This window comes from Vibrio sp. LB10LO1, assembly GCF_010092875.1.
Taxonomy (GTDB): domain Bacteria; phylum Pseudomonadota; class Gammaproteobacteria; order Enterobacterales; family Vibrionaceae; genus Vibrio; species Vibrio campbellii.
Genome location: NZ_JAADJW010000009.1, coordinates 1 through 115,343, shown reverse-complemented (window position 1 = coordinate 115,343; position 115,343 = coordinate 1). Strand labels below are relative to the sequence as shown.

The following is a 115,343-nucleotide window of genomic DNA, read 5'->3' as shown; positions in this document are numbered from 1 at the left end:
AAAGTCACTGAGCTTATGGAATGCTTGTTGCCCGAGTACATCACCCCAAAGCTCTGCTATTTTAAGTTCGCTGGCAGAAACCAATGGCTTTTCTGAGTTCGAACATTGGCTTCTTTTACGACTTGTCATCTGAGCGAGTGCTTTATGATCAACTTTACCATTGGCGGTAAGAGGCAATGCATCAAGCAATAGGATACGTTGAGGCAACATGTATTTTGGCAATTGATCCTTCAACTGGCGTTGTATGTCCTCAGTATTCAGAGGTTTGGTTGCCGTTTGTGCTGAATCCGTGACAACAAAAGCGACGAGTGTCTTATCTTTTTTGCCTGCTGCCAATGCAACCGCTCGCTGCACTTGAGGAATCGTATTAAGTGCGGCTTCGATTTCACCTAGCTCAATGCGGTATCCACCGACTTTGACTTGTTTGTCTTGGCGTCCCAAAAATTCGAGCGTACCATTTGGCCAGTAGCACCCCATATCTCCTGTTCGATACCAAGGTTGGCCATCCAGTGTTAAAAATTGTGCTTGGGTTCTCGGCTCATCATTAAAATACCCGAGTGCTACGCCATCACCGCCAATCCAGAGCTCTCCGGGTACCCAATCTGGACAGTCTCTCCCCAGCTCGTCAACCACTCGATATTGCTGTCTTGGTAAAGGGTATCCGTAGGGGATAGAACGCCAGTCATTCGGGACTTGCTCAACATCGAATACGTTAGACCAAATCGATGCCTCGGTCGCCCCACCCATTGCGATGAACTTTCCATCAGATCGATACTTGCGATAACGAGCAGGGAGATCGAGCCCTATCCAGTCGCCTGACAGCATGGTTAACCTAAGACGGGAAGGGGCCTTGGAGTTAAAACACGTAGAATAGGTTAATAGCATATCGAAAAGGGCTGGAACGCTATTCCACATCGTGACGTTGTGATCTTCAACTGCTTTACACCAAGCTCTTGGGTCTCTTCTGTCCGATTCATTCACTAACACAACCGCACCACCAGCGGACAATAAGCCGAAGATGTCATAAACAGAGAGATCGAAGTGAAGCGCTGAGAGAGCAAGCACACGATCGTGATGGTCGACTTGATAACGTTGATTCAGGGCGATACAGGTATTGAGAGCACCTTGGTGAGAGATCACCACCCCTTTTGGTGTGCCTGTCGAGCCCGAAGTGTAAATTATATAAGCTGGCTGCTCTGGGTCTACTTCTGGAGACTTGTCCAGTGGGCTGCTTTCTATCGCGTCTTGCCATGTGAGGTAAGTGAAACCGTTGGCTGATGTGGCATCTGTCACAGCCTCTTCGTCGGTAATGACCACGTTAATGCCTGCGCCTAGATAAATGCCTTCACGCCTTTCCTTAGGCTGATCGAGAGAAACCGGCACATAAATAGCGCCTGCATACAAAATGCCCAAGACTGCGACAATCTGGCCAATACCTTTATCCATGCTTATCGCGACACGATCTCCCGGCTCAACGCCTGCTAGTGTCAACGTCTTAGCACAACGCTCTGCATAGTCCGCTAACGTTTGGTAATTGAGTGAAATTTTGCCGTGGATAACTGCCGTAGCATTAGGGAAGCGCTCGGCGTTTTCCCAGAAACCATGATGGAGTAAACCTTCTGGCAGAGGTTGGTTATCTTGGTTGTTGATAGCACGACGCACCGAGATTTGATTTTTAGGCAGCGATACGGGTAAAGGTTGATTCCAGTGACTCTCCGCTTGGCTGAGATGTTCGAGCAGTTCGGAGAAGGTGCACAGCATATCTTGTATCATGTCTGCTGGGAAAAGGGCATCCTGACTGTCCCAATGCAATTCGAGCCCGTTTTGTGAAATAGTGGCATGCAGGGAGAGCCATGTATTTGCTGATTGGTAACAGCCCCATACTGGTTTTTGATTGACGGTTGATAGCTGACTAGAAAAAGCGATGTTGGCTGGATAGCGATGGGATTCTGAAAGCTTTGCTAATTGTTGGACAAGCGGGAAAATCGCCATGGTTGGAAACGATTGAGCTTGTTCGAAGTGACTTTGGTTCTCTTTTACAAGTGAAACAAAACGCTGATTGATTCCTGATAGGCTGACCAATAGCGGCTGAGTAAATTGACCCATAACATCAAGGTGAGCTGTGTTTTTATGGCAATCAAACCTTAACATCATCTCTCTCTGTTGCCCCCACAGGGAGAGTACTGCGGCGAACACGCTCGCTAATGTCAGTTCTGATGTAACCTCATAGGCTTGGCTGTATTTGACTATCCGATGCCATTTGTCTGTTGGCAACGCTAATGTTCGCCTTGTTACGCCTGTCTCAATCAGCTTCTCCGGTTCACAAAGCGTTGGGACATTAGCGGAACTTGGTAGATTGAGTAAATGTTCTTCCCAGTCGTTACTGCTGTTCGATGGTATCTTGACCAACTCACTATCGACCAACTGTTGATGCGATACGAATACTTGCTCCTCAGTAGCAAAGCTCAGACTTGTGCCCTGTAACATTTGAGCAAGTTGTTCAAAAAACAGCATCACACTTGGCATATCGACGACAACAGAGTTGAAACGAGCGTGCAGCCTGATGGTATTTGATGGCAAAAGGCTCACGACCAAGTAAACCGTTGCGGACGAACGGCTTGTTGTCAGTTCAGTGCGGGCGTGCTTCAGCTTCTCAATAGCCTCTTCTTCAGAAACGGAGGTTAAGTCATTAACGGCGAACGCATCTAAATGAGGCGTGTTAGATTTTTGGAGGAAGAAATCGTCGCTGATAGTGGCCTTAAGCATCGGGTGATGGTTAATTAAAACCTCTAGGCAAGGTTTAAAGGTGTCCCAAGATGTATTTGTGTAATCAAATTCTTGATAGATAAAATTAGCTATCGACCTCTGTTCGCTGCGCTGCTTTTGAGTGGATAGCAACCAGCTTTGATATGAGGTTAAAGGTAATGCTGCCTCTTGGTGGAAAGGTAATGGTTCGCTTTGTTTCATTGTGAACTCTCTTAAAAAGCCAAGCAGAAAAGAAAAAGCCCTTAGTCAGATAGCTAAGGGCGTAAGAGGATAGGACTAGAAATCCGCAGTGGCTGATAACATCACTGTGCGTGGTGAACCTAGCGCAAGGGTGGCGTAATGTGTGCTTGTCCAGTAGTCTTCATCGGTCACGTTATTGACGTTAAGACGCCAAACGACGTTGGTTTCTGCGATGGTGGAATTGTATCTAGCACCAAGGTCAAAAATCGTCTGCGCTGATAATGATTGCGTGTTCTGCGCATCAATATATTGCTCAGACATGTAGTTAGCTTGGCCAATAAGTGTGAGATCACGCATCGCAGGTAAGTTCCACTCCAGTGCGAGCTTCGCTTGGAATTTTGGTTGCTTTGTTGCTTGTTTACCTTCAGTCGTCACGTCGGTTGCTTTGGTAATTTCGGCATCGGTGTATGCTACGCCACCTGTTAGTGTGTAGTCTTCAAGTACGGTACCGTAGAAGCCCCATTCAGCACCACGGTTACGTTGCTCACCGCCAAATGAATAGATATCAGTGACAGGATCTTGATATCCATTTGGCTTTTTGATCTCGAACAGGCTGAAGGTATGGGCAAAGTCGTCAAGATCAAGTTTCAGCCCGGCTTCGATTTGTTTGGTTTTCTGCGGCGCGAATGCCTCTCCGATATTCGCAGATCCTCTCGGTGCTGTTTTACCGTTGGTTAAGCCTTCGATGTAGTTGCCGTATAGTGAGGCAGAGCTCGATACTTTGTACAATAAGGCAACGGCAGGGGTGACTGCGCTTTCTTTTAGTTTTGTGGTTGGCAGTGACATGCCATTCATAACAATACCGGATTCAAAGTCGATGCTTTGATGACGAACGCCCAGTGTTAATTGGTAGGTGCCATCAGCAAAAGAGAGGGTGTCTGCGATTCCATAGCTCACGAGAGTCGAATCAACCGGTAATTGGTAGTAATTGTCATAGCCTGAAGGCGCTGGCCCCCAAACTGGATCGTAGATATTTGGTTTCCAAGACTCAGGCGCGTTGTTCCCTGCTGGCGCGTCGTGTTTATCTTCTCTAAAGTAAGTACCATTCAGTACCAGATAGTGCTCAACTGGTCCTGTATCAAATTCACTACGAACCCCAACATCACCTGATGTACGTTTACTGTCTAACTTTACTGCGCCTTGAGAGACTTCAAGCGTGCCTGAGTTATCAATAATTTTGATTCTTTGTGGAACATTGGAATCGAAATCAGTTCGACTGCCTCCTAGCGCAGTATAGAGCGTGACAGAGTCAGTAACGTCGAGCTCGCCACGAATCATCATGCCTTTATCTTTACTGTCGTTGTATGCCCAGTCTGGCGCTAAAAGGGTGTCGGATGAAGGTGGTGGTGGAACTTTCACGCCGGGAGCGATGCTTAGGCCTCGGTTCGCGCCATCAACTCGCTCAGTGCTGTAATAAAAATCGGCTTCTACGAGGGCAATATTGTTGCGCCAGTCCAGGCTCAATGCAGCGAGCTGCGTTTTACTGCTCTGATGGTTCAACGCTGTGTCACCATCTTTAAATGCCCCGTTGAAACGCACGCCAAATTGATCATTCGCTCCAAAACGACGGCCGATGTCGATGTGTCCACCGAATTGGGCGTCAGATAAGTAGTTAAGCGTAAAGGCAGTGGTTGGTGTTTCAGCTGCGCGCTTGGTGACAAGATTAACAGAGCCTCCAACGGAGCCGTTTGGAGCCATACCATTGAGAAGTGCAGATGGGCCTTTTAGTACATCAACACGCTGAAACATCTCTGGGCTAACACGGTAATAAGGTGCAATGCCGTAAAGACCATTAAACATGACATCGCCGACATCGAGGTTAAATCCTCGTACTTTAAAGCTTTCTTTATTTAACCCTGTTTCGCCGCTTGTGAAAACGGATGGATCCGTCGCTGAGATCACGTCCGAAATATCTTGTGCTTGTACGTCTTGAATTTGTTTGTCTGTGTATCCGAGCGCATTGAAAGGTGTCTCGAGAAAGTCTTTGTCGCCCAACATACCTAGGCTGCTTTCGGTTGAGATCTTACCAGCAGCATAGCCTTTATTGGCTTCGCCAAATACCGTCATGGACTCGTCTGATTCGATTTCATCGGCATGTGCAAGATTAATTGGTAGTGCAGACACACCAAGTTGAAGCGCGATGACGAGTGCAACGCGACTTGGGCTTAGCGTTCCGTTAAGTACCTTTTTTGAAGAATTCGCTGCTATCTGATGATAGTTATAAGTCATTATTATTTCCTTGTTCTTACTTTGGCTGGCTCACATCCGTCCTGACGCCAGAGACGGCTTTGATCGTTGGGCTACTTGCGGCCCAACTTATTGTTGTAAAGCGGTTAATTATTTAGATATTCGTTACAAAACGATTTGCTATAAGGCCGAGCTTTCGTAACCTTTGATGATGTCGTCAATGACAATTTTTAGGGACGTCACACTGGCAGAAGTGATGTACCAAGCATCTGGATCAACAAAAACGACGTGACCGTTTTTCCATGCCTTTGTTTGGCGAAGGAGTGGGTTTGCCAAATGTTCTGCATCTATTATTGGCTTTCCTTGCATCACTGCGGTCCTGTCGATGATGTAAAGAATGTCTGGGTTGGCTTGGCTAATGAATTCGCTGGAAATCGGCTGACCATGTAAGCTGGTTTCGACTTTCTCACTTGCTGGCTTTACGCCCAATACATCAAAGACAAAACCATATCGAGATTCGACACCAAATGAACTGAAGGCTCCGTTGTTGTGCATTACCACCAAGGCTTTCTCTGGACGCTCGGTGGTGACAGCTCGAACCTCTGCAACTTTTGCATCTATTTCTGCAACCTTCTGCTGTGCTAGCTCTTGCTTGCCGAAGATCTCTCCCAAGTCAACAAGGTGCTTTTTGATAACATCAACGTGGTGACCACGGCTATTGCGATAGTCGATGTCAAAGTGCAAAGTCGGTGCGAGTTGGGATAGCTCTTCATATCGGGTGGTGTGAAGTGGCGTCATTAACACAAGGTCAGGCTTTAAAGCGTAGACCTTTTCCATGTTTGGCTGAACGATTGCTCCGAGGTCGACGATTTCCGGGGATTCTTTATACGCTTCGAGGAAGTGAGGGATAAAGTCTTTGACCATTCCCGCAATCGGAACATTTAACTGATCTAAAAAGTCTACCTCGTTCATGTCTAGTGCCGCTACTCGTTGCGGACGGCTTGAAATTACGGTCTCACCAAGGTTGTGTTCGATCACGATTGGAGTATCGAGTGGCTGGGCGGCTTGAGTTTTAGCAATGGCGGCAGTGGGCTCGCAAGCCGTCAATACACCAAGAGAACAGCAAGCAAGAGCGACACTCAAGCTTAGAGTGCTTTTAAACATGAGACATTTCCTTTTGTTGTCGTTAGATTGCCTTTTCAAAGGCGAGTTACAGTCTTTAAATCTGGCTTCTAGCTCTGATTGTGATGGCGAGAAAATAACCACCACAAAGCACGTTGACCAAGATAGAGACGGTAGTTTTATAGTTAAATAGATGCTCGACCATGAGCTGCCCCGTCAGAAACATGATGATGGCAATAGCACAAGCCGCCCACAGTACCTGCCCATAACTCGATGATCTGGACGTTGAATAAGCGATGTTGGCGATGAAAATCCCCATAAATGCGGTAGGGCCAATTAAACTGGTCGAAATAGCGACGAGTATTGCAATGACAGCAAAATATTTTGGAATGTAGTGCTTATCGCTAAGGCCTAATGACATTGCTTGGTCTCGGCCAAGTCCAATGACGTCTAATTCACGAGACCATCGTTTTACAAAGAATGCGAATACGCTTAACACCGTGCACGCGAAGAGCAGGGTAGAAGGTTTTGCTCTTTCAAATGACGTATAGCTGAGCCCTTGAAGTATCGAAAACTCACCAGGGCTGATTCTAAGTTGGACGAACTGGGCAATGGTTGTTAGAACCATCGTGAGCACAAAGCCAATCAAAAGTACTTGGTGCATATCACGCTGAAACTTCTTGAGAACCCAGAATTGAATCGCAAATGAGTACATAAGGATCAGCAGTGTTGAGATAGCGAAATTACCGATGACACCAAGCGCTGCGCTTCCTGCAGTACCTGCAATCAACAAAAGTAGGGACTGCCATACAAGGTAAACAGACTCATACCCCATGATTGATGGCGTTAAAATTCGGTTGCCGACCAAGGCTTGAAAAATAACTGCGGAAATCGCGACACAGCTACCGCCCACAACGATCGCTCCGAGCTTAATGAGCCTTTTCGGTATGATGTAATCAAAATCCAATCCGGAGTTAACGAAAACAAAAGTCATAGATAGGATGCTCAACAGCATCACCGTGACAATTGTGTTTGTGTTAAGAGCTTTCATGCACGTGCTCCTTTGAGGAGCAATACAAGAAATAGGGTGCCACCAATCGCACTCGCGGTGAGGCCGATCGGAACCTCAAAAGGAAAGACCACAAGTCTGCTTATCACATCACAAAAAATAAGCAGTGATGCGCCACCCAATGCCACGATTGGCAGTGTGTTTTTCAGGTGGTCGCCATATTTTAGTGCGACAAGGTTTGGGATCACTAAACCGACAAAATGAATTGCCCCGACGGTCACGACGGCCACAGCAACGGTCACGGAAACCAGCATCAGACCTAACGCTGCCGTTGTTGCGAAGTTAATGCCCAAGTTAGATGCTGCATCTTCTCCCATGCCCATGACGGTAAATTTATTTGCGTAGAAGTAGGTCAACAGAGTGGTGGGTAAGATCAGGTAAATGATCTCGTAGTGTTCCTGTACGACCTTAGAAAAGTCTCCCATTAACCAGCCAGACATGCTTTGGAGAACGTTATTTTGATAAGCGTAAAATTCAGCGATTGCGCTCAATACGCTGCCGAACATCAGTCCAATGACTGGGACCAATGCTGAATTACTGAATTTAATTTTTCGTACGATCGCGATGTAAATGAGCCCTGCTGCAAAGCAAAATACGACAGCAAAAATCATGCGCTCAAGCTTATCTGAGTTTGGCAACATGACGATCGATACCAAAATACCAAGCTTGGCAGCATCTAGGCCGCCGGTAGTTCCAGGCTCTACAAAACGATTTCTGACGATGTGTTGCAAGATGACGCCGCACATCGCCAAGCCGGCCCCAGTCAGAATCAACGCAACCAACCTCGGAAGTCTGCTAGCAGTAATCGGCAACCAAGCACTTTCGTCCATCTTCAGCAGTAGTGACCAATCGATTGGATTGGCGCCAATAAAAATGGAAACGATACACAATAAAAAGAAAACAAAGATAATTTTAGCGTTCATACGGCATGCAGTCCGAAATAAATAAGAGACAGGTGCCTTTCAATATTATTGAATGGAAATAATGGTATGAAATACGAAAAAATAATATTCCACGTCGATATTGATTGTGGATTGAAAATATGTCGACGTCTTTTTTATTGCTGAATAATAAGGTCACAACTTCACTCTCAAAAAGCCTTTTTCGGCATTTAAAACTGAGATATATACTGAGATTTCCCATCAATAGGCTAAAGATCTGAGTGAAAGAATTTGTGTCTATAACTCAGATTTATTATTAGCTTGACGTGAAATGCAAATCTAAATGATAATTAATCCTATCATTATTGTATCGAATTCGTATACAGTTAAATGCATAAACTTGAAAAAATATTTGTCTGCCTATTGAGCGGTTAAAAAAGAGTCAGAATTATATGTATAACGTCACAGAAGAAACAAAAAAGCGATTACCAATCACCGATGCTGAAGAAACAATATGGATGCAGCAGCTTCAAGAACCAGAAAGCATCTCATGGTTTTTGAATTGCTATGCTATTGATAGTAATAGTAAAAACTGGCTTATTGAAGAGGCATTTAAAAAGCTCGCCATCGAAGATTATGGGCTCAATTTACGCTATGGATTTTCTGAAGAATTTGAGCTGGAAAAATGGCTCGATACAGAAGGCGAGCAGATAAGTAGTGTTATACAAATTCCAAAAAAACAACTCTCAGAGCTAATTGAAACCCTGAAAACGACACCATGGCAACCTGAACATCAATCTCCATTTAGATTAGTTATCGTAGAAATAGAGCAGGAAAAGTTCATATTTATCGTCAGCCATCCTATAATTGAAAATCAATTAAGTGACTTTAATGTCATTAATTGTTTCAAGAGTAACTATGACTTGCTGAATAAGGATTCTTTGGTAAGCAGCTTAGTTTTTCAAGAAGTCGATTTATCTGATTTTAATTGTCATAGTGGTTCTAATGATAAAATTAAAGATATAATTTTGACTGAGTTTAGAACGAGCCTTGATGACTCTAGTATTGAATTAGATGACGACTTTTTTGAAGTCGGTGGACATTCTCTGTTGGCCACGCGAATTATCGGTAACTTGATGAACAATCATGGTATCGAAATCAGCTTTAATGATTTTTTCAAATTCCCAAGTGCTGAAGCGCTTGCTGAATGTGCTTCGTTAAATCAGTCTGCCTCAAATTCTATGCTTGAAGAAGAGGGGATCTCACAACGCTCAATATCGGATGAGGGCGCGCCACTGTCATTCGCGCAAGCGTTCCTTTGGGATGCACACATTGCCACTGGGAAATGTGCGATCTTCAATTTGCCATTTGCCATGCGTTTTGATGCTGAGGTTGATGAGGAGGCATTTAAACTCGCATTTCTAGATCTGTTGATTCGTCATACTGGGCTAAGAACGCTATTCGTTGATATGGACGGTGGAGCCGTTCAGCGTGTGATTCCAGAACAGGATCTTTCAAGCTATGTATGGTTCTGGAACAGCTCAGAGGCGGGTGACGCAAGCTTGGAATCCGAAGCGGCTTACGTTTTTGATTTAGGTAAAGAGTTACCTCTACGAGTTCGCTTCTTTAAAGATGAGCAGACTGGTCAACAAGTTCTTTCTTTCCTTATTCATCATATGGTGATTGATGAATGGTCATTGAATAATCTGATGCCGGAACTTTCTAAAGCTTATTTAGCACGTGTTCAAGGTTTAGAGCCTACGTGGGATAAACCGGCGAATTCTATTCATGATTATGCCACTATTCAAAGGGAGCGTGGCGTCAATGCAGTGGACCTTGCTTACTGGGTTGAACGATTACAAGGTGCGACTCGCGGGTTGGATTTAGCCACGTCAGATGTTGGTCAGCTGCCTGCGGATATCAATCCAATTGAAGCTAACTGGTTGGAAATTGATTTAGGTACGCATGCGCATGACGTTGTCTCTTCGATCTCAAGAGAGCAAAACTCGTCGATTTTTAGTGTCGTATACTCGGCAATTGCTCAAGCCCTCCACGAAGCCGGCAATTTAAAAGATCTTGTGATTGGTACATCTGCATCTGGACGAGACGATGCGAAGTATTTCGATTCGGTAGGGTACTTTACGACCATGGTTGCGCACCGTGTGATGTTTAAACCTGAGCAGTCCTTTGTTGAATTGGTTCAAGAGATCACTCAAACCATTAATGACTCGATGCCACATGCAACGGTTCCTATCGATAGAGTACAGCGGGAACTTGGTTTAGATCCTAAAGATGGACTTATGTTCGACGTTTACGCTCAAATTCATGCAGATAATGCACTATACGGCGCTTTGGAACAGCCTGATGGTGATTCAATTGCGTACCAGCAAATTCTACCGAATAAAACTGAGTCGCTATTTGGCTTGCACTTCGAGATGATGGAGAATGTTGTCGATGGTCAACGAACCTTACGCTTAATCGTGACTTATCAGACCGCACGTTACAGTGCTGAACAAATAGCAAGTATTGGTCAGAAAATGAAAGACCTTCTAACCAATCAAACGGTGTTTAAGCACGAATTAGCCTAAATCCAGCGAAAGCAACAGTAACTTATAGAACCAATGACCTGTGGAACCAATGGTCATTGGAACTTAGAAGGTTGTTGTTGCTTATCGAGCGCTGAAATTGGAACTGGGCTGATGTAGGCCCAGTTCCTGTTTGTTGAGTATCGGAACAGTCTATACCCTCGACCTATAGCTTAATTGACCTATAGCGTAATTGGTTATTTTGATTAGTTACGCGGTAACCAAATGGGTGTCGCGGTGATACCATCACCCTCGAAGCAGAGCTTATTCACGCCAATTTGCTCACTTCGATTATATTCTTTAATACTGTGATCAAAGCCGTAGGCTGTCGCCGGTGCCATGTGTTGGGTGACGCCTCGCTGTGTGGCCGTTAATGCATCATGGCCATGTCCGCAGATAACGTCTCGAACCTGATGTTCGGCCAACAATCTAAGTAAACTCGCGTCGTTCTCTAAGCAAATGGCTTTCATCCATTCTGAACCGACGGGAATAATAGGATGATGGACAACAATAATTGGGTTGGTTGTGTCGCGAAGTTGCTTGGTCAAACGTGCGATTCCGCGCTTATCGATCCTGCCAGAGCCTAGAGGATGGCGCTTATCAAGCGGTTTGGTGCTGGAATCCAAGAACAAGACTTCACGATTATGGATTATCGCTTTATCTGTGACTTTGATACTACTGCCGAGCAGTTCTTGCTTCATCAATTTAGCATCATCGTGGTTGCCAGCAATCGCGAAGATATTTTTCCCCTCGACATGAGCCTCTACCAAATTAACGAAGGCGTGATAGTCACCGGGTTTAGGATTGCAACAAAGATCACCAGTAAACAAAAGGGTATCGCAGGAAGCGTCGCTTTGGGCAAGAAGTAATGCTTTACGCAAGTTCTCAAAACTGGATTTATCACTCAAGTGACAATCACTGATCTGGATAATGGACTTCATATCGTTTAGGTTCGCGGGGGAATTAATATTTTTCTGCCAGTCTAACATTCAACCTTATGGCTGCAATCGTAAAGTGAATGATAAGGCATCGCTAAGAGAGCGAAAGAGTAAACATAAGCAATAACGGTAACGTGATTATGCTGAAAAAGTTCCCAAACAGAACCATTGAAGCGACGGTCATTGGCTCAATATTCAGCCGCTCGGCAAACAAATAGTTCATTACGGCTGGTGGCAGCATGGTGAACAACACCATCATTTGCAGTTGCATCGTAGGCAGTGGAATCAACCAATAAATAATTGCAAACGCTACTGCTCCTGTCACAAGTGATTGTAACGTACACATCAGACCAACCTTCAGGCCACTGAGCCTTAGATTGAGCATTTGTGCGCCCAATGAGAGCAGCATAACCGGTACAGCAGCTTGACCAAGTAACGCGGTAGCTTCGTAAAGCGGGTTCCAAACGCTAACCCCGGACAGGTTAATCACTAATGCGAGCGTAGCGGATAAGAAAATTGGCATCTTGATGATTTGCTTGAGTGGATTGCCGCTACTAAGCAGCATGACGCCTAAGCTGATGTGCAAACAGGCGGAGACAACGAACAAGAGTACCGCAGAAGGGAGAGCCAATTCTCCAAAGGTATAAGTGAACAACGGGATGGCAAGGTTTCCGCTATTTCTAAACATATGTGGTGGTGCCCATGTTTTGAAGTATAGCCCGCTTAGCTTTGCGATAGGTATCATCACAACACCCGGTATGACAACGGCAATAATAGCAGCAAGTAAAAGAGGAACTTGGCCCATATCAATCGGCATGCTGACTAGCGATGAAAATACAAGTGCTGGTGTAAACACATCCATATTGATGCGATTGATCGGGCGGAAATCTGGCTTTATGTAGCGCCCAACTAAATACCCAACAAAAACTAACGCAAAAACAGGGAATAGAATACTGACGACTTGGTGAAGCATGTTGGTACTCTGACGATGGGGTAGAATGCGCAAACAGTATCAATCTTTCCATTCATCGTCATGGTAATGGACACAGAACTTTGTCTTTGTTCAAGGTTTGATTTTCTGCCGGAACAGCAGAAACAGAATAAAAACTCCAATGAATACAACTGGTCAGATCTATTTGTAGAGTGACTCAAACCACTGAAAAATTAAGAGGTTTTGTGTCAGTTGTTTGTAAAATGACCAGTATCTGACATTTTTGTTAAATAGTGAATAATCTTGTTTTTATGTTGAATTCTAGATTCTTGAACTGGATAATTTCCATAGTTTAGAAGTAATTAAAGTAAAATATGGTATTGGTGGTGGGTAAAGTACTTCGATGATGAAACATTCGGTATATTAGCAAAGAAAAAAGTTGGCGAAAATCATAAGCTTGTCATACACTTCCAAATGTAACCCCGATATGTTGTTGAAATGGTAGGGTAAAACTGCTCTGGCGCTACACTAAGGTAGCATTGTTTAACATAGCTTTGAGGAAAGTTTTATGGCGCTCACAAAAGCCGAACTTGCAGAAAACCTGTTTGATAAATTGGGATTTAGTAAACGGGACGCCAAGGAAACGGTGGAAGTGTTCTTTGAAGAAATTCGCAAGGCACTAGAAAGTGGCGAACAGGTAAAACTGTCAGGTTTTGGTAACTTTGACCTTCGTGACAAAAACGAACGACCTGGTCGTAACCCGAAAACGGGTGAAGATATCCCTATTACTGCTCGACGTGTCGTTACGTTCCGCCCGGGTCAGAAGTTGAAAGCTCGCGTAGAGAACCTAAAGGCAGACCAGTAAGCCATGTAAAATGGAATGAGACCACGCTTTGTCGTGGTCTTTTTGTTTGTGTATTCCGGTACTTGCTAAAGAACAAATAAAAAGCCACCGCAATCGCGGTGGCTTTTCAGTATTGGTGAGGGTTAGTTTATGGAGAAACTGCTCGCTTACGCAGCTTCTAAGTGTGTTGTTAGGTATGGGTGCCAAGCTTCTTGATACAAGTTTTTCGATTGAGTACGCATGTTACGAATCGATGCCGTCTCGATGTCGTTGAGGCTTCGGCCTTCCACTAACGCTTGTCGTTCGATCTTTTGGATCTGTTCATACAAGTCATGCTCTGGACCACTTTTCACGTCAGCAATGGCTTTAAGGTGCAGTTGAACTTCAGCAATCAAATTCGTTTTAGGAAGACGTACCAGTAAGTTCAAGTCACGGTAACCAGATGCGGTTGGTTTCTTAAAGCGGTTTTTCACTTTAACGATAGTTGTTTCACGTTCTAGTGCTTCATATACGGATACAAGGCTTGCTACGTCATCCGCTACGATAGTTGCTCGTGCTAAGTCTGTAATTCGCTCTACTTGACCATCCAATTCGTGAGCAATTTTTTCTTCGGCACGATGTTGAGATTTAACGCCTGCGAAGTAAGGTTGGGCGTCAGTAAGAAGGGCAGTACTTTTACAGATGGTTTCTAACTCGAATTGTGCTTGGTGAGCTTTGCTGTAAAGTACGTCGAAATCTGAATAAGGCTGAGTTGGTTTGGAGTCGATTGACTGAATGCCATACAAACCACTAAGGCTATGCTTAAACAATTTTGAGCAAACTTCGTTTTGGCTAGCAGAACGGTCTTGCTCGTTACTCGGGACATTTGGAAGTGCGGCGAACGCCGGCGCACGGCTTAGTACTAAAAGCATCAATGCTGTAGTACGTAGAAATAAGCTCATTCACTCTCCTTAACTTGCTTGCACTTAGAAAATGGGTAACGAAAAGGTCACTAAGATTCGCAAATCAGGTACTACCTAAGTTAATGGGGGCTCTACGATAGATTCCAAGGTAGGTTTTTAACCTTATAGTGGAATCGTGTTCTAGATCACCATTTTGCTTTCCTTTATTCTGACACTCAGAAAAAGGAAGGGTTCATTCTTGAACGATTGCTATCCTACCATTGCAGTATTAACCAAAGATGAACAGCATAGACAAATTTGAAAAAATCATTAGTCTTAGCCCACAAAAGCAAAGCACAAAGCTAGAATCCACAATCAGCCGACAAGTAGAAGTAAAATGAGAGATCAAGAATTTTGGCACAACAAATGGGCGAGTAACCAAATTGGTTTCCACCTTGATGATGTGAACCCACTGTTACCAGCATTTTGGCAGTATACGAACCCGAAGCGTGAAGATACGGTCTTGGTACCTTTATGTGGAAAGTCAGAAGACCTAATTTGGCTTGCAACGAAACACGACCAAGTGCAAGGGGTTGAGCTAAGTTTGATCGCTGTACGTGCTTTTTTTGCAGAGCACTTCTACACACCGACCGTAACGCCAGTCACTGGTATGCACGAGTTGTATCAGTTCGATGAGTTGTCAATTTATACCGGTGACTTCTTTACGGCGCCAGTTTCTAAAGCCGATATCATTTATGACCGCGCAGCGCTCGTTGCATTGCCACAAGAGATGCGAGAAGAATACGCAACTCGCGTTAAGCAACTGTTGAACCCTGGCGGACGCATTTTACTTGTGACGCTCAATTACCCACAAGATGAGATGTCAGGCCCTCCATTTAGTGTGCCAGTCGAAGAGATTGAACAGTTGTTTGAGGGCTACAAGGTGACTTGTTTGAATGTCGATCAAGCCGACGAGAATCATCCGAAAATCGCTAAGAAAGGGCTCAGCCGCTTCTCTGAGGAAGTGTATTTAATCGAGAGCAAGTAACGGTTTCGTGCCTACACAAAGAAAAAGCGCAGCCAATTGAGCTGCGCTTTTTGTTTCTCTTGAGTGAAGCTGCGGAACTAGTAAATGATTTGTACTTTAGAAGCGCTGTTCACCGCATCTTCAATCGAATCTTCAATCGTCTTACGGCGCGTTAAAACGACGCCCAAGCGACGGCGACCATCAATTTCAGGCTTACCAAACAAGCGAACTTGAGTTTGTGGCTGAGCCAATGCTTTGGAAAGATTATCAAATCGGATATCAGTTGACGTACCTTGCCCTAAAATTACCGCTGACGCTGATGGTCCATACTGAACAATATTGTTGATCGGCATACCTGTAAATGCACGTACATGAAGTGCAAACTCAGACATTTCTTGAGATATCATGGTTACCATACCGGTATCGTGTGGACGAGGGGATACTTCGTTGAAAATGACCTTATCGCCTTTCACAAACAGTTCCACACCAAAGATGCCGTAGCCACCTAGTGCATTCACAACTTTCTCTGCCGTGTATTCAGCTGCTTTGATTGCGTTCTCTGACATGGCTTGTGGCTGCCATGATTCACGGTAATCTCCGTCTTCTTGGCGGTGCCCAATCGGGGCGCAGAAGTGTACGCCATCAACGGCGCGTACCGTTAGCAGTGTGATTTCGTAATCGAAGTCAATAAATCCTTCAACAATCACGCGTCCGGCTCCTGTGCGGCCGCCTTCTTGCGCGTATTCCCAAGCTGTCTGAACATCTTCTTCTGTTTTAATCACGCTTTGGCCTTTGCCAGAGGAGCTCATGACTGGTTTAACGACACATGGAATACCAACATGCTCAACAGCGGCTTTAAAGTCTTCAAAACTATCTGCAAACTGATAAGGGGAAGTGTTTAGAGCTAATTCTTCAGCAGCAAGGCGGCGAATGCCTTCACGGTTCATCGTCAATTTAGTCGCTTTTGCTGTGGGAACAACGTTCAAGCCTTTTTCTTCTAATTCGACTAATTTATCTGTCGCGATAGCTTCAATTTCAGGAACCACGTAAGCAGGTTGTTCTTTATTAATGATCTCTTCCAGTGCTTGACCATCAAGCATGTCGATGACGTAGCTACGATGGGCCACTTGCATCGCAGGTGCATTGGCGTAACGGTCGCACGCGATCACTTCTAAACCAAGACGTTGGCATTCAATTGCCACTTCTTTACCAAGCTCACCAGAGCCTAGAAGTAATACACGGGTAGCATGAGTGCTTGTAGCAGTACCGAACATAGTGTTCCCTTACAAAATAAAGTGATGAAACCGAATTTGCAGGGGATCATACTGAATTTTAAAAATGATGCAAACGTTTGCGTCATCGCTGAGCATCTTAGGTTGTAATAATTACTATGCAATTAATCACAATTAATGATTCTTTGTGTTGAGAATATATTTCATATTGATAGATTTCATCGCTTCTATAAAAAGGAGCATTAAAATAATGAAATATATAAGAATTATCGGTTGTGCTATTGCAGTAATGCTTTTGTCTGGGTGTGTCTCTCAAAAAGCGATGGACATTCCGTCAGACTTTTGGCAAACCGGAGGAGACAAAAATATCGCTGTTGCGTTTGTTCAGCCACCAGAAATGTATGCGCATCGTGCAGGCGGTGAAGGTCTATTGGACATGGCTATCAACGAAATGGTGACTGATAGCGTTGAATCTCATATTCAATCACTAACGCATGATAAGTTTGAAGTAGGTAAGTCCAAGGTTGCGCAGTTGATTGAGAGTCGTGGAAGCCACAGTGTGATTCTCCCAGAGTATTATGAAGCGACCGACGAACATAAACTGCCGAAAGATAAACGCAAAAAAGGTTACTTCGACTACGATGTTTCTGTCGTCAAGGAACAGTATCAAGCTACACACCTACTTGTTATCCAAACCATGGCGGCGGGCACACTGCGTGACTACTACGGATTTATCCCTCTCTCGTCGCCTCGTGGTTATGTGAATGCAGAAGTTACGCTTGTTGATCTGAGTAACAATAAGATCGTGATGGAGCATCAAATCCTAGAAGAAGTTTTGTTACCAGAAGACGTTGATTGGGACGATCCAGAGAACCAATACCCGGAAATTACGAAGGTTGTAAATTTGGCGTTGGAAAGAGCGGCAAATCGACTAACGGAACTATTGTAATAAAACGTTGTTGGAACAAAAAAGAGCCCATTGGGCTCTTTTTTATTAAGCAAAGCTTATAAATTAAACGTTAACAAAGCTCACTGGAATATCAGGATTTAGTGCTTCTAGCGTCGATTGAGTATCAGCTAGGTGGCTGATCTTACCTTGTGAGTTTTCAACTAACGCTGCAGCTTTGATGTCTTCAAACTTCTCACCAGCCATCAGGATTTGAATTAATGCAACCTGCAGTGGTGGAAGGCTAGGGTTGAATGCAGCGTTTTCTGCGTACGCGCCTTGGAATACAAGGCCACTGTTCATCTCAAGCGCAATACCACTCAAGTTGTTTGTGTATGGCGCGTGGCTAATGTTCATCGCATTGACTGCTTTTTGGATTAAAGCATCGTCTTCATCACAAACAAACTCGTGCTTCACCTCAGCCATAAGACCAGACTCAATACCTAGATCCGCCGGACCAAACGCTTCCGGAAGGTAGTGATGAAGTGACTTTTCTTCACGTTCTGGTAACTGGATCTTTAATTCTTTTGCTGTGCTTAGCTCGTTCATGAACTGACGGCAGTGGCCGCAAGGGCTGTAGTTGATAGTGATGTCTTTCACACCATGTTCGCCTTTCATCCAAGCATGGCTGATGGCGCACTGCTCAGCATGAACGGTTTGACCTAACTGAACACCGAAAAACTCCATATTCGCGCCAAAGTAAAGACGACCGGAAAGGCCACGAACAATCGCACCGACATAGAATTCAGAGATTGGAGCGTAAGAAAACGCTGCGGCAAAAGGAAGTAGAGCAACACGAAGCTCTTTGTCTGAAAGGTTGGTCGCGTTCAGCAGTTCACCAAACTGTTGTTCAGAAATAGTGGCATCAAAATCGTCAGCTAAAACGATAGGAGCAAGATGTGTTGAAAGTGCTTCAGGAGCGCTTGCTAGCGCCTGTTCAATGCGACTTTTCATGTTGAATCCTTGTTATTGCATGGACAGTTATTCTATGTGAAAGATGGAAATGTTCCGTGCTTTAGATCACGTTAATGTTTGTAATGATGATTTACGTTACATAATTAGAGTGAGCTCACACATGTATTCGATTTCACGACGATTTAACGTTATCTCTGTCCCACTAATAACTATATCAATGGATATTCATATTGCGAATTTTCTGGAAGAGGTTTTGGCTTGCTCACTTTAGATTAAGACTAAGGGGAGCAAGCCAGTCACTTTTTATTGGTATAACCAAACGGCTAGAGCAAAGAAGCTTGGCGCAAGAATAGAAGTGATGATGCCACAAAGCACCAAAGCAAGAGATGAGAAAGCGGCATCGCCCGGTTGTTTCTCAGCACAGGTTGCTGTGCCGAGTGCATGCGAAACCGTGCCCATTGTCAGGCCACGAGCGATAGGGTGTTTAATGCCAATAAGGTTAAAGATTGGGTAAGCTAAAATCGCCCCGAATAAACCAACAATAAGCACTAGAATAGCGGCAACTGCGGCTTCACCACCTAAGTGGCTAGAGATTTCCATCGCAATAGGCGTTGTTACTGATTTGCCCACTAAGCTCGCAATGAGGCTGATGTCGGCTTTGAACGCAACAGCAATAAGTGTCGCCGTTAGCATCGACATCACGCTGCCCAAAGAGCAAGCCAGTGCGATAATGCGCCAATTGGCTTTTATTTGTGGCAATTGCTCATAGAGCGGATACGCTAGCGCAACAACAGCGGGTTGAAGCAAGAAGCTAATGTACTCGTTGTCGGCGTAGTAGGTTTCAAACGGCACTTTTAAAAAGATTAACAAAGGGATCAGTACCGCGATGCTGATCAAAAGCGGGTTAGCGATTGGGTTGTTGACCTTAATTGCGATTTGACGCGCGGCAAGGAAAACCACAATAGTGACAAGTAACCACATATCAATGTTTCTCCTTGAGTAAGTAATCCAAGAACCAAGCCAAGCTGATCAATACAATCAGCGAGCCACCGACTGCACTTGCAATAATAGGCAGCGCGTTCGCCAACAACATATCAAAGTGCTGCATCAAACCAACGCTGATTGGGACGAACAGTAAGATCATGTAGCGAATGAAAAGTGTTGCGCCAGGCTTAACCCATTCGACTTTTACCAAGCCAAGGGTCATTGAGAAAAACAGCACAAGCATACCGATGACACTTCCAGGAACAGAAACGCCAGTGAGGTTTTGAATAGTGTTGCCGATGCCAAGTGCTCCCATGATGAGTGCGAGGGAAATGAGCAAATGGACCAGCTGTAGTAATCGATCTTTTATCATTTTGACAGCATATAAAACAACAAGCACACCCGGAGGTGCGCTTGAACAAGGTAAGAAATTAGGAGGCTAAGCTCTCAACATAACGATAGACAGATTTTAGTATTGCTATCTTCTTTTCGTCACTTTCATGTTCGTGAACTAAGTTTTCTAAATTCAGCATGTACTCTTCAATCTGGCTTTCGAACACTTCGCGACAATGTTGTGCCCAGCGTCTTTGTTCTTGTTCATCCAGAGTGCCAGCATAGTGACGAGCACGGTAACGGAATAACAACGGCTTGATACGTTTGTCATCAAACTCAATATCCAACGCAGCCAGATTATTCGGATCCGTTTCACGAATGATGTCCATTGCCGCGCGGTCTGCAGGAGAGAAGAAGCCGTCATAAAGCTGTGTATCCACGTCGTCGCTCTTTTCGAATTCACGTTCAATAGAGAATAGACTAATTAGCTTTTCGCGGATTTCTGGGTGTTGGCGTAACAAGGCTAAATTGCTTAAACATTTCTGACGATCGATACCAATAACTTCCGCATTTTCCGCAGTCAGGGTCTTAGCAGGCGCGAGGATAGGGCACTTGTTCAGGTGCACGAGCTTAACGGGTACAGGCAGTAGGTCACCCAATTCGTCCCGCTTGGTGTACAAACGTTCTTTCAACTCTTCTGCTGAAAGTTCTAAGATCGGCTGAGGATCTTTCGCCAAGTCAATCGTAATAACAGCGTTATTGTTGGTTGGGTGCCAAGCCACAGGCACAATCCAACTGGTGTATTGGCATTCGCGTCCCAACATGCCCGAGACGTGCATCAAGGGCGTCATGTTAACAATATCGACTAACTCGTTCAGTTTGCGTTTGTTACGCATCGAGAAAAAGTAATCAAACAGCTTTGGTTGAGCGGCTTTGACTTTCTTCGCCATCTCAATCGTTGCAATCACGTCTGCCATCGCATCGTGGGCATTGCTGTGTTCAATACCATTTGCTACGGATAAATGTTCAAGTTTGAAACTTGTAAAGCCTTCATCATTTTCTGGCCATTCTACGCCTTCTGGGCGAAGAGCATGACACGCACGCATTACATCGAGTAAATCCCAGCGTGAGTTACCGTTTTGCCAGCTCCACGCATAAGGATCGATAAAGTTGCGGTAACAGGTGTAACGTGTGACTTCATCATCGAAGCGGATGCTGTTGTAGCCAAGACTAGTGGTATTTGGCTTAGAAAGCTCTGCGTGGATCTTAGCGATAAATTCAGATTCAGGTAGGCCTTCTTGCATCGCTTTTTGTGGCGTAATACCAGTGATTAAAGCGGCTTCTGGTGAAGGAAGGTAATCAGCGGGCGGACGACAGTACATGACCAAAGGTTCACCAATGATATTGAAGTTTTCATCAGTGCGAACGCCAGCGAATTGGCTTGGGCGATCTTTGGCTGGACTTGTTCCCCAAGTCTCGTAATCAAAAAAGAAAAAAGTGGGCTGATTATCTTGGTGCATTCTGCTTACCGTCTACGGAACCTATAGAGGTATTAGACCATTCAACGCTTTGACTCGCAACGAAAGATGCAAGGTGACGTTGTGAAAATGAAAAAGCCGAACGGTAATCTTCGGCTTGATGTTTTGCGTTTGATTAATGTTTGGGCAATTGCGGATTTTTATTAGCCAAAATCGAGAGTAAGTAGTAAACGAGTTTCACTCGATTGGATGTTAGGCGAGCGATGTACCAAGCCTTTATTTTCATTGCCAATCCAACGCTCACCTTTTAGTAGGGCGACGTCACCGACAGAAAGGTGTTGGATGTCATTCTCTGCGTTATAAAGCCCTGATTCCGCATCCGGTAGCCTATTGCTACCACGTCCAAGCTTTGAGCGGTCTATGGCATTGTTGGCTAACCATTGTGTGGCGGTTCCATGGTACGTCGTTACCAATCGGCAAGGCACTTGGTCAACGTGAAAGCGAGGACACATCGCGCTATTGAGTGTCGCTAGGCGCAGTCCTGCGTCTTCTAACTCAAATAAATAGCAAAACATGTCGACCAATTCCGCGATATTTCTAAGTAGTAACTCCGGGGCATTTCCGTCAGTTGCGTATTGCAACGTTTCATAAGCACTTTCAGGAGAAACATTCAGCGATTTATTGAAGTTAGGGCGTGAGGTGATGAACTGATCCGTGGCATCGACAAGCGGTTGATCGAATTGTCGTTGCCAGATAGCGATGTTGATATCTTCCTGATAAATGTCCGCTAATACCGTAGGTTCTCTTCTTGAGCTGAAACACGGCATTTGTTGTCCATTGGCTAAGATTTCAATTAAGTTGGGTTCGGTTAAAGTTGAAGTCATGTCATAACCTCCAGTGTTATTCGAATACAATTTGGAATTATTGAAATGTTATATCATAACAATTGATTTGAACACACTGATTCGTCGTGCAAGTCACGACAAGATTGCTAAGTGTTTGAAAGGGGAGAGTGCGAGTTGAACGATGGCCCATTTAGCTGAGCTCAAAAAAAAAAGCCGATGGTAAAACATCGGCTTAGTAAGGCAGTTGATTATTGGGAAGTAATTACGCTTTTTGTTCTTCCAATGCAACTTCATCGTTGGTTGATTTCAACACGCGGCTGGTAATGGTGCCGGCTGTCATAGCGCCAGAGACATTCAATGCGGTACGCGCCATATCGATCAATGGTTCGATAGAGATAAGCAGTGCTGCAATTGTCACAGGCAAGCCCATCGCAGGTAGTACAATCAGTGCTGCAAAAGTTGCGCCGCCGCCCACACCGGCAATACCAAATGAGCTAATCGTGATGATAGCAATTAGTGACAGAATAAAGTTGATGTCTAGAGGATCGATACCCATTGTTGGCGCTACCATTACCGCAAGCATTGCTGGGTAAATACCTGCACAGCCGTTCTGACCGATAGTGGCACCGAAAGACGCTGACAAGTTCGCAATCGCTGGTGGTACGTTTAACTTTGTGATTTGTGCTTCTACGTTAAGCGGGATGGTTGCCGCTGAGCTGCGTGATGTGAAGGCAAACGTCAGTACTGGCCAAATCTTCTTAAAGTACTCAGCAGGGCTCACACCAACGAAAGATACAAGTAGACCGTGTACAAGGAACATCAGGGCAATCGCTACGTAGGAGGCAACAATGAAACCCAGCAGGTTAAGAATGTCGCCAGCGCTTGAGGTCGCCACAACTTTCGCCATTAGGGCTGCAATGCCATAAGGCGTCAATGCCATGATCATCTTAACCAGGCGCATAACGATAGATTGAGCCGCTTCGACAAAAGTGCGGATTGGTGATTCTAGCTCTTCTTTTTCCGCCATCACTTTACGTGCAGCGATACCAACCAAAACACCAAAAATAACCACAGCAATAATTGAGGTTGAACGAGCGCCAGTTAAATCAGCAAACGGATTGGTTGGGATAAAGCTGACCAACATTTGAGGAATCGTTAGATCACTCACTGATCCTGCACGACTCTCTAATACAGCAATACGAGCCGTTTCACGCGCACCTTCAGTAAGACCCTCAGCAGAAAGGCCAAATGTCGTTGCTACTAGGATACCAATGATGGCAGCGATAGCTGTCGTGACCAATAAAACTGAAATTGTGATGCCAGAAATTTTGCCCAGTGAACCACCTTTCTCAAGTTTTACTACAGCAGAAATCATGGAGACCAGTACCAATGGCATGATGACCATCTTCAACAGGCCAACGTAACCACTGCCGACGATGCCAACCCACTCAAGCGTTTGAGCAATCACATTACTGCCTTCACCATGAATCAGTTGTAGAGCAAGACCGAAAAGTGAACCAGTAACTAAACCAATCAACACAAGACGAGACAAGGTGTTCTGTTTTTGTTGCTGATTAAAAAGAAAGAATAATATGGCGATAAACACCGCCAGAGAGGCAACCACTGCGAAATTCATAATTTGACCTTATCAATCAGCCCAAAATGCTGACTGTTTTTATACATTTGGCTATAAACTGTGGGCGTAAGATAACGCTCGGGATATAACTTTAAAAATGAAAAACAGGTATTAGATAGATCGAAAATGAATATAAAAATGAGACTCATATCTCGTGAAACAGCAAGCTAGCACAAGATTTATGCGATTTGGCTCAGTCGTAGTGCTTAATGAGGTCGAGCATTTCCCTTCTATGCAAATAGACGACTGAGTCTTCTTGGTAGCTGAAAACTTGATAAATCATCGCTTTGGCGACATCTTGAGCCTGAATGGGTACAAAATTAGCCAGTCTTCCCAGCATAAGCGGACGAATAACTTTAGAAAGAGTTTGAACAATCTTCTCATCCGTACGAGGATTTTCTCGTTGCCCGACCAAAGGGCCCGGCCTTGCGAATACCACTTCTTCAAAGCCCATCTTTTCAATGTTTTTTTCCATATGGCCTTTGCAAGCAAGGTAATGGGACGATGAAGACACTTTCGCACCTAAACTCGATACGACTGCAAGGCGCTTCACGCCAATCAGCTTCATTTGTTGGGCAACTTTACATACCAACTCGACATCTACCTTCCTTAAACCGTCTTTGCTTCCTGCTTGCTTTAACGTAGTACCGAGACAAATAAAACCCACGCGAGGGGTAGGCTGTTGTTCGTCCCAATCATGAATAGACAGTTCTGCTTCCAGCAGTGGGATAATTATATTACTTGGATCGGCAATGTAAGTGAGGGCTCGTCGAGAAAGACAATACAGAGTTTCGATACTAGGCTGTGAGATCAGTTTATGGATGACTTCTTTTCCTACCAACCCGGTCGCGCCTGCGATAATGACACATGCATTTGAATCGTTACTCATCGTATTCTTCCTCTTAGAGAACAGTTGCTTAGGCTATTGTAGCTTATTTACTGAGCTAAGCATTAGGCATGCTATCAATGTTTGATAAATGATGTATTTGCTCCAGAGTTTTCCGACACAAATAAAAAGACCCGCGGGACAAACGGGTCTTTTGGACTAGGAGAATGATAAGGGTATGGATCGCCGGGGTAGGCGTTTTTGTATCGGCTTGCCTCTCTTCGTGGGGCGACGACTTTGATTGGCAAACATGGTTTCTCGCTTTAGTTGTTGGGGACGTTTTAGTAGAAGCATCAGACATGCCAACTTTATCGAAAGGGTCACATTATTCGGATTTATTTATCTCGTAGTCGTTGTTAGCGCGATATGGGGCGATTTTAAAACCTTAATTTATTCAATTTCTTATTGGTATTTTCTTTGCAAGGTCTGTGTCGAGCGACTTCTTGGTGTTCGATTGAAATTTCTTCAAAATATCGAGTGTTGGATTTATTTTCTAATCAAATGAATGAATTGAACTGGCATTTAAGTCAATATAAATATCAAAATGACAAAAGACACGTTCAAAAAGAGAAAATCAGATGAAATTGCACGGGAGAGGGGTACACTTGTTCTCTCAATTTGTCGGGAGCCTCGTTTCTCTCGCGGTTTTCTAAGACCAAGGACGTCGTATGAACATAGATCTCAGTACGCTTGCGCCAACGCAGGTGTACCATTTGATGACTCAAACTGTCATTCCTCGCCCAATCGCCTGGGTGCTCACAGACTCAGGTGAGCAAAACTTCAATTTAGCGCCATTTTCCTACTTTACTGCGGTTTCTAGCCGTCCACCTTTATTGATGGTTTCTGTGGGAAAAAAGCCCAATGGTGATATCAAAGACACCACGCGAAATGCATTAGAAACCGGTAAGTTGGTTATCCATATTGCCCCCAGCGATCTCGCGGATAAAGTCACTTTATCTTCTGTCACATTAGAACATGGCGAATCTGAACTGGAAACGACTCAACTTGAGACGGTTGATTTCCAAGGTTTCGAATTACCAAGGCTTTCGGGCGCGCCAATTGCATTTGGCTGTAAGTTACATGAAGTCATTGAGATGGGTGAGACGCCACAAAGTTTAATCTTTGCAGAAATTGAACACATTTATGTCGATGAGCGGGTCGTATCCATGGAAGGTGATCGTTTAAAAGTCGACGCTCTTGCGGTTGACCCATTGGCAAGGCTTGGTGGAAATGAGTACGCCACGCTAGAAAAGACGTTCTCTGTTGCTCGTCCAAAATAAAGAATAAGGAACAATCATCATGGATCGCTCTTTTGCCTCAGAAATTCAAGCTCGCATTGATAACAAAACCAAACCAGTAGGCGCTCTTGGTTTGCTCGAAAAAGTAGCCTTAGAACTGGCGCTAATTCAAAGCCAAGATAAGCCTCAAGCGGTTGAAACAATAGTAATTCGCAAACCAACCATGTTGGTATTTGCTGGTGATCACGGTATCGCCGAAGAAGGGGTGAGCATTGCGCCAAGCGCTGTGACTCAGCAAATGGTGGCGAATTTTCTCGCTGGTGGCGCCGCCATTAATTGTTTCTGCGATCTCAACCAAATCGACTTTAAGGTTGTTGACTGTGGCATGTTGTCACCGATCGATACCTTAGCTCCTGACTTTAAAAATCATCCCAACTTGATTGAAAGACGTCTGGGAAATGGTACGGCAAACTTTGCTAAACAAACGGCGATGTCGTTAGAACAAGTTGCGCTAGGTTTGGAATATGGTGCAAAGGTCGCGCAGCAGGCGATTCTTAATGGCTCGAACTTGTTGATGTTTGGTGAGATGGGGATTGGCAATACCAGTTCTGCATCGGCATTGTTAACTGCTCTGAGTCCATTGGAAGTCGACCATTGTGTTGGCTATGGCACGGGTATTACTCAAGAGCAACTAAACCGCAAAATCAAGCTAGTCGCACAAGGCGTGAATCGCTGCCGGGACCTTGACACCAAAGGTGCACTGGCACAAGTCGGTGGGTTCGAAATCGTGCAAATGGTTGGCGCATTCTTAGAAGCGAAACGCCATAAAACGCCTGTTTTAGTCGACGGATTTATCGTCTCTGTTGCCGCTTACGTCGCGACTTTATTGGATGAAGAGACGCGAGGTTACATGTTGTTTGCTCATAACTCAGAAGAGAATGGGCACAAGTTTGTGCTGGAATGTTTGCAAGCGGAACCTCTTTTGGATCTTGGCTTGCGTTTAGGTGAAGGAACCGGAGCGGCGCTTGCTTTGCCACTGGTAAAAGCGGCGGCTCAGTTTTACAACAACATGGCAAGTTTTGAGAGTGCGGGAGTGACGGTTTAGTGTCTGCTTCTGATAATACACTCCATTCAGAGACTCGTTCTTTGCGCTATCAGAGTGAGCTTTTCTTGCTCGCAGTCAGCTTTTTTAGTCGTATACCAGTGCCCGCAGATTTACCTTACAGTGAAACGCGCATGAACCAAGCGGGGCGATACTTTGCTTTGGTCGGTGTGTTGCTAGGGCTACTGTGTGCAGCTGTGTTTTCACTAGCAAGTTTATTGTTCCCAAACTCAGTTGCCATCGTGTTGACCATGGCATTTAGCCTGCTGCTTACCGGCGCGTTCCATGAGGACGGTTTAACGGATATGGCGGATGGCATTGGCGGTGGTATGACGTTAGAGCGCCGCTTAACCATCATGAAAGACAGCCGCATCGGGACGTACGGCGCGGCAACGCTAATGATGGCGCTGTTAGCGAAGTTTGTATTTTGGAGCGAGTTAGCCAATGAGCCTCAGTTTTGGCTGATGATCGTCGTGGCGTACACCGTGAGCCGAGCACTTGCTGCCACTCTCATATACGACATGCCTTACGTTAGTGACGCAGATACCTCGAAAAGTAAGCCGTTAGCGAACAAACAATCGAGCTTAGAAGTCGCGATACTGCTCTTAACTGGTGGGGTTGTAGCGTTGTTACTGGGTGTGACTCAGGCTGCTGTGATTGTATTGGTATTGGCACTGTTTCGTGTGGGCTTTAAACGCTGGCTGACCAAACGTATCGGCGGATTTACTGGCGATTGCCTCGGTGCCGCGCAGCAGCTTGCAGAGTTGCTTGTTTATCTCATTCTTATCGCATTTAGTCATTCATTATGAAGCAACTTATTCTAGGTGGGGCGCGCTCAGGAAAGTCGAGCTTAGCAGAGAGCAGGGCGCAACAATGGGCACAAAATAAAAACGGAACGCTTCACTATGTGGCGACGGCATTGCCTTTTGATGAAGAAATGAAGCAACGCATTGCTCACCATAAACAGCAGCGAGGGGCTGGGTGGATTGAACATGAGTGTCCGCTTAACTTGCCTGAGCTCATTTGTGGGTTTTCGTCTCAAGATGTCGTGTTAGTTGACTGCCTTACGCTTTGGCTCAACAACTGGATCTTTGAACTCGGTGATGACTGCTGTAATGAGCGGTTAGAGGAACAAATTGAGTTGTTGGTGAATGCGGTAGCACAAGCTGAAGCGACGCTGATTTTTGTATCTAACGAAGTCGGGATGGGCATTGTGCCGCTTGGCGCCGTCAGTCGTTACTTTGTTGATAATGCGGGACGGATGAATCAAAAACTGGCGACCGTATGTGAGCAAGTCACGTTTGTCGCCGCGGGTTTGCCACTTGAGCTCAAACCACAGGAAGGGAAGCGATGAAAACGTTGAATATCTACTTACTGCGACACGGGAAAGTGAACGAAGCCCCAGGTTTACACGGACAAACCGATTTAAAAGTCGATGAAGCTGAGCAACGCAAAATTGCACAAGCCTGGCAACAGACGGGTCGAGAAGTAGAAGGGATCATCAGCTCTCCGTTGTCACGTTGTCACGATCTTGCTGACATACTCGCTGAGCAGCAACTTTTGCCTTTAAGTGTGGAACCACAACTTAAAGAATTGGATTTTGGTGATTTTGACGGCATCCCATTTGACATGCTTTCTGAGCACTGGAATAAGCTCGATGCGTTTTGGAAAGCACCGGCACAACACACCTTACCGAATGCTGAGAGCTTGGATGATTTCTCTCATCGTGTAACTTGTGCTTGGTCTCAAATCATTAATGATATCAATGACAACTTGCTAATTGTCACGCATGGTGGCGTAATTAGAATGATTCTTGCCCATGTATTGGGTGTAGATTGGCGCAATCCGCGATGGTATTCGACATTAGCGATAGGAAATGCGTCAGTAACACATATAACAATTACCATCGATGATCAGATTTACGCCTCAGTTCGTTCGATAGGCGTACCACTATTTGAAAATTAGTCACGGAAGTAGCTTCTGCTTGGTTCTCTTATTAGTTGAAGAGAAACACGTTTTGGCTCGATTACATCAAAAGGAACCATAAATGACCGCTCCTAGCTGGGATTTATCCATCGTTTATAACGATCTCGCTGACCCTCGTATTCAAGATGACATTGCGCTTGTAGAGCAATGCATTGACCTACTCAATAAACAGTCTGCTGATTGTGACTCGGTTGAAGTGATGCAAAACGCAATCTTAACCAGTGAGGCGGCAAGCCGTTTGGCTGGCACTATTGCTAACTTCGCAAACTGTTACGCATCAGTGGATGCGACAAATGCAGAGGCGAAAGCACTACTCGGTCGTATGACGCGCATTTTCTCCGAGCTTTCTCAAGCTTACAGTGCCTTTGAGCTTAAACTGACTCATGCTGATGAGGAGTTCATTAGCCACGTTTTAGAGCATGAAAACCCAGATATCAGTGGTCAGGCGTTTTCAATCCTGAACTCTCGCAAACTGGCTGACACACGCTTAAGCACCGAAGAAGAAAAGCTATTAGCGGCAATGAGCGTGGATGGAAAATCTGCGTGGGGTAAGTTATACAACAACCTCACGGGCTCTTTGAAAGTGAAGCTTGACTACGCTGATGGTGAAAGTGAAGAGCTTGGCTTCTCGCAAGCCGCAAGCATTCTTTATGGCTCTGAATTTGATCGCCAAGAGGCTGCGTGGCGTGGTGTTCAAAAGGCGATGGCAACACATCAAGAGTCTTTTGCTTCTATCCTTAACGCGCTTTCAGGTTGGCGTTTAACAGAGAACAAAAAGCGTTCTACCAAACGTGATGTCCATTTCCTTGATCCAAGCTTGCATGGCAGCCGAGTCAAAGCGGAAACGCTCGACGCCATGATGAAAGTGGCTAAAGACAGCCGTGAAATTGGTCAAAAAGCCGGTTTGTTGATGGCGAAGGTCCACGGTCTGGATGAGATGAAACCATGGAATCATCTTGCTGCGATGCCTGCTTTGAGTGGTGAAGCGAAAGTTTACCCTTTCGATGAAGCAATCGACGTCATTTGTGAAGCGTTCGAAACCGTGAATCCAGATATGTCTGAGTTTGTCCGCATGATGGTACAAAACGGCTGGATTGATGCCGCGCCTAATGCCAATAAACGCCTTGGTGCATACTGTACTAAGCTGCCGGCGACGCGTACGCCGCTTGTGTTTATGACTTGGAGTGGTAGCCGCTCAGACCTGATGACGCTTGCTCATGAGCTTGGTCACGCTTTCCACAACTGGGTGATTCGTGACTTACCGCTTTGCCAAACGTACTACCCAATGACGTTGGCAGAAACCGCCTCGATTTTCGCTGAAAACATCGTTCGTGATCATCTGATTTCAAAAGCAGAAAGTGTGGATGATAAGCTCGAAATGCTGTGGGAAGAGCTTTCTTCGGCGTTGGCGCTAATGATCAATATTCCAGTTCGTTACGAATTCGAAAAAGCCTTCTACGAGCGTCGCCAAGAGGGCGAACTGACAGCAGATGACTTCTGTGAGCTGATGTCAGAAACGTGGAAAGATTGGTATGGCGATGTAATGAGCGAGGCTGATCCTTATTTCTGGGCGAGCAAGCTGCACTTCTCTATTTCTGGGGTGAGCTTCTACAACTACCCATATCTGTTCGGCTTCTTGTTCAGTAAAGGTATCTACGCTCAACGTGAAGCTAAAGGGGAGCGTTTCTACGACGATTACGTAGAACTATTGCGCGATACTGGCAACATGATGGCTGAAGAGGTTGTCGAGAAGCATCTTTCAATGGATCTGACGCAACCAGAATTCTGGCAGCAGAGTGTGGAACTAGTTCGTGACAAAGTAGACGAATTTGAACGTTTACTCGCACAACGTGGTGAATAAACGCTAAAAATTGATCAAATCATAATGATCTTCTTTAGGGCTGTGGTAAAGTTCACAGCCCTAACACTTTGTAATTGTTTAAAAAATAAACGCCTCAATGCTTGATTTGAGTGCATGGCGCGAAAAGGTATGGGATTTTAAATAAATTTGGTGGCTTCTACTCATAAGTGGGATCGCAACAACAAAAATCCTTTGTACAATTTATTAACATACCCGCCGTGCTATTAAGGAGTAACGCATGACGAAGTCTCTCTTTCGCCAATCGTTTTTAACTGACACGTTAGATGTTCATATTGATGTCGCGCCAGCGGAGCAGGTGCTGTCTAATGGTGTAAAACTTAAACTCTATCAGCGTGGTGTGCTAGAAGTCATTCCTGATGAATACACTCAGGAAACCAAGAACGTCATCATCTCTTGTGGTGTCCACGGGGATGAAACCGCACCGATGGAGCTGGTGGACTCAATTATCAAAGACATCGAATCTGGCTTCCAGAAAGTCGAGGCTCGATGCTTATTCATTATCGCTCACCCAGAATCGACTCTGGCGCACACGCGATTTTTAGAAGAAAACCTTAACCGACTGTTTGATGAGAAAGAGCACGAGCCGACCAAAGAGCTCGCGATTGCTGATACTCTCAAATTGTTAGTCAGAGATTTCTATCAAGATACGGCAGCGGAAACACGCTGGCACTTAGATTTGCACTGTGCGATCCGTGATTCAAAGCACTACACCTTTGCTGTGAGTCCGAAAACGCGTCATCCTGTTCGTAGCAAAGCCTTGATTGATTTTCTCGATAGTGCACATATTGAAGCAGTGCTACTGTCTAACTCGCCAACCAGCACATTCAGCTGGTTCAGTGCAGAGAACTACGGCGCGCAAGCTTTGACGATGGAACTTGGTCGTGTGGCTCGCATTGGTGAAAACGACTTAGACAAACTGACAGCATTCGATTTGTCACTGCGTAACCTAATTGCAGAGGCGAAAGCTGAGCACTTGTCTAAGCCATGTATCAAGTACCGTGTGAGTCGTACGATTGTGCGCTTGCACGAAGATTTCGATTTCATGTTTGATGACAACGTCGAGAACTTCACCTCATTCGTTCACGGCGAAGTGTTTGGTCACGATGGTGACAAACCATTAATGGCGAAGAACGATAACGAAGCCGTTGTTTTCCCAAATCGCCACGTTGCGATTGGTCAACGCGCAGCATTAATGGTGTGTGAAGTGAAAACGCGCTACGAAGATGGCGAGTTAGTCTACGATTAATGCCATATCGCCCTAATTTCGGCGACTAAAGCGTAAGAACACATTTGCAATTTACCGAGGCTTAACTGTAAGGTTAAGCCTCGTTTGTATTTATCGGCTACTATGGATTTTCAACAACTTATCCTGAACAAGGAACGACGCTGGCAACGCAATCTTTTGATCATGTCAGTGATTCTCGTGCTGCTTTCTGCTATCCACTTGATGGTCGGAGAGGTATTCCTTTCTCCTTTTCAGTCTCTCTCTGCATTTGAACAAAAACTCTTGTTGGATTTACGTCTGCCACGTTTGGTTTCTGCCGCTATTATTGGTGCTGCTCTGGCGGTCTCTGGTGCGACCTTACAAGTTCTGCTTGGGAACGTATTAGCCGAACCCGGCGTTCTCGGGATCTCCGGTGGCGCGAGCTTGGCAATGGTGCTAGTCATGTTTGCCTTGCCGGTTTTGCCTTCTCCGATGATCTTTATGTTGGCTGCCATTGCCGGTTCGATGTTGTTTACCGTCATATTGGTTGGTATCGCTAGGGCAATGCATCTCACTACCGCAAGGTTGCTGCTCGTCGGCGTTGCACTGGGTATTTTATCGAGCGCGATTGTGACGTGGGCATTCTACTTTAGCGATGACTTGAGCCTGCGTCAGTTAATGTATTGGCTAATGGGCAGCATTGGTGGGGCAAGTTGGTACCAGCACACCGTTACTTTGGTCATGCTACCTGTGCTGATTTGGCTCTGCTGCAAGGGCAAGCCGCTTGATAAGTTGATGCTAGGGGAAATCCATGCCACTCAACTGGGCATTGATGTTCATCAGATGCGCTGGAAACTCATTTTGGCAATTTCCATTCTTGTTGGTGGCTCCGTTGCATTGGGTGGGATCATTAGCTTTGTGGGCTTAGTCGTGCCGCACCTGCTTCGATTAGCGTTTGGTACAGAAAATCGTTACCTGTTGCCTCTGTCGGCAATATCTGGCGCAGCCTTATTGGTGTTTGCTGATATCGGCGCGCGCTTGTTGCTCGATTCTGCAGAGCTGCCGCTGGGAGTGATGACCACTTCTATCGGCGCACCTATCTTCATTTGGATGCTGGTGAAAAGTCATGATTCACGTTAAGCACATCGCAGTGGGAAGTCGACTGCTACCGCTCTCCTTTGAATGGAAGCCGGGTGAGGTTGTCCATGTTGTGGGTCCAAACGGCTCAGGAAAGAGTACATTACTTGGCGCGATATCTGGCACCTTAACTCAGCGTGAAGGCGTGAGTGGGGAAGTGCTTGTCGACAATAACGACCTGCTCACAATGCCACTTTCAGAACAAGCGCATATCCGTGGGTATTTGTGTCAGCAATCAAGACCTGCATTCAATGTTGATGTCTTTCAATACTTAGCACTTTCACTGCCAACAGGCGCCAATATCAGCGACGCGAAAGTACGAGATGCCGTTAATATTGTTATTGAGCTAGTACAATTGCAAGACAAGCTTCATCGAAGTATTCAGACATTATCCGGGGGTGAATGGCAACGTGTCCGTTTAGCCGGGGTGTGCTTGCAAGTGTGGCGCACGATTAACCCTTACTCTCAGCTATTGATTTTGGATGAACCCGCAGCGCCGTTGGATATTGCCCAAGAGGGACTGCTATATCAGCTCATTAATGCAGTCGCTGCGCAAGGCATCGGGGTGTTGGTCGCAAACCACGATTTAAATCGAACGTTAAGGCATGCTGACAAGGTACTGCTACTCAATAACGGCGTATTGCATTCTTCCGGTAACGCCGACGAAGTGCTATCAGAAGAAGGATTAGCTGAGGTGTTCCAAACTCAAGTTAAGAAGGTCTTATTAGAAGAAAGGCCGTATCTAATTTTTGATTAGTATCCTAAAGAAATACAGAGCATCCAGATGCCAAGCGTTTATTTGTTGAGAGACTAAAACAGAGGCATCTGATGTGAATGGGATTTCTTGATATCTAATGGGTTATCGACACTCTGAAAGTACTCCACCCAAACTTTATTACTTCTCGGAAACTCTCGTCGGAGGGCTTTCTTAACGTGTTTACGCGTACTGACCAAATCTCCCGTCAACGTTTGGTTGTGATATCCCATTTCAACAACTTGGAACTGGCTATCTGCTAGACAGTAAATCAGAAAACCGCGATCTCTTTTGTAGGTCTTAAACTCTACCGCTTCTTTAGGCTGCAATTCTTTGAGCTGTTTTTCGACTAACGGCAACACCTGAGATATATGAATCATAGGTAATCCACGATATGGTAACTGCGATAAGGTTATCAGAGAGATAGGCCTCAGAAATATCAATAAATACTGAACAGGTGTTTAGTGGCGTTAAAAGCATGGATTAGGATTCATTGACCGGAGATTCGATGAGGTTTAACTTTTGAGTAATGAAGCTCTGAGTGGACATAAAAAAGCGCCCACAATATCGAGTATTGTGGGCGCTGAATTTTATTTGTAGTGCCTAATCGACGACTTACTGTGTAAGTGGCTTAAGGTCTGCAGGGCGGTAGTAAACCGACTTTAGAACCTTGCCTTTACGTACCGTTTTGCCTTCAGATACAAAATCTTCTGCGCATTTCGCAATGATGTATTCGCCTTTTTGAACCGCCATCAGCTTGATGCCTTGTTCAGCGTAGAACGCTTCTGTTTCTGCGTATTCTTGTTCGTTGCGACACACTTTGCTCATGTTACTTGAGTGCACTTCGTCCCAGCAAGGGATAAAGTCGATACCACGGTTCACCGCTACGTTAAGCAGTAGATCGATCAGATAGCTGATCGCTAGGTTATCTTCAACTTTGCTGTCACCAAGGTGTACTAGACGACCCATTAGAACGTAAACGCTGTCAATGATTGCGTCTGCTTGCTCGGTTTTGCAATCCGCTTCCGCTAGTTCAGTAAGCTCTTCGATCGCAAGAGAAGTGTGTAGTGTATCTGCTTGTGCGTCTAGGCTTGCAACATCCGCCACTGGTAGGTCGAAAGTGCTACGGAACTCGGTGATGTCACGGTATAGGTGATCAAAAATCTCTTGGGTTAGCTTTGACAGTTGCATTCTAATGTCCATTGAATCGATTGAAGTCGCAATCATATCAAACCGAACTTTAATCCCCAAGCGATCCCATTCTAACTGGTTAGAATTCTGTCTCTTGGGGAGTGAGTCTTAGCGAAATAGGTAGGGGAAGAGCTTCTTACGTTCTTCCTCTGAAAGCGCTGAAACACGTGCAATATTGGTATCTGGAATGGACTCTGGATCAGGGTAGTGCTTAAGTACCTTTTCCATGCTCTCCTCACGGATCAGATGAAATACTGGGTATGGAGAGCGATTCGTCAGGTTTTCATCATCTTCTGGTTCTGCTCCGCCAAAGCAGTAATCAGGATGGAAGGTGGCAACTTGGAAAATACCTTCCCAATCTTGCTGTTTGAGCAAGCCTTCAACCCAATCAATGAAGAAGTTGTAATCCCAGAAATCTTGCAGCATGTTTGGAACCACAACCAAGGTTGTCTCCAGTTTTTCTGGCTCGGTATTACTGAGTTCGATCAGTTGCAGCAAAATGTCTTCAAGCAGAGCTTCTTCTTGCGAGGCTTCACTAACGAAGATTTTGATTTGCTTATTGCGCTGTGGCTTAGCGGCGAACGGGCAGAGATTTAACCCGATCACGACATCATTGAGCCATTGATCGACTTGCTCTGTGATCGCATCGATATCGGTGTTTGGTGATTCTTGTGTTGAGCGCGTTGGCATACGACTTTCTTGCTTTTATGAATGTGGCGCAAGCATAGCAGAGCAGCGCCACAACATAAAACCAATAAGGTTTAACGCTTTGTTAAGCCGTTATGTCTGCATTATCACCGGCGTCGATTCGCTCTGTGATGTTTTTTAAGAATGCGATAGCAGCGAACATGGCAATGTACAGTGCAAAGCCGCCGATGAGTACACTCGACCAACCGCCGTCTTGCCAGCAATAGAGCAATAGGAATCCACCTAAACTGCCGCCAATATAGTAATGCACGAGATACAATGCGGTCGCCGTCGCTTTTGCTTGTGTTGCGTTTTGTCCAACCCAGCCGTAAGCAAGTGTGTGAGTGAAGAACGCGCCGAAGCTGATCAATAACAAACCTGTCAACATTGCAGGTATGCTTTCAATTACTGCGATCCACATGCCAGCCATACTGACGATAGAGCCTAAAAACATGCCAAGTATCGGTGAAAAGCGTTTACTCCAATGTCCGGCGCAGCGGGAAGAGAACGTACCACCTAAATAGCAAACAAAGATGAGAGAAGCTAACCCGACAGGCACATTATGTGGCGCACTGACTAAGCGAAAACCCATTACCGAATAGAGATTAACGAACAACGCAAAGTTCAAACCACCAATCAGCATGGCAAACCACACACGTTGATTTTTGAAGTGTCCGATAATAGCTCGATTGTGATGCCTTAAACTGCTCGAAGAAGGGGTGAAGTTTTTCTGTTTTGGCAGCAAGTAATGCACGCTGACCACGCCGATAAGGGTAAATAGCATCATAACTTCGATGGCGACATCGATGCTAAAGTTGTCTGCCAACAAACCTCCGCTGATACGCCCTGCGATCCCTCCCAATGAATTGGCTGCGATATAAGTACCGATCGCCATTGAAAATGCGTGTTTATCTAGCTCTTCCGCCATATAAGCAACGGCAACAGCAGCAAACGCGGCAAGCGCAACACCGATCAAAGCGCGGCAAACTACTAAGAACAAAAACGAATCGCCAAGCAGCATTAATGCGGAGATAGCAGGGATCGAAAACAGACCAAACATCATTACAGGTTTGCGCCCAATCGATTCAGAGAGCACAGCCATCGGGACCAAGCTAAAGGAGAGAGCCAGTGTGGTAGCGGCGAATAGCCAGTTGACCTGAGTTTCCGAGATCTGAAAGTGCGCCGCAAAGCTTGGCAGCATCGGCTGAAGGAGATAAAGGTTCGAGAAAACCAAAAAAGAGCCGAGCGCCAGAGATAGCGTAATGCGTTTGTATTCCGGAGTGCCGAAACTGACCATGAGTCCTGCCTAATGCGAGCGAGCAAATATAAAGAAACTGTGATCAATCTATCAGTTAGTTGTGGATTGAAAAAATATATTAAAAATATGGTTGGTATATATTTTTGATCTAATGGAATCGAAACAACTCAAACACTTTTTGGCGGTCGCGGAACACGGCAACATTACTCATGCAGCTAAGGCTTTGCACATTGCTCAGCCAGCGTTAAGTATTTCAATTAAGAAGTTCGAACAGTCTCTTGGCGTGACGCTGTTTCGCCGAGAAGAAAAGAAAATCAGCTTAACCAAAGAGGGGGAAACCCTGTTGGTTCACGCTAAGCGAGTGATTCAGCAGTTACACGATGCGCAGTTAGCAATTGATGAACTCAAAGGTTTAGCCAAAGGGGAAGTGCGACTTGGTACGCCTTCAATGATGGGCAGCTACTTCTTTCCCCGAATTGTCATGGCGTTTAAGAGCCAGTATCCAGATTTAAAGCTGACGCTGGTGGAGGCGGGCACTCAGTCTATCCGTCGAATGTTACTTAATGGTCAGCTCGATATTGGCGTGATCAGCTGTGACGATGTACCAGAAGACTTAGAAACTGACCATTTGTTTACTAGCCAAATGGTTGCTGTAGTGGCTCCGGAACATGATTTAGCTCAGCGCAACGCCATCACATTTGATCAGTTTTTCGAGCATGATTTGGTGATGTTCCAACATGGCTACTTCCACCGAGAATTCTTAGACCACGTCAGCGAAGATCATGGCTTTACAATGAAGTCCTCATTTGAAACCAACTTGTTGCCGCTCATTCTGAGTATCGTTAAACAAGAATTTGCTATTACCGCTCTCCTAGAACTGGTGACACAACATGAACAGGGTGTGGTGGGTATTCCATTTGAACCGAGCGTTAAGCTCGACCTTGCACTCGCGTGGCGAAAACAAGGCTATCTATCCATTGCCGACCGTACTTTTATTGACTTTGTGAAGCGGTATGTTTGATTTGCATCCAATTAAAACCAAACTGTTCAATGGAAAGTCTCCCTTTAATTGGGAGGCTTTTCCTTTTATGCAGTTATCTCTTTCTCATTAAGTGGTATCAATACCCCAAGAGCCACCATGGCAGCGCCACCGATTACGGTGAACAATACTCGCTGCGAAAAGATCAATTCTGCCATTTCCGGATTAAAAGGACCTACTGAGACAGTAAGAATAAGCAGCATGATACAAGCCGTGGCAATGGTGTAGTTGTGTTCGAGATACACAAGGATGCCGTAAAGCGAAGCGATGACCAAAACCCACATGGTTATTGTCATTGCCATGTCGGAGTTGAACGAGCCCAATAGCAACCCCACAGGCAAATAAACTAATGCGCCAAGCAAGGTTCCGTTCAAACGTTGCCAAGCTTTCGGTGCTAAATCTTTGCTGAACGGGCTGTGGATCATCATAAATAGGTAAGCACCTAAAACGGCTCCTGTGCCACCCCATATACCTAACGACAGCACCAAGCCAATCCCTAGCGCCTTGCGGCTGGAGTACTTGAGATCAACACGACTAATTTTATGTGTGGTACTCATCGAGCCATTCTGGGTGTTGGCGTTTTTCCAAACCAGCGTACTAGCAATGATCGCCACAGTGATGCCAAGCACAACCGATACTGAACGTTGAAGCATAAGTTCTGTGGCTGGGATATCTACCGGCATCATCATCGATAACAACATAAACGTCAGCGGCAGAATGTACTTTGGTACTCCTTGGTGGTGTTTATCGCGCTCTGTTATGACGAGTAAGAAGGCAAACAGCGCACTAGTAAAAGGCGCATAAGTGATAGGCACCATGGAAAGTGGTACCGCAACTAATGTCATGACCAAAGGATGAAGGCTACCTAGCAGGGTGTCTTTTGTCGTACTGAATTTGAGATTGTATAGGTAGTGGATGATTCCCACTTCCACCGCCACAAAAGCTTCTCCGACATCATAAAAATACGCACTGATGATAAGCAGCACGATAGAAAGCAAAAACATGCGGTTGCCTAGCACAAGGTAAGGCTTTGGCGGGATGAATTTTTGAGCGAGTGAATCGAGCATGGCGTATTTCCCATCCTTCAGTGAATAACAATATAGAAGGTATGAGATTACCAATTTGATGAAATATTCATTGCCAGTTTGCGACAATAGTGATGAAAGCTTGAGCACCACAAAGAGCCCAAGCTTAATGTGACTACGCGGTCTTCTTGTCGCGAGATTCGAAGAAATAGGTGACAAATACCATGTAGGCAACGACCAACACTAACTGCCATATTCGAACGTAAAACTTATCGTCTAGCGCTCCGCTGCTCATGGAGGTGCCCATTAACACCATAAAACCCGTAAATGCAGTGGCGTAGACTGGGGCTTTGGCGGGCTCGGTGTAAATCTTGGTCCCAAGTAACGTAATAACCACCAATATCACAAGCATGTAGATGTACATATTTGGCACCAGAGAAATGGTAACGAAGGCAGCGAAAGCGAGTAGTCCTCCTAACACATTACTGATAACAAAAAACAACGATGTCTTGCCCGCTTTGTCGCTGGTTGCCATCAGAGAAAGCAGCATGACAAACGCAACCGTGAGTAATATTTGTGACAGTTGGAAATAGAAATAAAAACAAACCAAGGGAAACGACATCATCCAAGCTCGAATCGCAGCATTCCAACGCGCTTCTTTGCTTAAGGGGGAAGGGGGGAAGCCAGCAAACTCAGGCGCATCTTTTTCAGGGAAGTAAATATGCGACACCCCGTAAAGCGCTACAGCGACGATACCAGAAAACGCAAAACCAATGCCTACGTCTAACGCGGCTTGCTTGTCGATGATGGTAACCGATGGAATCAAAATCAGAGCAATCATCAAGAAAGTGGCAAACATTACCCATTTCGGATCGGTAAACAGGTAATAGCTCCATAACATGCCCAACGAGAGGACAGTCAGAAAGGCAATTTTGTACTCTGGCAAGCCGCTCGATACCAAAAAGCCAATGACCGCGGTGGAGATCAACGCATAGCCAAGTTGTTTGACATGCAGGATATGAAACTGCGGTTTATCGACGATGAATTTTGCAGTCAACAGAGGTGTACAAAATGCCAAAGGCCAGTTAAACCATAACGCGATAAAAGTAGCCAAACCTACGGTGACAACATAGCGCAGTATTCGACGTTCTTGTGCTTGAGTCAGACTATCTAACATAAGAGAACACGCTCACTAGATTGATCCAAACCTTACCCAGAAAGTTAAATAGAGCGTTGCTCTCTGTGTAGATCACCACATCTGCTTGTCCACCGATGCGCATGAAGTCAGCCGCATGTTTATCATCGAGCTTAATGGTCACGGGCATACGTTGTGTATCGCGCAGCCAACCATTTTGATTTTTCACGGTGGCTAAGGTGCCTGGCTGATTATTCGCGCCCCATGCAACCCCTAAATCTACTGAAGATACTGTGCCAGAGAAGGTTTGTCCGGGAGCATAATCGAGTGCAACTTCAACTTTATCTCCGGCGTTAATGTTGCCCATGCTGTTTTCGCGGAAGAAGGCTTCAAGCCATAAACCGTCGCTTTCAACAAACGTCATCAAGGGAGAACCTGCCGTGGCATAAGCACCTTGCGACAAATTAAAATTGGTCACAGCGCCATCAGAAGGTGCTCGCATTGTCGTGCGTGATAAGTTCAGTTGCGCTTGTTGCAGTTCTAGTAAAGCCGATTGGATCTGAGCGTTCTCTTCACCTGCCGCTCCCACCTGAGCTTTTGCTTTTTCTAGGTTCGCTTTGGCGTTAACGACATCGGCATTCGCTTTATCAATGGCTGCGCGAGTTGTATCTGCATCTGATTTTGAAACCACGCCTTTTTCTGCCATGGCTAAAACTCGTTGACCTTGGCGTTTAGCATTTTCTTGTGCCACGAGCGCAGTGGTCAATTGAGCTTGTGCTGACATTACACCTGCCATTTGCGAGCCAACATTCTGTCCTGCGATCTTGAGCTTTGCTTCCGCTTGCTTGACCGCAATCTGGTGATCGATGGTATTGATTTGCAGCAGCACATCGCCTTTTTTGACTTCGGTATTTGGTTTAATGCTGATGTTGTCAACTTGACCAGAGACTTGAGGGATCAATGAGACGACATTGCCTTCAACACGGACATTATCGGTTGTCGGAATGATGCGATCTGCCACTATCGCTGTACCAATGGACACCATAGTGAGTGCCAATAATGCATTGGTTGTGCGCTTGACCTTATTAACCGGTTGCGGCGTCTGGCTTACTTGGTTTTCTGCTGCTGTCTCTGACATATAAACACTCACTAATGATGAAGAAAGATGGTCAGAGTTCTCCATCGACGCAAGCTATGCGCGAATTAAACTGAGACCAGTTCGTTTGAGCGTTAAAATACAATGTGTAAGGAAGTAAAAATTGCCATTATGCGACATTCGGAAATTTTGCAGAGTAGTGGTTTGAATAAGAGCGACAGACAAAGAAATAGGGCGGGCAGATAGAAAAAGAGCCTCTCTTTGGAGAAGCTCTTTAGGGTAGAGATAACGTGACTAAGTGATCAAATAAATTGATTAATATGTCACTTAGTTGCTGTACATTTTTTCAAAGTTCTTTGGATTCCAGCCAATCATGACTCGATCGCCAATCTTCAGTACAGGTACAGAACGAGCCCCCAGAGCATCGAGCTCTTTGCGTCCGCGTTGCATTTTTGCATTGCACAAGCGGTAGTTAATATTTTTCGAATCAAGATAACGTTGAGCATCTTTGCAGTGCGGGCATTTGTCTTTGACGTAAAGAACGACACGTTTCATTCAATTTCTCTCCATTATCGTCGGGAGGCGAAGTTTAGCGAGGTTTCGCAACAAAGGAAAGCTCGAAACCTAAGATGAAACTCTTGCTCATCTCAGGTATATTTAGCGCCTTTCTTTTGTCATAGCAGACTTAATACGCATGCATCCGTCACTTCGATACATTCAAGGTTATCCGCAGAACATTGTCGAGCAAGTAAGTTCACTCATCGACAGTGGTAAACTGGTGTCTTGGTTCGAAAAACGCTACCCAGATAGACACCAAATAAAAAGCGAAAAGGCACTCTACGAATACGCAATAGCGATCAAAAACCGCTACATGAAGAAAGCCGCGCCAATTAGCAAAGTGGTCTACGATAAGAAAATTCACGCGGTCAACAATGCACTTGGTTTGCATAGCGTGATCAGCCGTAACCATGGTGGCAAGCTCAAATCGAAAAATGAGATTCGCATTGCGAACGTGTTTAAAGATGCACCTGAAGCGTTACTGCGCATGCTGGTGGTACATGAGCTGGCACACACGCGTGAGAAAAACCACGACAAAGCCTTTTACCAACTGTGCTGTTATATGGAACCTGAGTATCACCAACTTGAATTTGATGCTCGTCTGTTTATGATTTACCTCGATTTAAAAGCGAATTCGAATGAAGACCAATAATCACAACGCGAAACAAGCTCAGCCAAAAACGGCCAAGTCTAAGCCGGGCAAAGATGCAACCAAGATCAAACCAAAGCGTGTGAAAAATAAACCGACAGCAAAAGCTGCAAAAAGCACAGGTCTGAAAACTAACGCCGCGAACAAAAGCAGCGATGTGGAAGTGATCAAAATTGCTAAAAGTGGATTGCATGAACGTAATGCACATCGAGGTCGTTACGATTTCAAAAAGCTAATCACAGCAGAGCCTCAGCTCAAATCATTTGTGATAAAGAATCCGAAAGGGGAAGACTCAATCAACTTCTCCGATCCAAAAGCCGTCAAGATGCTCAATAAAGCATTGCTGGCGGCGCACTATGATATTGAATATTGGGATATCCCTGATACTTACTTGTGCCCGCCAATTCCTGGGCGCGCGGATTACGTTCATCGTGCAGCCGAGTTGCTTGATGGTGAAGTAAAAGGCAAATATGCCCACCATAAAGTGCGAGCGCTTGATGTCGGTGTTGGAGCAAACTGTATTTACCCAATCGTAGGTGTGACTCAATACGGTTGGCATTACACCGGTAGCGATGTTGATCCAAAATCGATTGAATCAGCTCGAGCAATCACAGAGCGTAATGCCTCGTTAAACGGTAAGATCGAACTCGTACAACAAACCAGTGAGTCCAATATTTACCGAGGTATTATCCAGCCAAACGATCGCTACGATATTACGACTTGTAACCCGCCTTTCCATCGTTCAGCTGAAGAAGCCGCGATGGGCAGTCAACGTAAGCTGGATAATTTAAAAGCGAATCAGCGTAAGAAGGGCGTGAAGGTTCAAGCTAATCAAGCGAAAACGCCGCAAGTAAAAGCCAATAAACCAGCGCTTAACTTTGGTGGTCAAAATGCTGAGCTATGGTGTGAAGGTGGTGAAGCTGCGTTTATCCGTAAGATGGCGAACGAAAGCCAAGCATTCAGTGCACAAGTACTTTGGTTTACCACGTTAATCTCAAAGAAAGACAATGTACGCCCAATGCGCAAACAGCTTGAAAAGTTGGGTGTAAAAGCGATCCGAATCGTGGAAATGAGCCAAGGACAAAAAGTCAGCCGCTTTATCGCTTGGTCGTACATGGACAAAGCTCAGCGCAAAGCGTGGATTGAATTAAAGTAATTATTCAGAGAAAGCTAACCAAATAATTAAAAAATAGCACCACTTTATTGGTGCTATTTTTTAACAAGAAACTCATTAATTTAATAACTATAACAAGTTTATTTTCTCTTTCTGTCAAATTATATGGTAGGGCTATCAAGTTAAAATAACATGGGGTACTATCCAGTAAAGAAATAGTATTAATATATGCCCAGCAATGTCCGATAACGAACTGATCATCTTCCCTTGGAATCACAATTTTGAGACAGGGATGACAAAGATTGATGAACAACATTACCATCTATTTTTATTGGTGAACAAATTAGCCAATACGCTGATTTATGATGATCAAATCGAGGTAGATGGCGTGTTTGGTGAATTAAAAGACTATGCACAATACCATTTCTCATATGAAGAAAGCGTATGGAATGAACACTTTTCTGATGATGTTTGGAATGAAGAACATAAAAAGAGTCATGCCTCTTTTGTTGATGAAGTCATTAAAATTCAATCTGAGTCCAAAGACCTTAACTGGCAAGAATCGATTGAACATATCCTGCAGTTCTTAATTCGTTGGCTCGTATTCCATATCATCGGTGACGACAAGAAAATGAGCGTTGCAGTGAAAGCGTTGGAATCAAGCGATTCTTTAGAGATGGCCAAAGTGAATGCAGTTGATACCTTACAGGGTATTAACGGCTTAGTCGCTGATACGGTTCTCAAAATGTATTTTGAAGTTTCGACTCAATCGATTGAATTAGTAAGAGAAAAGCATCGTCGTTTCGTGGCAGAAAAAGAGTTGCGATGTCTCAATAAGAAGCTTCAAGAACTTGCTATTACTGATGAACTATCGGGTCTGTATAATCGCCGATACTTTAACATCATGACGCCAGATATCCTCTCCAAAGCACAAGCAGGCAATCAAACGGTCAGCTTTGTTTCTATTGATTTAGACTACTTCAAGCAACTTAATGATGAGCTTGGCCACCTAAAGGGCGATGAGGCCATCACCAAGGTTGGAGTGTTATTATCTTCGCAATTCAATGGTGTTGACGAAATCGCTTTTCGAATGGGCGGAGAAGAGTTTTTGATTGTGCTTGTCGGATCAGAGCATCACCGCTGCGTGAGACGTGCAGAGAAAGTTAGAGAGTCCATTGCTAAGCTTTCAATTCAGTGTGACCGTCACGAGCAGAGACACTTTTTGACGAGCTCTATTGGTGTGTATAGCCAACAATCAGAAGCTAATGTGGGTATTCGTTACTTTTTAGATAAAGTAGATAAGTGCCTATATAAAGCGAAGCTGACAGGGAGAAATAAGGTAGTTGCAGAGTGTCTATGACTTAATAGATGTGAATTGCCAGTCGTCTCTTCTAAATATCTTTCATATCAATATCCGGAATTATTTCCTTGTTTTTAATCAGGATATAATACCTGTGTTGAACCTGAATTTTCTCATAAGTTAGCTATTTATTTCATTAGTTATAGTCTTTTATATCTTTAAATTGTTTTATATTTAAATACTATGCTTATTCTTGAGCACAATCACAACTATATATATTCAATTCTATTTTAGGATTTATTCCTTGAAAGGTGAACGATAAAAAAGATAATCCACCTTCCCTTAAAGGAGGATTAAATGAATAAATACAGTATCCTAGCAGCATTAATTTTATCATCCCCAGTTTGTAGCCAGACGTTCTCTATCACTCCCTCAGTAAAAACAGGGATGCCTACCGTTTTAGAACAGCCAAATTTATATCAAGCACCTGTTTTTGATTTTTATGATTTCTCCGAAGGCTATCTAGAGCAGCGCGCTGAGTCTATTGCTGAGCTTCCTATGGCATTAAGCCATATCAACAGAGTTTGTATTCAAAATAGATTTAGTGAGATCGATAAAAGTGAAGGCTATGGTCAATCTGGTGTCTTGTTATACACCTACAAAACGGATAGCCGGGGAGAGAAGATTCATAACACAACAATAGGGGATAGAGCGCCTTTAGAAAGTATCTCTGAACACTGCTTTGATGAATCAACGTGGGTGTACAAAAACTGGCTAGACGACGGTGCAATTGCTTTTACACCGTACAGCACAAAGTTCTCTTTCCTAGAAGACGTAAGAGTGGTGGTTGATGGAGAGCTCGAATTACCAACAAATTCTACGCTGTTTGTTCAGCACTATTTTGATTTTATAAGCAAAGTGGGTTTCGACCAATCTGCCAGCTTTTATCATCCAAATGGTATAGAGAAACTTAAATCGCTCATTATCGATGGCCTTGAGAGTAACAACGAAAATATTATCACACTGAAAAATACCTCTTTTGGTGAGGATGCCTCTCTTTTCGATATTGCGTTAATGTCTAATGATGAGTTTATGAATAAACTTTTGAGCCTAGTGAAAAAGGTGAGTGGGAAAAACACCCTCAACTTTGAATCCCTGCGCATCATCAATGAATTTGAACTCGACGACAAGAAGTATATTAATGTTCAAAGAAAGGATTGGGTGTTAGGGCGGCTCATCACGGTTAATGAAGTGATTATCCTTCAAAGACTTGGTAACCAATGGCTTATTGAAATGCCTGAAAGCATTAACGATATGCTATCTAAATAAAAATATAGGCGGCAATTACTGGTATTGCCGCTTTACTAATTAAATTGTCACGATACTTCATATTCTTTCTTATGTTTACTTTATCTATCACTACTTGGCGCGCCGTTGTTAATTTGAAACTTCTAATATATTTGAGTATTTCTTAAATTTATTGAATAGCCGCAAATAGTTTGTTAATTATATAAACTCGGTTGCATTTTATAAAACTAATTATTATGAGAAAAAAACTATTAACGACAGCATTGGCTTCGGCTTTCATCAGCCCTTACTCGCTATCTAGCGAAGAAGGGAATGATATCCATATATCAAACTCAGTTTATTCGTCCTCGACTTTTGAAGAAAGGCAGTATCAAGCCGGTTTTAACGCCTTCCTAAGCGCTATGCGTAGGACGCGAGATTCAATATTAAACAGTCCAGCAAACAGACGGCTGGTATCGGATATCAAATCAACGTTGAGTAAAGAAGGGCATTGGACGGTTAAGGCTCGCCAGCAATACATATTGTTGAAGTCGAACGTACATCAAGACTTTTATGATGCTTACTCTTCAACGAAACCTCCAGTCTTGGTGCCTCTGAATGTGGAGGAGAGTGAGATTGTCTATCAAATGTTGCACCATCTCGATGCGTCTTCTTCCGATCTAACGATCAACGTTCAGGGATTTAGCGATCGCCCAATTTCAGAGGTTTCCAAGTTAAGCTTTATCAGCAGCGCGACTTCTGCCCGTTTTATTCCAGAAACGTTTTATTCTGAGCCAGAATCTCGGTCTCTTTTTACCTCTCGAATTACCCTCAATTTTACCAAAGAGTACTTACCGCAAGTGATCAGCGCTTTCGGCCATTTGTACTCTGGTGAAGTCGCAGATGTTGTCAGGCAGGCGAAAATTATGGGGCCGGCATATTTTGGCTCATTGACGGACCAAGCTGTGTTGTATCTTGAAGGTGCGGACATCAATAATGCTCAACGAGTCATCGACTTTTTAGCGCAACGTATCCCGGAACAAGCTTGGGTTGAACACACTCCATTGGGAATGGTTTCACTCGCTAAGGGCCGAAACTATTCAGAAAGTTCTCGTTTCGCTTTTTCTAGCCATGGTGGTGCAAGATCGGTTGTTGCGACCGATGCGATTCTTGAAAACCTATTTGGCGGTGAGAGCCTAGCAATCTTGTTACCTGAGGCACTCAGTGCTCATGGTTATGATCCTGCGCGTATTCCTCTGCTTGATCCTGCTTTTGATTATAAGTCTGAGCAAATGGACTCAACGAGTGCGGCTTCAGATTTTATACGCGATCCGCAACGTTTCCTCAAAGCGCATACGTTAGACGTTACGCCACTTATCGGCGAGTACTCAGCGCACAAAGGTAGGCCAATGATGCAGTCCGGTACAGATGGATTCCAATTAGGTTTTGAGAGTAAGGAAATATCGCGCAGTAACAAGTTAAGAGTGATAGGCGAACCTTTGATGGACAATATGCCTTCGTTTGTCGATGTCGCTAAGTCTGCCAGAGTCGGCCAGGTTTTAGTGGCGGCCTCCAACAATGGAGGAACGATTGTGGTGGTCGATCAAGACGCTGATCATTATCGTATTTACTTCGACAAGCGTCCGCACGCCTACGCTTTATACGATGATGTTGTTGCATTGCGAGATCTAAGTTCAGGGTATCGCGTTGGAGATGTGACCAAGTTTGATAAAGGGCTCGATGTCACCTTCTTTGTTTTTAATGAAAAAGGTTGGCAAAGCGTCGTACAGAAGCAGTCATTCAATAGTTTTAGTGATTTAGAGGTGCGTCGTACGGGCTCCACAACGGCGGTGCCTTTTATGCCAGTCGGTGAAAATTTAACGCAACTGTTTGAGCAAAATCGTACAAGCTTGCAGAAAGAGGTGCTTGAGCTGGCAAAAAGGTTTGGTTTGTCTACGGCTCAGATTGAAGACCTACCTTATGACCCAATGGAAGCGAAAGTGTTAGAAACGCACTCAAGCTTAAAGCGGTGGAATGAGCTGAGAACTCAACTGAATAAGAAGATCTCAGCGCAGAGAAAATCGCTTGCTAGACAAAGAATTGCTGAGCTCGCCAAGTTAAAACTACCCGGTAACTCAAATAACGCACAATCGATGAAGAAGCTATCGTTACTGCGTGCCAGCTTGTTGGAGTTAGACAACAACGCAAAATCACTGATTACCTTGTCTGAGCAGGTCGATCAGATGTGGCTAAACGTACAACAAAAGTCAGAAAATGGCCTAGGGCAGCTCATTGTTACAGACAACAGCCTAAGGACTGGCAATTTTGATAAGGGCCAAATACACCAACGTTTCTTGGTAAAAGAGAGAGCAATAAAAGATCTATCAGGCAGTAAAAAAGCCGCTTACGAAGACGGGTACAATAATTTTGAAGCGATCTGGCTTCCTGATTACGACGATTCAATGACTCTGACGCAAAAGCAGCTATTGCTATTGGGATCTAATGATCTCGATGCTCGGCAGCAAGGAGCGCTAATCAGGCGAATCAGCAATCAGATTACCAAAGAGAACATCACGAAGAACTTAGATTTTACCGCTAAGTTTAATCGAGAAATGTCTCGTTTAGGTGGCCGAGTCGTCGCGAGCCTACCTCAAGGGTTTGTGCTGACGCTGATGGGTGATGGTAGTGGGCGTTGTTACCCTCTGGTGCGCGCGATGTCTGTTGCGATGTCTAGGGGGACAGAGTCTATCCGAAACTTTTCTGACAAGCTGTTTATCGGTGCGGCAAACCCACATGATGCGGAAAGCCATTTCTTATTAGATGCACTACGAAACCTGCACTCGAATTATGAAGCGAGAGAAAGCAGCCAAATGATCGGCCAACTCGATATTGCGGGCATTATAGCGGCCGTAAACCGTGGGCTCTCTGAGCAAGGACAGGTCTCACTGGCGGTCAATACGAGTACACATTCAGTTGGTGTTGCTGCGATCAATGATATGGGACAGAAGCGCTTTTACTTTTACGATCCTAACTTTGCTGTTGTTGAATTCTCTTCGTTGAAATCTCTCAAAAAAGCGTTAGAAGCACATTTCGTGATGCATGAGATGGCGGAGTACTATCTATCAATGGGGACCAAGGCAAACCCTGAATTCAATGTGTTAGCGATTGATACATCCAAAATGTCTCTAGTAGAAATTTTACCCAGTCAGCAGGTTTTCGACCTCTCTTCTTCAGAGCCGCTTAGCCCGGTGGGAGATGGAGATTCTATCGTTACTGTGAGCGACGAGGATTCCATTGTCACTATTGATGATGATGCATCGATCATGACGATTGACGATGATGAGTCTATTATCGTTTTAGAAAACTCAGAGAGCAGAGTACAACAGGATCTCGCTCTGAGAATGAATCTAACCAAAGTTAAAGCTTATGAGCATGCCAGCCTATTATCTAACGCTGTAGAACGTGCGAGAACTCAGTATCGATTGCCAGAAGAGTGGTTACCAGTGATAGGGAGCATCGAGGAGTCATCTCCCGGATATTCCGCTATCACTTTTGTTTCACCAGATGGGGCAATGGAACAAAGGGTACAAATTCAAGGGCGAGAGTTGGTCCAAGTGAGTGAGTATCTCCATGAGCAATATGCCAACGTTAAGGCTCGCTTTGATCTTCGCACTGGCCAACGTGTTCCAACCTTTGAATTTGAAGACGTGCAAGGATTCGATGGTTTGAATGCAGGTTTTGCGGTTCAGTCGGTTATCACTTGGTTTCAAAACGAAAAAAGAAGCCAAATCTCGGGCGAGAAAAGCAGTGCCTTACAGAAAGCGCTGGAGATTCACAGCTACGTCATGGCAGGACAAATCTCCCACGGCCTTCTGATGGATGCTCAGCACATGGTGAATTTATTTAAAGTTGCCGCTGCTACCGATGCTGAGCTTGTTAACGCTACAGTAAACAGCCTATCAGGTATTGCGAATCAAGGCGTTGGATTGGTATTTGGGGCTGTGAATGTCAGTTTGAGCGCTTATGAACTTGCCCATGCGCAAAATGCTCAACAACAAGCAATCTTCGGGACTCAGCTTGGTTTCAATGCGGTCGGCACTGCTATCGGCGGGGCCGCTTTGGGCGCTGGTATTGCGGGAGCTTCTACGACTGCTTTAGTACTAGGAGAAGCTGGAGCTATCGTCGGTGGTTTAGCGGTTGGCTTTACCGCGTTGGCTGAAGCTTTTGGTGATATTGCGATGGATGCGCAACAAGTAGGACGCTACTTCTATCAAGTCGATCATGCTTACCGTGAAGGTGGATACCGTTATGATGCCGAGAAGAACGTTTTGTTGCCAATTCCTGGCGCGGTCATTAACCAAATTGATTTATCAAACGGGCAAATAGAGCTTGGTAGCCAAGCCCTTTACTCTTCTAAGCATGGTAAAACCGGGTCCGGTTGGTTGAACTACTTCTTTTGGGCGGGCGATCTACCAAAAGCATTGAGAAACAAGTCTAAGGCTTTACCGCTAAGAGAGCGCCTAGGTTATGGCTCGTACTCTGGTATCGATGCCCACAGCTCCACATTAGTGCTGCCCGCAACAGGCAAGTCGTACATCGATTATGACTATGAAATCCTACCAGGCTCGACCACTAGGAACGACCAAGGATTCAGTATATTAAGATCGCTTGAAACGCATCTTGATTTCGACTTCGACTTTTACGTTTTCCCATCGGAATATGTCATACGCACTATGCGAGAGCAGTTCGTTCCGCACACGGTATCCGTAAAGCTGGGGGCTATGGAGCGTATTGTTGTCACGCCAGAGATTAAAGAACTTGGTTTGAGAAAGCTGACTTACCATTTGAGTGCTGAATCGGGTAAACAAGAATTGATTGTACAGCCACACGCGAAGTTCGTGCTTTCAGAAGACTCTGCAGTATCGGTCAAGTGGGTGGTTGACGCGAGAGCTATTAAGGGAGCCACACCTGAAGTGACGAATGGAGTGTTGAAAATTGGCACCGTCACCCTTGATATCTCCTCGTTGAGCGAGTCAGTTGTCGAAGTGTTTACAGACCAAGGTGAAATCTGGCAAGTGGAAGACTTAACACTGTCGTTGATCGCGACAGACGCTCAAAAAGAAGAGAGCAGCTCTCATGTGATTGAGCACCTTGAAGCGTTAGCTGAAAAGCATCAGCTCCTTGGTGATTATGTTGTTATCAATAATTATGAAGAAGCCGGAGAACCTCTCGGCACCGCTTATTACGACATTAATAATGATCGTGTGATAGTGAGCCGTGATGTTTCTGTTGAACTCTCGCAGCAAGCGCAATTGCTAACGGCAACCAGTGATGAAGCTTGGCTGTTTAATCAGCAGTATGGCTTATTATGGAAAGTTGATATTGCCCCTGGCGAGATGACGGGCTTTTACACGTTATTCCAGCCGTCTAGGCCTTCTATCTCTGTCAGCTTCAATGCTTGGACGGAGGCGAACGTTGTTCATGTTGCTGCCACGTATCATATGCCTGATCAGTCGCAAATTAAATACCTGTACCGTTTAACGGAAGGCGGGTTAATGCTGACAGACATTCATGGCAATGAGCGGTTGTACCAAGCTCTTGTTGCGCCAGTCGATTCGGATCACAGACGCTTAATCTCGGATTCCATGAGCTCGAGCGAATTTGCACCATTTGATCTTTCGGCTTACGAGAAAATGCCAACACAACTGGCTGATACCGTTGAAGTTGCCGTTGAAGGTGAAACGCCAGTATGGAGCATTGTTGGTAAAGAAAAGGCAACAGTCGTGAGCACGTTACCTGCTATGGAAGAGCTCAAGCTGCTGCTTGTCGATGAGGATGTCGCGTATTTCTATAGTGAGAAAGAACAATCTATTTACCTTCAAAAAGAGGGACGAATTAAAAACGTTACTCTAAAAGAAGGTGACAAGGTTACTGCCCACGAGCATGTCTATATCGCGAGTGACAATGGCGAAATTCATGTGTTAACGCCTGAAGGTACGAAAAGCCTGATCGCAATTAACCAGCAATGGATGGATCAGTATCAGTACAACTGGCAAGATACGTTGGTGACCAAATTTAATGGCGCCAAACATCAGCTTATGATTTTTGGATTGTCAGATTTTGATGGTAAAGCTCTAAAAGCGTGGTATCTGCCGTCAAGTGAGCAGTTTGTTTTAATACCAAACCAATGGAACGATAAGCAACTAAAACTGGTTGGCAAGAAAGACGACCAATCTGTTTGGTTGTTTGAGCCAATGACAGGCAAGTTATATGCCCAGCCTTCTTTCTCTTTAGAACAAATGTATAACTTTACAACGGACTTCCGATTCATTGCCGACGGACAACTGACTGAGCCTGTTGAGTTTGACTTGATTGGCGAGGCTTTGACGGATGTTTATGTGAGTCATGACGGTTATCGAGCGGAAACAGAGAGCGGATTGGTGTTTGAGTTGACGGCGAATGAACCGCCAAAGCTCGTCGAAGTCAGTGAACATTGGCTGATAGAGAACGAGGGGATGCTAAACACTTTATCAGAACGTGTTGAAACGGGGGCCGTGATTCACCTAGGCAAAAACAGTGATCGCTGGCTTGTGGTCGCAACGGGCAAAGAGATTCGTCTCGGCAAATCAGGACAAGCGATTTGGATTGGCTCGGTGGAAGGCCCTGTAGTGCGTGAACTGTTCTTCGTACCAGAAACCAATGAGCTGATTCAATCCGATGATCAACAAGGGAGTATCTCGCTAGGAAGCTACCAAGATGTGTTTAGAACTGGCGATGCTTGGTCACTCATTTCGGAGCCTACTCGTGGTGAGCTGATTGAAGTGGTCAAACTCGAAGGGACAGATGCTATTGTTCTTTCGACATCGGGCCGCAGTAATGGTTACGACATAAATGATGCTATTGGTAGCTACAAACAAGTGTTCATCAACGATAACAGCCATGCTTCGTTTATTGACTTATCTGACTTTGATCGTGACCAAGTTGTCATCCAACACGAAGGAAACCGGCTGAAATTGGTGATCGCTAACAGTACATATGTCGTGATTGAAGAGGCAGAACGCGCCTCGAAGAATAAATTAGCGTTGAGGTTCGCAGGTGATGCGCAGCCTGTACGACTTATCTACATAATTTCAGCGCTTGATGCCCGTAGTATCGATGGCATTGTTGAAATGAGCGAACTAGATTTGTAGGGAGTCAACTTTGCTTAACATTTAAAGCCCCGAAAGGGGCTTTTTTATGTCTTAAATCTGCATCCTTTCGATTACATGGATTTCAATGTCAAAAATCCCGTGAATGACAGGCATCTCTTGCAATCATGTGAGCGGCTCCCTGTTCCTGTTACTCTACTTACCTTTGATTTGAAATCGACATCAGATGTTAGTGCCGAAATGCAGTCACATGGGCTAGGCACTATTCACACAACTGTGCAAATATTTACTGTTTACTCAGTTATGAGAGCTCGTACTTTCAAACCGGACTTTTGTCCTGAAACTTTGTCGACTTTCCTCATTATGATTGCGCCATCAGAACGAACGAGGAAAACATTATGACTGCTCATATCGCAGGTTCTGCAGAAGATTTTGCTTCAACTGTTATCATGCCGGGCGATCCGCTGCGTGCGAAATACATCGCTGAAACCTACCTAGATGATGCCAAGTTGGTTACGGACATTCGTAACATGCTGGGTTACACCGGTTACTATAAAGGCCAGCGCATTTCAGTCATGGGGCATGGCATGGGCATCCCATCAATGGTGCTTTACGGTCACGAGCTGATTAATGACTTTGGTGTGAAACGCATCATCCGAATCGGTAGTATCGGTGCGACGCAAAAAGACGTTCACATGCGTGACGTTATTCTAGCCCAAGCAGCAGGCACCGATTCACCGACGAATGCTAAGCGCAGCAGTGGCTACCACATGGCAACGTCTGCAACGTTTGAACTGCTGCACAACGCTTACATGTCTGCGAAAGAGAAGGGCATTGATGTCAAAGTGGGTAACATCTTCACTGGCGATCTTTACTACGATCCAGATGAAGACATGATCCCAGCCCTAGAGCGCTTTGGTGTGCTTGGTGTGGATATGGAAGTGGCGGGCTTGTACGGCTTGGCACACCAATTCGGCATTGAATCGCTGGCGATTTTGACCGTGTCTGATCACTGCATTACTGGCGAAGAAACCACAGCAGAAGAGCGTCAGCTTTCTTTCAACAACATGATTGAAATTGCGCTAGAAACTGCGATTAAAGCTTAACCCTACAATTAAGTTTTCTTTGAGAGCTGGCTCGCTGGCTCTCTCTAATACTAAGAACATCTATCTATGAGCCCTTGGAGTGAATTATGAAAAATAAAATAACACTCACCGCAATTAGCTTTCTCGCCAACTTCATTATGGCGGGTTTTGCGACCCAATTTGGTATGTTGGTTGAACCGCTTGCCAACACCTTTGATGCGAACGTTAACGAAGTCGCATCGATTTTCTCGCTATTAAACGGCGGCGCACTTGCCGGTACGATCGCGGCTTTCTTTTTGATTGAAAAAATCGGCATTAAACGCATGACCGTATTGTGTTACGGCGCGATTGCCGCAGCGGCACTGAGTCTATACGTCGCGCCTTCTCTGTTTATCGTGATGCTTGGCATGACGGTGATTGGTTTCTGTGGCGGTGTCGGTCTCTGTATCGCGGGTACTATCGTGGTATCGGTATGGAAAGACAAAATTCAAAGCACCATGCTGGTGGTTCAAGACGCGACCTTTAACATTGCAGGCGTCATCTTCCCATTGATCACTACTTACGCGCTGACGAACGCAATGAACTGGAGCATCAGTTACCTAAGCGTGGGCGTTGTGGCGTTGGCAACCATGTTTGTTGCTTTGCTGACTAACTTTAACCAATGTGGTGGTGAAAGCGGCTCTGAACAAGAAGCAAAATCTGAATGGAACTTCGGCATCATCAGCGGTGGCGTAGGTTTGTTCCTAGGTATGCTTGCGCTGTACACCTTCCTAACTTGGGCACCAATGTTCGTAAAAGAGAAGTTTGATATCCCATTTGAGCAAGCGGGCAACATCATCACTCAATACTGGTCTGCCGCTCTGGTTGGTGCGTTGGTTTCTACCGTGATTGTTTCACGCATGAAGATTCAAACTTTTCTACTGACGATCATCTCTGTTGCTATGGTGATCACCAGCGTTATCGTTACTACGGATAAACTAGAATGGCTGTCATACCTGACTTACGGTTACGGCTTTGCTTGTGCAGCGCTTTACAATGCTTTCATCGCTTATGGTGTATCGTTTGTGCGCAATGCAACCAGTAAGAACGTGTCTTACATCTTAATCAGCGGTAGTGCGGGCGCGATGTTCAGCCCAGCCATCAGTTCGGTAATGGAAAGCGTGGTTGGTCTGCAAACCGTGATGTACGTCATCCCAGTTATCTACGCAGCAGTCGTCGCAATGCTGGTGGTTTCAATGAAGTTTAAGACAGTAGAGCAAACGCAAACCGCTTAAATGAAGTTAAGTAAGAGAACAAAAAGGTCTGCACTGTGCAGACCTTTTCTCGTTTATAAGTGAAGAACTCAGCTATTCTTCAACAAAATTACGCAGTCCGTCCAAGTCGAGAATACGTAGTCCTTTCTTTTCTTTAGCGATAAAGCCTTTGTTTTCAAGCTCTTTCACCGCGCGGCGATAAACACGATCTGAGGTGGCAAATCGCTCCGCTTCCAAATAGTTCTTTTGGAACCCATCCACTGGAAGATCATTTAAATACTGATGATAGATGTCGTATGCCACGTTGTAGGTGATTGGGTAGAGTAATCGGCGAGAAAGAATCTCCACCGTATCTTGGTAATCAATCGCGATGGCGCTGGCAAAGTAAAGCGACAGTCGAGGCTGTTCTAACAGGCATTTTTGCAGCTTTTGCGCGTCAATAATCGCAACTTCAACCGGTTCTACCGGAACGATGTCCATTTGGCAGCGATAGCCAGTAAAGAACTCCATTTCACCAAAGACTTGTTGTTCACACTCAAGCGTACCAAGCAGAAAGGTTTTGCCGTTTCTTGCTGTGACACCCATGGAGATACGACCGGAATCGACCAGATATAAGTTTTCGACATGCTCACCTTGGGTGAGGAGCTTTTCGTTTTCATCAAAAATTCGGCGCGTACAGATGCAATCTCGGATCGTTTTTTCGATGAGATGTTTATCTTCACTCCATTGCGCCTCAAAGCGTCCTTTACCTAGGGTTTGTAATTGCATCGACGTACCTTAAATGACAATTCTGGCGAGCTCAAAACGTGCCATTAATGGCTTGCTCTCTTGTTGATACCAACTTGCTGGCATGTTGGGTTTAAGCTGGGCTTTTTCTTGTTTGCTGATCACAACATAGCGTAAAAATGTGTCGAGTGTGCTCGCCATCATTTCAAAGCTCATATCGCTATCTTTACTGATGGTTTTTAATAGTCCAACGACCGTATCTTCCGGTATCAATGGTTCTATAACCGCATGTTTGCGCTCGGTAATCGCCTTAGAACAAGGTATTGAAGCACGGGCAGTTTCCCAGCACACTTTATTGGTTTTACTCACGAGGTTGTGTTTGTAGCAGTAATAGCTAAACAAAAAGCGTGACAGGTTCTGCCAGCGCTCAGCTTGGACTTCTAACCAAAGGTGTTGCAGCTCGATATCAGCGTCAGTCATGGGAATGCGTCAGAAAAGAAAAAGAGGGCGTAGTGTAACTCGGTTTGAGGTCGACTCCAAAAAGACCGCAGGAATAAAATAGAAAGATGCCCTACACAAGTCTGAGCTTAGGTAGGGCGTTAACGTTAAATGAGCATGCTACGAACATTTTAACAAATTAGAATTGACCGAGATATTGATTAGGATCTCGCAGGTAATAATGGCCTAGAAGATTGGCTCTACGCTTCTATTTGGTAGATTTTGGAGTTACGAAGTCCTCTCTGGACAACGTGATTATGTCAACTATTATTTTTTTGAGCATTACTTATTGATCATTCAAAGTAATTTTTTCGTAACCAATTCTGAGAAGCGAGATAGTTTTAAACGTGTGGTCCTCGCAAAACCAACGGCAACAAGTGAGACTATTATGGAAAATCTGGTTAAAAATTTTATACCGCTCCTTAAATGGAATCGTAAGCGTAACTTGCATTTCAATATAATATTGGCCGCAGCCGTTATAGTTTTCCCTAATGCAGCAAATGCGGCAGCCAATTTGCAACCCAATGACTTTGTGGGTATTTCCTTCTGGCTAATCTCGATGGCCTTGATGGCTTCAACTGTTTTCTTCTTGTGGGAAACTCAGGGAGTAACAGCGAAGTGGAAGACATCATTGACCGTTTCTGCATTGGTCACTTTGATAGCCGCAGTTCATTATTTCTATATGAGGGATGTTTGGGTCGCTACAGGCGAAACTCCAACTGTCTACCGCTATATTGATTGGCTACTTACCGTCCCACTGCTGATGATTGAGTTTTACCTCATACTTCGTGCTATAGGTGCAGCCTCCGCTGGTATATTCTGGCGCCTTTTCGTTGGTACCTTGGTTATGTTAATTGCAGGCTTTTTGGGTGAAGTCGGTTATATCAGTGTTACAGTGGGTTTCGTCATCGGTATGCTGGGGTGGTTCTACATTCTGTACGAAATATTCCTCGGTGAAGCAGGCAGAGCAGCGAAGCATCAAGCTAGCGACTCAGTGAAATTTGCTTACAACCTAATGCGTTGGATCGTGACCGTTGGTTGGGCGATTTATCCTCTAGGCTACGTTTTGGGGTACATGATGGGAGCGGTTGATGAAGCTTCTCTGAACTTAGTGTACAACCTAGCTGACGTAGTAAATAAAATTGCGTTTGGCCTGCTAATCTGGTACGCAGCGACTTCGGAAAGTCAAGACGCCAAGGCATAACACGCGGTCTTCAAACCCATACGAACGGGGGGCTTTGCTCCCTGATTCTTATCTGCAATTACTTGGATGAATAGAAGGGTGTTGACAATGAGCAGTTCTTCTCGAAGTAAAGCCAGTCAAAAAAGGGATACCTACCAAGATTGCGAGGAGTTCCTTTTGTCCGCCGTATCTGGCAACCAACCCGCTTATTATCATTTAATGACAGGTGGAAGCCGTATTAGAATGCGCGTCTGCTTAGATACATCATTGTGCCTAGGAGTTAATGATGAAGATGCCATGAGATTAGCCTCCGCCGTTGAGTTGTTGCACAACGCTTCGCTTATACACGATGACATACAAGATGGTGATTCATTGAGGCGTGGCCTGAGTGCTGTGTGGGTTAAATTCGGGACAAATGTTGCCATATGTACCGGGGATTATCTGATAGCGAGAGCATTCGGTATTCTAGCTAGTATTTCTTCCCCAAACGTTTTGCCGCAGCTCCTCGAGGCTACACAAAATGCAGTTTCGGTCACGATTGAAGGGCAAAATGCCGACCTGACGGCGAGAGAACACATAAGTCCACAAAACTACGAATCCATTGCTGAAAAGAAGGCTGGTCCGCTACTCGCTCTGTCGCTTGAATTACCATTAATCAGCAGTGGCAGGTTGAATGAAATTCCAACAGCTAGGCATGCGGCATCCAGTCTGGCAATCGCATATCAAATATTAGATGACATCAAAGACAGTGTTGAAGATGCTACACGAGGTCGTCCAAACCTTTTGAATTTAAATCTGTTAGACAGAAAGCCAGAAGATGCCATCAAGCTCACTCAAGCTCGGGCTGTTTATTTAATCAAAAGCTGTGAACGTGATTTGTTATTGATGCCGACTGTGCACAGCGAGAGCCTGCAAGGCGTGATACGAAAACTACTTTTCTTGGCACAGGGGAAGCAATGTGGTGGCTCATAATCATTCCGAAGTCTCAGGTAGAGCGATAGTCATTGGTGCAGGCTTTGGCGGTATTGCATCTGCGCTAAGACTTTGCGCTAAAGGTTACAGCGTAACTCTGGTAGACAAAGGGGATCAACTGGGCGGGCGTGCCAGGGTGTTCGAACGCAACGGTTTCATTTTTGATGCAGGTCCAACCGTCATCACGGCTCCTTTTTTAATTGATGAACTGTTTGCCCTGTTCGGTAAAAAGACTAGCCAGTATGTTTCGATTGTACCAGTAACACCTTGGTACCGCTTTTATTTCCACGATAATACGACATTCGATTATGGGGGCACTCTTGAAGCCACGTTGGAAGAGATAAAAAAAATCTCTCCAAAAGATGTTATTGGTTACCAAAATCTCTTAGCTACCTCCGAATCTATTTTCGACATTGGCTTTACACAGCTCTCGGATGAGCCTTTTCACAATCCACTATCAATGATTAGGCAAGTACCTAACCTGATTCGTTTGGGGTGTTACAAAACAGTGTGGCAATTGGTTTGTGAGCATTTAGAGCACGAGAAATTAAGACAAGCATTTTCTATACAGCCCTTGCTTGTTGGCGGAAACCCCTTCGACACGACAAGTATTTATAACCTCATTCACTTCCTAGAATTAAAATGGGGAGTGCACTTTGCCATCGGTGGGATGGGCGCATTAGTGAACGGCCTGAAAAAACTAATGCTCGAAAACGGTATAGATATTCAATTAAATACTGAAGTGAAAAGTGTTGTTTCTAAAAATGGAAAAGTGTCCGGGATCGAGACATCTAATGGCGATCTCATGGACTGCGACGTGGTAGTGTCGAATGCTGATCCAGCCTTTTTATACCGAAAGATGATTGCGAAGAAGGACCAAACCCTGTCGGCCAGACTCAAGTCACGCCATGCCAAGTTCTCGATGGGGCTTTTTGTGCTGTATTTCGGGACGACACAAAAGTACGAGGACGTCGCTCACCACACTATATGGTTAGGGAAGCGTTATGAAAGCTTACTTAATGACATTTTCCACGAAAAAGTGTTAGCTGATGATTTTTCTCTTTATGTCCATAGACCAACCGCGACAGACCCCAATATGGCTCCAGAGGGATGCGATAGTTTCTACGTGCTTGCTCCAGTACCTAACCTAGAGTCCAATGTTGATTGGGAAACGGTAAAAAATAAGTACAGCGATAAGATCGTAAACGCACTCAGTGAAACTCTATTGCCAGGTCTGAGCGATTGTATTGTTGAACAATTTTGTATGACACCTAGTGACTTTCAGTGCGATTACAACAGCATAAATGGAGCGGGATTTTCCATAGCGCCCACCCTCACACAATCGGCTTACTTTAGATTTCATAACCGAGGAGAAGGGCTAAAAAATCTGTTTGTCGTTGGTGCGGGCAGCCATCCAGGAGCCGGTCTCCCTGGTGTTCTTTGTTCCGCAAAAGTATTGGATAAAGTTGTCCCTGAAGTTACGGGAGACCATGCTAGAGGGCGTTCGAGCGGCACCCTTTTGACAAATAGTGACACTGCGAAACCGCGTATGAATTTGTCTAGTCGTTTGTCTGGAGATAACCATGGAAAATACGGCTCTTAAGTGTTTGTCGAATCATGGCAAAACGTGGAGATTTGCCAGTTTTTTGCTCAGTAAACAACAGGTGGAGCAAGCCGCTAGGCTGTACTACTTTTGCCGTTGTATTGATGATATTGCCGACAGTACAGCTAATAAACAGCTGGCTTTCGAAAGTTTGGAGGAAGTACAGCGACAGCTGTCGTTGGGAAAGTCTGATGAGCCGTTTGTCGACGATTTCCTCCAGCTCTCATCTCAACTCGATATTCCGGTTATGCACGCTTTTACTTTGGTGAGAGGCGTGCAAAGTGACATTGACTCGGTGCTGATCCAAAGTGAATGCGAATTGATCCAATATGCTTACCGAGTTGCTGGCGTGGTAGGGTTAATGATGTGCCCGATTTTAAAAGCGGATAATAAAGGGATGCCTTACGCCATTGATCTGGGGATAGCATTACAACTCACAAACATTGCCAGAGACGTCCTTGAAGATGCTGAAATGGGGCGTCGGTATTTACCTTATCAGTGGTGTCCGATTACACCTGAAGACATTGCCTCGGATGAGCGGGAATCTGTGAGAACCACAGTAAGTGATGCGATAGTGAGACTGTTGACGCTTGCAGACCAATACTACAGTAGTGCTCGTCAAGGGTATCAATACCTTCCACCACCAAGTCGTCGTGCAATCATTGTTGCAGAGTCTGTATACCGGCAAATTGGAGTCAAACTCAGAAAAAGGGGCTTACAGTACTGGAAAGGCCGAACAGTGGTTGAACCGTTTTCCAAAGTTGCCGTTGCTATGTCCGCTCTATCAACCAGTGCTCTCGAAGCGACTGGAGGACATGATGCTTGCCTTCACCAGCCTTTGGTTCTTTTAAGCGAATACAAAAAGTTTAGGAGCGAATTTGATGGTAACACTTAAAGCTGACGTTGTTATGCTTGGTATCGGGTTATCAACATGCTCACTTGCAATGGCGCTCTTAAAACAAGGATATCGTGGTCACATTGTGATGCTAGAAAAGGAAAGAGACGTCGATAACAACAAGACATGGTGTTTCTGGGAGGGTGAATACATACCAACGTACCTTCGTCCTATCGTCAGCAAAACTTGGGCTTCTTGGAAAATCGCTGACACCATACATGCTGTAACAACCGGTGACCAGGGATACTCTTGCATCAAGGCCGTTGACTTTTTTTCTCATTGTCTTGAAACATTTAAGGCCGCTAGTAACGTAACTTTGGTGTTCGGGGCCGATGTCACAAATACAGGACATAACGATCGATGCGTGACGGCTTGTTATGACGGATATTTAGTTGAGGCCACAATTGGTTTTGATAGCCGCCATCATATGCCTTCCGAAAGTATGCCCGATGGTATGCTTCAATGTTTTTCAGGGGCTTGGGTAAGCAGCTCTAGCCCGTTATTTTCTGATAATGTTGCTGATTTGATGGTTGATATGAAAACGATAGAGCAGGGCATAGAGTTTATTTATGTCCTGCCTTTTGATGTGAATTATGCATTGATCGAAGTAACGCAGTTTTCCTCTCAATTACCGTCTAAGACGTGCTTGGAGGAAAAGGTTCTATTAAGCGTCGGTAATATGGGATTAATGAAAGAAGACATTGTCTCGTGGGAGCATGGCGTCCTCCCGATGACAACTGATAATATTGCGCTTTCTACTTCACAACATGGCAAACCTCCTGGTAATTCTCGTTGGCATTCAATTGGGATCCGCGGGCACAACATACGAGCAGCAACAGGCTACGCCTTCATTTCAATACAACGTGCCAGTGAACACTTTGCCCAACAAATAATAAAAGGTGGTGCAGTCACACCTTTCAAATCGCCAAGGAGATACCACTGGCTTGATAAAGTTTTTTTGAAAGTACTGCGTAACCGACCGGATATGGCCGTAGAGATATTTAGCCGTATGGCGAGAGGTACATCGCCTGAGCAATTTTCAAGGTTTATGACAGAGCGTGCCACGGTTACTGATATTGTCAGTGTCATAAATTCTATGCCTAAGCGCGTGTTTTTGAGTGCCGCTATCGGAATGATCGGATGATATCTTACGAAAAACCATCTGCTACTCAATTGGGGGCGATTTATTTAAGTGCTGCCATCTTATCTGGGCTTTTTTCCGAATTTACGTTTAGCGACCTCACCCCCCTCATTGCCATTCTGGTATTTGGCTTGCCCCATGGTGCATTAGATATCATCATGTTGAACAAGCTAACGGTAGAGAAGCGTTCTTCGCTAGTAACTTTGGCGACAGCATGTATTGCCTATTTTTTGGTGGTAGTGTGCTGCCTGTTCACTTGGTTGTGGCTTCCAACTTTTTGCCTTTGTTTGTTCCTGGCGTTAGCTGCCTACCACTTCGGTTGCGACTGGATGAACATAGCACCAAAAAAATGGCGACAGCTGGGAATTATCGTTTTAGCAATGCCCGCGTTATTCCAACCTGACTCCGTTGCCATGTATTTCAGTGCACTTGGCGTTCCTCACGATGCGACTCGCAATATTGTCTTAACGATGTCAATTTTGGGGCTGCTGAGTTTAACTGCTTTACTCATCGATTTCCGCCAAATATCTTTAGAACTTATAACATGGTTGGTTGTTTTGAGTTTAACGAGTTATGCACTACCAGTTCTGTACTATTTCTGCGTTTATTTTTGTGGGTTGCACGGGCCACTCCATACTCTTGATATCAAGAGGAGATACAGGCTATCTTGGTATTTTTTAGTCAAGGCATCTGCAATTCCTATGGTTAGCGCAGCTATCATCGCTGTGTGCTTTTTTTTCTTCTTGCCAAACGATTTTGATGGTAACAAGTGGTTACCCACAGTGTTTGTCGTTTTGTTCGCGTTAACAGTGCCACACCTGATACTTACGATTGTCCATGATCATCGAGAGAAAAGTGCCTCAGATTAATCGGTGCGTAGTACTGATTGTATGCATCTTAGTCGGTTGGTTATTGCACGAGATACATCAAATTTGATGTTAAACGACGATGATAGATGGCTTGCGTAGTTTGGGATATTACCTTAAATGACAATTCCCACGAGCTCAAAGCGTGCCATTAATGGTTTAGTCTTTTGCTGATACCAGATTGCCGGCATGTTGGGTTTAAGCCGGGCTTTTTCTTGTTTACTGATCACAACATAGCGCAAAAACGTGTCGAGTGTGCTCGTCATCATTTCAAAGCTCATGTCGCCATCTTTACTGATGGTTTTTAATAGTCCAACGACCGTATCTTCTGGTATCAGCGGTTCGATAACCGCATGTTTGCGCTCGCTAATCGTCTTAGAACAGGGCAGTAAAGCACGGGCTGTTTCCCAACACACTTTATTGGTTTTACTGACGAGGTGGTGTTTGTAGCAGTAATAGCTAAACAAAAAGCGTGAGAGGTTTTGCCAGCGCTCAGCTTGGACTTCTAACCAAAGGTGTTGCAGCTCGATATCAGCATCAGTCATGGGAATGCGTTAGAAAAGGAAAAGAGGCCGCATTCTAACGTGATAGGTAACCAAAGCCAAAGCATCTAGTGATTTAGGTACAAATTGGCTGTTCAAAAAACAGCGATAAGTTGTCAAAAGTCTGACAATAGCGTTTGAAAACAAAAATAGTATTTTTGTGCTCTATATTTATTTTTAATTTATAATATTGATCAAATTTTTGATGATAGTGAGTAAATACTTTTATCAGAATAACTGTGTGATTTTCCTTCAGATAGCACGTGGTCAGTAGTAATATCAAACTAAGATTATGAGTTACAATTAACAAATTAATGCGAATGTGAAGCACATTTTCTATGTGATGTGGTTGTCTTTAGCTTTGATGTGCTACTGTTTCAATAAAGTATGTTTTGGTAGGTTTTTATGTTTGGAGTTAGCAAAGAAGCTGTGATTTCGGGCCTGTATCAGGCAAGCGAACTCAGAGCAAAACTGTTCTCCAAGGAGTTGGAGATCTTGAGACTTAAGGCAGAGTCCGAATACTTCCAGGTTCTCGATGAACTGTTAAGAATCAAGGATAGCAATACAAAACTTGTAGAAAGCGGGCTTGCAGAGAAACTTGAGCAAGAGAAGCTTAAGTGGAACGGCTCGCAATTGATGAATCTGGAGCAACGCATAGAAAGCGTGAGACTGTTAATAGAAGACTGTCATGCTTACGTTCGTAATGTTAAATCTAACTTTGATCAAGATGATACCGTTGGCTACACAAGCTTAAATACGAAAGCATTAGAGCAAGAGCTAGAGTCGTTATCGTTTGCCAAGGTTCTTAGTTCATCAGCAAAAGAATATTTTTACAACTCGCTTGAGTACGAGTTGTATACAGATAAAACTCCCAATATTGAGTTCTTGTATTCGTTGAAAGAACAAATCTCTCTACTTTACGAAAATAGAGCTGCATGAACTGAATAAAGAAAGCCCTCGGAGTCGAGGGCTTTTTGTTGATATCGATCTTTGATGCTGCTTGTTTTAGATAGATTAGGGCTTAGAAGTGCCCTAAGTACTGCCAATCAGCGTTATTTGGATTTTCCTCTGTTGGCCAAGGGAAGTACCAGTATTTTCCGTCAATGAGGCGGTAGTAATGATAACCACCACGGAAGTGATACACGTAAATATCGTTTATCGTTCCCGTGTTGTTGTTCTCACCCCAAATTCCCATGCGATCTTGCTTGTGCCACGTTAAGATTTCGGCTTCAAACTTAGCTAAGTCACTGTTGAGCTCGGCAATGTACTGTTCAATATCCGTATCGCTACCAATAAAGCGCCAATCAGCGTCAGATGTGTTCTGAGCTGGCAACGCGCTGTTCACTCCCGGACGTTTTTGCATAAAGTAACGGCGCTCACCGCTTTCATCGGTATCAATGAAAATAGCGTTCTCAGATTGTCCCCATGTCGTTGAACTCGCTTGTTCCCAAGTTAGCAACTGAGGTTGATTGAAGTAGCTGGCAACACGCTGTGCATTGTCGATGTTACTACGATCGATTTTCAGTGGGTTAAAACCAAACTGGACATGGTTTTCCGCTGAACCTAGGTACTTCCAGCCTTCATTGTCTGCTTGGTTGGTTGGGAAATCCGCCGCAGAGATATCACGCATTAGGAAGTAATCGCGAGTGCCGGTGACTGGGTTAGGGTACACGTAAAGTGCACCAGCGCGGCGTTCTGCGCTTGTCTCACCATTGCTCAGTACACCCGCTCCATAGTTGTCTGCTACGAACTTGTCGAAATCAGCCACAAAGCCAAAGTCGATGCGGTTTAACGCTGCGTTGTCGGCAAACATTATTTGTTCATCAACGTATTGTTTGTAGCCATGCTCTTGACCAACAAAGATAGGACCAACAAGCTTATCGATCGCCGGGTTTTGATCAGGGATCAAGCTATCGAGCACTTGTTCACCATTCACGTCAGTACAACTTAAGGTGACACGAGTCGGCAGTGGCAGCTGCTCTAGGTTAAAGTGGAACTTATTGCTTTGTGAGTCGTTTAATCGGCTACTTGCAACCGCAATGTTTTGTACTGAGCCATCTTGGCGCTCCACCGTAACCGCACAGCTACGTTGAGAGACCATACTTGGCTGATACATTCCACCTTGATGTCGCGCGTAACGCCAATCTACACCGTTGTTGTGTTTCACACCACTAAACTGCTGGCAGTGGGAAGAGGTAAAGTAGCCTGCACCATCATGGCTCGTGCCAGATTTATCAAGTACGCAAAGTGGCACTTCGCCAATTTCGGCGTTCGGCGTGTAAGTTACAGCTCCTTCACCGTATTTAGACAGCAGTGAGTAGTCATGATCTTGAGATATCATGCGCTCACGCTGACCATTGATGTTCCAGTACATGTCTTCGCTGCTTTCACAACGCACCATATCCGCACTGACTGTACCAACGAAGTTTGCACTTTCGCCGTTGCTTGCTGTGTAGCTGAACTGACAAATACGAGCCTGCTGGTTGTTGACCTTCATCGTCTGCCACAAATCTTGTTGAATTTGCTCGTCAGACAAAGAAGACACCGCTTGCCAACCTTCCGGATGGTAAGTTACGTCGGGTGCAGAAGGCAGCTCAAATACGTTGCCGTAGTTGGAGTAAATTAGTGGGTACACTTGGCTTGCAAGTTCGTTACGCGGATCGTAAATGCCCAACATGGTGACAACAGGCACGCCAGCCTTACTAGGCACTGGCGTGTCGTTTTGTGCTTCTTCGTAACTTTGGCTTTCTTGATTCCAACGAACATAGCCAGTCGAGCTGTTTAAATCAACGTTAAAGCCGTTATTGAGCCAAGTTTGTACACGGCGAGACTGAGAAGGGTGCTCTAACGTGTAATGACTAATGGTGCCTAATAGTGCGGCTTCGCCACCGGCTTGCGCATCACGCATGAAGCGGAATTCACCCGCAAATGGTGGTACCACTTCACCACCCACATCGTTAGTCGTGGCTTCACCTGTCCAGTGTAAGTTACCAATAAAGCGGCGATGCAGAGCATCCCAACCCCAGCCAGATTCCAAATCGTGCGTAGAAGCATACCAAGGGTAGTGACCAAGGCCGTAGTTATGCCCCAGCTCGTGCGACCATTCGTTACCAGTTGTCGCCGTTAACGTCACGATGCCACCGCCGCCACTGCCGCCATGATCAATAATGCCATTGGTGTACACGCCGCGGTTGGTGTGCGCAGTAATGTGGTTGAAGCGTTTATTGTAAGCTTGCGAATAGCCAGCACTATCGACAATGCCGACGTTTGCGTTATTCACACCAGTAGAGACCAGTGCTTTACCAATGGCTTCACGCATGTCACCACCGTGCCAGCCACCTTCACCATCGGAGCTTGTGGTGTAAACCTTACCGTTTGGCAGCGTTACTTTCGGGAAGTAAGCGGCTGTGTAATCCGCCATCACCAGTTTAGAGGCTGAGATTTTCTGGAAGTAATCGGCGCTCAGCTTTGCCATGTTTTTGATCATGGTGTTGCCATCACGCGGCGCCGTGAGCATACCCATGTCGATGTTTTGAATGATAAGCTCCGGCGCGCCGCCAAAGACAAGTTCGTTAGCAGCTAAGTCGCCTTGTCGATCAGTGTTATCGGTCAAGCGCAGCGACAAGCCTGGCTTCATCCAATCCCATTGTAGCGGCAGTGACCACGCGTGATGGGAGAACACCACTTTAGAACGTCCATTATCTGGCTGATCAGAAGCCGCAAGCGCGCTTGGTGGCAGCATTGGGAGGTGAGTGATTACAGTGCCTTCAAAGTTCACTTCTACCCAAACTTGTTGAACGGTTTTGTCTTCTGGCGTGAATAAAAGCAGAGCTTCACGGTCGATCACCAAGTCAGGGAACAGGTTCACATCGTTTTGATTTGGGCCAGTAGTAGTATGGGTTTGAGCAAAATGGATAGAACCAGTCAAATCACCATTCAAGTGATTTACTAGCGCCAATTCGTCCGCGTAGCCAAGGCGTGCGGTACTGGTCGTAAACTCAATCTTTTTAGGCTCGAGACAATCTATTGCATTACATGACGAAAGCTCAGCGGTGTACCGAGTGTCTGGTTTCAGGTTACCAATGAACAAGCCAGATTGAACGTTGTCATAACGAACAGGCTCAGTGCCTGATTCAGTCAATGTCAGAACCACATTGTCATTCGCGTTTTGCGCTGCCCATTTTAGTTGGACACCTTGATCAGAAACGCTGGCAACCATAAGGGCATCAATACTAGGTGCGGACAGGTTTCCACAGTCAGAAGTTTCGATATTTTGAATCATCTCTGACTGCCAAATGTATTCGCCATTTGGACCTTTAGAGCCGCGCGCAGCAGGAATGTATTCAACGTAACAACCAGTGTCGTCACGGTTCATCACACCAAACTCTTTGTGAATCAAGTAAAAGCCGCCGTTGTACATGATGAATTCCCAATCAGGGCCGACGAAGTCTACGACATTACGGTAGGCTTGGTCTTGATCACCAGATAGGAAAGGGAACTTTGGATAGCCATCGAAGTTCACCCAGTATTCATAACCTTGAAAATCAAGGTAGGTTTCTCCATCGCGTTGAAACGTTCCTTCGCCTTTGTCTGCCAATTGCTTGAGCATTTCAATGCGTTCAAAGGTTTGATTCCCGATTTCGACCAGTGTCAGATCGTGGTTCGCGTATGCGAAAGTGGCTGTGCTTCCTAGGAAAGAGGAGATCAGCCAAGCGAGCGTATTTTTCTTCATATTAGACTCTACTTTTGCCAATTGAATAGACATTCGTGTGCCGCCAGAAACTCAGCACGATATGGGGAGTTGCATAAGCGATCTTGATGAGAGTTGCTTACGAATTTGATTATCTGATGGGATTCGGTATCGAAATAGATAGCAAGAATACTGCTTGTGATTTTGCTTCCACCTTTGATCCAGTGGTGATATTAGATTGGTATCTTATGTCCAAATTCGCTTTTATCTATCTATACAAAATGACGTTTTCTATGTATGCGTACGCCATATTGTTCTGAGGGATAAACGTTTTTCAGTGGCTTAGGTTGGCAAGAAAAGTAGGGCGTTACTCTACGGAAATAAAAAATCCCCTTCATGCACAAGACAAGAAGAGGATCCCCGTTAGCGTTTCAAATTCAGCGTTAGTTGCGCTTTATTCTCTAGATTATTTCACTAGGAAGTGCTTAACGAACTCAGTGATTTTCACCATGTCGTCTACCGCGATGAATTCTTCCGTAGTGTGGACTTTTGCCATACCAGTCGAAAGGTTTACGGTTGTTAGACCTTTCTTATTGAAGTTGTTCGCGTCGCTACCACCGCCTGTGCCTTTGGTGAACGCATCGATGCCCATGTCAGCAAATGCTGCTTTGATTGCAGATACGTGCGCGTTGTCTTCTTCGATAACAAATGCGTCGTACGCGCGGCTTGATTCGATTTCAACTTCTGCGCCATGCTTTTCACATACAGACTCAAATGTTGAGATCATGTGATTTACTTGCGCTTCTAGCTTTTCGCCATTTAGAGAGCGAGCTTCAGCAACGATTTTTAGCTCTGGCATTACGATATTCGTTGCCTGACCGCCGTTCACCATGCCGATGTTTGCCGTAGTTTCTTCGTCGATGCGAAGTAGCTTCATTTGATTAATTGCGTCGGCTGCTACCATGATCGCACTGATGCCTTCTTCAGGTGCTAGCCCCGCATGTGCAGGACGACCTTTGATAGTCGCAACGATTTTTTGCTGACCAGGTGCTGCTGTTACGATAGTGCCGATAGGGCCGCCTGTATCCAGTACGATCGCTTCTTTAGATGTTACGTGTGTCATGTCGAAGTACTCAGAGCCGAACAGACCGCCTTCTTCATGCACAGTGAAAGCCAGTTCTAGCGTTTTATGCTCTAGATTCTCAGCTTGGATGCAGCGAACCGCTTCCATGATCGCGGCAATGCCAGATTTGTCGTCGCCGCCAAGAATCGTGTTGCCTTTAGAGCGGATGATACCGTCTTCAATGATTGGCTCGATACCAATACCAGGTGTTACGGTATCCATGTGACAGCTCATTAGGATAGAGCCTTCTTTTTTACCTTCTAGACGTGCGTATACGTTAAAGCCGTTAGAAATGTGTTCTGGTACAGGAAGTTTGTGAACTGTAAAGCCTAATTCGCCCAGTTGCTCAGCCAGAGTTTCTGCGATTTGTTTTTCGTTCATAGATTCGCTATCGATGCGAACCAATTGGCAGAAATGTTCAACTAGACGTTCTTGATTAATTTGTGTCATTTGGGTGTCTCTTTCTTTCTTGGTCGGGAACGCAGCGTTATCGCTCGGGCCCGAAAGGGAACAGAACACCTCTTATTACACACCTTAAACCCTTTAAAACTGTCTTGAATCAAAAAACACCGCTGCCTGACATTGTTCTGACCTGCGAAATACCGGATCTGATGCGGTGGTCACGAAATCCGTTATTTCAACCGGTGTGAGATGACTCGCTCTAGTTCGTGAAATAAAAAATAAAAATGACAATAGATAAGAAATTGTTTTAAAGACTAGGTTGTCAATAAATGAGGAAAAAATAAGCACTATAAATAGACCACTACGGCTAATAAATAAGGTGTGCAGTGATGAGTTTTTACTTTCGACTATTCGTTCTAATTATTATAAGTGTCCTAATTAGCTTTTTTCTTTTCCTAGAGTTGTCGTCAGCTTCTTTTGACAGTGAACACGGTACTGAGTATCCAGTTGGTAGCTTTGAAGTCCATATGTTCTTTGAACGACATCAGAATCACTTGTGATGATAAATATCCTTTAAAATCAGGGTCTTTAGTTTTTTTTATGTCCGGATTTTATTTCATCATTTTATTTCATTTTTAAATTCTCGAAACAAAGCACTGGTTAAGGCAAGTTGAAGAGGAACAAAAATACCCAAGTAACTTTGTATCCTGCATCTAGAATTCACTTGGGTATACATATAACGATGAATCCTACATATTTGGAGTTTTACCATGACAACAAAAACAACTCTTAAACCTGGCCTTGAATATAGCAACGAAACCGTTTTATACACTGGCAACATCATTACGATGAATACCGAGCAGCCGAAAGCAGGCGCTGTCGTTGTAAAGGAAGGTAAGATACTGTTCACTGGTACCAAAGACCAAGCTGAAACATACCTAAATAGTGAGAATTTAGACTATCGCTGTGACGAACAATTTGAAGGAAAAACGATTGTTCCAGGCTTTATTGAAGCCCACATGCACCCGCTGATGGCGGCTCTGTTTACAGGCATGTTCGAGTATGGCGGCCAGTATGATCGCTTAGGTGTTGGTGGCAAACTACTCAAAGGCTGCTCAACGGAAGAGACGCTAAAAGCCCGCATTAAAGAATTAAAACAAGAGCATGATAATGCAGGGAAAACAGGTGACTGGCTTAACCTTTGGGGTCTTGACCCATTATTGATGACCGATGGCTCCGTAGTAAACCGCGATTTCCTTGATTCAGTGGTTGATGATTCTCCAGTCTTTTTCATGCATGCGAGTTGCCACTTAGCCACAATGAATTCGCAAGCAATCGAAAAAGTAGGGTACAGCTTAGATGATGATCCAGAGTTTATTCTCCGTGAAAACGGCCGACTAACGGGTGATATTGCAGAGATGAAAGATCTATATCGTGCACTGAATGTTGGCGCATTTAACTATGGCACTGATCCTGCTGTTATCGGAAAAACATTGATTGATTACGCGAACATTGCGCATTCACTCGGCGTAACAACCGTTGCTGATTGTGGTATGGGTATTCCATCGAACCCATATCCGTTGTATCAAGCACTCAGTTCAAACCCAGCATTTAAACTTCGTGTGACTGCATACCCACTTGCTGGCGTATTCAGCGTGGATGAAGCGAATGCGATGAAAGCAGAGAACAACGATCGTTTAAGCATTGGTAGTGTTAAATACGTGAATACCGATGGCTCTATTCAAGGGTTTACTGCTAACTTATTGGACGGACAAACATTCTATAATGGCAAGCCAAGTACATCACTGACTCGTGATATTGAAGAGATCTATGAAGCTTCTCTTCCTTTTCATAAGGCGGGCTACAATATCTCTTTCCACTGTAACGGCAATGGTACAACAGAAAAACTGTTAGACCTTATCGAGCGTATGCAAAAAGACACGCCAATGCCAAATGCACGCCACTGTTTAGAGCACAACCAAATGGTGACAGATGAGCAGATGGATCGAATGAAAGAGATGGGTGTTTGTCACAACCTGTTTGGCACTCATATTCCAGTATGGGGTGACGTGCACGCGACTCAAACCGTTGGGCCAGAGCTTGTTAAGCGCCTGAATCCATTCCAAACCTCTGCGAAGAAAGGCATTCCGTTCTCTATCCACTGTGATGATGGTGTAACTCAGGTAAACCCGCTGTTTATGATGTGGGGGGCGATGAACCGCCAGTGCATCTTCTCTGGAAATGTATATGGAGAAGAAGAGTGCCTAACTGCAGAGCAAGCTCTACATGCGGTAACGCTAGGCGCAGCGTACCTAATGGGTCATGAGGAGAGCAAGGGTTCAATTTGTGCTGGTAAGCTTGCAGACTTTGCAGTTTTGGATGCAAACCCTCTCGAGACACCTAAGCAACAAATTAAAGATATTCGTGTGCATGCCACAGTGCTGGGTGGCGATGTCACAGTGCACCAAACGGTTACAACGTCAGTGAAAGAACCAGAAATGGCTTAATATAAATCTCACACTTTCACTTCAAGTCAAAGAGCACCTAATCAGTGCTCTTTTTTTGTATTTTATGTCGGTATACCCAAGTGACTTCAAGATGCAGGATTCAGAGCGTTGTCATTGATTCGAGTTCAAGGAAAACAACGCAGCGTAATAGCCAGCTCTTTCCAAGTTGTTTGACGCAGCCATTGGTTTAATAAAAAACCGAGTCAATGACACGCTCCCAAAGGGCACTCTTTACAAATAGTAAGGGCCTTGGCTTGTATACTTTGTTGCCGATTCTTGATTTAGAACCACTAGACCTTTAAATCGCCGCCGCGTCTACAAACCAAGTCATTCTCGCTGAACCTAGCATCTCGAGGTTACTTGGGTATATATCAGTTGGATGCATAGGCTTGTTTTAGCCTTACTCGCTCTTCAGCGTCGTATTACTGAAATGTTACATCGTGGACAGCTAGCAAAGACATCGCGGTGCAGTCATGCTTTAGATTCGCTCAGAAGAACGGTTTCGCGTTGAGTTCTCCGTTATATCTGTAAGTGGAAGGTTTGCCAATGTCGAGCTCTTAATATAGAAGCATGATGGTAAGTTTGGTTGGGGTTCTCAATTGACCTCTGAATCCACGACTTAAGGCAAGTTAGATGCATCCAGTTCAGCATTCGTGATTTGGATGTAAGATTTCATACCTTCATACCTTCATACCTTCATATCTTCATATCTTCGTACCTTCGTATCGCTATACCTTATTCCAATCACAGTAACTCAGTGAGCAGAGTTATCGAGCGTTATAACAGGCTAGAATGATCAGTTATTTACCACGATTAGTATTATTGTTGCCTTCGGAGTAAACAGAGCGACTGGCTTTAAGTTCAGTAAGGCTTTCAGTGGCACAGGGAATGGCAGGGTAACGTTTAAAAGGGAGCTGCATCCACTATTGAGTTAAGTTGATGCAGCGTAGATAAAGATAAGAAAATGGGAACGGACGATCAGAAACTTAATGCTGACCTTTCATCAGAGGTTTTGGGGGTTGCGATATCTTCGTTGGTTTAGTCTTACACTTGGTGCTTTGACGGAGGATTTGAGAGCTCACATAACCACCGAGAAGTGCGATAGTGGCAAGAATTCCCATTGCAAGGTTGAACCCCAATGCGCGAGCCTTAGCATTTTCGTTCAATAGATAGGAGGTTTGGTGAGAATCAAGTTGATAGCGTTCGAGTAGCACTTCAACTCGACTATCGTCGATATAGGGCACATGAGATATTTGATTTAAATCAGAGACAAAAGAGCGAGGGTAGTAGGTAGTTATCTCATGATTTGAACGAATACTGTGATCCATTGCCCATTGATTCAAACCACCAAATAGGCTGATTCCCAGCACTAATCCGATGTTTCTTACCGTTGCTTGTAAGCCGCCAGATTGCTCTGCCTCTCGCTCTCCTAATGCGCTAGTAATGATGACAGGGCATTGTGATGCCAAAATACCCATAGAAGCACCAAGTATGCCCATTCCGAGATAGAAGGGTGGCAGTATGTACAGGCTTTGGCTTGAGAATATTAGGGTAGCGCTAGCGGTTAACATCCCGATGAAAGCGGTTTGACATAGCCTCTTTGGTGACTGTTTTTTGAATACGATTGGTGTCGCGATGGATAAACCAATCATACATGCAGAGAAAAGAAGAATGATTGCCCCAGAATGTGCAGATGAAAGGGATATTGCGACTTGTAGATAAGTGACGATAACAAAACTGCTGCCACCGAGCGCAATGTACATTAAAGCGAGAACAATGAAACCTGTTCGTGATGCACGGTTTTTAAACCAACTGAACGGCAGCAAAGCAAAGCCGTGACGTTTCTCAAATCGTATTTGCTGGATGACGAACAGTGTAAAGAGCATGGCTCCAAAGCAGAGCAAAAATAGAGCCGGGCTGAAAGGAAAAACAAAGCTCAGCCATGTAGGAACATTAGCTCCGTTTAATACTTTAATTGCCCCCCAGTAAGGTATTTTTACCAATCCGAAAAAGATAGTTACGGTACTCGCCGCACCCAATATCGCCCCAACCGTATCGAACTTAGTTGGTTGATTGGTGTGTATAGGGCGAATCCCAAAAATGGCGGCAATAAGACAGGAAAAATAGCAGACCGCTATAAGAATGAATGGCCAAAACCAACTGGTATTATCGTGTAGCCAGCCACTAAGTAAAGGGATGAGAGCTGCTGCTAGCCCCGTAGAAGCCGCCATGAGTCCAAAGCCGATAGCACGATCTTTTCCAGGGAAATGGGCAACAACAAGAGCCAGGACTGCTGGAAGAATCAGTGCGGATGCAATGCCAGCAAGCGGGCGAATCAAGAGCGAAATTGTGTTGATGTTATCAATGGTCATGAAACCAAGCGTAGAGATGAACCCTACTGATGTCCCAAGGATCAGGAGTCGTCGCCAGCCGATGATCAAGCCTAATATGCTAGCAGGGAGCATGAAAGCAGCGCCAACGAGAGGTTGGACAATTCCCAAAAATTGAATGTTGGAAATGTCTGTTTGAAATACATTAACGAGCGCTGAGGTTGAGATCGACAGGTTTGCTACGTCTGCGGAGAGCGTGAATTGCGCCAAACACAGTGCAATGAGCAACCAAGTCGTTTTTTTATCTTTAGTTTTATCCATAGAATCTCACTAGGTTTGCAGAGGTAAACGAATAAAGCCCCGGCATTGCCGAGGCTTTAATGTCACCGTTAATTCTTCATTAATGAGCGTTGGGGTAGTTTTGAACAAAGCGCTAACCCGCCAAGCATTAATCCAATCAACGCAAACAGTGCGTAATGAACAGATTGCAGACGTGATTCAGCCATTACTTCGATCACTATACGTTGTTCTTCCTTATCAACGATTAAGTGCTCCATTAGATCAATTGCCATTGCGTTTGATACGAATGGTAGAGAAGGTTGTTCAATAATGATTTGCTTAGTTTCTGCAGATAATGCTTCATGCTCCGCTACATTAGACTTGATTGCACCAGTCAGAGAAAACAGCATTACAGAGCCTAGAATCGCAACGCCAAATGCTTGACCAACGTTACGTGATGTAGCCTGAATACCGCCAGATTGCTGTGCTTCACGCTCACTCAGAGCTGATGTCACGACAATCGATGCCTGTGAAGCAAGTAGGCCAGCACCAGTACCAAAGATGGTCAGTGAGACATATTGCCAGAAGGTGATGCCATCAGCGGTGAAGCCAAAGAACATTAAACCAGTACCTGCAGCTGCAATGATAAAGCCTAGCTGACAGACTCTTTGGCAAGTTAGGTGAGCCAGTTTAGCTGGCGCACCGAGTGAACCGATCATCATGCCTAATGCGAAAGCACACAGTGCCATGCCTGAAGAGAATGCGCTCATACCCGCAACAAGCTGCATGTAAGATACGTTAATAAAGCCAGTTGCGCCAAATAGCAGGAAGATAGTTGCACATAGCACAAGGCCGACTACAACTTGAGGATTCTTACTGTATGAAGACGGCAGTAGTGGTGTGCCACCTTGTTCCTCGAAGCGACGTTCCCATACCATCAACGCTTTTAGAATGGCAGCGCCAAGTAGTACCGTTGGGATTGCTGGAGACATGCCAAGGATGGTGAAGTCTGTTAGTGGTGCCACTAGGCCCCATTCAGAAATCTTCAGTAGACCTGTAACAAAGCAAAGTAAACCAATACCAGCGAGTGCAATACCAACCGTATCTAGCTTGCCTTTGAAGGGGCTAGAATCAAGTGTTGGAAGTTTCATACTGCCAAACATAACTAGCAAGCAGTAGATGCCTAAACCAACAAACGCAACTCGGAAGCTCGCGACATCAAGAATAAAACCAAATAGAAGCGGGGTTACAGCACTTGCAAGTCCGACCAAGGCAGCTATGGCCGAAAATGCAATGGCTTGGTCTTTGCCTTTATAAATGCCAGCAACGTTTGCGAGAACCGCAGGGATGAGCAAACAAGCGCCCAAGCCAGCGCCAACACGCGCACCATAGTTTAGAACTTCCATATTCGGAGCAAAAGCAGCACCGAACGAAGCTACAGCAAGCATGCCGGCGCCAATAATCATTTGGCGTTTCCAGCCAATAATAAGGCCGATTAAGCCACCAGCAATCATACCTGCACCTGCAATAAGAGGATACATAGCGTTTGCCATTTGAATTTGTGGCATGGATGCGCCGTGCAACGCAATTAGAGCATCGGTAGAGATAGCAAGGCCAGAGTTGTCAGCCATGGTAGAGAATTGTGCGGCGAGAAGAACAATTAAAGGAAACCATTTGGCTAGCCCTGTTTTCTCCTCAGGAGTAGGAATAGTAGAAGCGGATACCGTCATTGTAGATACCTTTTAGTTGAAGAGCCAAAAGCTCAAGTCGTTATAGTTATGAAATAATCTTCATCGCTATTTAACCTTGTGAGCCTATTTGCTCTCCAACCAAAAAAAGTATCTTTAGAACAAAAAAAATTGTATTTCTAAAATCGGAAGTAAAAAAACATAAAACCAAATTAACTATCTGATTTTCTAGTTAAAATGTAAGATACGTCCAAGCCGTTACTTTGTTCAACTTCGACAAATATTCTTCCTTCATCTAAATGCCAAGCGTTCAAGCGCAATAGGTTTCCACCTAGGGGAACATCTATTTTGGTGTTTTCGATAAATGCTTCCAATCCACGTACATGTCGGTTTTCAATATCGAAATGCGCACTCACGTGTTCTCGTTGCTGCAGCACCAAATTACCATCATATGTGTAGCTAAAGTCTTGGTATCTGTTATTAATCGAAAGCCTAATATCATTACTATTGACAAGCATGAAAGCGCTGCTATCAATCTTTTTATCTCCAATGTATATCGCACCTTCCCCTTGCCAGCCTCCTTCATAAAGGCGGAAAGGGTCATTCAAATAGTGGTAGACCTGATTTCCTAGAAAGCTTGATAGTCCGGCAATTACTGTAAGCAGAAACAGTGCTAAAAGTCGATTTTTTGGCATTCAAGAACCCCTGTTGTTTCAGAGCAAACTCTATAGAATGACTCATGCTTGGTGATGTATTTAGTGGACTCATTTTGTTTCACTGGCAAAGACGCGAGTTCTTGTTCTGTTGCATTAAAGAGTATCCAGTGTTTGCCATATTGTTGACTGATACGATTGGGCTTAGAAACAAAAACGCCTGACGCGGAAAGTGCAAAAGAAGCAATGGCGACAACAAATATTGTGGCGACAGACTGTACTACGTTGGATCTTGGCTCGAGCGTATCCTCTTGCTGGTTATCACTTAGGACTCGTTCAGTTTGCTTTTGTTCTTCAACAATTGGTTTACCGTAAGATTCTTCAATCTGTGGCGCAGCGGAAAGCACATAACCTTGCTTTGGAATGGTCCTTATGAGCGTTCTGTCTGCGTCTTGAAGTGAAAACCTTAGTGCTTTAACCGTTTGATTGATTGTTGCATTTGTCGCGTAAGAATCTTTCCAGAGCGTTTGTTCTATTGAATTGCGAGATAGCACATCAGGAAAGGTTTTTATTAACTCATAGAATAAGCTCGCTTCACGTGCTCGCAAGCGACTCAACTCTCCCTGATTATCAACCACAGCGGATGTTGGTGAGTAGTAGAGATCGCCCACCTTATAAATCGGTGGCTCAAGGCATAGTTTGGCCATTTAGTATTCTCAATGTCATTACGTCGATAAATATGCTAACTGGGTGCCGAGGTTTTTGATTTTGATCTACCGCAATAAATGAGCCGCATCGAAAATTGAAAACTCAAAAATGAGATTTTAAACAGTAGTCGAGCATAAATAAGTGACAATAAATGAGAATTCCATTTGATGTATAAATGTGTTGTGAGGAAGGATTTCCATTGTCTATTTTATGTTTGTCTGAATTCTCAGCGTGGTGCCTCCGTGATTGGGTTCTAGGGCAGGGTATCATTAGGAAACTATTTTTTTTTACTTATTGTTTTTTTATTTTGTTATCTAGCAAGGTGCAATTTATCTAGAGTGATTTGGAATTTGGTTTATGTCGACAATGACCATTTATCCAATAACGCGCAATAGGTTTTTGACCATGACTAACTATAAGAAAATAACGCTAAGTAGTGCCCTGATCCTTTTTTCGTCTTATGCTCTGGCTGATGAGCATATCACTCCGGAAGATGCACCAGATCCTGGTGACCATACAAAAGTATCCTCAGTGATTAATATCACTTACGGTAAGCAGAGCTTTAGGGAGCAGGATAATGACTTTGCCCAAATCCAAGGGCAAATATCAGGGAAAAAAAGCAACGACAATCTCTTTCTAGGACAGTTAACCATTCAAGGGCAAGATAGAGGCAAGGTGGGCAGCGAAGACTTTAACTTGTCCCAAGTGCGGGCTCGTTACTTCGAGGTTAGCCATACTGAGTGGCAGCACGCGCCTATGGTTGGTGTGTCTCTAGACTACATCGAAACCAGTTTTACTGACGCAATTTCGGATCGTTTGTTTGCTGTTGGTGGCCTGATTCGAGTTAACACCCCATTTAAAAACTGGCTGTCTTTCCCAATACTAGCCGGCGCTATCGGACAAAATAACAGTACTTATAGCCGATTAGGTATTACAGATGATTACACTTATGGCTTTCAGTTCAATTACTTAAACTCTATCTACCTACATGAAAATGGCACGCATGTTCAGGTAAACCCGCAGTTTAGTTCACTTAATTTTGGTGGTAGTGTGGGGACGGTTAATCAGCTCCAACTCGATCTCGCGTTCCAAACACCTTTTACAGAAAATCGCAAGCACTGGGGAAAGGTTACCTACACTGAGTTTTTTGATGATACCGAACAGAGCTTTGGTCACAACAGGCAGGGCACAGAGTTAAAATTTACTTATAGCTACTATCTGTAATTGGCAACGTCCATTCATTTTACGAAAACGAGTTGTTGAGCTTTAGAAGAAATTCGTAAGCTCGCTCGAATCACTTATGTAACTGATGAAAGCTCACTAATATATCTGCCTGTTCGACTGTAATTTACCTTGCATTTATTGAAGCAATGTCATATCTGTGGATTAATGCAGTCTCTGTTTATTCATGTCCTCTCGCACTGCCTTTCTGGATAGACCGAACTCTGAAAAGGGTTCGGTCGCTTTGATTTTATTGCTTTCATTCTCTGTTTTGTGAGCCCAAAACAAAAAGTTTGTATGTGCGCTCTTACTCGGAGAGAGTGATTGCTATTGAGCTTTATGAAGAGTGAGCAGAGTTAATCCTATCAACCATTCGATAATGTGTTTACAGTCTTTATTTAACTTGTAGAAAGCAACAGCCTCTACCTGACGTTGAAAGTCGCAGAGGTAGGGTGTGTGAAATTCACAAACTGTCATCAACAATGCCAGGCGCCAAATTGCCATAAATTCAGCATCATTAAAATGATGTTTCCAACTGCTGATAAACGCAGCTTCATTGTCAGAAAGGTCGAGCTTATCCATCATCATCTTAAGCAATCTACCTTGCAGTGCTCTCGGAATATCGACCTTCTTAGCAAAATGGTGGCTTATTCCCGTCCTCGATATCCCCGTTTGATCGCTCAACGTCGTATAAGACATTTTCTCGTATCCAAGTGTAATCAGTTGCTCTGTTGCGACATCGAGAATGGTGTTGATCGTGATTTGGGTATCTTCGTGAGTTCGGCGTGCCATAACTATTGCCAGTATTGTGATTAAAAAATGATACTAACACTTATCGTCAGTCATTCCATATAAATATCTTTATCTTGACGTTGTTTGAATGATAAATGCGCGTTACTGCCCACAAAAATCACAGCGGTAACAAACTGTTTACATTGTGGAACGGCGTGTAAATTGATGTCGTATATGATAATGCATTGATATAACTTGCTTTACTTATTATTTTGGTAAACGTTTGCGTTAATTGAAGGTGTTGTAACATAAATTTTACAATTGCAATTTAAAACTGCGTAAAGCCAGATTTCCACTCATGTATTCCAATTTTTCTCCTCTTGCGCCAAGTTAGAAATATCGAACGAGAACGCATGTTCAAACACAACAATGACATAAGGAGAAAGTCATGGTGGACACCTACAACCCATTAGGCACGGATGGATTCGAATTTGTGGAATACACAGCGGCGGACAGCGAAGGTATTGAACAACTGAAAGCGCTGTTTGTATCGTTGGGTTTTGCAGAGATCGCAAAACACCGTTCTAAAGAGGCTTGGCTGTACCGACAAGGTGACATCAGCTTTATCGTTAACGCCCAGCCACACAGTCAGGCAGAAGGCTTTGCTAAAGTTCACGGTCCTTCAGTTTGTGGCATGGCATTTCGTGTGAAAGACGCCAACGTAGCACTCAAGCAAGCACTGGATAACGGCGGTGAAGAGTACAAAACGGAAATCGGTCCGATGGAGCTAAGCATCCCGGCAATTTATGGTATCGGTGAGAGTCTTCTGTACTTCGTGGATCGTTATGGCAAACAAAGCATTTATGATGTCGACTTCCGTTTCTACGATGATGCAGAAGAGCGCTTAGCGAAAGCAGACGTTGGTATGTACGAAATCGACCATCTGACCCACAACGTGAAGCAAGGCAACATGGACGTGTGGTCAGGATTCTACGAGCGCATTGGTAACTTCCGCGAGATTCGCTACTTCGACATTGAAGGTAAGCTGACTGGGCTTGTTAGCCGCGCAATGACCGCACCGTGTGGCAAGATCCGCATTCCAATCAATGAGTCTTCTGACGACAAATCCCAGATTGAAGAGTTTATCCGTGAATACAACGGAGAAGGTATTCAGCACATCGCGATGACAACCGATGACATCTACCAAACCGTTCAAACACTGCGTGATCGCGGCATGGACTTTATGCCAACTCCGGACACGTACTACGAGAAAGTCGACGAGCGCGTAAAAGGACATGGGGAAGACGTCAGCAAGCTGCGTGATCTGCAAGTCCTCATTGATGGCGCGCCAACCAAAGACGGCATCTTACTGCAAATCTTCACCCAGACCGTAATTGGTCCTGTGTTTTTTGAAATCATTCAACGTAAAGGCAACGAAGGCTTTGGTGAAGGTAACTTCAAAGCGTTGTTTGAATCGATTGAAGAAGACCAAATCCGCCGAGGAGTACTAAGCGATGCATAAATGGATCACATTCCCTCATCGGGAGGGAGTGTGCTCCAAGCAAGCACATGCTGATTTCCCGGAAGAGGCAATTTACGAACGTGAAGCAGGTCGAAGTGGATTCTTCGGTCCTGCGGCACACTTTCATCATCAACACGCACCGACAGGTTGGTCTGAGTGGGAAGGCGATTTACGTCCGCGCGCTTTCGATTTCAACCTAGTCGAAACGGCGAGTCAGATTTCGCCTTGGGCAGTGCCGCATCTGCTACACAACGCCAACTGTAAGATCCGTGTATGGCGTATGGACGAAAAGATGGACTTCTTGGTGCGTAACGCCGATGGTGATGAGCTGCTGTTCATCCATCACGGCACGGCAGATCTTTACTGTGACTATGGTCATCTCAAAGTGAGCGAAGGTGATTACGTGATGATCCCACGCTCGACCAGTTGGCGATTAGAACCAAGTGAGCCAATGTTTGTTCTGATGATTGAAAACACCGATGCTGCTTATTCTTTGCCAGAAAAAGGCATGGTGGGTAATCATGCTGTGTTCGACCCGGCGGTTTTGGAAACGCCTTCCATTAACGATGAGTTCCGTGCGCAATACTCAGAAGATCAAACTCAAGTTCATGTGAAGCGCCATGACAAAGTCAGCGTGATTACTTACCCATTCAACCCACTTGATGCGATTGGTTGGCACGGTGATTTGGCCGTGGTGAAAGTGAACTGGCGTGATATTCGTCCTTTGATGTCGCACCGTTATCACTTACCGCCTTCTGCCCACACCACGTTTGTTGGTGCAGGATTCGTGGTGTGTACGTTTGTGCCACGTCCAATCGAGAGCGACCCTGGTGCTCTGAAGGTGCCGTTCTATCATAACAATGACGATTATGACGAAGTCTTGTTCTACCACGCAGGGGATTTCTTCAGCCGTGACAACATAGAAGCTGGCATGGTGACTTTCCATCCAGCAGGTTTTACTCACGGCCCTCATCCGAAAGCGTTCAAAGCAGGGCAGGAATATAAGAAGAAGTTTACCGATGAGGTGGCAGTGATGATTGATACGCGCCACGCACTCGAGTTTTCTGACGAGCTCGATAAGGTTGAAAACAAAGAATACGTCTATAGCTGGCAAGAGAAGTAAGGGGCAAGGATGAAATTAGCAACCAAGAAAAATGGTACTCGCGATGGTCTGTTGATGGTCGTGAGCAAAGACCTGACACAATGTGTTCCGGCAACCGAAATTTTCCACGCGATGCATCTCGCTCCAACCATGCAAGTGGCATTGGATAACTGGGACAAAGTCGCTCCACAACTGGAAGAGCTTTATAACGCGCTAAACAATGGTTCGGTTTCTGGAAGTGAAGAGTTTGAATCCCACTATCTAGCATCACCATTACCCCGCGCTTATCAATGGGCGGATGGCAGTGCTTACGTCAATCACGTCGAACTAGTGCGTAAAGCGCGTGGTGCGGAAATGCCAGAAAGCTTCTGGACTGATCCTTTGATGTATCAGGGTGGTTCTGACGCATTTATTGGTCCTTGCGACAACATCGAATTTGCCAGCGACGAGTGGGGCATCGATTTCGAAGGTGAGGTTGCTGTGGTCACCGGTGACGTCCCGATGGGAGCAAGTATTGCAGAAGCACAAGAATCCATTCGCCTTATCATGCTCGTAAACGATGTGTCGTTGCGTGGTTTGATTCCGGCGGAGCTAGCAAAAGGTTTTGGTTTCTTCCAATCAAAACCGTCATCGGCGTTTTCTCCTGTTGCAGTAACACCTGATGAACTGGGAGAAGCATGGTATGAGAACAAAGTTCATTTATCTTTGGTTTCAACCTATAACAACGCGCCATTTGGTTGTCCGAATGCAGGTGTAGATATGACGTTTGATTTCGCTGACTTGATTGTCCATGCCAGCAAAACACGTCCACTTTCTGCAGGTGCAATCATTGGATCGGGTACAGTATCGAACAAACAAGGCACGGAGCACGGTACCTCTATCGAAGAGGGTGGCGTAGGCTACTCATGTATCGCAGAAGTGCGCATGATTGAAACCATTCGTGATGGCAAACCGTCAACGAGCTTTATGTCGTTTGGTGACTCAATCAAGCTAGAGATGTTTGACGCAGATGGTAACTCGATCTTTGGTGCGATTGATCAGCAAGTCAGCCAATACCTAAAACACTGAGAGTGAGGGGCAAGGGAAGTATGAGCGATAACATCATCCTCTATGGCTATTGGCGTTCTTCGGCGGCTTATCGAGTTCGCATTTGTTTGAACTTAAAAGAGCTGAACTACGAGTCCAAATCGGTTCATTTGGTACGTAATGGCGGCGAGCAGCACAGTGCGGAATACCATGTGTTAAACGCCTTTGAGCTTGTGCCAGTGCTGGTGGATGGTGATATTCAACTCAACCAATCTCTTGGCATCATTCAGTATCTCGATGAGCAGTATCCGCAAGCTCGAGTGATTCCAGAGCCATCGCCGCTTCGTTACCAAGCTTTGGCTATGGCTCAGGATATTGCGATAGAGATCCACCCACTCAATAACTTGCGCGTGTTGCAGTACCTAGAAGGGCAGCTGTCGTGTGACCAAGAGGCGAAAGTCGAGTGGATTCATCATTGGGTAAATCAAGGCTTTACAGCATTAGAAGAGAAGCTAAACCAGCATCGACAACAACATGGAAACTGTATCTACAGTGTGACTGACTCTCCCTCTGTTGTTGATATTTGTTTAGTGCCTCAAGTGTACAACGCATTACGTTTTGGGGTGGATATGACTTCTTATCCAATTATTAGCTCGGTTGTAGAAGCATGTAACCAACTGCCTGCATTTATTGATGCCATGCCAGAGAACCAACCCGACGCGAACAGCTAGCACTATCTCTACATCTTAATGATTAACAAACGGGCTCTTAATGGAGTCCGTTTTTGTTCTCTCAACTTGACGTAAAAATCGTGTTCAAAACGTTGGCTACTGTTATCATCACCCCGCAAAATTTATCGGTTTTGTTGCTCTGGCTAAAATTTCCATTTAGGCTTTGAGCAACTAGTTGTTTTGGGCGCACTTTATCTATGACCAACATCTTTATCATTGTTGTTCTACTTGTTGTTTTCTTCTTTATCATTCAAAAGTACGTGATCAAAAACGATGACACGCGAGACTTCCCATACCGTTCGAAAGGTCCTTTATTAAAAGGGCAGGAAGGCGCGTTTTTTAATGCGTTAAGAGCGGCGGTTGGTGATCATGCCGTGGTGTTTGCCAAAGTAAACATGGCAACATTGATCGCGCCAAAAGAGATTAAGAACAAAAAACAGTTCTTTATTGCCAGTAACCGAATTTCACGCAGCTACTTCGATTACGTTATCTGCGACCCTAGAACGCTTGAACCTCGCGTGATTATTGAGCTTGATAACGGTCAGCAGCTGCATAAAGGCAAAGTCGAGCGCCAAAAGTTGCTCATGCACGTATGTAAATCGGCGAATCTGCCTTTGATTGGTGCATCGGTAAAACACAGCTATCAAGTGGGTCGTTTACGTCGTCTATTGGCGGCACACATTGACCTGATTGAACCAGACAAAGAAATTCGTTTTTGTAAAAAGTGTGGCAGTCCGATGATCATCAGAACCGCAAGCCAAGGTGAGTTTAAAGGCCGACGCTTCTTCACATGTAGCCGCCAGCCAAACTGTACTTACACGGAAAACTACAATGTGGTGTTTGATACAGAAGACGAATAAACATTTCGTTCCCAGATAATGAAATAGAGAAAGGCTTCAACTGAATTAGTTGAAGCCTTTTTTTGTTTTACCGTTGAACAAAGAACAGCACTTATAAGCATCCGTTCTGGTAGCTCCTATACTTTGGTAAAGAAAGAAGAATAGGGAAGCGTTATGCGATATGGATGGATTCTTTCAGCGCTGTTACTCACGTTCAGTAGCCATGCTCAGCAGTCACTAAAACCACTAGAATGCCAATTAACAGATACACCTCAAGACCATTTCTTGTTTTATCGTGAGCAGATGGTTTACCACAGTGAGCAGTTTGCGATTTTCCAAAACTTCAAAGGGCGGGTAAGTACCCAAGTGGATCTCAAAACAGGCAAACTGATTCGCACAACGTTTATTGGTGAACCGTTCGAGCCTAAATACCAAATTCTGTTTGGCGATTGCCCAAACGTATCGCAAGTTTTGCAAATTTGGATGCTCAGTGAAGTGCCTTACGACAATTAAGCCAAAACACAAAAGTTAAGTAGATCACACTTTTAACCCCACTCAAGTCGAGGCTTGACGATAAAATCGTCTGAAAACGGGTGTTGAGTTTAGATTTTCGCCAAACGATTCAAAGTTAATGAATTTATGCTTGCACCCCTCATAGGATATAGCTAATATCCATCTCGTTCTTAAGGAATGGGTCCGTAGCTCAGTTGGTTAGAGTACTACCTTGACATGGTAGGGGTCGGCGATTCGAGTTCGCCCGGACCCACCACTCCTTAAAGCCATACTAAAACCAAAGTATGCCGAACATAAAATTTGGGTCCGTAGCTCAGTTGGTTAGAGTACTACCTTGACATGGTAGGGGTCACCAGTTCGAATCTGGTCGGACCCACCAAATTTAGTTCTTCGCGAACAAACGCAAAGCCCGCTAACTTAGCGGGCTTTGTTGTATCTTAGGCTTGAAACCTGTCCTATGTTTCCTTCCAACATTCGCAGTGCATCCGTTGATACCAACAAAAAGTGTGATTGTCTTTTTTAATCTTGGTCGGAGTCAGTTGAACTCAGCACGCCATACACTCAAAGTACCCCTCTTTTGTCTATAAGAGGGATAATAATGTTGGAAAACATCTCGTTAGAAGCACTATATGAAAAGTGCCTCGATTTATTACTGACCTTTGGGCCGAAGTTTATTTTGGCTTTGATCGTGCTCTTCGTAGGCTGGTGGGTTGTCGGTAAAGTCAGCCGCGCGATTGAAGTAACATTAGAAAAGATGAAGATTGAGCACGGCTTACGCGGCTTTCTCTCATCTCTTGCTTCGGTCATCTTAAAAATTCTGTTGATCATCTCTGCTGCATCCATGATTGGTGTCGAGACTACGTCGTTTATCGCCATGCTTGGTGCGGCTGGTCTAGCGGTAGGCATGGCGCTACAAGGCAGTTTGTCTAACTTTGCTGGTGGCGTCCTCATTCTGTTTTTCAAGCCATTTAAAGTAGGAGACGTGATTGAAGCGCAGGGACACATGGGTAAGGTCGTGGATATACAGATTTTTGTGACCGTGCTGCTGACTTATGACAACCAAAAGATCATCATTCCGAACGGATCATTATCTAACGGCACGGTGAAAAACCTATTTTGTGAAGAGAAGCGCCGTATCGATATCGAATTCGGTATTAGCTATGGTGACGATATTCACAAGGCAAGACGCGTTCTCATGCAGGTCATGGAAAACTATGATTTTATCATCAATGAGCCAGAGCCAACTGTCCATGTTAGCCAGCACGGTGACAGCCACGTTGGCATGTTAGTGTGGGCATGGGTAGATTCTGAAAATTATTGGCCCGCTTATTTTGGTTTGTACGAGCGAGTAAAAGATGCCTTTGATGCAGAAGACATCACCATTCCATTCCCGCAAAGAGATGTACATATCCAGCAATAATGAAAGGAGCACCTGCTCCTTTTTTGTACATTAATAAAACTCGCCACAAGTGAAAGGCAGATTAATTTCATATCTGATGCACTTTTTCCGAGATTGATAAAATATAGGGGTGGTGAAAGCTTTTGTTTTAAATATTTTACTTAATTATATTAGCTTGGCATTAATTAGATTTTTTAATCATAAGGATTTAAAAAATGGATTGGAATATAAGTCACAATTCATGGTCAATTTTAGCTTGAGTAATAAGAATACTTTTTTGGTGTATTTACTCTACATATATGTCATTTTTTGAACGTGATTTTTTTTGTAAGTGATTGTTTTTAATGTGTGTTATCTGGCGGTAAGGGTTTTGTAATAAGAATCCGAAATATTTAAAATTGTGATGTTTATTCCTATCAATAACCATGGTTCTTTTATTGATAAAAGTTAAGTATATTATTTTTTACTGTTTTCTGATTAAAACTATAAACACGCAATAGGTGATGGCGGATATAAAACATTCGCTGGATCTTATTTGTACAATAAACGGAAGAGAGTGAAAAAGTGAAAGCAAATAAAAACATTCTTAAAGCAGCAGTGGGCATGGCGATGTTATCAGGCCTACCAACAGCAGCAAATGCTCATGGTTGGACAGAGTTTCCGAGTGCTCGCCAAAATACATGTTATGAACAAGGCGGAATTTGGTCGGGCAATCCACCAAATGCGGCTTGTGCTCAGGCAAAGGAGATCTCGGGTACCTATCCGTTTGTTCAGCGCAACGAGTACGCTAAGAACATTACCGACTACAACAACATGGAAGCGGTAAAAGCGGCAATTCCTGACGGCACACTATGTTACGCAAACGACCCGCAGAAGAAGGGTATGGGGGCGCCACATACAGCTTGGACTCGTACAGAGCTCAACACGGGTACCTTTGAGTTCGTGTTCAATGCCACTGCACCACACAACCCATCATTCTGGGAATTTTACCTAACCAAACCAGGCGCAGATCTGAGCAAGTCGCTTGCTTGGGGTGATCTAGAGCTTATTCAGACAGAAGGTAATGTGCCAGTTGAAGATGGTAAGTATCGCATGAACGTTACCATTCCTTCTGACCGCTCAGGCGACGCAATTCTATATGTTCGCTGGCAACGCGATGATGCGGCGGGTGAAGGCTTCTACAACTGTTCTGATATCACTATTGTGGGCGGTGAAACCCCTCCACCTGAGCCAACACCACAGCCTGACCTTGTGAAGGGTGATCTGTACATCCCTGTCGACTTTGTTGGCCCAGACCTTGGTGACACGGTTAAATACGACATCATCAATAAGTACGGTGATATTGCACGCAGCTTTGATATTGAAGTGAATTCATCCAACATCAATGACTGGCAGCGTCTACTGGCGTCAGAGATCAGTGGTTGGCATGAAGAATTCAAAGATGGTGCAGTATTCATTGGTGATTGGCATGAAGAAATGTCTCACTACATGTACTTCCAAAACGATCCTTCACGTAACTTCTTCAACTCAAAAGATAGCCGTGCATCGGGTGTTATTTCAGTTATTGATGGTGACGACGGTACGGTTGAGCCTCTAACTGGTGAACTTTACGAGCTGGTTAAGAGTGATAAGGTCGTAAACGCAGGCGACAAAGTTGTGATTGCAATTAGTGAAGCGGCGAACTTGACTCAAACGCAAGGCACGGCGGTGAGCATTCAAAACAATGGCACCGCGTCTATCGTGGTAGATACGACAGCCATTACTCAGAATGAAACACTTTCTTTTGTTGCTAACGCAGTAAACAGTGAACGTAAAGAGACATTCACATTTGAAGTGATTGCAGATGAAAGTACGGTTGATCCAGACCCAACACCAGACCCAGATCCAACACCAGATCCAAGTGGTGATGAATGGGATGCCGCAAAAACGTATCTAGGTGGTGAAGTGGTGTCTTACGCTGACGGAAAATGGAAAGCTCAGTGGTGGATCCAAGGTGGTGATGATCCACAAACGACTTACCAAAAAGACCAATGGGGTGTTTGGCGTCCAGCTAGCTAATCTCATTCACTAAAGCCAAATGGAGTTGGCATAGGCAAGCATCAAAGCCATCGTTCTAGTTAATAGTGCGATGGCTTTTTCATATGCTCAAGGCATAGGTTAAAGTCGGTTAATCACCCTCTGTTGCTCAATGGGCAATTAGAAAAAAGTGGTCTGTTAAGATGCTTATTCTGAATGTATTTCGTGAGTTAGTATTTCCCTGAGCGTTAACTAACACCTCCTATAGCTGAACCTCACCTTATAATGACAATAATGCGAAATTTTTGATTGAGCCCCATGGATGTGAGGGCTCTTTTTTTACGTCTTTGCTAGGCAAAGATTTTAAAACTCATCGTTACACTGCCTCTTTTTAACTAAATGGAGGCGGTATCATCTGGCTTGTTAACAGCGCTGCATGTCGCTGTTAACTTTCACCATTCTATATCGTGGATAGTACATTTCTGCATCAGTGTTTGTATGCAAGCCCGTTTCGAGTGATGAGAAACGGGCTTTTTTCGTTGTTATTCAACGGGAGAGATAAAGCCTTTTGGTTTGAGTGCAACAAGAGAACAGTCAATGGATTGGAGTACGTTTTCTGCGGTGTTTCCTATCACTAACCCTTGTATGCCACCACGAGCAATAGTGCCCATCACTAATACATCTACCTCCTCATCCTTCACCCATCTTGGTATTTCTTCATCCGCAGAACCGTGCAAATGGTGGATCACGGAATCACCTTCTATTCCAGATGCTTCGATAACCGTATTTAGAGCCTCAAGGTGGGCAGTTCGATGGGTGTTGATTTGTTGGTCGAGGACATCATCTTCGATTTGAATCCATATATGGTGCCTCAGATAGCTTTCCATCTGGTAGTCCCAGCAAGAGACAATATGTAATTGTCTTTCGAAGGAGTTGGCGATATAGCTGGCGACCTGAAGCAAGCGAGTCGTGAGTTCTTTCTCTTCTTCGTTGTCGATGATTGGGTCAATGGCGACACCAATGCGTTTTGTTGTGGTTGATTCCTTCGGCTTTCGATTTAACCAGACTGGGCAAGGGCACTTTCGCAGCAATGTCATGTCGAGCGCTTTAAAACCTTTGCTTTCCTCATGTATTGGCTCAGCGTCTTTAATTACAAGATCGTAATGGTGTAGCGAGATTTCGTGAATGATTGAGAGCCCGGGCTTATCGCCGCTAATAACATTGATAGGGAAGGGCTCAACTGTGGAAGATGAGAGGTCTTTTAATTGTGTTGTTTTGATATCTGAAAACAGGTTATCAACCAACGAGTTCTCATAGCTTTGTTGATACTCGCTCATTGTTAAGGGCATTGCTGGGCATACGATTAAACCTGACAAGCGAGCATCATTTTCTTTGGCGAGTCTCATCGCTTGCTCTAGAGAGTCGCTCTTGCCCGCCAGTCCCTGGCTAACGAATAAGATGTTTTTGAACTGTTTCATAATCACCTCCTTTCTATTAAGTGTTGTCTCTAGAAGGGGATATTTCCATGAAAAAGTCATGGTTAATTGCGTTAGGACAAGCCTTCTAAAGTTTATAAGTAAAATTATGTCGCTATGGAGAAGGGCTATTTCTAAACATTGATTCGGCCTCAATCAATTAGAGCATATTTAGAATGCTATAAAGAATGATTGCTAATGTATGAGAGAAAGGTAGGTGAATTTTCGTGACGTTGTCACTGATGAAGTGAATTGTTTTTAGAGAAACTTATGCCTTTTCAGAGAAAGGAAACGCCCAATCGAGCTTTGGGCGTTTTTTATGCCGATAATTAACAGCCAAGGGAGAATTAATAGGTTGTTTCTATATAGGCGACAAACTTGTCGACAAGTGCAGGATTAAACTGACCGCTGTCTCTCTCGTCGACCAGTATCTTTAGTGCGTGGTCTCTATTCATTCCTCGGCGGTATGAGCGGTTAGATACCATTGCATCCCAAGCATCAACAATGGCTAATACCTGAGCTCCCCAAGGGATCTCATCGCCCTTCAAACGAAATGGATAACCATTTCCATCCCAACGTTCGTGATGTAAGCCTCCTAGCATAGAAGCCGGCTCTAACTCAGGGTAGTCTTTCGTCATATTGTATGACTCTTTGACATGTTCATTCATCACTTGGCGTTCAATTGGTAACAATTGGTCTGGTTTATGGAGGACATGCAACGGTGTTTTTAGCTTTCCTAGATCATGGACAAGAGCAGCATCAAAAATCAGTTCTAGCTCTTGCTTTGAAAAACCTAGGTACTCGCCAAAGTAGTAAGCATAGATAGAGACGTTCATGACATGCATAAAAGTCTCTCTCGAATATTCAGCCATTTCTTGCAGTAGAAAGAGCGCTTTATCAGAGTTTGAGTGGTTACGCGCGATGCTGTAAACGTGGTCGATATTAACGATGTTCATTCTGTTACTCTTGCTCGTGTTTTGAAGTTCGAGGCAAGTATGCGTAAGAAGAAATCGCAAGTTAAATAAATGGACTTGAATGTTTATTAATCAATTTGTTTATTGCGGAAATGTGAGTTATCACTTAACTGATGGGGCGTGTTACTTTTTGTAAAAACAATTACATAGAGGTAATTTTACCTAAATAACTCTAATTGATGTTTCTTCTGTCGGAGACGTATTGATGAGTCTGAGCAACAGTGTATGCGAAAGAAAGCTCTACCTCTCCTTAATGGCAGTCAACCGTCGGTTTTCACAATCATTTATTGGTATAAACGTTTTGGAAAGACCAAACTTGTTGCTGTTTTTTAGTAAGTCCATAGGTATAACCTAAATGATGAAAGGCATTTCGAAGACGGCACTTTGGCGAAATACAATCGTAGAGTTTGCAAAAGAGCTTGGATACGATCACTTCACAATAGGATTAAAACGCGACAGTATCACCATCCACCTCAAGCCAAGAACTAGTAAGCTAAAAATCACCATTGAGTTAGCAGTGAAGTCTTTACACTATGATATTAAGAACACTCAGGACTGCATGGATTTTTGTTTATTACTGCGGGCTATTGAAGATATTAAGGCCTTTTAGAAGTTTTTTGGAATTAATGTCACAATTAAATGTGATTAAAATTACCGTTAATGTCATTAAAAACAATGACTTAGTTTTTAATGACTAATCATGGGTGTTTAGTGGTGGAGTCACCACTTAAATAAGAAAATTGCGTAACTTTCTTCTAACTATCTAGATTAAAAATGACGCAATTACTCCGTTTTCAGCTTAGAGGGTACTGTCCTCCAAAGCTCATATTGGGTGCCTTTGTTCTTTGTTTACTTGCCGGGTGTAAAGGCAGTAGTGATAAAGATGAAGGCTCTGTACTGCCTCCCCCTGAGCCTCAAACTGCGATTTATTCGGAAGACATTGCAGAGAATGCTTTGTCTGGTTCTACGAGTGAAATAGCGTTAGGGCCACATGTATCTACCAGCGACAATAGTAGCTTCCGCATCGTTTCTGTTGCTTCGCTTTCTGGTGAGCAGTGCCGAATTACTGGTATTACAGATGACGCTTTTGATGTCGTCTCTGATGATACGCAAGACTGTATTTTTCGTTATCAGGTTGCTCCGGCAAACGGCGACTCGACGTCTTACTCATACGCTCGAGTTGCTGTCGCTTCTACTTACTCATCTTCTACATTGCCACGCATAACTGCGTCTACGACAGAAGGTGTAGACATTACCATCGACCTTGAAGTTGAGTTGGGTTCTTCGGTACCTGATTCTTCTTTTGAGCTTCAAGAGGATATGGTCGTAATTGGAAGTGGTACTGCGGAATATATCAACTCTAAGCAGATCCGGTTTAGCCCTTCTGGTAAAGGCCAAAGTGAAATTCATTACAGCTACCAAAGTGCCGAAGCATTAAAGGTGGGGACAATTTCAGTATCGGTATCTCAGTTAAGTGCAAATACGGCACCTAGCGCAGATAGTTTTGCTCATGACAAACTGCTAGCGCTTGGGGAATCGGTGGTGATAGATGTTGGCGGCTATGTGGGTGACGTTGATGGTGATGACGTTCAACTCATTGCCATTGAGAACTTCAACTCTACGACCACTTTATTTGATGCCACAGATACGACGAATACCAAGTTCACTTTTTCATCAACGATGCCAGGACCACATGATGTTGCTTATACAGTGAGTGATCATAGAGGTGGTTATACGACGTCAGTTGCTCGAATTGAAGTCGAACCGGACTTTTCTTTGATTCAAGATTGGGAGGATATTGTTACTCACGATCCTGTTATCGGTTCCGATATTCGATTGTTTGCGCCAATGAGTAAAGTTTACGCGGATTATGTGAATGCTTCTTATACCTCAACTCATATCGAATCTGGTGAAAAGGGGCCTAAAGGGTCAGAAGTGGTTATGCAAACGCTCAAACAAGCGCGCGCATATTGCAAAACTCGAGGTGGCCGTTTACCTCTACAGCGCGAGCTAGACTCTCTGATTACCAATGAAATCAGTGCTTTTACCACTCATAACTGGCCAACGGAGGTGAACTATTGGACGGCGGAAAAGGTAAGTGAACTCAATGCCGCAACGGCGAGCCTTTTTGATGGGGCTACCGGACAACAGCCAGGCACTGATGTTGGATACACGACGTGTGTTGATATGAGTAATCCGAGTGTGAAAGATTTTTCTGTCTCTCCTAGCTTGATCTCTGCTTCGGGCAACGAATACTCATATCAATTGCTGGTTAATCACCCCGATGGAGGCACCGGCGCATTTCAGGATATTGAACTAGAGGCTCTAGAAGAAAATGGTGTCTTTAGTTCTGGCGAAACGCATCAAGAGCTCGTTGCGGATTCGACTGGAAAACAGTCTGTCTCATATTTCGATACCGCGTTTAACTCATCTGTTATTTCATCCTTAGTGAGTTCGACAAATGAGCTTTATCCTTTCGTTCCGGATGAAGACGCCTCATCACTTGAAACACAAGATGGATCAAAATGGAATCATGTTGATACGAGGTTTGGTCATACGCCTCCTCCGATCGGCGCTAATGGTATTCCGGTTTTGTACAACTATAGCGCTGAGAAAGGAATGGGGAGCAGTTCGGTATACAAAGAGCACTTTATTGGTTCGGATTTTGTGATGGCATTGCATATTCGGAATAAAGGAACATTAAGTTATGGCGCGATTTCCTTCTTTATAGAACAGCAAGGAAACATGCCTGATTCAACTTGGTACAACCCAGCTAATGACCCCGAGCGAGATCAACCAGGAGCTCCTCAAACCGAGGATACTTTCAACATTGTTACTCAATATGCAAAGCAAGAATTCAACTTCTATTCGGGTTTCGATAATTTTGTAGGTAATACGCCTGCTGAAGTTAGATATGTAGATCGTTATCTGTGGTTTCAGAAGAAAGGTGACATGCTGTATCACTATTCGTCGCCAACACCTGAAAGACCGAGCGAACCAGAATTTGTCGGCACATTCGATTGGGGAGCCATTGACCCAACTCAGCCATATTGGGTAGGAGCTGGGGGCGCAACAAACTATGAAGAAGTGGAAGCATACATTGTTAATGCAAACTTCTCGTCATACCTATAAAGATGGGTACAAGCATGTATAAATATCTAACTCTATTCATATCATCTCTTTTTCTGTTCGGATGCAATAGCGGTTCTGAACCGGATTCCACACCGCCTGAAACTCCAACTGAAGTGTTAATTAACGCCGAATCATTACAAGACAAAGCGCTTTTAGAGGCGGAAGGTATTATCAATGTTCAAGCGGCAGCATCATCTGAGGTTGAGCTTGAACTAACTTCTGTCACTCCAATGTCTGACGCCTCTAACTGTAAAATTGATACCATAGACGGAATGGCTTTTTCGTTGAGTGCAGAACAGGTTGGCGAGTGCCAGTTTGAATACACTGTTGGTCCGCGTGATACAGAGGCGTTTGTAGGAAAGGCAAGTGCTATAGCTAGGGTATCAGTGTCTGAAACAGCCAGCGATAATACTCTTCCTAACCTCTCTGAAACTACGGATCGACTTACTGAAATAACGATAGACTTAAATACAGCGCTTTCTGGAGATCTAGATACATCGTCTTACGTCGTTTCAGGTGATATTAGTGTTTTGGGTACTGGCTCAGCTACGGCAGAGCCAAGTACCAATAAGATTACTTTTACACCAAGCGAAATCGGTGTCGACAGGGTTCTGTACTCAATGAGTGATGGCTCTACCACTAAGCTAGGTACGATAGATATCGCAGTATCAGATACTGTGAACACGCCGCCTGTGGCTGAAAACAAGGTTCTAGAAGGTAAGCTAGCAAAGGATATGTTAGCCACAATTGATCTTACTGACTATGTATCTGACGCCGAAGACGTGGTGCTGTTGGATTCAGTTCGCGCCTATAATGCCGAAGCAAATATTACTTCCCAAACGGAACATACTTTTACTTTTAAGTCTTCTCAGCCTGGGCCACACGAGATCGCTTATACAATTACCGACGGGCGAGGTGGGTATGATGTAGGGCAAGTTTACATTGAGGTCGAACCTGACTTCGATCTTGTCCAAGACTGGGAAGATATCACTATTGCAGACCCTACCATCGGTGCTGATATTACGTTTACCGCACCGGTTAGTCAGGTTCTCGCGGATTACACTAATACATCATACTCTGAAGCAGTTATGCAAGATGGCGTTACTGGACCTCAAGGTTCAAAGGTAGTGACAATGTCACTCGAGCAAGCGCAGTCATATTGTGCTACTCGAAATGGTAGGTTGCCTATCCAAAGGGAATGGAGCGCGTTGATGGCAGAACATGGCAATCTTTTTGAGTCAAAAAATTGGCCAGCAAATACGCCGTACTGGAGTGCAGATATGACATCCGAGACATCGGGAGTTGGAATTATGGCCATTGATGGCCTTTCTGCCGAATTGACTAAAGCTACCTCTGCAGCATTTGTTACTTGCGTTTTGTTAGATAAGCCTCAGGTCAAGGACTTTTCTGTAAGGTCGTTGAATGAAGCTCAGAATTCAAATGTGTACACCTATACATTAAAGGTCTTCGACCCTGATGGGACTAATGCACCGTACCAAAATATGGGGTTAGAGGCTACGCATGGCAATGGTCACTTTGACAATGGTTTAACGAGTAAACTCACAGTGGTCGATTCAGTTGGTGAGTCCGTGGAAAAATATACAGATCAAACGCTAAGAAATGACGTACTTTCGGCAATGGTGAGTGCGTCTGCTGAATTCCACAAACCATTCATAGCAGATCTCGACTCATCAAGATCTGATTACTATGGCTATCCAGACAAAGGTGACGAAGAGGGTGATTATCTACTCGGTGACAGCAATATGTTTTCTCTGCGCTGTGGTTCTTGGTTAGATGCAGCGGGTACTCCAGAAGATGGAATGGTTGGCGGGTCTGGTGGTACAAAACATGAGATATCTGGTCGAGATATCACTTCTATTTATGTGGGATGGGGTAATTGGAATCACAAGGGGGACAACCTGTTTGCGATTGCTCGAATGGTTTTTCACTATAAGAATGGAAGTCAGTTTGCCTGTGGAACAACAGGCTATGTTGATCACAGTGATACGTTTATCGTACCTCAAAACTACCAAATGAAAGGATTCCGAGCCCAATCTAAATACTACAGTAGTAACAGGCAAGACTATATTAATGCTTTCGAGTTTTACGTTTTACCCGAGTAGTAGCGGAAAGAAGAGCGAAAATGCTTAACCCATGTTTAGGCATTTTTGATACTCAGCAAATCAATAAAAAGCCACCTGAAAAGGTGGCTTTATTAACAATAGAATTTGATTAGATCAGGGACAAATAGAACCCGCACTTGGAACCAATACTTCTTGATTCGGGTAGATAAGGTTTAGATCCTTAATCTCTCTAAAGTCGTTGTTTATCGCTTTTAACTCACTAAACGATAAGTTGTGCTGATAGGCAATCTTAATTAACCAGTCACCTTTCTTCACTATGTATGTGTTGGTTGTGCAGCGTGTTTTAGTCGCCGTTTTCTCTGGGGTTGACGTAGGTACTTTGGTCGAGGCGATAACACTAATATCATCATAGCTTGGCTCTTGTTCAACATCAGTTTCAGGACGTGCGAAGTGGTATTGAAGCCCTAAACCTAACATTTGCAAATTGTATTCGGATTTAGATGCCCACAGAAACTTATAGCCAAACTTGATTGACCATGAAGGGCTGTATTCATATTGAATGCCTAGCTGACCTATTGGAGAGATGTCTCCACCCTCTACTTGTGCCCCTAAGCCACCGTACAGATTGTAATACTGTGATAATGAAAGGGCTCCAAGAAGCGATATATCTGAGCCGTAGCGGGTCTCTTCCTCGATTGTATTTCGGTAATCTCCAGGAATCACCATATCCAAATTGCCGTAGTAACCGGTAGATGCTTCAATGGCCCAGTTTGGGTGGAACTCGTAACCAACATTGATTTGACCACCCATTGATGAGTCAGAGAGATCTGAATCCATTTTTCCCGTATGATTGACGCCAGCACCTACGTACCAATTAGATTCTTGAGCCATAGAGAGATTAGGGTAGGTCAATGCTAAGCCGATCCATATTAAAGATGGTTTCATTAGTACAATTCCTCAAACATAACGGTGAAGCTGCCTGTGTAGGCTCCGGTTTCTACCTCAGTCGATGGGATATCTTGGTAGCTGACATTCAGGTCAAAGTTGATGATGTTACTTGGTGTGTCAATCGTATATGAGGTTTCATCGCTCTCTAACTGGCTAACACCATCTTTAATCCACTCCTGATCTTCACAATTGGATTGCAGGCAAGTAACAGAAAATGGAATTGTGGTTTCCCCAACGCTCGATTTAAGTTCAAAATCATGACTAAGCAGAGTGATATAAAGTCCGGTACTAAACTGGCCTAAAGCGGTAATGTTAAATGTCGTATCAGCCGAGACCGTGTGATTGTCCGTGTCATAGACGGGCTCCATGATGCCGTCGCCAGAGACTTCGATACTCTCTAACGTATTTGGCACATAATTGACATTCACAGTAAACACCTCAGGAATCACGCGATAGGTTAGCGCCCCCCCTAATGACTCATAATAATATTTGATATCTGCTTGGATTGTACCTGCATAAACGCCTTTCGGCTTACCATTAAAAGCTGCGAGCAAAGCGGCTGTATCCAAATTAAAAGTGGGTCGATAGAAGTAAAAAGGTGTGACTGATTCTGTATAGTCTAATGAGAAATCTGCGTTGCAAGTTTGCGTTGTACCATCTTCTAAATGAACGGTATTTCCGGACACCTGTGATATGGTGCAAGTAGGGCTTACCAATGCGTTATCGGTACGAGTATAAGAGTTGGATGAAACGTTGTATTGAAGCCCATTGACTGAAATAGGCGCTTCAACGTTTTGAACAGAAGCAGAGGACAATGTGATTTTGTCAGGTTTGTTTGATAAATAAGCCCCAGGAAGAAATCGTTTTGTTGGAGTAAGACCACCGGCGACTGTCCAATCACTCAATGTATAGGAAGATGCACCCAAAGAGAGTGCATTTTCAAATCGTAACTGTTGGCCTTCAATGTAAATATTCAGTGTTGACGAATAAGCCAATGGTGACGCGCAAATAAGAGAGTAACATAGAGCGCGCTTCATTCTTCATTCTCCCTCAATGTCAGCTTTTCACGGTAGCTTTCGTCGTGATTCACGATGGTTACGTCTAAGTCCGCTGGTTTTATGTTTTTTGGGAGTTCGTAAGTACGTTCACGACCTGCAAGAGACATTGCTGTAAGTTCACAATCTTCCGTTACCTTGTCGCTGCATTCATCGACATACGCGCGGATGAAACTGTTCCCTTTGTTGTTGATTAAGAGTTTTCCATTCTCAAGAGAGATGGTGTAATCGATGTTTTGCTTTTTGGCTGGAATGACGAAAAGGGGGCGATAACCAAAGTTGATGACAACAGCGGACTTTGATTTGCCTTCAGGATCGTATGGAGAAGGTTCAAAACTCACCAAGAAGTATTGATCTTGAGTGAAATCACATTTGCTACCACAAAGGGAGCGGACACCAACCTGTTTTTGGCGGCCTGCTTCCAGGATCATTTTGGGGTGAGTTAGAGTGACTCGCCAATCTTCGAAATTGTCCTCTGTATAGGGAGTACGGATCAGGTTGCCTTCTTTCACTTCGATTTGAGTAATATTCGATTGAATAAACTCCGTTGTTTCTTCTTCATTTGAGATGGTGAATACGCCATTTCCGTATTCATCACCGATAAGCAGCATAGTGTCGATGTTCATCGCGAATGCAGAGTTAGCTAATAGTGATGTCATCAAAATGGGAAATGTTCTCATCATCAATTTCCTTCTGGTCTGTTAAGTACAAAATCTTGCTCTCGTGGTGTTTCGGAGCGGGCATATCGCGCAACGTTTTCAATATCTTGTTGTTGCTGTTGAGTCAGCTGAAGCCCAGTTTCACCAGTTAGGTAAACGAAAGACTTACGTCCCAGCTGCGTGGTTAGGATCTCCATGCCTTGATCTGTCATGGCTTGGAGTTGCGGTTTGATCATTGCTAGGTCATCAAATTCACCAATGTACATAACATTGATTTCTCGATGATTTTTTACAAGAACGATGGACTCCATAGGAGATAGGTCAGGTTGACAATAGTTGGTGCCAAAGTTCAATTGCTTTGCATCATCCACAGAAGGTAAATAGCACTGTTGGCCGTCACTAGTCAGAGTGAAGCTCAGGCCTTCTTGTACATCTATTTTGTGAATACCAGAAGTGATGTTGGATATCTCTAAGCAGGCTGGCCCTGAACATTTCACTTCTTCGATATTGTTTCCGAAGATGTCTTTAAATTTACTGACAAAGCTGATGACGCGACTCACGTTAGAGTTCAGTTCCACAACGGTTCCCGGATGGGTGTAAGCGGTAACAGACTGCTGACCGCTGTTGTGTAATGCGACACTTTCTACATCGAGCTCAACGGTACTGGCTTGATATTCTCCCAAGGGAATGAGTGCTGACTCGTTGTTGATGTACTCCTTGCGGTTGAATTTATCGTCAGAACGTATAACCAATAGACCTTTTGTTTGTTCTTCGTCTTTATCAAAGCGTATATTGTCTTTGGTATCGACAGCCACAAACGCATCACCATGTTGCGTAGTGAAGTTCAGGCTATTTTTGCCAATTACTTGCGTGCTGTTTAGCGTGGCGTTAAAGGAGCGTTCGCCGTTATCTGCAATGTAGGCAAACCCATCAGCTTGAAAATGACGGTTGTGTTGTGAGCCATAGGTTGTCAGGCTATTTAGCGTTGTATCAGGTGAGTTCTGTGAGTAGCTATTGCTTAGTGTCACCCGTAGGTCGGTATCATCGCGCTCAACAAGATCACGGCTTTCCAAACTGTTTGTGTATTGGCTAAAACCGTCTTCATCAAAAGTTACACCCGTGTTGCCACTTAAAATTGACGACAGTGGGACTGACCAATTTAATGCGATGGTCGCTTCACCTTGATCCCAATTTGAAACCAATTCTTCATTGCTGAAACTAAGGTTTAAATCCAAACTGGAATTCAGAATAAAAGGCATACTCAGGCCTGATGAAATAAACCAGTTTGTGAGCTCATTGTCGTAAAAATCAGTTTGGTTCAGGTAGTTCACCGACCCATAGCCCCGGATATCGGCGCCTAATGCAAAGCTGCTCGAAATGCTCAATTGTTCTTTGCTTGTTGAGCCATACAAATATTCAGCGAATATATTTCGTTCGTCATTTGTCAGTTTTTCATAAGTAATGCCAATGCTATCGATGTTCCAGTATCCAGATACATAGAATGCTTCACTGTCTATACTTGAGAAAGACACTTCATATCGGCTATCGAAAGGGAGGTAGCCTTTAAATCCAATTTGATTCATCACGTAGTTATCGGTGATGGTTGAACCAATGGCAACGGTATGAGCGTCTGACCACTTATAAGCGACAAGCCCTTGAACATAGGCGGTATCGTTAAATGATTGAGCTGACTCTGTTGTGCTGTCGGGGTTAAGTTGTGTCGTTTCGTTACCTTGAAATTGGCCAGCAGACAGCAAGTAGTCAAACTCTCCGGTATTCAATGTGTCAGTATTTGCGTTGTAGATTCGAGCTGATTCAGAGGAGACGACTTGGTTACCGGTTGAGATCTCTATGACGACATCATAAACACCATGTGGTAACTCTGAATAACGCAAGCTGCCTTGACCTTCACCAACGGAGCGCTGAACGATGATTTGATCATCTTTGTAGACTTTCAGGACACCGGGAGACGGCGCGTAGTAAAACAAAAATTGATCATCTTTTTTATTGGTACGGCTAAGATTTTTGCTAGAAGACAAGCTCGCGTTTAGATCGTGATATTGTGTACCATTCAAAAGAAATGAGGTGCTATTTAATGCAAGTCGATCTTGGTGATAGCCCGAGGTCATTCGTACGGCTTTGTACTCGAGGTTATAGTAGCCGTAGTTCAACTCGGATGCGTCCTCCTGATTACTGACGTAAGAATCTATATGGATCGAACCATAGGGTAGACCCCATATCAGTTGGTCACTCAGTGATACGGTCGTGTTATCTGATAAATCGGAAGACGTATAAAGGCTTGCATCATTGATTATCCCCGCATTTTCGTTATAGGTAGCGGCGTAGTTTTTCTCGAGAGCTTTGGGTTTATTGTCCTCTAGCATCTCTTTATTTACATAAAGGTATAACTTGTTCGAGTGATAATCGTAAAAGGTGTCAAAGGTTTGTGGTGCAAGAGAGCAGAGGTTTAAATCCCCAATGCAATCAACACTGTTGGATTGACCATGCTGTAAGGTACTTACGATTTCGCGAGCGGCATCTTCGCTCAAACCTGATAAGACGAGATGTGTAATGAAGCCACGAGTATCTTTAGGATCTTCCAGTCTTACAGAGTCATAAGTTACAAGCATTGGAACGCTAAAAAACGTACCATCAATGCCTTTAATCTCTACGTCTCGTTTCTGTTGTTGGAAAAAATCTTGGAAGCCTTCAGGAACAGAAGATGCAGATGCAATCAGAGGGAGTGTAATGGTGCTTAACGCAGCAGTGGTAAATAACCTTGTTTTTTTCACAGAGACAACTCCGCTAGAACAGAAAATTTTCCTCGGCAGATATTTGCGCCATTTGGAATCTCACCAAATGTGAGCTTGACGTCATACTCACCACTTTTTAGTCCATCAGATGTCTTGTTAAAGTCGAGTAAAGCAGGCGTGAGCTCGGTCAGTGGCTGTTCAGCAATAAAAATTTGTGCAAAATCAGACGGCGTCACTAACGCCGTCTCGTCGATATCAAAGCACTGTGCAGTGTTACTTTTCATAAACAACTGGAACTTCATTGATACGTCGGAACTTGGAATATCGGTATCGACGGTCAAAAGCGTAAACGCATCATGAAACGTATTGGTTTCTGCGTTTGGTCTCAGCGTTATGTTGGCAGGAGAAAACGTGACTTTCGTGATCTGGTAAGAAAAGAAGTCACTTTTATCGATCTCACTCACTAGGCGAAAGGTGTAGGTTTCTGCCTTAGTTCCGAAGCTAAACATCGTTAGCAATAAGAAGGCGACTTTAATGAGTGTTGAAGCTTTCACGTTTCCCCCTAACTTAATTAAAGTGAACCGTCGTAGCTTGCTGCCATCTGTACGATGACTTGTGCTTCACCTTCTACTGGCACATCGGTGATTTCTGTGCCGTTTGAAACTGTTAGCTGAACGTAACCACCAGTAACTTCGTTTAATGTGCCTTTTGTTAAGTCAGTCCCCGACATTGCGTCAGACAGAACGAGAGTTGCGTCTTTTGTAACCTGACCGCCAATCATTACTTGTGAGTTCATGTATGTCCAAGTGGCGGCTGGTTGGCGATCACCGATAACTTCATCAGCAGGTGTCGGTAGGGTGACTGCTGGAGTGTAGTCACGAGCTTCTAGAACAACATCAGAAGAAGTAAAAGTACCATCACTGTTTACATATAAAGTACCCGGCTTTATGTCACCACCGGCTTCACCTGTAATAATTAAGTTTGAACTTGGAACTGAGCCCCCAATTACCCCCGTCCAAATCGCATCTGCTGTTGCTTGTTCTACGGCTGTTGTTTCTGCATTTACTGCGCCTGAAGCCATAATTAATGCCGATGCGCCCAGTGTGAAAAATGCATTTACTTTCATATTGATTACCTATGTTTATTAATGAGTTCGTTTTTCCAGATAAATAGGAAACGAACGTTTTGGTGTGGAAAAACAGGCATTTTGCGCAGAAGATCAAACTCTGTGAATTAAAAAGCTCTTAATAGTGATGTTATTAAGGTTAAAAACATTTAATTGCCATTTTTTGAAGTTTAACTGTTTGAATTTAGGCGCTTTATGTTTTTTTATGTAAATGTAAGTGGACTAACAAAAAATGGGGCAAAAAATGTACAAACGGCTTTCTATTGATACTGTAAGAAGAACGATAATTTTAATCGATAGTGAATCGGGCAAAGAAAATCAGCCACTAGAATTAAATCGAAGTGAATACAATTTGCTTTTAGTGTTCTGTGATTCGCATGGAGAGGTAATAGATAAACAAACCCTCATTGAAAGAGGATGGCCTGGAAGAGTTGTTGGTGATAATTCACTTGCTGTCGCAATAATGAAACTCAGAAAAAAACTCAACAGCTTGGAGCAAGGACTCGAGATTAATAACCTGCCAGGGGAAGGTTATGTATTTATTAATGCAAGGAAGTTAGAAATATTTCATTCAAATGTTACATCTGAACCTATAGAGTCAATCAAAAACAATGATAAAGGTGAGGAGATAGTTGTTGAAGAAAGCCAAACGAAAGTCGTTGTTTCTAATACTTTACCTATGGTAAACATCTCAGCCAGCAATGAAAAATCGTTAACCTCTAATGTAAAAGCGTTTGTAACCGCTCCAATGTTTTGGGAGCTATCGATTGGAATGGTGATCATTGCGCTGACTTTTTTCTTTATCTATAGAGAGGCATTTGAATGTTTTGAATGTTATGGGGGCTTCTATGGGTAAGGTAAGAAGAGTTTCACTAAGGATAGGAATTTCAACGATTTTTGTACTTTCGATTCCTTGGTACCTTTCACTAGGAACTTACTTTTCCAGTTACGTTCACTTTGAAGATAGCGGGCTCGAAGTATTAGTGACAGGAAAGTCCGGAATATATAAAGCCATTAATACATACCAAGGTAAAGTGTATAAGGTTGACAATGGAATCTATGCAACTATTGGTTCCTCTATGTATTTTATAAATTTTGGGCGCTCTTATTTAGAAGGGTTGGAACCTGAATTTGCTGAAAAAGTGATCGATATTGACATGGCTTTGTATTCTTCGGGAATGACACCCGTCAAACTATTGGAAAAAGATGGGAAATGGGTTGGTAAAATGCAAAAGGCAGATAAAGAAATCTACCTAGATGAAATAATATTTTCAGGGCAATTGCATTGGTGGTGATAAAAATGAGAAGGAAAGTCGCATTTTTTATTGTATTGACCGTATTTACTCTTACTCTCCCGTGGTTTAATGCAATAACGAGTAAGTTTGTTATTAAAGGAGATCTTTCAGAGCGTTCGATCCACATTGTAGGTTCGAATGGTCGGTATATTTCTGATGTTAACTATAATCAAGGAACACAAGTTGTCGATTCTGGCTATTATGCTTCATTTTTAAACACCTTGTTTATGTTTAAACTGAATCAAAATAAGTTTTCTTCTGTTCAAGTTTTGAACTTAAACGAGTTCTTACATGAGCACCAAACTTTTTTTGTCTTAAAACTTAAACATATTTCTGGCAATGACTATATGTTAAAACACATCGAAGAAGATCCAAGGAATGGGGTAACAAAAGAAAAAGTGATAGTGGAGGGTAACCTCGGCGTCTTATAATTAGAGAACACCGCCACCTAGTAAACGCAGGTGGCGGTGCTATCAAGATTGTCAATAATTTTATATTCCATCAATTTTATATATTTTCGATTGTAAGTTGCCTAAAAAGGGCTACAATCGCGAATTATTACCCCTCTGGTGGAACTAAAAATGATAAAGAAAACCCTCCTTGCTATGGCACTTTCTGCAAGCATCATTGCTCCGGCGACCGCTTGTACTGGTATCTCACTTTCGACGACTGCAAACGACCACATTCACGCTCGAACAATTGAGTGGGGTGAGAGCGATCTCAATAGTAAACTGATTGTTGCTCCTCGTGATTACACGTTTACCTCAACGATGCCAGACCAAAAGCACGGTTTGAGCTGGAAGAGCAAGTACGGCTTTGTTGGTATTTCAGTGAGTGATGATCGCTTTATTGGTGAAGGCATCAATGAAGAAGGTCTAACTGCAGGCTTGTTCTACTTCAAAGGCTACGGTTCACTAAAAGCGTATGATCCGAATGATCGAGCAGACAGTATTGCGGATATGGATTTTGTACGTTGGATGTTGTCGCAATTCAAAACCGTAGATGAAGTTAAAACGGCAATGAAAAACATCGATATCGTTCCTGTTTATATTGATGAGAAAGGTCAACCTTCACCGACTGGACATTGGCGCGTTACCGATAAAGCGGGCAACAACATCGTTATTGAAATCATGGATCATGGCCAAGTGCACATCTATGATAACGAAGTTGGAGTGCTTACTAACTCACCAACTTTCCCATGGCAAGTCACCAACTTGAATAACTACATCCATTTGCAACCAGGCACCAGTGCTCCGACTAAATTCGGTGGTGTCGAAGCGAAGTCTTTTGGTATTGGTTCTGGTTTCTTAGGTTTACCGGGTGACATTACACCACCATCGCGTTTTGTACGTGCGGCATTTTTCGTAAATACAGCCCCAGAATCAAAAACGGGTGAAGAGGCGGTGTCACAAGCCTTCCATATTCTGAACAACTTCGATATTCCAATTGGCACCGAGTTTAACCCAGAGTACCGTAGCCATATTCCAGATCTGCCAAGTGCGACACAATGGACTTCGGTCATCGATCAAGGTAACAAGGCGCTGTACTACACCACGATGCACGACAGTAGAATCAAGAAAGTTGACCTGACTAAGATTGATTTTGACCAAAAGCAAGAAGTGAAGCGCGAATTGGATAACGGCACGTTCACGTTTACAGATGTGACACCATAGCGTCTTTAAGCAAGTATCAATAACGCACAAAGCGGAGAGGGGCTTCCTTCTCCGCTTTTTTATTACCAGAAAAATAACAGCTTCAAAAAACGCTCTATAAAGTGAGTTATTGATTCAGTGAGTGATGATATAACTTAATTGAACCTAGTGAAATATTTGACTCTTATTCCATTTTTATATTGATAATTAAATTAATTTTTAATATTCACTTTTATCAGTCGAATGCAAATATTAATGTTGTAGTATAAATCTGAACTTATCTATAGCTAGAGGCTGGTTTAAAACTCAGTACTCAAACTTTCATTCGTTTAAATATATTGGTAAATATTTGATTTAGATAAGCCTCCTGCTTTGTTGTTTGTTCAAGTTGTTGATTTGTATGTATGTTTCTTCGGTGTTGAATCTGTTGGTTGGAGCTGGTGCTCTAAAAAATCTTATTTGATATCTTTATTGTTAAATAATTTACTGCTAAATAAGTGAATTCTAAAATTTAAATTTTAATGGGTTTTTTATTTATTCTGTCTTGGTTTGTTGGTTGTCAGCAAAGCTTAATCCTTATGTTGTCTAAGAAAGATAATTAGATTTATCACTGGCTAAACCAGTGGCTAGATGAAATGTTGATATATAAATAGAAGAGGGAAGTATGAAGAGAAATAAAGTCAGTATGGCACTTAATATAGCTGGTGGGATATTGCTTTCAGGAATAGCTAACGCTCAAGTTATTCAATTTAATAATGAAATGCCAGTAAATAATTTACAGGGTGATTTTGAGGCGATAGTGATTTATGCGCAAAACATTACTGTCCCTCATTACAATGATAAAGGCGACCCTAGGCCGCATCTCACCGCATTGCGTGATACTTTACTTCTTGTTAAGCCAGTTGAACCTTTAAATGTCTCATCACAAGTCAAAGTTATTGCACGAGATAGTAAAGGCAATCAGTTGGGTGTTTTATCGCTAAACACACCAGAGCAACTTCCCAATCATGACGGTCCCAACCTCGACATTATGTACGCGAAAGACATGTGGTCTGTAACGCTCCCAGCGACTTGGATACAACCCGGTCTGACTTTGGAGTTGCTCAATGGGAGTACATCTGGTCTTCTGTCCGATTTGGATATTGGCGCGCCTAACGAACTGCTCATTAATACGATGGATTTGGGGATGCTGACTAATCCAAGGGGACGTTTCTACTTTGCTGATAATCCAGAGTTGCACAAGGATTACTTCCAGAAAATTCCGGTAAGTAAGTTGATTGTTAACCCTTACGAAACCATGAAACTTGATGAAGTGATGCTACCGGATGGACATTTACTTACAGAGCTTGACCCGAGCACTGGGACTTGGCACCAAGGAGATATGCGAGCGTATACCACGAAGATCTTGATGTCCCATGGTATTAATCTCGCAAACTATGGGATCAACTCATCAACGTCAGTGTCCGAGAGAGCACACCCGTACACGGCGAACCAAATTACCGCGATTGCAGCAGTAGGTCGTTATCAAAATGGTGTTGTTGCTCACGGTGGTAGTGGAGGCAACGGCATGGTGACTATCGACTCATCAGTGGGAAATGAATGGAGTCACGAAGTTGGCCATAACTTTGGATTGGGTCATTGGCCAGGAGGCACTGATGGGACGACACACCGCCCATCAACGGACATCAACTCTGCTTGGGGCTGGGATCTATTTCAGAAGCGTTTCATTGCCAACTTCATGTGGAACAAGCGTAATGGCGAAGACCAAGTTTGCTGTAGCGATGGGATTGGCATCCCTGCATTTGAAGGCTACAAGTTTAATCGAGATGCGATGGGGGGCGGTGAGCCAACTTCACCAATTTCCAAATACACGCTGCATACGCCTTATGTGCTAGAGAAAATTCAGACTTTTATGGAGGGCAAAGCTACATTTGATGAATCGTCTTCTACTGGGTTTACTAAGTGGAATGATGAAACGAAAGCGATGCAAGCGTTCCAGCAACCCGCTATTTTGTTATCGAAATCGATTACCTCTCAATCACAATTGAATACGATCAAAGACGACATCGATGGCTCCGTATTGTTGGGCTACATCAACGATTTTGACATCACGAAAGTCGAGACGGGAGATGGACGTTGGATACGCGATATTTATTTGCCTAGTGCAGAAAATGTTGCAGTAGGCAAAGCTGTGAACATTGCGCGTTACTCTGGCTATGGAGTGACGGCTCATGTTAATGGTCAGTTGGTTAACTTGAATCGAGGTGATAGTAAGTTTTACATCAGTGATGGAAAAACATGGCTAGAAACCACTGAAGATCAGGTAGCCGAGGGTAAACCAACACGTATTCCAACTGACTATGGTGTACCAGTAACGACGCTAGTAGGTTATTACGATCCTCAGCAGCAATTAGACAGCTACATTTTCCCTGCTTTGCACGGCGCTTATGGATTTGTTTATCAACCTACTCCTGTTGATCGCCTCGATACGACAGGTTGTTATGTCAAAGTGTATAACGGTCAAGACCACCAAACGGACAATTATCAGTTGGTTGGATTCCGTTACGACGATAATGTGATGAACAAATTCCATATCAACCTTAAGCAGGCCGATGATCCAACAAGGGCAGAGGTTGTGTGTGATAACGCTGTTCTAAGCTCGTTAGATATAGAGAAGCCAAAGCAAGCGTTAGAGGTTTCTATCGTCCAGTCAGATTCTTTAAAACCATCCGATAACAATAAGCCCGTAGCGCACGCAGGTGAAGACCAGTCAGTATTGTCAGGAGCAACTATCACCTTATCGGCCGACAAATCCACGGATGCTGATGGTGACGAGTTAACTTATGTTTGGGAGCAGATATCGGGTTTGCCCGCGAGCATTCAAGCAAATAACGCAATGATAACCGATGTGGTTTTGGCAGAATCGACACAAGAGCAATCTTATGTATTTTCTGTGTTGGTTTCAGACGGTAAATCGAGCTCCAGTGATATGGTCACCATTATTGCTCAGCCCCAACCAACTCAAAATCATGCACCGGAAGTCTCTCTTCCAAGCAGTATTGATGCAAAACCCGGAGAGGTTATAGAGATAACCGCGACGGCATCAGATCCTGATGGTGATGTGCTGTCATTTAAGTGGAGCACTTCAGGTTTAGCTTATCAGACTATGTCCGATGGCACGATTCAACTTTCAGTTCCAGACGTGACGGTTGATAGTCAATTTTTGCTAAGTGTTGTTGTTTCCGATCCTAAAGGGGAGAGAGCAAGCGCAAACACAACGCTTAACGTGAAAGCCAGCGGCAATACCTGCAGCGTCAGTGACCCAAATGCCACGAATTACGACGCGTGGTCTGCCAGCAAATCCTATTCAGGTGGTGACTTAGTTAGTTACAAGCAGTTGGTTTGGAAGGCAAAGCACTGGAGTCAAAATAATCAACCGGACAGTAGTGATGCTTGGGAACTCGTAAGCGATGTTGTGCTGCCATGGTCAAGTCAAGCAGCATACTCCGGAGGTGCTCAGGTTACCTATAACGGGGTTAAATTTGAAGCCAAGTGGTGGACTCGTGGCGAGCAGCCTGATGTGTCCAGTGTCTGGGTCAACAAGGGCGCTGCCTGCCAGTAGCACGAAAGCATAAAGACTGTCGGGAGTGGTGCTCTCGGCATTCTTTATGCTCCGACATACTTTATCTCTCTTATATCCTGCTCGTCGGTTGTCTTGGGATGCATCCCAACAAGCATTTATTCCAACAAACAAGTATTTAAACAAACAAGCATCCCAACAAACAATTCGAGCAGCCATACATACCGTCTTTGAAGGTTTAATATTATGTTCCCTTATAAAAAACTCTGTTTAAGTGCATTACCATTGATACTGAATTTTCCTGTTTATGCTTCTTCTCAAGGCACCTATGTGGTGGTGTTAAATGATTCAAATGTATCTAGTCCCATGTCACGATCTACTCGACCTTCCTCAATGGAAGAGAGAGTGAATCAAGTCTTACAGCGATTGAATGCAGAGCCGAAACCTTTGTCTGCTCGCTCACTTCAAGAAAATCAGCCTCTCTCAGCTTCAAACGTATACAGAAACCTGAGTAGCTTTTCTGTTGAAATGTCCCAGGATCAGGCTTCGCAGCTTAGAGCGATGAATGATGTTAAAGGTGTTTATCGAGACGTTATATTTACAGCTGATGGTGAATTGAGTACGGCATCTGAACCTGTCGCATCTTGGGGATTAGACCGCTCCGATCAGCGTAACTTACCATTGGATGATCGATATAATGTGGGCCAGTACACTGGCAAAGGCGTGTCGATTTATGTTATCGATTCTGGTATCGACTTTAGTCATCCTGATTTTGAGGGACGGGCTATCTCCGGTTGGGACTTCGTTGATAGTGATGGTGATGCATCTGACTGCCATGGACATGGAACTCACGTCGCCGGCACTGCGGCAGGAAAGCAGTATGGTATTGCTCCAGATGCCGATATTTATTCTGTGAGAGTATTGAACTGCGACAATAAAGGCTGGGGGAGTGATATCCTTGAGTCGTTTGACTGGGTGATTGAACATGCTAAGCAGAGAGGGCAGCCAGCGGTAATCAACTACAGTATTTCTCGCAGTACTCGATGGGCTCCTATTGATGAAGCTGTAGACAAATTGGTTACGCAGCATCATATTTCATTTGTTCATGCTGCCGCAAACAACAACACAGACGCATGCACCAAAACGCCGCATTCGGAATACTCCATCACGGTTGGTGCATCAACTAAGGATGATTATCGTTGGAGTGATTCAAACTGGGGAACATGTGTGACTTTATTTGCACCAGGGGCCAGTATCATTTCCGCTCGCAATCATGGTGGTTATCAAAGAATGTCTGGTACTTCTATGGCGACACCCCATGTGACGGGGCAGGTAGCTCGTCTTTTAGAAGCCAATCCTAAAGCACTACCGAGTGAACTGAAACAATCGTTGATCGAATCCAGCACGCCAAATGCGCTCTATAACGTGGGTTCTGGTTCACCTAATCGCTTGTTGTACACCGAGCTGGAAGGGGCTGGTGATACAAATCAGCCTCCAATCGCAGTGGCAACCTCGAATCTGTATGAATTGACAGGTGCAGGGTCGATTAGTTTATCTGGTGCACAATCGAGCGATCCAAACGGTGACTTATTAACTTTTGAATGGAAACAACTTTCTCCTTCATCCCCCCTTGCAGATATAGCATCACCAACTACGGAAGAGACTACAGTCCGTTTTGCAGAAATTGCTACTGACACGACCTATCGCTTCTTGTTAACCGTCAAAGACGGTTCGTTGTTTGATACATCAGAAGTCGTCGTGGTTCAAAAAGCAAAAGTGGCTTCTACAGGAGAAACGTGGGACAGGAGTAAAACTTATGCGTCACCTTGCCATCGTGTTTCTTGGAATGGTGACGAGTGGGAAAACCAATGGTGGACCTCAGGGAATGAACCGGGTGCCGATGGTACATGGGGTGTCTGGAGAAAAGTCGGAAGTACAAATAACCAATGTAATTGATTGGTGAAATTCAAGAAGGGCTAGAAAAACGAGTAGGGGGTAATTGCGTGAAGTATTACCCCTTTAAATTCGTTTGAGCATCGTCTTATCGGTAACTCACGCCATTCTCTTAAAGTCAGGTACCAAAAGGCGAATCACGGGAAATTTATCATTTAATCTCTGATCTATAGATTCAGTTTGTAATAGAAAAATTAGACGGAAAGCTTTGTTTTCAACGCATTAATACATCTTTGAACGAGAAAACTGCGATTCTCGTAGGCATTCTGTTAGAAAAGTTCTGCCGTATGCTATCCAGACTACTATCGGGATTTGTAAGAATTCTCCCTAAATCTATAAATGTTGGTCGGGGGAGATCATTGTGAAGGACAAAATGGAAACCTATTGGGTGCAGCTTGTAGATAAAGCAAGTACCGCATCTGATTTATCAGATTTGACGCGTTCAAGGTTGCGAGGTTGTATCGGTAAATACGGTTTGCGTTACAAGGTAGAAGGTGGGGTGCTTACGGAGCATCGTTACAATCGTAAAAACCTCGCGCCCAGCTTAGAGAGTGAAGCATAGGCTTCACTCTTGAGGTAATTCTACTGAGCGTTTTTGCTGGTGACCTGTTCCAGTCCAATCTGTTTGGCATCATGACTCGTGAACATCTGGTAAGGGCGTAAACCAAACAAAGGCATAATAGAGTAGATGTGATCGAATAAATCTGCTTGTACGCCTTCATAGTAAGCCCAGTCTGTATTGTTGGTAAAGGCGTAAACTTGAAGCGGAATACCTTCTGGCGTCGGTTCTAGCTGTCTCACCATGATAAGCATGTATTGGTGGATGTCTTTGTTCGCTTTCAAATAGGCATTAATATAAGCTCGAAACATACCCAAATTGGTCATCTGACGAAGGTTGCCAAAAGTTGGTTCGTCGCTCATTTCCTCATTGTATTCGTTGATGTCTCGCGATTTTTCATAGATGTATTGGCGCAAGATTCGAATGCTTTTCAGCTTTTCAACTTCTTCATCAGACAAGAAGCGAATCGATGTAACGTCGACATTAACAGAACGCTTGATGCGGCGACCACCTGAATCAGACATGCCTTGCCAGTTGATAAACGCGTTCTGAACTAGAGCATAGGCGGGCAGCATGCTCACGGTGTTGTCAAAGTTTCTGACTTTCACCGTGGTTAAAGAGATTTCCTCTACCGTGCCATTTGCACCATAAGCGTCCATTTGAATCCAATCGTTCAAGCGGATCATGCGGTTTGCAGAAAGCTGAATACCAGCGACGAAGCCCAATATCGTGTCCTTAAACACCAGCATCACGAAACCAGTCGCGACACCTAATCCAGACAAGAAAATGACCGGGGATTCGTTAGCGAGAATGGACATAGACACCACAACGCCAACAAAGAAGGTGAACAGCTTAATCAACTGAACAAAGCTCTTGATCGGCATTCTTTTTGTTATGCCTTTAAACGTCGCGATGTCATTCATTGCGTCGAGTAGGGCGAAGATCATCCATACAAAGATGACCAAAATCGAAATGCTCAAAATCCTATCGAAGATAGCAGCCAACCAATCATAGTGGCCTACTGCAAGGGGAATGAAAACATCCAGTACCATAATCGGGATAAGCAGCGACAGTTTCTCTAATACATCATATTTCGCCAAACTTTCAGCGAGCGGTTTGTTGGCTTTCTGCAGCACGTTATTTACTGAGCGAACAATCAAGTGATGCACGATCAAATAACTGACTGCTGCCGCGGTGAGGCTTACTAGGATAAATACGGTGGTGAGTTCAATGCCATAAGGGTCGCTGTTGATACCTACTGAGCTGAGCTTTTCAGAAATGAAGGTGCGAATATGATGATCGAGCAAAATGTCATCCTCTAAAATGTAGCCTGAATCAAAAGAGTGAGAACTTATCAAGAAAAGGCAGGCAACTGGCGTTAGAAAGCCGCTAATCCTACTCCCCATCTCCTTGTTTTGCACTGGTTTAATCCAGCAATCTTGAAACTTATTGTTCAAAAATAGCGTATAGGCGGCGATGTGATACAGGTTTAACATCTATTAATGCAAACGGGACACGTATTTCTGTTAAGTCTGTGAACTCTCGACGTTTTTAATAGACTAGACTGAAGAGGCGGCTCGCGTTTAATTTAAGAGGCATTCAATGGAAAATTCTAATCAATCACAACAGCCTACATTCCTATCTAAAGGCTGGAAATACTTCGTTATCGTTGGTGTTATCATCGCACTAATGGGCATTGGCGCAATGAGTTTGCCCGTACTGGCAGGCGTGACGATCTCAACCATTGTGGGTGCCGTACTCTTGTTCAGTGGTCTGGTTCAGGCTTACCACACATTCTCCATCAATGTTTGGAAAGAGAAGCTTTGGTATGTATTAAGTGCCGTACTGTATATCGTGGGTGGTCTGTTTATCTTGTTCAAACCACTGGCGGGCCTTGTCACGATTACCATGTTGATGGTGATTGTGATGATCTTAAACGGTTTGACTCGTATCTTCTTTGGTTTGAGCAACCGTAGCCTACCAAGCAGCAACGTTATTGTATTCAGTGGTGTAATTTCAGTGCTGATCGGTGGTTACTTCTTCATGCTACTCGATGATCCTGCATTCTCAACCACGCTATTGGGCACGTTTGTGGGCATCTCACTACTGATTGAAGGTATCTGCTTCATCTTTATGGGCTTACAAATGAAAAAGCTCTCCCAATAAAGACGCTATCTAGCGCTAAAACTTTGTGAAATAGAGAATGCCTGCCGATTCGGCTGTCTCTTGATCACAAGTCTAGTGATCAAGAGACATTGCGAGTTCGTAGCCCTCAAGGATGGTTTGTAGTTTAAACCATCCTTCCCAAAGCACCTTTATTGAAGCTCTACCCGTCCT

92 protein-coding genes and 2 tRNA genes (1 of these 94 running past the window's edge) are annotated in these 115,343 nt (G+C 44.3%); 51 read left to right on the top strand and 43 right to left on the bottom strand.

What is annotated here, in order from left to right; genetic code table 11:
- The 5 genes from GXP65_RS08850 to GXP65_RS08830 all read right to left on the bottom strand — a co-directional run.
- A protein-coding gene (locus GXP65_RS08850) for an amino acid adenylation domain-containing protein (protein ID WP_162092604.1) crosses the window boundary here: on the bottom strand, positions 1-2,967 show its 5' portion. It extends 162 nt beyond the left edge of the window; only the first 2,967 of its 3,129 coding nucleotides appear in the window; the start codon lies at positions 2,965-2,967; the stop codon falls past the left edge of the window.
- 75 nt (positions 2,968-3,042) lie between these two features.
- Complete coding sequence (locus GXP65_RS08845) at positions 3,043-5,235, bottom strand: TonB-dependent receptor (protein WP_162092603.1); 2,193 nt, start codon at positions 5,233-5,235, stop codon at positions 3,043-3,045.
- A gap of 138 nt (positions 5,236-5,373) precedes the next feature.
- On the bottom strand, positions 5,374-6,357 hold the full coding sequence (locus tag GXP65_RS08840; RefSeq protein WP_050910522.1) for a siderophore ABC transporter substrate-binding protein: 984 nt from the start codon (positions 6,355-6,357) through the stop codon (positions 5,374-5,376).
- Between the two features lie 55 nt (positions 6,358-6,412).
- Positions 6,413-7,366 (bottom strand): iron chelate uptake ABC transporter family permease subunit, encoded by a 954-nt coding sequence (locus GXP65_RS08835; protein ID WP_162092602.1) that lies wholly within the window; start codon positions 7,364-7,366, stop codon positions 6,413-6,415.
- Complete coding sequence (locus tag GXP65_RS08830; protein WP_162092601.1) at positions 7,363-8,307, bottom strand: iron chelate uptake ABC transporter family permease subunit; 945 nt, start codon at positions 8,305-8,307, stop codon at positions 7,363-7,365. Before GXP65_RS08830 ends, GXP65_RS08835 begins: the two co-directional genes overlap by 4 nt.
- Positions 8,308-8,717: 410 nt before the next feature.
- On the opposite strand from GXP65_RS08830, the gene GXP65_RS08825 reads away from it, so the two are divergent.
- On the top strand, positions 8,718-10,853 hold the full coding sequence (locus GXP65_RS08825; RefSeq protein WP_162092600.1) for a condensation domain-containing protein: 2,136 nt from the start codon (positions 8,718-8,720) through the stop codon (positions 10,851-10,853).
- A gap of 203 nt (positions 10,854-11,056) precedes the next feature.
- Here the strand turns inward: GXP65_RS08825 and GXP65_RS08820 are convergent, their stop codons facing one another.
- The gene (locus GXP65_RS08820; RefSeq protein WP_162092599.1) at positions 11,057-11,791 is read right to left on the bottom strand and encodes a metallophosphoesterase; all 735 of its coding nucleotides are present in this window, start codon (positions 11,789-11,791) and stop codon (positions 11,057-11,059) included.
- A 91-nt stretch (positions 11,792-11,882) separates the two neighbouring features.
- A complete protein-coding gene (locus GXP65_RS08815) occupies positions 11,883-12,761 on the bottom strand; it encodes an AEC family transporter (RefSeq protein ID WP_162092598.1) in 879 nt (292 codons plus the stop codon).
- 526 nt (positions 12,762-13,287) lie between these two features.
- Between GXP65_RS08815 and ihfA the strand changes: the two genes are divergently transcribed.
- Complete coding sequence (ihfA, locus tag GXP65_RS08810; protein ID WP_005427969.1) at positions 13,288-13,584, top strand: integration host factor subunit alpha; 297 nt, start codon at positions 13,288-13,290, stop codon at positions 13,582-13,584.
- Positions 13,585-13,730: 146 nt separating this feature from the next.
- Here the strand turns inward: ihfA and GXP65_RS08805 are convergent, their stop codons facing one another.
- Positions 13,731-14,504 carry a RelA/SpoT domain-containing protein gene (locus tag GXP65_RS08805; protein ID WP_005428008.1) on the bottom strand — a complete coding sequence of 258 codons (774 nt, stop codon included), beginning with the start codon at positions 14,502-14,504 and terminating at the stop codon, positions 13,731-13,733.
- Positions 14,505-14,841: 337 nt separating this feature from the next.
- Between GXP65_RS08805 and GXP65_RS08800 the strand changes: the two genes are divergently transcribed.
- Complete coding sequence (locus GXP65_RS08800; protein ID WP_162092597.1) at positions 14,842-15,492, top strand: thiopurine S-methyltransferase; 651 nt, start codon at positions 14,842-14,844, stop codon at positions 15,490-15,492.
- Positions 15,493-15,569: 77 nt separating this feature from the next.
- On the opposite strand, the gene purT is transcribed toward GXP65_RS08800, so the two are convergent.
- Positions 15,570-16,745 (bottom strand): formate-dependent phosphoribosylglycinamide formyltransferase, encoded by a 1,176-nt coding sequence (gene purT / locus GXP65_RS08795; RefSeq protein WP_045452693.1) that lies wholly within the window; start codon positions 16,743-16,745, stop codon positions 15,570-15,572.
- Between the two features lie 208 nt (positions 16,746-16,953).
- On the opposite strand from purT, the gene GXP65_RS08790 reads away from it, so the two are divergent.
- Complete coding sequence (locus GXP65_RS08790) at positions 16,954-17,652, top strand: hypothetical protein (RefSeq protein WP_050905665.1); 699 nt, start codon at positions 16,954-16,956, stop codon at positions 17,650-17,652.
- A gap of 63 nt (positions 17,653-17,715) precedes the next feature.
- Here the strand turns inward: GXP65_RS08790 and cdd are convergent, their stop codons facing one another.
- From cdd to GXP65_RS08755, 7 genes are all read right to left on the bottom strand, one after another.
- Complete coding sequence (gene cdd, locus GXP65_RS08785) at positions 17,716-18,603, bottom strand: cytidine deaminase (RefSeq protein ID WP_005427951.1); 888 nt, start codon at positions 18,601-18,603, stop codon at positions 17,716-17,718.
- 264 nt (positions 18,604-18,867) lie between these two features.
- The gene (locus GXP65_RS08780) at positions 18,868-19,545 is read right to left on the bottom strand and encodes an LrgB family protein (RefSeq protein ID WP_005428010.1); all 678 of its coding nucleotides are present in this window, start codon (positions 19,543-19,545) and stop codon (positions 18,868-18,870) included.
- A 1-nt stretch (position 19,546) separates the two neighbouring features.
- Positions 19,547-19,921: a CidA/LrgA family protein gene (locus tag GXP65_RS08775; protein ID WP_012127845.1), complete on the bottom strand. Its 375-nt coding sequence runs from the start codon at positions 19,919-19,921 to the stop codon at positions 19,547-19,549.
- A 58-nt stretch (positions 19,922-19,979) separates the two neighbouring features.
- Positions 19,980-21,401 (bottom strand): exodeoxyribonuclease I, encoded by a 1,422-nt coding sequence (gene sbcB, locus GXP65_RS08770; protein WP_162092596.1) that lies wholly within the window; start codon positions 21,399-21,401, stop codon positions 19,980-19,982.
- A 161-nt stretch (positions 21,402-21,562) separates the two neighbouring features.
- Positions 21,563-22,243, bottom strand: a complete 681-nt coding sequence (locus tag GXP65_RS08765) for a DUF1826 domain-containing protein (RefSeq protein ID WP_162092595.1) — start codon at positions 22,241-22,243, stop codon at positions 21,563-21,565.
- Positions 22,244-22,466: 223 nt separating this feature from the next.
- Entirely contained in the window at positions 22,467-23,840 is a 1,374-nt protein-coding gene (locus tag GXP65_RS08760) for an L-cystine transporter (RefSeq protein WP_162092594.1), read from the bottom strand.
- Positions 23,841-24,033: 193 nt separating this feature from the next.
- Positions 24,034-24,729 carry an NAD(P)H-binding protein gene (locus GXP65_RS08755; protein ID WP_162092593.1) on the bottom strand — a complete coding sequence of 232 codons (696 nt, stop codon included), beginning with the start codon at positions 24,727-24,729 and terminating at the stop codon, positions 24,034-24,036.
- Positions 24,730-25,394: 665 nt separating this feature from the next.
- Here GXP65_RS08755 and GXP65_RS08750 point away from each other — a divergent pair.
- The 9 genes from GXP65_RS08750 to btuD all read left to right on the top strand — a co-directional run bounded on the left by GXP65_RS08750 (position 25,395) and on the right by btuD (position 34,032).
- Positions 25,395-26,006 carry a flavin reductase family protein gene (locus tag GXP65_RS08750; RefSeq protein WP_162092592.1) on the top strand — a complete coding sequence of 204 codons (612 nt, stop codon included), beginning with the start codon at positions 25,395-25,397 and terminating at the stop codon, positions 26,004-26,006.
- Positions 26,007-26,025: 19 nt separating this feature from the next.
- Positions 26,026-27,069: a nicotinate-nucleotide--dimethylbenzimidazole phosphoribosyltransferase gene (gene cobT, locus GXP65_RS08745; protein ID WP_162092591.1), complete on the top strand. Its 1,044-nt coding sequence runs from the start codon at positions 26,026-26,028 to the stop codon at positions 27,067-27,069.
- Positions 27,069-27,875 carry an adenosylcobinamide-GDP ribazoletransferase gene (locus GXP65_RS08740; RefSeq protein WP_162092590.1) on the top strand — a complete coding sequence of 269 codons (807 nt, stop codon included), beginning with the start codon at positions 27,069-27,071 and terminating at the stop codon, positions 27,873-27,875. Before cobT ends, GXP65_RS08740 begins: the two co-directional genes overlap by 1 nt.
- Positions 27,872-28,420: a bifunctional adenosylcobinamide kinase/adenosylcobinamide-phosphate guanylyltransferase gene (gene cobU, locus GXP65_RS08735; protein WP_162092589.1), complete on the top strand. Its 549-nt coding sequence runs from the start codon at positions 27,872-27,874 to the stop codon at positions 28,418-28,420. Before GXP65_RS08740 ends, cobU begins: the two co-directional genes overlap by 4 nt.
- A complete protein-coding gene (cobC, locus tag GXP65_RS08730; protein ID WP_162092588.1) occupies positions 28,417-29,031 on the top strand; it encodes an alpha-ribazole phosphatase in 615 nt (204 codons plus the stop codon). Before cobU ends, cobC begins: the two co-directional genes overlap by 4 nt.
- 82 nt (positions 29,032-29,113) lie before the next feature.
- A complete protein-coding gene (locus tag GXP65_RS08725) occupies positions 29,114-30,913 on the top strand; it encodes a M3 family oligoendopeptidase (protein ID WP_162092587.1) in 1,800 nt (599 codons plus the stop codon).
- Between the two features lie 238 nt (positions 30,914-31,151).
- Complete coding sequence (locus GXP65_RS08720; protein WP_005439838.1) at positions 31,152-32,180, top strand: succinylglutamate desuccinylase; 1,029 nt, start codon at positions 31,152-31,154, stop codon at positions 32,178-32,180.
- Between the two features lie 102 nt (positions 32,181-32,282).
- Positions 32,283-33,278 (top strand): vitamin B12 ABC transporter permease BtuC, encoded by a 996-nt coding sequence (gene btuC, locus GXP65_RS08715; protein WP_162092586.1) that lies wholly within the window; start codon positions 32,283-32,285, stop codon positions 33,276-33,278.
- Positions 33,265-34,032, top strand: coding sequence for a vitamin B12 ABC transporter ATP-binding protein BtuD (btuD, locus tag GXP65_RS08710; RefSeq protein ID WP_162092585.1), 768 nt, complete (start codon positions 33,265-33,267; stop codon positions 34,030-34,032). Before btuC ends, btuD begins: the two co-directional genes overlap by 14 nt.
- A gap of 53 nt (positions 34,033-34,085) precedes the next feature.
- On the opposite strand, the gene GXP65_RS08705 is transcribed toward btuD, so the two are convergent.
- The 4 genes from GXP65_RS08705 to GXP65_RS08690 all read right to left on the bottom strand — a co-directional run bounded on the left by GXP65_RS08705 (position 34,086) and on the right by GXP65_RS08690 (position 37,204).
- Positions 34,086-34,409, bottom strand: coding sequence for a hypothetical protein (locus GXP65_RS08705; RefSeq protein ID WP_162092584.1), 324 nt, complete (start codon positions 34,407-34,409; stop codon positions 34,086-34,088).
- Between the two features lie 235 nt (positions 34,410-34,644).
- On the bottom strand, positions 34,645-35,220 hold the full coding sequence (locus tag GXP65_RS08700; protein ID WP_005445519.1) for a nucleoside triphosphate pyrophosphohydrolase family protein: 576 nt from the start codon (positions 35,218-35,220) through the stop codon (positions 34,645-34,647).
- Positions 35,221-35,328: 108 nt separating this feature from the next.
- Positions 35,329-35,910, bottom strand: a complete 582-nt coding sequence (locus GXP65_RS08695; protein ID WP_162092583.1) for a DUF1415 domain-containing protein — start codon at positions 35,908-35,910, stop codon at positions 35,329-35,331.
- A gap of 82 nt (positions 35,911-35,992) precedes the next feature.
- A complete protein-coding gene (locus GXP65_RS08690; RefSeq protein ID WP_162092582.1) occupies positions 35,993-37,204 on the bottom strand; it encodes an MFS transporter in 1,212 nt (403 codons plus the stop codon).
- Between the two features lie 112 nt (positions 37,205-37,316).
- Between GXP65_RS08690 and GXP65_RS08685 the strand changes: the two genes are divergently transcribed.
- On the top strand, positions 37,317-38,186 hold the full coding sequence (locus tag GXP65_RS08685; RefSeq protein ID WP_162092581.1) for a LysR family transcriptional regulator: 870 nt from the start codon (positions 37,317-37,319) through the stop codon (positions 38,184-38,186).
- A 65-nt stretch (positions 38,187-38,251) separates the two neighbouring features.
- Here the strand turns inward: GXP65_RS08685 and GXP65_RS08680 are convergent, their stop codons facing one another.
- The 4 genes from GXP65_RS08680 to GXP65_RS08665 form a co-directional block, all read right to left on the bottom strand.
- Positions 38,252-39,271: an FUSC family protein gene (locus GXP65_RS08680; protein ID WP_162092580.1), complete on the bottom strand. Its 1,020-nt coding sequence runs from the start codon at positions 39,269-39,271 to the stop codon at positions 38,252-38,254.
- A gap of 133 nt (positions 39,272-39,404) precedes the next feature.
- Positions 39,405-40,406, bottom strand: a complete 1,002-nt coding sequence (locus tag GXP65_RS08675) for a DUF2955 domain-containing protein (protein ID WP_162092579.1) — start codon at positions 40,404-40,406, stop codon at positions 39,405-39,407.
- The gene (locus tag GXP65_RS08670) at positions 40,396-41,502 is read right to left on the bottom strand and encodes an HlyD family secretion protein (RefSeq protein ID WP_162092578.1); all 1,107 of its coding nucleotides are present in this window, start codon (positions 41,500-41,502) and stop codon (positions 40,396-40,398) included. The genes GXP65_RS08675 and GXP65_RS08670 overlap by 11 nt, the downstream gene beginning before the upstream one ends.
- Positions 41,503-41,787: 285 nt before the next feature.
- The gene (locus tag GXP65_RS08665) at positions 41,788-42,015 is read right to left on the bottom strand and encodes a glutaredoxin family protein (RefSeq protein WP_005439862.1); all 228 of its coding nucleotides are present in this window, start codon (positions 42,013-42,015) and stop codon (positions 41,788-41,790) included.
- Positions 42,016-42,154: 139 nt separating this feature from the next.
- On the opposite strand from GXP65_RS08665, the gene GXP65_RS08660 reads away from it, so the two are divergent.
- The 7 genes from GXP65_RS08660 to tsgA all read left to right on the top strand — a co-directional run bounded on the left by GXP65_RS08660 (position 42,155) and on the right by tsgA (position 55,875).
- Entirely contained in the window at positions 42,155-42,670 is a 516-nt protein-coding gene (locus GXP65_RS08660) for a M48 family metallopeptidase (RefSeq protein WP_045368921.1), read from the top strand.
- Positions 42,657-43,823: a 23S rRNA (adenine(1618)-N(6))-methyltransferase RlmF gene (gene rlmF, locus GXP65_RS08655; protein ID WP_162092577.1), complete on the top strand. Its 1,167-nt coding sequence runs from the start codon at positions 42,657-42,659 to the stop codon at positions 43,821-43,823. Before GXP65_RS08660 ends, rlmF begins: the two co-directional genes overlap by 14 nt.
- A gap of 196 nt (positions 43,824-44,019) precedes the next feature.
- Positions 44,020-45,141 (top strand): diguanylate cyclase, encoded by a 1,122-nt coding sequence (locus tag GXP65_RS08650; protein ID WP_162092576.1) that lies wholly within the window; start codon positions 44,020-44,022, stop codon positions 45,139-45,141.
- Between the two features lie 297 nt (positions 45,142-45,438).
- Positions 45,439-46,410 (top strand): hypothetical protein, encoded by a 972-nt coding sequence (locus tag GXP65_RS08645; RefSeq protein ID WP_162092575.1) that lies wholly within the window; start codon positions 45,439-45,441, stop codon positions 46,408-46,410.
- A 380-nt stretch (positions 46,411-46,790) separates the two neighbouring features.
- A complete protein-coding gene (locus tag GXP65_RS08640) occupies positions 46,791-53,558 on the top strand; it encodes a TcdA/TcdB pore-forming domain-containing protein (RefSeq protein ID WP_162092627.1) in 6,768 nt (2,255 codons plus the stop codon).
- A 356-nt stretch (positions 53,559-53,914) separates the two neighbouring features.
- Positions 53,915-54,622: a purine-nucleoside phosphorylase gene (gene deoD, locus GXP65_RS08635; RefSeq protein ID WP_005439921.1), complete on the top strand. Its 708-nt coding sequence runs from the start codon at positions 53,915-53,917 to the stop codon at positions 54,620-54,622.
- An 86-nt stretch (positions 54,623-54,708) separates the two neighbouring features.
- Complete coding sequence (gene tsgA, locus GXP65_RS08630; RefSeq protein ID WP_162092574.1) at positions 54,709-55,875, top strand: MFS transporter TsgA; 1,167 nt, start codon at positions 54,709-54,711, stop codon at positions 55,873-55,875.
- 72 nt (positions 55,876-55,947) lie between these two features.
- Here the strand turns inward: tsgA and GXP65_RS08625 are convergent, their stop codons facing one another.
- The gene (locus tag GXP65_RS08625; RefSeq protein WP_005439924.1) at positions 55,948-56,622 is read right to left on the bottom strand and encodes a Crp/Fnr family transcriptional regulator; all 675 of its coding nucleotides are present in this window, start codon (positions 56,620-56,622) and stop codon (positions 55,948-55,950) included.
- A 9-nt stretch (positions 56,623-56,631) separates the two neighbouring features.
- On the bottom strand, positions 56,632-57,060 hold the full coding sequence (locus GXP65_RS08620; protein ID WP_162092573.1) for a hypothetical protein: 429 nt from the start codon (positions 57,058-57,060) through the stop codon (positions 56,632-56,634).
- A gap of 550 nt (positions 57,061-57,610) precedes the next feature.
- Here GXP65_RS08620 and GXP65_RS08615 point away from each other — a divergent pair.
- The 6 genes from GXP65_RS08615 (at position 57,611) to GXP65_RS08590 (ending at position 63,741) form a co-directional block, all read left to right on the top strand.
- On the top strand, positions 57,611-58,282 hold the full coding sequence (locus GXP65_RS08615; protein WP_346265902.1) for a bacteriorhodopsin-like: 672 nt from the start codon (positions 57,611-57,613) through the stop codon (positions 58,280-58,282).
- An 87-nt stretch (positions 58,283-58,369) separates the two neighbouring features.
- Complete coding sequence (locus GXP65_RS08610; protein ID WP_162092571.1) at positions 58,370-59,233, top strand: polyprenyl synthetase family protein; 864 nt, start codon at positions 58,370-58,372, stop codon at positions 59,231-59,233.
- Positions 59,223-60,836: a phytoene desaturase family protein gene (crtI, locus tag GXP65_RS08605; protein ID WP_162092570.1), complete on the top strand. Its 1,614-nt coding sequence runs from the start codon at positions 59,223-59,225 to the stop codon at positions 60,834-60,836. The genes GXP65_RS08610 and crtI overlap by 11 nt, the downstream gene beginning before the upstream one ends.
- Positions 60,817-61,731 carry a phytoene/squalene synthase family protein gene (locus GXP65_RS08600; protein WP_162092569.1) on the top strand — a complete coding sequence of 305 codons (915 nt, stop codon included), beginning with the start codon at positions 60,817-60,819 and terminating at the stop codon, positions 61,729-61,731. Before crtI ends, GXP65_RS08600 begins: the two co-directional genes overlap by 20 nt.
- Positions 61,718-62,875: a lycopene cyclase family protein gene (locus tag GXP65_RS08595; protein ID WP_162092568.1), complete on the top strand. Its 1,158-nt coding sequence runs from the start codon at positions 61,718-61,720 to the stop codon at positions 62,873-62,875. The genes GXP65_RS08600 and GXP65_RS08595 overlap by 14 nt, the downstream gene beginning before the upstream one ends.
- A complete protein-coding gene (locus GXP65_RS08590) occupies positions 62,872-63,741 on the top strand; it encodes a Brp/Blh family beta-carotene 15,15'-dioxygenase (RefSeq protein ID WP_162092567.1) in 870 nt (289 codons plus the stop codon). The genes GXP65_RS08595 and GXP65_RS08590 overlap by 4 nt, the downstream gene beginning before the upstream one ends.
- Positions 63,742-63,854: 113 nt before the next feature.
- Here GXP65_RS08590 and GXP65_RS08585 read toward each other — a convergent pair whose 3' ends face one another.
- Positions 63,855-64,283 carry a hypothetical protein gene (locus tag GXP65_RS08585; RefSeq protein WP_162092566.1) on the bottom strand — a complete coding sequence of 143 codons (429 nt, stop codon included), beginning with the start codon at positions 64,281-64,283 and terminating at the stop codon, positions 63,855-63,857.
- A 402-nt stretch (positions 64,284-64,685) separates the two neighbouring features.
- Between GXP65_RS08585 and GXP65_RS08580 the strand changes: the two genes are divergently transcribed.
- On the top strand, positions 64,686-65,219 hold the full coding sequence (locus GXP65_RS08580; protein WP_162092565.1) for a DNA repair protein: 534 nt from the start codon (positions 64,686-64,688) through the stop codon (positions 65,217-65,219).
- Between the two features lie 82 nt (positions 65,220-65,301).
- On the opposite strand, the gene GXP65_RS08575 is transcribed toward GXP65_RS08580, so the two are convergent.
- Both GXP65_RS08575 and GXP65_RS08570 read right to left on the bottom strand, forming a co-directional pair.
- Positions 65,302-69,012, bottom strand: coding sequence for a M66 family metalloprotease (locus GXP65_RS08575; RefSeq protein ID WP_162092564.1), 3,711 nt, complete (start codon positions 69,010-69,012; stop codon positions 65,302-65,304).
- Between the two features lie 424 nt (positions 69,013-69,436).
- Positions 69,437-70,543 carry a M20/M25/M40 family metallo-hydrolase gene (locus GXP65_RS08570; RefSeq protein WP_005427839.1) on the bottom strand — a complete coding sequence of 369 codons (1,107 nt, stop codon included), beginning with the start codon at positions 70,541-70,543 and terminating at the stop codon, positions 69,437-69,439.
- A 722-nt stretch (positions 70,544-71,265) separates the two neighbouring features.
- On the opposite strand from GXP65_RS08570, the gene GXP65_RS08565 reads away from it, so the two are divergent.
- Positions 71,266-73,002, top strand: coding sequence for an amidohydrolase (locus GXP65_RS08565; protein ID WP_162092563.1), 1,737 nt, complete (start codon positions 71,266-71,268; stop codon positions 73,000-73,002).
- 986 nt (positions 73,003-73,988) lie between these two features.
- Here the strand turns inward: GXP65_RS08565 and GXP65_RS08560 are convergent.
- The 4 genes from GXP65_RS08560 to GXP65_RS08545 all read right to left on the bottom strand — a co-directional run bounded on the left by GXP65_RS08560 (position 73,989) and on the right by GXP65_RS08545 (position 78,659).
- On the bottom strand, positions 73,989-75,653 hold the full coding sequence (locus tag GXP65_RS08560) for an MFS transporter (protein ID WP_162092562.1): 1,665 nt from the start codon (positions 75,651-75,653) through the stop codon (positions 73,989-73,991).
- 68 nt (positions 75,654-75,721) lie between these two features.
- Positions 75,722-77,341 carry an MFS transporter gene (locus GXP65_RS08555; RefSeq protein WP_038885321.1) on the bottom strand — a complete coding sequence of 540 codons (1,620 nt, stop codon included), beginning with the start codon at positions 77,339-77,341 and terminating at the stop codon, positions 75,722-75,724.
- 170 nt (positions 77,342-77,511) lie between these two features.
- Positions 77,512-77,994: a hypothetical protein gene (locus GXP65_RS08550; protein WP_162092561.1), complete on the bottom strand. Its 483-nt coding sequence runs from the start codon at positions 77,992-77,994 to the stop codon at positions 77,512-77,514.
- Entirely contained in the window at positions 77,973-78,659 is a 687-nt protein-coding gene (locus tag GXP65_RS08545; RefSeq protein ID WP_162092560.1) for a winged helix-turn-helix domain-containing protein, read from the bottom strand. Before GXP65_RS08545 ends, GXP65_RS08550 begins: the two co-directional genes overlap by 22 nt.
- A gap of 406 nt (positions 78,660-79,065) precedes the next feature.
- Here GXP65_RS08545 and GXP65_RS08540 point away from each other — a divergent pair, with 406 nt between their 5' ends.
- On the top strand, positions 79,066-79,884 hold the full coding sequence (locus GXP65_RS08540; protein ID WP_162092559.1) for a hypothetical protein: 819 nt from the start codon (positions 79,066-79,068) through the stop codon (positions 79,882-79,884).
- Positions 79,885-80,208: 324 nt separating this feature from the next.
- Here the strand turns inward: GXP65_RS08540 and GXP65_RS08535 are convergent, their stop codons facing one another.
- A complete protein-coding gene (locus tag GXP65_RS08535) occupies positions 80,209-80,673 on the bottom strand; it encodes a TetR family transcriptional regulator (RefSeq protein WP_162092558.1) in 465 nt (154 codons plus the stop codon).
- A 388-nt stretch (positions 80,674-81,061) separates the two neighbouring features.
- On the opposite strand from GXP65_RS08535, the gene hppD reads away from it, so the two are divergent.
- From hppD to GXP65_RS08485, 10 genes are all read left to right on the top strand, one after another.
- Positions 81,062-82,135: a 4-hydroxyphenylpyruvate dioxygenase gene (gene hppD / locus GXP65_RS08530; protein WP_005427851.1), complete on the top strand. Its 1,074-nt coding sequence runs from the start codon at positions 81,062-81,064 to the stop codon at positions 82,133-82,135.
- Positions 82,128-83,258, top strand: a complete 1,131-nt coding sequence (locus GXP65_RS08525) for a homogentisate 1,2-dioxygenase (RefSeq protein WP_005427917.1) — start codon at positions 82,128-82,130, stop codon at positions 83,256-83,258. Before hppD ends, GXP65_RS08525 begins: the two co-directional genes overlap by 8 nt.
- A 9-nt stretch (positions 83,259-83,267) precedes the next feature.
- Positions 83,268-84,305 (top strand): fumarylacetoacetate hydrolase family protein, encoded by a 1,038-nt coding sequence (locus GXP65_RS08520; RefSeq protein ID WP_162092557.1) that lies wholly within the window; start codon positions 83,268-83,270, stop codon positions 84,303-84,305.
- 20 nt (positions 84,306-84,325) lie between these two features.
- The gene (gene maiA, locus GXP65_RS08515) at positions 84,326-84,994 is read left to right on the top strand and encodes a maleylacetoacetate isomerase (RefSeq protein ID WP_162092556.1); all 669 of its coding nucleotides are present in this window, start codon (positions 84,326-84,328) and stop codon (positions 84,992-84,994) included.
- 197 nt (positions 84,995-85,191) lie between these two features.
- Positions 85,192-85,854 carry a DUF2726 domain-containing protein gene (locus GXP65_RS08510; RefSeq protein ID WP_162092555.1) on the top strand — a complete coding sequence of 221 codons (663 nt, stop codon included), beginning with the start codon at positions 85,192-85,194 and terminating at the stop codon, positions 85,852-85,854.
- Positions 85,855-86,007: 153 nt separating this feature from the next.
- Positions 86,008-86,346 carry a hypothetical protein gene (locus GXP65_RS08505; protein ID WP_009697431.1) on the top strand — a complete coding sequence of 113 codons (339 nt, stop codon included), beginning with the start codon at positions 86,008-86,010 and terminating at the stop codon, positions 86,344-86,346.
- Positions 86,347-86,525: 179 nt separating this feature from the next.
- A tRNA-Val gene (locus tag GXP65_RS08500) sits at positions 86,526-86,602 on the top strand.
- 46 nt (positions 86,603-86,648) lie between these two features.
- Positions 86,649-86,725, top strand: a tRNA-Val gene (locus tag GXP65_RS08495).
- A 219-nt stretch (positions 86,726-86,944) separates the two neighbouring features.
- The gene (locus tag GXP65_RS08490) at positions 86,945-87,766 is read left to right on the top strand and encodes a mechanosensitive ion channel domain-containing protein (protein ID WP_162092554.1); all 822 of its coding nucleotides are present in this window, start codon (positions 86,945-86,947) and stop codon (positions 87,764-87,766) included.
- A 543-nt stretch (positions 87,767-88,309) separates the two neighbouring features.
- On the top strand, positions 88,310-89,803 hold the full coding sequence (locus GXP65_RS08485; protein ID WP_162092553.1) for a lytic polysaccharide monooxygenase: 1,494 nt from the start codon (positions 88,310-88,312) through the stop codon (positions 89,801-89,803).
- A gap of 500 nt (positions 89,804-90,303) precedes the next feature.
- Here the strand turns inward: GXP65_RS08485 and GXP65_RS08480 are convergent, their stop codons facing one another.
- Together GXP65_RS08480 and GXP65_RS08475 are read right to left on the bottom strand one after the other, a co-directional pair.
- Positions 90,304-91,239 (bottom strand): universal stress protein, encoded by a 936-nt coding sequence (locus tag GXP65_RS08480; RefSeq protein WP_162092552.1) that lies wholly within the window; start codon positions 91,237-91,239, stop codon positions 90,304-90,306.
- A gap of 344 nt (positions 91,240-91,583) precedes the next feature.
- Positions 91,584-92,192, bottom strand: coding sequence for an HD domain-containing phosphohydrolase (locus tag GXP65_RS08475; protein WP_038889822.1), 609 nt, complete (start codon positions 92,190-92,192; stop codon positions 91,584-91,586).
- 373 nt (positions 92,193-92,565) lie between these two features.
- Here GXP65_RS08475 and GXP65_RS08470 point away from each other — a divergent pair, with 373 nt between their 5' ends.
- The 3 genes from GXP65_RS08470 to GXP65_RS08460 all read left to right on the top strand — a co-directional run bounded on the left by GXP65_RS08470 (position 92,566) and on the right by GXP65_RS08460 (position 97,465).
- Positions 92,566-92,820, top strand: a complete 255-nt coding sequence (locus GXP65_RS08470; protein WP_038889820.1) for a hypothetical protein — start codon at positions 92,566-92,568, stop codon at positions 92,818-92,820.
- Positions 92,821-92,984: 164 nt separating this feature from the next.
- The gene (locus GXP65_RS08465; RefSeq protein ID WP_162092551.1) at positions 92,985-95,342 is read left to right on the top strand and encodes a hypothetical protein; all 2,358 of its coding nucleotides are present in this window, start codon (positions 92,985-92,987) and stop codon (positions 95,340-95,342) included.
- Between the two features lie 14 nt (positions 95,343-95,356).
- A complete protein-coding gene (locus GXP65_RS08460; protein WP_162092550.1) occupies positions 95,357-97,465 on the top strand; it encodes a beta-prism lectin domain-containing protein in 2,109 nt (702 codons plus the stop codon).
- A gap of 114 nt (positions 97,466-97,579) precedes the next feature.
- Here GXP65_RS08460 and GXP65_RS08455 read toward each other — a convergent pair whose 3' ends face one another.
- The 6 genes from GXP65_RS08455 to GXP65_RS08430 are packed head-to-tail and all read right to left on the bottom strand — an operon-like array spanning position 97,580 to position 103,967.
- On the bottom strand, positions 97,580-98,371 hold the full coding sequence (locus GXP65_RS08455) for an outer membrane beta-barrel protein (RefSeq protein WP_038889818.1): 792 nt from the start codon (positions 98,369-98,371) through the stop codon (positions 97,580-97,582).
- Entirely contained in the window at positions 98,371-99,411 is a 1,041-nt protein-coding gene (locus GXP65_RS08450; protein ID WP_162092549.1) for a hypothetical protein, read from the bottom strand. The genes GXP65_RS08455 and GXP65_RS08450 overlap by 1 nt, the downstream gene beginning before the upstream one ends.
- Positions 99,408-100,112 carry a hypothetical protein gene (locus tag GXP65_RS08445; protein WP_320339634.1) on the bottom strand — a complete coding sequence of 235 codons (705 nt, stop codon included), beginning with the start codon at positions 100,110-100,112 and terminating at the stop codon, positions 99,408-99,410. Before GXP65_RS08445 ends, GXP65_RS08450 begins: the two co-directional genes overlap by 4 nt.
- Positions 100,112-102,880 (bottom strand): TcfC E-set like domain-containing protein, encoded by a 2,769-nt coding sequence (locus tag GXP65_RS08440; RefSeq protein WP_162092548.1) that lies wholly within the window; start codon positions 102,878-102,880, stop codon positions 100,112-100,114. The genes GXP65_RS08445 and GXP65_RS08440 overlap by 1 nt, the downstream gene beginning before the upstream one ends.
- The gene (locus tag GXP65_RS08435; protein WP_346265901.1) at positions 102,877-103,395 is read right to left on the bottom strand and encodes a hypothetical protein; all 519 of its coding nucleotides are present in this window, start codon (positions 103,393-103,395) and stop codon (positions 102,877-102,879) included. Before GXP65_RS08435 ends, GXP65_RS08440 begins: the two co-directional genes overlap by 4 nt.
- Before the next feature lie 17 nt (positions 103,396-103,412).
- Positions 103,413-103,967 carry a hypothetical protein gene (locus tag GXP65_RS08430; RefSeq protein WP_038889813.1) on the bottom strand — a complete coding sequence of 185 codons (555 nt, stop codon included), beginning with the start codon at positions 103,965-103,967 and terminating at the stop codon, positions 103,413-103,415.
- 244 nt (positions 103,968-104,211) lie between these two features.
- Here GXP65_RS08430 and GXP65_RS08425 point away from each other — a divergent pair, with 244 nt between their 5' ends.
- From GXP65_RS08425 to GXP65_RS08395, 7 genes are all read left to right on the top strand, one after another.
- Positions 104,212-104,823: a winged helix-turn-helix domain-containing protein gene (locus GXP65_RS08425; protein WP_162092547.1), complete on the top strand. Its 612-nt coding sequence runs from the start codon at positions 104,212-104,214 to the stop codon at positions 104,821-104,823.
- Positions 104,816-105,262 carry a hypothetical protein gene (locus GXP65_RS08420; RefSeq protein ID WP_038889812.1) on the top strand — a complete coding sequence of 149 codons (447 nt, stop codon included), beginning with the start codon at positions 104,816-104,818 and terminating at the stop codon, positions 105,260-105,262. The genes GXP65_RS08425 and GXP65_RS08420 overlap by 8 nt, the downstream gene beginning before the upstream one ends.
- Positions 105,263-105,267: 5 nt before the next feature.
- Complete coding sequence (locus GXP65_RS08415) at positions 105,268-105,693, top strand: hypothetical protein (protein ID WP_162092546.1); 426 nt, start codon at positions 105,268-105,270, stop codon at positions 105,691-105,693.
- A 150-nt stretch (positions 105,694-105,843) separates the two neighbouring features.
- Complete coding sequence (locus GXP65_RS08410; protein ID WP_045418578.1) at positions 105,844-106,935, top strand: choloylglycine hydrolase family protein; 1,092 nt, start codon at positions 105,844-105,846, stop codon at positions 106,933-106,935.
- A 643-nt stretch (positions 106,936-107,578) separates the two neighbouring features.
- Complete coding sequence (locus GXP65_RS08405; RefSeq protein ID WP_162092545.1) at positions 107,579-110,536, top strand: M66 family metalloprotease; 2,958 nt, start codon at positions 107,579-107,581, stop codon at positions 110,534-110,536.
- 204 nt (positions 110,537-110,740) lie between these two features.
- Positions 110,741-112,450 (top strand): S8 family serine peptidase, encoded by a 1,710-nt coding sequence (locus tag GXP65_RS08400; protein ID WP_162092544.1) that lies wholly within the window; start codon positions 110,741-110,743, stop codon positions 112,448-112,450.
- A gap of 370 nt (positions 112,451-112,820) precedes the next feature.
- Complete coding sequence (locus GXP65_RS08395; protein WP_005427656.1) at positions 112,821-113,009, top strand: hypothetical protein; 189 nt, start codon at positions 112,821-112,823, stop codon at positions 113,007-113,009.
- 20 nt (positions 113,010-113,029) lie between these two features.
- Here GXP65_RS08395 and GXP65_RS08390 read toward each other — a convergent pair whose 3' ends face one another.
- Positions 113,030-114,313, bottom strand: coding sequence for a mechanosensitive ion channel family protein (locus GXP65_RS08390; protein WP_162092543.1), 1,284 nt, complete (start codon positions 114,311-114,313; stop codon positions 113,030-113,032).
- Positions 114,314-114,608: 295 nt separating this feature from the next.
- Here GXP65_RS08390 and GXP65_RS08385 point away from each other — a divergent pair, with 295 nt between their 5' ends.
- Positions 114,609-115,172, top strand: a complete 564-nt coding sequence (locus GXP65_RS08385; protein WP_162092542.1) for an HdeD family acid-resistance protein — start codon at positions 114,609-114,611, stop codon at positions 115,170-115,172.
- The last annotated feature ends 171 nt before the right edge of the window (positions 115,173-115,343 follow it).

Coding starts and splice junctions, on each gene's coding strand:
- GXP65_RS08845 (WP_162092603.1), bottom strand. CDS start 5,235: ATGACTTATAACTATCATCAGATAGCAGCGAATTCTTCAAAAAAGGTA.
- GXP65_RS08840 (WP_050910522.1), bottom strand. CDS start 6,357: ATGTTTAAAAGCACTCTAAGCTTGAGTGTCGCTCTTGCTTGCTGTTCT.
- GXP65_RS08835 (WP_162092602.1), bottom strand. CDS start 7,366: ATGAAAGCTCTTAACACAAACACAATTGTCACGGTGATGCTGTTGAGC.
- GXP65_RS08830 (WP_162092601.1), bottom strand. CDS start 8,307: ATGAACGCTAAAATTATCTTTGTTTTCTTTTTATTGTGTATCGTTTCC.
- GXP65_RS08825 (WP_162092600.1), top strand. CDS start 8,718: ATGTATAACGTCACAGAAGAAACAAAAAAGCGATTACCAATCACCGAT.
- GXP65_RS08820 (WP_162092599.1), bottom strand. CDS start 11,791: ATGAAGTCCATTATCCAGATCAGTGATTGTCACTTGAGTGATAAATCC.
- GXP65_RS08815 (WP_162092598.1), bottom strand. CDS start 12,761: ATGCTTCACCAAGTCGTCAGTATTCTATTCCCTGTTTTTGCGTTAGTT.
- ihfA (WP_005427969.1), top strand. CDS start 13,288: ATGGCGCTCACAAAAGCCGAACTTGCAGAAAACCTGTTTGATAAATTG.
- GXP65_RS08805 (WP_005428008.1), bottom strand. CDS start 14,504: ATGAGCTTATTTCTACGTACTACAGCATTGATGCTTTTAGTACTAAGC.
- GXP65_RS08800 (WP_162092597.1), top strand. CDS start 14,842: ATGAGAGATCAAGAATTTTGGCACAACAAATGGGCGAGTAACCAAATT.
- purT (WP_045452693.1), bottom strand. CDS start 16,745: ATGTTCGGTACTGCTACAAGCACTCATGCTACCCGTGTATTACTTCTA.
- GXP65_RS08790 (WP_050905665.1), top strand. CDS start 16,954: ATGAAATATATAAGAATTATCGGTTGTGCTATTGCAGTAATGCTTTTG.
- cdd (WP_005427951.1), bottom strand. CDS start 18,603: ATGAAAAGTCGCATTGAACAGGCGCTAGCAAGCGCTCCTGAAGCACTT.
- GXP65_RS08780 (WP_005428010.1), bottom strand. CDS start 19,545: ATGTGGTTACTTGTCACTATTGTGGTTTTCCTTGCCGCGCGTCAAATC.
- GXP65_RS08775 (WP_012127845.1), bottom strand. CDS start 19,921: ATGATAAAAGATCGATTACTACAGCTGGTCCATTTGCTCATTTCCCTC.
- sbcB (WP_162092596.1), bottom strand. CDS start 21,401: ATGCACCAAGATAATCAGCCCACTTTTTTCTTTTTTGATTACGAGACT.
- GXP65_RS08765 (WP_162092595.1), bottom strand. CDS start 22,243: ATGACTTCAACTTTAACCGAACCCAACTTAATTGAAATCTTAGCCAAT.
- GXP65_RS08760 (WP_162092594.1), bottom strand. CDS start 23,840: ATGAATTTCGCAGTGGTTGCCTCTCTGGCGGTGTTTATCGCCATATTA.
- GXP65_RS08755 (WP_162092593.1), bottom strand. CDS start 24,729: ATGAGTAACGATTCAAATGCATGTGTCATTATCGCAGGCGCGACCGGG.
- GXP65_RS08750 (WP_162092592.1), top strand. CDS start 25,395: ATGAACATAGATCTCAGTACGCTTGCGCCAACGCAGGTGTACCATTTG.
- cobT (WP_162092591.1), top strand. CDS start 26,026: ATGGATCGCTCTTTTGCCTCAGAAATTCAAGCTCGCATTGATAACAAA.
- cobU (WP_162092589.1), top strand. CDS start 27,872: ATGAAGCAACTTATTCTAGGTGGGGCGCGCTCAGGAAAGTCGAGCTTA.
- cobC (WP_162092588.1), top strand. CDS start 28,417: ATGAAAACGTTGAATATCTACTTACTGCGACACGGGAAAGTGAACGAA.
- GXP65_RS08725 (WP_162092587.1), top strand. CDS start 29,114: ATGACCGCTCCTAGCTGGGATTTATCCATCGTTTATAACGATCTCGCT.
- GXP65_RS08720 (WP_005439838.1), top strand. CDS start 31,152: ATGACGAAGTCTCTCTTTCGCCAATCGTTTTTAACTGACACGTTAGAT.
- btuC (WP_162092586.1), top strand. CDS start 32,283: ATGGATTTTCAACAACTTATCCTGAACAAGGAACGACGCTGGCAACGC.
- btuD (WP_162092585.1), top strand. CDS start 33,265: ATGATTCACGTTAAGCACATCGCAGTGGGAAGTCGACTGCTACCGCTC.
- GXP65_RS08705 (WP_162092584.1), bottom strand. CDS start 34,409: ATGATTCATATATCTCAGGTGTTGCCGTTAGTCGAAAAACAGCTCAAA.
- GXP65_RS08700 (WP_005445519.1), bottom strand. CDS start 35,220: ATGCAACTGTCAAAGCTAACCCAAGAGATTTTTGATCACCTATACCGT.
- GXP65_RS08695 (WP_162092583.1), bottom strand. CDS start 35,910: ATGCCAACGCGCTCAACACAAGAATCACCAAACACCGATATCGATGCG.
- GXP65_RS08690 (WP_162092582.1), bottom strand. CDS start 37,204: ATGGTCAGTTTCGGCACTCCGGAATACAAACGCATTACGCTATCTCTG.
- GXP65_RS08685 (WP_162092581.1), top strand. CDS start 37,317: ATGGAATCGAAACAACTCAAACACTTTTTGGCGGTCGCGGAACACGGC.
- GXP65_RS08680 (WP_162092580.1), bottom strand. CDS start 39,271: ATGCTCGATTCACTCGCTCAAAAATTCATCCCGCCAAAGCCTTACCTT.
- GXP65_RS08675 (WP_162092579.1), bottom strand. CDS start 40,406: ATGTTAGATAGTCTGACTCAAGCACAAGAACGTCGAATACTGCGCTAT.
- GXP65_RS08670 (WP_162092578.1), bottom strand. CDS start 41,502: ATGTCAGAGACAGCAGCAGAAAACCAAGTAAGCCAGACGCCGCAACCG.
- GXP65_RS08665 (WP_005439862.1), bottom strand. CDS start 42,015: ATGAAACGTGTCGTTCTTTACGTCAAAGACAAATGCCCGCACTGCAAA.
- GXP65_RS08660 (WP_045368921.1), top strand. CDS start 42,155: ATGCATCCGTCACTTCGATACATTCAAGGTTATCCGCAGAACATTGTC.
- rlmF (WP_162092577.1), top strand. CDS start 42,657: ATGAAGACCAATAATCACAACGCGAAACAAGCTCAGCCAAAAACGGCC.
- GXP65_RS08650 (WP_162092576.1), top strand. CDS start 44,020: ATGTCCGATAACGAACTGATCATCTTCCCTTGGAATCACAATTTTGAG.
- GXP65_RS08645 (WP_162092575.1), top strand. CDS start 45,439: ATGAATAAATACAGTATCCTAGCAGCATTAATTTTATCATCCCCAGTT.
- GXP65_RS08640 (WP_162092627.1), top strand. CDS start 46,791: ATGCGTAGGACGCGAGATTCAATATTAAACAGTCCAGCAAACAGACGG.
- deoD (WP_005439921.1), top strand. CDS start 53,915: ATGACTGCTCATATCGCAGGTTCTGCAGAAGATTTTGCTTCAACTGTT.
- tsgA (WP_162092574.1), top strand. CDS start 54,709: ATGAAAAATAAAATAACACTCACCGCAATTAGCTTTCTCGCCAACTTC.
- GXP65_RS08625 (WP_005439924.1), bottom strand. CDS start 56,622: ATGCAATTACAAACCCTAGGTAAAGGACGCTTTGAGGCGCAATGGAGT.
- GXP65_RS08620 (WP_162092573.1), bottom strand. CDS start 57,060: ATGACTGACGCTGATATCGAGCTGCAACACCTTTGGTTAGAAGTCCAA.
- GXP65_RS08610 (WP_162092571.1), top strand. CDS start 58,370: ATGAGCAGTTCTTCTCGAAGTAAAGCCAGTCAAAAAAGGGATACCTAC.
- GXP65_RS08600 (WP_162092569.1), top strand. CDS start 60,817: ATGGAAAATACGGCTCTTAAGTGTTTGTCGAATCATGGCAAAACGTGG.
- GXP65_RS08595 (WP_162092568.1), top strand. CDS start 61,718: ATGGTAACACTTAAAGCTGACGTTGTTATGCTTGGTATCGGGTTATCA.
- GXP65_RS08590 (WP_162092567.1), top strand. CDS start 62,872: ATGATATCTTACGAAAAACCATCTGCTACTCAATTGGGGGCGATTTAT.
- GXP65_RS08585 (WP_162092566.1), bottom strand. CDS start 64,283: ATGACTGATGCTGATATCGAGCTGCAACACCTTTGGTTAGAAGTCCAA.
- GXP65_RS08580 (WP_162092565.1), top strand. CDS start 64,686: ATGTTTGGAGTTAGCAAAGAAGCTGTGATTTCGGGCCTGTATCAGGCA.
- GXP65_RS08575 (WP_162092564.1), bottom strand. CDS start 69,012: ATGAAGAAAAATACGCTCGCTTGGCTGATCTCCTCTTTCCTAGGAAGC.
- GXP65_RS08570 (WP_005427839.1), bottom strand. CDS start 70,543: ATGACACAAATTAATCAAGAACGTCTAGTTGAACATTTCTGCCAATTG.
- GXP65_RS08565 (WP_162092563.1), top strand. CDS start 71,266: ATGACAACAAAAACAACTCTTAAACCTGGCCTTGAATATAGCAACGAA.
- GXP65_RS08560 (WP_162092562.1), bottom strand. CDS start 75,653: ATGGATAAAACTAAAGATAAAAAAACGACTTGGTTGCTCATTGCACTG.
- GXP65_RS08555 (WP_038885321.1), bottom strand. CDS start 77,341: ATGACGGTATCCGCTTCTACTATTCCTACTCCTGAGGAGAAAACAGGG.
- GXP65_RS08550 (WP_162092561.1), bottom strand. CDS start 77,994: ATGCCAAAAAATCGACTTTTAGCACTGTTTCTGCTTACAGTAATTGCC.
- GXP65_RS08545 (WP_162092560.1), bottom strand. CDS start 78,659: ATGGCCAAACTATGCCTTGAGCCACCGATTTATAAGGTGGGCGATCTC.
- GXP65_RS08540 (WP_162092559.1), top strand. CDS start 79,066: ATGACTAACTATAAGAAAATAACGCTAAGTAGTGCCCTGATCCTTTTT.
- GXP65_RS08535 (WP_162092558.1), bottom strand. CDS start 80,673: ATGGCACGCCGAACTCACGAAGATACCCAAATCACGATCAACACCATT.
- hppD (WP_005427851.1), top strand. CDS start 81,062: ATGGTGGACACCTACAACCCATTAGGCACGGATGGATTCGAATTTGTG.
- GXP65_RS08525 (WP_005427917.1), top strand. CDS start 82,128: ATGCATAAATGGATCACATTCCCTCATCGGGAGGGAGTGTGCTCCAAG.
- GXP65_RS08520 (WP_162092557.1), top strand. CDS start 83,268: ATGAAATTAGCAACCAAGAAAAATGGTACTCGCGATGGTCTGTTGATG.
- maiA (WP_162092556.1), top strand. CDS start 84,326: ATGAGCGATAACATCATCCTCTATGGCTATTGGCGTTCTTCGGCGGCT.
- GXP65_RS08510 (WP_162092555.1), top strand. CDS start 85,192: ATGACCAACATCTTTATCATTGTTGTTCTACTTGTTGTTTTCTTCTTT.
- GXP65_RS08505 (WP_009697431.1), top strand. CDS start 86,008: ATGCGATATGGATGGATTCTTTCAGCGCTGTTACTCACGTTCAGTAGC.
- GXP65_RS08490 (WP_162092554.1), top strand. CDS start 86,945: ATGTTGGAAAACATCTCGTTAGAAGCACTATATGAAAAGTGCCTCGAT.
- GXP65_RS08480 (WP_162092552.1), bottom strand. CDS start 91,239: ATGAAACAGTTCAAAAACATCTTATTCGTTAGCCAGGGACTGGCGGGC.
- GXP65_RS08475 (WP_038889822.1), bottom strand. CDS start 92,192: ATGAACATCGTTAATATCGACCACGTTTACAGCATCGCGCGTAACCAC.
- GXP65_RS08470 (WP_038889820.1), top strand. CDS start 92,566: ATGATGAAAGGCATTTCGAAGACGGCACTTTGGCGAAATACAATCGTA.
- GXP65_RS08465 (WP_162092551.1), top strand. CDS start 92,985: ATGACGCAATTACTCCGTTTTCAGCTTAGAGGGTACTGTCCTCCAAAG.
- GXP65_RS08460 (WP_162092550.1), top strand. CDS start 95,357: ATGTATAAATATCTAACTCTATTCATATCATCTCTTTTTCTGTTCGGA.
- GXP65_RS08455 (WP_038889818.1), bottom strand. CDS start 98,371: ATGAAACCATCTTTAATATGGATCGGCTTAGCATTGACCTACCCTAAT.
- GXP65_RS08450 (WP_162092549.1), bottom strand. CDS start 99,411: ATGAAGCGCGCTCTATGTTACTCTCTTATTTGCGCGTCACCATTGGCT.
- GXP65_RS08445 (WP_320339634.1), bottom strand. CDS start 100,112: ATGATGAGAACATTTCCCATTTTGATGACATCACTATTAGCTAACTCT.
- GXP65_RS08430 (WP_038889813.1), bottom strand. CDS start 103,967: ATGAAAGTAAATGCATTTTTCACACTGGGCGCATCGGCATTAATTATG.
- GXP65_RS08425 (WP_162092547.1), top strand. CDS start 104,212: ATGTACAAACGGCTTTCTATTGATACTGTAAGAAGAACGATAATTTTA.
- GXP65_RS08420 (WP_038889812.1), top strand. CDS start 104,816: ATGGGTAAGGTAAGAAGAGTTTCACTAAGGATAGGAATTTCAACGATT.
- GXP65_RS08415 (WP_162092546.1), top strand. CDS start 105,268: ATGAGAAGGAAAGTCGCATTTTTTATTGTATTGACCGTATTTACTCTT.
- GXP65_RS08410 (WP_045418578.1), top strand. CDS start 105,844: ATGATAAAGAAAACCCTCCTTGCTATGGCACTTTCTGCAAGCATCATT.
- GXP65_RS08405 (WP_162092545.1), top strand. CDS start 107,579: ATGAAGAGAAATAAAGTCAGTATGGCACTTAATATAGCTGGTGGGATA.
- GXP65_RS08400 (WP_162092544.1), top strand. CDS start 110,741: ATGTTCCCTTATAAAAAACTCTGTTTAAGTGCATTACCATTGATACTG.
- GXP65_RS08395 (WP_005427656.1), top strand. CDS start 112,821: ATGGAAACCTATTGGGTGCAGCTTGTAGATAAAGCAAGTACCGCATCT.
- GXP65_RS08385 (WP_162092542.1), top strand. CDS start 114,609: ATGGAAAATTCTAATCAATCACAACAGCCTACATTCCTATCTAAAGGC.